This window comes from Pseudomonas retamae (genome assembly GCF_043496865.1).
GTDB classification, from domain to species: Bacteria; Pseudomonadota; Gammaproteobacteria; order Pseudomonadales; family Pseudomonadaceae; genus Aquipseudomonas; species Aquipseudomonas retamae.
In genome coordinates, this window is sequence record NZ_JBIEIL010000009.1 from 115,344 (window position 1) to 229,342 (window position 113,999).

101 protein-coding genes and 1 pseudogene (2 of these 102 cut by a window edge) are annotated in these 113,999 nt (G+C 60.4%); 48 read left to right on the top strand and 54 right to left on the bottom strand.

All coding sequences use genetic code 11. From position 1 onward, the window contains the following. On the top strand, positions 1–37 hold the end of the coding sequence (locus tag ACGSLL_RS18530) for a HopJ type III effector protein (protein ID WP_394507466.1). Its footprint begins 302 nt before the window's first position; the window shows 37 of its 339 coding nt (coding positions 303–339); its start codon lies beyond the left edge, outside the window; its stop codon occupies positions 35–37. A gap of 184 nt (positions 38–221) precedes the next feature. Here ACGSLL_RS18530 and trxB read toward each other — a convergent pair whose 3' ends face one another. Next, positions 222–1,184, bottom strand: coding sequence for a thioredoxin-disulfide reductase (trxB, locus tag ACGSLL_RS18535; RefSeq protein WP_042607647.1), 963 nt, complete (start codon positions 1,182–1,184; stop codon positions 222–224). Between the two features lie 310 nt (positions 1,185–1,494). Between trxB and cysZ the strand changes: the two genes are divergently transcribed. Both cysZ and ACGSLL_RS18545 read left to right on the top strand, forming a co-directional pair. Beyond that, positions 1,495–2,247 (top strand): sulfate transporter CysZ, encoded by a 753-nt coding sequence (gene cysZ, locus ACGSLL_RS18540; protein ID WP_007957203.1) that lies wholly within the window; start codon positions 1,495–1,497, stop codon positions 2,245–2,247. Positions 2,248–2,287: 40 nt separating this feature from the next. Continuing rightward, positions 2,288–3,487, top strand: a complete 1,200-nt coding sequence (locus tag ACGSLL_RS18545; RefSeq protein ID WP_394507467.1) for a glycosyltransferase family 4 protein — start codon at positions 2,288–2,290, stop codon at positions 3,485–3,487. A gap of 120 nt (positions 3,488–3,607) precedes the next feature. On the opposite strand, the gene ACGSLL_RS18550 is transcribed toward ACGSLL_RS18545, so the two are convergent. From ACGSLL_RS18550 to ACGSLL_RS18560, 3 genes are all read right to left on the bottom strand, one after another. Continuing rightward, positions 3,608–4,711, bottom strand: a complete 1,104-nt coding sequence (locus tag ACGSLL_RS18550; RefSeq protein WP_394507468.1) for an NADH:flavin oxidoreductase — start codon at positions 4,709–4,711, stop codon at positions 3,608–3,610. A 156-nt stretch (positions 4,712–4,867) separates the two neighbouring features. Continuing rightward, positions 4,868–5,350, bottom strand: a complete 483-nt coding sequence (locus ACGSLL_RS18555; protein WP_394507469.1) for a glutathione peroxidase — start codon at positions 5,348–5,350, stop codon at positions 4,868–4,870. Positions 5,351–5,473: 123 nt separating this feature from the next. Next, the gene (locus ACGSLL_RS18560) at positions 5,474–5,959 is read right to left on the bottom strand and encodes an FKBP-type peptidyl-prolyl cis-trans isomerase (RefSeq protein WP_090281801.1); all 486 of its coding nucleotides are present in this window, start codon (positions 5,957–5,959) and stop codon (positions 5,474–5,476) included. Between ACGSLL_RS18560 and ACGSLL_RS18565 the strand changes: the two genes are divergently transcribed. Genes ACGSLL_RS18565 through ACGSLL_RS18575 form a run of 3 tightly spaced genes read left to right on the top strand, consistent with a single transcriptional unit; the run spans position 5,928 to position 9,308 of the window. Beyond that, positions 5,928–6,254, top strand: a complete 327-nt coding sequence (locus ACGSLL_RS18565) for a DUF3565 domain-containing protein (RefSeq protein WP_203420771.1) — start codon at positions 5,928–5,930, stop codon at positions 6,252–6,254. The two genes, ACGSLL_RS18560 and ACGSLL_RS18565, sit on opposite strands and share 32 nt — an antisense overlap. Positions 6,255–6,305: 51 nt before the next feature. Continuing rightward, complete coding sequence (gene pta, locus ACGSLL_RS18570) at positions 6,306–8,405, top strand: phosphate acetyltransferase (RefSeq protein ID WP_394507470.1); 2,100 nt, start codon at positions 6,306–6,308, stop codon at positions 8,403–8,405. Next, positions 8,406–9,308 carry an acyltransferase gene (locus ACGSLL_RS18575; RefSeq protein WP_394507471.1) on the top strand — a complete coding sequence of 301 codons (903 nt, stop codon included), beginning with the start codon at positions 8,406–8,408 and terminating at the stop codon, positions 9,306–9,308. 172 nt (positions 9,309–9,480) lie between these two features. On the opposite strand, the gene cysN is transcribed toward ACGSLL_RS18575, so the two are convergent. The 3 genes from cysN to ACGSLL_RS18590 all read right to left on the bottom strand — a co-directional run bounded on the left by cysN (position 9,481) and on the right by ACGSLL_RS18590 (position 13,316). After that, the gene (cysN, locus tag ACGSLL_RS18580; protein WP_394507472.1) at positions 9,481–11,379 is read right to left on the bottom strand and encodes a sulfate adenylyltransferase subunit CysN; all 1,899 of its coding nucleotides are present in this window, start codon (positions 11,377–11,379) and stop codon (positions 9,481–9,483) included. A 9-nt stretch (positions 11,380–11,388) separates the two neighbouring features. Continuing rightward, positions 11,389–12,306, bottom strand: coding sequence for a sulfate adenylyltransferase subunit CysD (gene cysD / locus ACGSLL_RS18585; RefSeq protein ID WP_007912374.1), 918 nt, complete (start codon positions 12,304–12,306; stop codon positions 11,389–11,391). A 251-nt stretch (positions 12,307–12,557) separates the two neighbouring features. After that, positions 12,558–13,316 (bottom strand): Nif3-like dinuclear metal center hexameric protein, encoded by a 759-nt coding sequence (locus ACGSLL_RS18590; protein ID WP_394507473.1) that lies wholly within the window; start codon positions 13,314–13,316, stop codon positions 12,558–12,560. A gap of 103 nt (positions 13,317–13,419) precedes the next feature. Between ACGSLL_RS18590 and algW the strand changes: the two genes are divergently transcribed. From algW to ACGSLL_RS18610, 4 genes are all read left to right on the top strand, one after another. Further along, entirely contained in the window at positions 13,420–14,577 is a 1,158-nt protein-coding gene (gene algW / locus ACGSLL_RS18595) for a Do family serine endopeptidase AlgW (protein ID WP_203420766.1), read from the top strand. Positions 14,578–14,665: 88 nt separating this feature from the next. Further along, the gene (locus ACGSLL_RS18600; RefSeq protein ID WP_394507474.1) at positions 14,666–16,771 is read left to right on the top strand and encodes a TonB-dependent siderophore receptor; all 2,106 of its coding nucleotides are present in this window, start codon (positions 14,666–14,668) and stop codon (positions 16,769–16,771) included. A 12-nt stretch (positions 16,772–16,783) separates the two neighbouring features. Then, positions 16,784–17,503, top strand: a complete 720-nt coding sequence (locus tag ACGSLL_RS18605; RefSeq protein WP_394507475.1) for a DUF4198 domain-containing protein — start codon at positions 16,784–16,786, stop codon at positions 17,501–17,503. 290 nt (positions 17,504–17,793) lie between these two features. After that, positions 17,794–18,237 (top strand): hypothetical protein, encoded by a 444-nt coding sequence (locus tag ACGSLL_RS18610; protein ID WP_394507476.1) that lies wholly within the window; start codon positions 17,794–17,796, stop codon positions 18,235–18,237. Positions 18,238–18,320: 83 nt separating this feature from the next. Here the strand turns inward: ACGSLL_RS18610 and hisC are convergent, their stop codons facing one another. The 10 genes from hisC to ACGSLL_RS18660 all read right to left on the bottom strand — a co-directional run bounded on the left by hisC (position 18,321) and on the right by ACGSLL_RS18660 (position 26,287). Then, positions 18,321–19,373: a histidinol-phosphate transaminase gene (gene hisC, locus ACGSLL_RS18615; RefSeq protein ID WP_394507477.1), complete on the bottom strand. Its 1,053-nt coding sequence runs from the start codon at positions 19,371–19,373 to the stop codon at positions 18,321–18,323. Between the two features lie 2 nt (positions 19,374–19,375). Further along, positions 19,376–20,713 (bottom strand): histidinol dehydrogenase, encoded by a 1,338-nt coding sequence (hisD, locus tag ACGSLL_RS18620; RefSeq protein WP_394507478.1) that lies wholly within the window; start codon positions 20,711–20,713, stop codon positions 19,376–19,378. A gap of 125 nt (positions 20,714–20,838) precedes the next feature. After that, on the bottom strand, positions 20,839–21,474 hold the full coding sequence (gene hisG / locus ACGSLL_RS18625; RefSeq protein WP_007967226.1) for an ATP phosphoribosyltransferase: 636 nt from the start codon (positions 21,472–21,474) through the stop codon (positions 20,839–20,841). A gap of 128 nt (positions 21,475–21,602) precedes the next feature. Beyond that, the gene (murA, locus tag ACGSLL_RS18630; RefSeq protein ID WP_016771669.1) at positions 21,603–22,868 is read right to left on the bottom strand and encodes a UDP-N-acetylglucosamine 1-carboxyvinyltransferase; all 1,266 of its coding nucleotides are present in this window, start codon (positions 22,866–22,868) and stop codon (positions 21,603–21,605) included. A 22-nt stretch (positions 22,869–22,890) separates the two neighbouring features. Continuing rightward, positions 22,891–23,130, bottom strand: a complete 240-nt coding sequence (locus ACGSLL_RS18635) for a BolA family protein (RefSeq protein ID WP_003221710.1) — start codon at positions 23,128–23,130, stop codon at positions 22,891–22,893. Positions 23,131–23,246: 116 nt separating this feature from the next. Continuing rightward, positions 23,247–23,552, bottom strand: coding sequence for an STAS domain-containing protein (locus ACGSLL_RS18640; RefSeq protein WP_394507479.1), 306 nt, complete (start codon positions 23,550–23,552; stop codon positions 23,247–23,249). Continuing rightward, on the bottom strand, positions 23,549–24,202 hold the full coding sequence (locus tag ACGSLL_RS18645; RefSeq protein ID WP_129999927.1) for an MlaC/ttg2D family ABC transporter substrate-binding protein: 654 nt from the start codon (positions 24,200–24,202) through the stop codon (positions 23,549–23,551). Before ACGSLL_RS18645 ends, ACGSLL_RS18640 begins: the two co-directional genes overlap by 4 nt. An 11-nt stretch (positions 24,203–24,213) precedes the next feature. Then, positions 24,214–24,681 (bottom strand): outer membrane lipid asymmetry maintenance protein MlaD, encoded by a 468-nt coding sequence (gene mlaD / locus ACGSLL_RS18650; RefSeq protein WP_016771673.1) that lies wholly within the window; start codon positions 24,679–24,681, stop codon positions 24,214–24,216. Then, a complete protein-coding gene (gene mlaE / locus ACGSLL_RS18655; protein ID WP_394507480.1) occupies positions 24,681–25,478 on the bottom strand; it encodes a lipid asymmetry maintenance ABC transporter permease subunit MlaE in 798 nt (265 codons plus the stop codon). The genes mlaD and mlaE overlap by 1 nt, the downstream gene beginning before the upstream one ends. Continuing rightward, positions 25,478–26,287: an ATP-binding cassette domain-containing protein gene (locus tag ACGSLL_RS18660; protein ID WP_090281786.1), complete on the bottom strand. Its 810-nt coding sequence runs from the start codon at positions 26,285–26,287 to the stop codon at positions 25,478–25,480. The genes mlaE and ACGSLL_RS18660 overlap by 1 nt, the downstream gene beginning before the upstream one ends. 275 nt (positions 26,288–26,562) lie before the next feature. On the opposite strand from ACGSLL_RS18660, the gene ACGSLL_RS18665 reads away from it, so the two are divergent. The 10 genes from ACGSLL_RS18665 (at position 26,563) to ACGSLL_RS18710 (ending at position 33,588) form a co-directional block, all read left to right on the top strand. Further along, positions 26,563–27,537, top strand: coding sequence for a KpsF/GutQ family sugar-phosphate isomerase (locus tag ACGSLL_RS18665; protein WP_394507481.1), 975 nt, complete (start codon positions 26,563–26,565; stop codon positions 27,535–27,537). Continuing rightward, positions 27,537–28,061 (top strand): KdsC family phosphatase, encoded by a 525-nt coding sequence (locus tag ACGSLL_RS18670; RefSeq protein WP_090281784.1) that lies wholly within the window; start codon positions 27,537–27,539, stop codon positions 28,059–28,061. The genes ACGSLL_RS18665 and ACGSLL_RS18670 overlap by 1 nt, the downstream gene beginning before the upstream one ends. Before the next feature lie 8 nt (positions 28,062–28,069). Next, positions 28,070–28,642, top strand: a complete 573-nt coding sequence (lptC, locus tag ACGSLL_RS18675) for an LPS export ABC transporter periplasmic protein LptC (protein ID WP_258450493.1) — start codon at positions 28,070–28,072, stop codon at positions 28,640–28,642. Continuing rightward, on the top strand, positions 28,629–29,174 hold the full coding sequence (lptA, locus tag ACGSLL_RS18680; RefSeq protein ID WP_394507482.1) for a lipopolysaccharide transport periplasmic protein LptA: 546 nt from the start codon (positions 28,629–28,631) through the stop codon (positions 29,172–29,174). The genes lptC and lptA overlap by 14 nt, the downstream gene beginning before the upstream one ends. Beyond that, positions 29,174–29,899 carry an LPS export ABC transporter ATP-binding protein gene (gene lptB / locus ACGSLL_RS18685; RefSeq protein ID WP_008085069.1) on the top strand — a complete coding sequence of 242 codons (726 nt, stop codon included), beginning with the start codon at positions 29,174–29,176 and terminating at the stop codon, positions 29,897–29,899. The genes lptA and lptB overlap by 1 nt, the downstream gene beginning before the upstream one ends. A 186-nt stretch (positions 29,900–30,085) precedes the next feature. After that, positions 30,086–31,579, top strand: coding sequence for an RNA polymerase factor sigma-54 (locus ACGSLL_RS18690; RefSeq protein ID WP_394507483.1), 1,494 nt, complete (start codon positions 30,086–30,088; stop codon positions 31,577–31,579). 73 nt (positions 31,580–31,652) lie between these two features. Further along, positions 31,653–31,961, top strand: coding sequence for a ribosome hibernation-promoting factor, HPF/YfiA family (gene hpf, locus ACGSLL_RS18695; protein WP_007912419.1), 309 nt, complete (start codon positions 31,653–31,655; stop codon positions 31,959–31,961). A gap of 11 nt (positions 31,962–31,972) precedes the next feature. Then, entirely contained in the window at positions 31,973–32,437 is a 465-nt protein-coding gene (ptsN, locus tag ACGSLL_RS18700; protein ID WP_394507484.1) for a PTS IIA-like nitrogen regulatory protein PtsN, read from the top strand. A 2-nt stretch (positions 32,438–32,439) separates the two neighbouring features. Beyond that, entirely contained in the window at positions 32,440–33,297 is an 858-nt protein-coding gene (gene rapZ, locus ACGSLL_RS18705; protein ID WP_394507485.1) for an RNase adapter RapZ, read from the top strand. A gap of 15 nt (positions 33,298–33,312) precedes the next feature. After that, complete coding sequence (locus ACGSLL_RS18710; protein ID WP_394507486.1) at positions 33,313–33,588, top strand: HPr family phosphocarrier protein; 276 nt, start codon at positions 33,313–33,315, stop codon at positions 33,586–33,588. 35 nt (positions 33,589–33,623) lie between these two features. On the opposite strand, the gene ACGSLL_RS18715 is transcribed toward ACGSLL_RS18710, so the two are convergent. The 6 genes from ACGSLL_RS18715 to pmbA form a co-directional block, all read right to left on the bottom strand. Beyond that, on the bottom strand, positions 33,624–34,517 hold the full coding sequence (locus ACGSLL_RS18715) for a ZIP family metal transporter (RefSeq protein WP_394507487.1): 894 nt from the start codon (positions 34,515–34,517) through the stop codon (positions 33,624–33,626). Positions 34,518–34,547: 30 nt separating this feature from the next. Then, a complete protein-coding gene (locus ACGSLL_RS18720; RefSeq protein WP_394507488.1) occupies positions 34,548–35,159 on the bottom strand; it encodes a superoxide dismutase in 612 nt (203 codons plus the stop codon). Position 35,160: 1 nt separating this feature from the next. Then, positions 35,161–35,601, bottom strand: coding sequence for a hypothetical protein (locus ACGSLL_RS18725; protein ID WP_394507489.1), 441 nt, complete (start codon positions 35,599–35,601; stop codon positions 35,161–35,163). 27 nt (positions 35,602–35,628) lie between these two features. After that, positions 35,629–37,005, bottom strand: a complete 1,377-nt coding sequence (locus ACGSLL_RS18730) for a class II fumarate hydratase (protein WP_394507490.1) — start codon at positions 37,003–37,005, stop codon at positions 35,629–35,631. Further along, positions 36,986–37,393 carry a FagA protein gene (locus ACGSLL_RS18735; RefSeq protein ID WP_394507491.1) on the bottom strand — a complete coding sequence of 136 codons (408 nt, stop codon included), beginning with the start codon at positions 37,391–37,393 and terminating at the stop codon, positions 36,986–36,988. Before ACGSLL_RS18735 ends, ACGSLL_RS18730 begins: the two co-directional genes overlap by 20 nt. Positions 37,394–37,647: 254 nt before the next feature. Further along, on the bottom strand, positions 37,648–38,994 hold the full coding sequence (gene pmbA / locus ACGSLL_RS18740) for a metalloprotease PmbA (RefSeq protein WP_394507492.1): 1,347 nt from the start codon (positions 38,992–38,994) through the stop codon (positions 37,648–37,650). Positions 38,995–39,102: 108 nt separating this feature from the next. Between pmbA and yjgA the strand changes: the two genes are divergently transcribed. Continuing rightward, positions 39,103–39,627 carry a ribosome biogenesis factor YjgA gene (gene yjgA, locus ACGSLL_RS18745; protein ID WP_090281772.1) on the top strand — a complete coding sequence of 175 codons (525 nt, stop codon included), beginning with the start codon at positions 39,103–39,105 and terminating at the stop codon, positions 39,625–39,627. Positions 39,628–39,676: 49 nt separating this feature from the next. Here the strand turns inward: yjgA and tldD are convergent, their stop codons facing one another. From tldD to mreB, 8 genes are all read right to left on the bottom strand, one after another. Further along, positions 39,677–41,119, bottom strand: coding sequence for a metalloprotease TldD (gene tldD / locus ACGSLL_RS18750; RefSeq protein ID WP_093104683.1), 1,443 nt, complete (start codon positions 41,117–41,119; stop codon positions 39,677–39,679). 4 nt (positions 41,120–41,123) lie between these two features. Beyond that, on the bottom strand, positions 41,124–41,984 hold the full coding sequence (locus tag ACGSLL_RS18755) for a carbon-nitrogen hydrolase family protein (protein ID WP_394507493.1): 861 nt from the start codon (positions 41,982–41,984) through the stop codon (positions 41,124–41,126). Between the two features lie 59 nt (positions 41,985–42,043). Then, a complete protein-coding gene (locus ACGSLL_RS18760; protein ID WP_394507494.1) occupies positions 42,044–45,847 on the bottom strand; it encodes a YhdP family protein in 3,804 nt (1,267 codons plus the stop codon). Between the two features lie 75 nt (positions 45,848–45,922). Continuing rightward, positions 45,923–47,380, bottom strand: coding sequence for a ribonuclease G (gene rng, locus ACGSLL_RS18765; RefSeq protein WP_394507495.1), 1,458 nt, complete (start codon positions 47,378–47,380; stop codon positions 45,923–45,925). Positions 47,381–47,438: 58 nt separating this feature from the next. After that, positions 47,439–48,035: a Maf family protein gene (locus ACGSLL_RS18770; protein ID WP_394507496.1), complete on the bottom strand. Its 597-nt coding sequence runs from the start codon at positions 48,033–48,035 to the stop codon at positions 47,439–47,441. A gap of 37 nt (positions 48,036–48,072) precedes the next feature. Beyond that, the gene (gene mreD / locus ACGSLL_RS18775) at positions 48,073–48,564 is read right to left on the bottom strand and encodes a rod shape-determining protein MreD (protein WP_090281766.1); all 492 of its coding nucleotides are present in this window, start codon (positions 48,562–48,564) and stop codon (positions 48,073–48,075) included. Next, positions 48,564–49,670, bottom strand: coding sequence for a rod shape-determining protein MreC (gene mreC, locus ACGSLL_RS18780; RefSeq protein WP_394507573.1), 1,107 nt, complete (start codon positions 49,668–49,670; stop codon positions 48,564–48,566). The genes mreD and mreC overlap by 1 nt, the downstream gene beginning before the upstream one ends. A 141-nt stretch (positions 49,671–49,811) precedes the next feature. Then, positions 49,812–50,849, bottom strand: coding sequence for a rod shape-determining protein MreB (mreB, locus tag ACGSLL_RS18785; RefSeq protein WP_015093487.1), 1,038 nt, complete (start codon positions 50,847–50,849; stop codon positions 49,812–49,814). Positions 50,850–51,060: 211 nt separating this feature from the next. Between mreB and gatC the strand changes: the two genes are divergently transcribed. The 6 genes from gatC to ACGSLL_RS18815 all read left to right on the top strand — a co-directional run bounded on the left by gatC (position 51,061) and on the right by ACGSLL_RS18815 (position 56,281). Further along, the gene (gene gatC, locus ACGSLL_RS18790; RefSeq protein WP_007976465.1) at positions 51,061–51,348 is read left to right on the top strand and encodes an Asp-tRNA(Asn)/Glu-tRNA(Gln) amidotransferase subunit GatC; all 288 of its coding nucleotides are present in this window, start codon (positions 51,061–51,063) and stop codon (positions 51,346–51,348) included. A 16-nt stretch (positions 51,349–51,364) separates the two neighbouring features. Beyond that, complete coding sequence (gatA, locus tag ACGSLL_RS18795) at positions 51,365–52,816, top strand: Asp-tRNA(Asn)/Glu-tRNA(Gln) amidotransferase subunit GatA (protein WP_394507497.1); 1,452 nt, start codon at positions 51,365–51,367, stop codon at positions 52,814–52,816. A gap of 10 nt (positions 52,817–52,826) precedes the next feature. Then, the gene (gene gatB / locus ACGSLL_RS18800; RefSeq protein ID WP_090281763.1) at positions 52,827–54,272 is read left to right on the top strand and encodes an Asp-tRNA(Asn)/Glu-tRNA(Gln) amidotransferase subunit GatB; all 1,446 of its coding nucleotides are present in this window, start codon (positions 52,827–52,829) and stop codon (positions 54,270–54,272) included. Positions 54,273–54,424: 152 nt separating this feature from the next. Continuing rightward, positions 54,425–54,796 (top strand): septal ring lytic transglycosylase RlpA family protein, encoded by a 372-nt coding sequence (locus tag ACGSLL_RS18805; protein WP_394507498.1) that lies wholly within the window; start codon positions 54,425–54,427, stop codon positions 54,794–54,796. A 46-nt stretch (positions 54,797–54,842) separates the two neighbouring features. Next, a complete protein-coding gene (locus ACGSLL_RS18810; protein ID WP_394507574.1) occupies positions 54,843–55,904 on the top strand; it encodes a calcium/sodium antiporter in 1,062 nt (353 codons plus the stop codon). After that, a complete protein-coding gene (locus ACGSLL_RS18815; protein WP_394507499.1) occupies positions 55,901–56,281 on the top strand; it encodes a carboxymuconolactone decarboxylase family protein in 381 nt (126 codons plus the stop codon). The genes ACGSLL_RS18810 and ACGSLL_RS18815 overlap by 4 nt, the downstream gene beginning before the upstream one ends. Before the next feature lie 100 nt (positions 56,282–56,381). Here the strand turns inward: ACGSLL_RS18815 and ACGSLL_RS18820 are convergent, their stop codons facing one another. From ACGSLL_RS18820 to kdgD, 5 genes are all read right to left on the bottom strand, one after another. Beyond that, positions 56,382–57,323: an AEC family transporter gene (locus tag ACGSLL_RS18820; protein WP_394507500.1), complete on the bottom strand. Its 942-nt coding sequence runs from the start codon at positions 57,321–57,323 to the stop codon at positions 56,382–56,384. A 285-nt stretch (positions 57,324–57,608) separates the two neighbouring features. Further along, on the bottom strand, positions 57,609–59,162 hold the full coding sequence (garD, locus tag ACGSLL_RS18825; protein ID WP_206415495.1) for a galactarate dehydratase: 1,554 nt from the start codon (positions 59,160–59,162) through the stop codon (positions 57,609–57,611). Between the two features lie 11 nt (positions 59,163–59,173). After that, positions 59,174–60,538, bottom strand: a complete 1,365-nt coding sequence (locus ACGSLL_RS18830) for an MFS transporter (RefSeq protein WP_394507501.1) — start codon at positions 60,536–60,538, stop codon at positions 59,174–59,176. Positions 60,539–60,691: 153 nt separating this feature from the next. Next, on the bottom strand, positions 60,692–62,137 hold the full coding sequence (locus ACGSLL_RS18835) for an aldehyde dehydrogenase family protein (RefSeq protein WP_394507502.1): 1,446 nt from the start codon (positions 62,135–62,137) through the stop codon (positions 60,692–60,694). Positions 62,138–62,211: 74 nt separating this feature from the next. Beyond that, positions 62,212–63,123, bottom strand: coding sequence for a 5-dehydro-4-deoxyglucarate dehydratase (gene kdgD / locus ACGSLL_RS18840; RefSeq protein ID WP_394507503.1), 912 nt, complete (start codon positions 63,121–63,123; stop codon positions 62,212–62,214). Positions 63,124–63,427: 304 nt separating this feature from the next. Here kdgD and ACGSLL_RS18845 point away from each other — a divergent pair, with 304 nt between their 5' ends. After that, positions 63,428–63,802: a hypothetical protein gene (locus ACGSLL_RS18845; RefSeq protein WP_394507504.1), complete on the top strand. Its 375-nt coding sequence runs from the start codon at positions 63,428–63,430 to the stop codon at positions 63,800–63,802. A gap of 151 nt (positions 63,803–63,953) precedes the next feature. Beyond that, positions 63,954–64,307 carry a hypothetical protein gene (locus tag ACGSLL_RS18850; RefSeq protein WP_394507505.1) on the top strand — a complete coding sequence of 118 codons (354 nt, stop codon included), beginning with the start codon at positions 63,954–63,956 and terminating at the stop codon, positions 64,305–64,307. Between the two features lie 4 nt (positions 64,308–64,311). Here the strand turns inward: ACGSLL_RS18850 and ACGSLL_RS18855 are convergent, their stop codons facing one another. From ACGSLL_RS18855 to ACGSLL_RS18870, 4 genes are all read right to left on the bottom strand, one after another. Continuing rightward, entirely contained in the window at positions 64,312–65,058 is a 747-nt protein-coding gene (locus ACGSLL_RS18855; RefSeq protein WP_394507506.1) for a FadR/GntR family transcriptional regulator, read from the bottom strand. A 188-nt stretch (positions 65,059–65,246) separates the two neighbouring features. Next, positions 65,247–66,974, bottom strand: coding sequence for an ABC transporter ATP-binding protein/permease (locus ACGSLL_RS18860; RefSeq protein WP_394507507.1), 1,728 nt, complete (start codon positions 66,972–66,974; stop codon positions 65,247–65,249). A 96-nt stretch (positions 66,975–67,070) separates the two neighbouring features. Then, entirely contained in the window at positions 67,071–67,631 is a 561-nt protein-coding gene (locus ACGSLL_RS18865; protein ID WP_003221630.1) for a response regulator transcription factor, read from the bottom strand. Continuing rightward, positions 67,628–68,887, bottom strand: a complete 1,260-nt coding sequence (locus ACGSLL_RS18870) for an ATP-binding protein (RefSeq protein ID WP_208938753.1) — start codon at positions 68,885–68,887, stop codon at positions 67,628–67,630. Before ACGSLL_RS18870 ends, ACGSLL_RS18865 begins: the two co-directional genes overlap by 4 nt. Before the next feature lie 310 nt (positions 68,888–69,197). Between ACGSLL_RS18870 and ACGSLL_RS18875 the strand changes: the two genes are divergently transcribed. After that, positions 69,198–69,914, top strand: coding sequence for an SIMPL domain-containing protein (locus ACGSLL_RS18875; RefSeq protein ID WP_090281751.1), 717 nt, complete (start codon positions 69,198–69,200; stop codon positions 69,912–69,914). A gap of 171 nt (positions 69,915–70,085) precedes the next feature. On the opposite strand, the gene ACGSLL_RS18880 is transcribed toward ACGSLL_RS18875, so the two are convergent. Next, complete coding sequence (locus ACGSLL_RS18880; RefSeq protein WP_394507508.1) at positions 70,086–70,451, bottom strand: DUF6124 family protein; 366 nt, start codon at positions 70,449–70,451, stop codon at positions 70,086–70,088. A 958-nt stretch (positions 70,452–71,409) separates the two neighbouring features. Between ACGSLL_RS18880 and ACGSLL_RS18885 the strand changes: the two genes are divergently transcribed. From ACGSLL_RS18885 to ACGSLL_RS18925, 9 genes are all read left to right on the top strand, one after another. Beyond that, entirely contained in the window at positions 71,410–73,011 is a 1,602-nt protein-coding gene (locus ACGSLL_RS18885; RefSeq protein WP_394507509.1) for an ABC transporter substrate-binding protein, read from the top strand. A gap of 260 nt (positions 73,012–73,271) precedes the next feature. Continuing rightward, entirely contained in the window at positions 73,272–74,897 is a 1,626-nt protein-coding gene (locus ACGSLL_RS18890) for an ABC transporter substrate-binding protein (RefSeq protein WP_258450512.1), read from the top strand. A 298-nt stretch (positions 74,898–75,195) separates the two neighbouring features. Continuing rightward, on the top strand, positions 75,196–76,794 hold the full coding sequence (locus tag ACGSLL_RS18895) for an ABC transporter substrate-binding protein (RefSeq protein WP_394507510.1): 1,599 nt from the start codon (positions 75,196–75,198) through the stop codon (positions 76,792–76,794). A gap of 176 nt (positions 76,795–76,970) precedes the next feature. After that, positions 76,971–78,386, top strand: coding sequence for an OprD family porin (locus ACGSLL_RS18900; RefSeq protein WP_090281746.1), 1,416 nt, complete (start codon positions 76,971–76,973; stop codon positions 78,384–78,386). A 77-nt stretch (positions 78,387–78,463) separates the two neighbouring features. Continuing rightward, entirely contained in the window at positions 78,464–80,059 is a 1,596-nt protein-coding gene (locus ACGSLL_RS18905) for an ABC transporter substrate-binding protein (RefSeq protein ID WP_394507511.1), read from the top strand. A gap of 73 nt (positions 80,060–80,132) precedes the next feature. Next, positions 80,133–81,143, top strand: a complete 1,011-nt coding sequence (locus ACGSLL_RS18910; RefSeq protein WP_016771720.1) for an ABC transporter permease subunit — start codon at positions 80,133–80,135, stop codon at positions 81,141–81,143. 10 nt (positions 81,144–81,153) lie between these two features. Beyond that, positions 81,154–82,080, top strand: coding sequence for an ABC transporter permease subunit (locus ACGSLL_RS18915; RefSeq protein ID WP_208938760.1), 927 nt, complete (start codon positions 81,154–81,156; stop codon positions 82,078–82,080). Positions 82,081–82,090: 10 nt separating this feature from the next. Then, a complete protein-coding gene (locus tag ACGSLL_RS18920) occupies positions 82,091–83,059 on the top strand; it encodes an ABC transporter ATP-binding protein (RefSeq protein ID WP_090281743.1) in 969 nt (322 codons plus the stop codon). Continuing rightward, the gene (locus ACGSLL_RS18925) at positions 83,059–84,039 is read left to right on the top strand and encodes a peptide ABC transporter ATP-binding protein (RefSeq protein WP_394507512.1); all 981 of its coding nucleotides are present in this window, start codon (positions 83,059–83,061) and stop codon (positions 84,037–84,039) included. Before ACGSLL_RS18920 ends, ACGSLL_RS18925 begins: the two co-directional genes overlap by 1 nt. 164 nt (positions 84,040–84,203) lie before the next feature. Here ACGSLL_RS18925 and ACGSLL_RS18930 read toward each other — a convergent pair whose 3' ends face one another. The 4 genes from ACGSLL_RS18930 to ACGSLL_RS18945 form a co-directional block, all read right to left on the bottom strand. Further along, a complete protein-coding gene (locus ACGSLL_RS18930; RefSeq protein WP_394507513.1) occupies positions 84,204–84,656 on the bottom strand; it encodes a hypothetical protein in 453 nt (150 codons plus the stop codon). A gap of 258 nt (positions 84,657–84,914) precedes the next feature. Further along, complete coding sequence (locus ACGSLL_RS18935) at positions 84,915–85,175, bottom strand: hypothetical protein (protein WP_394507514.1); 261 nt, start codon at positions 85,173–85,175, stop codon at positions 84,915–84,917. A 159-nt stretch (positions 85,176–85,334) separates the two neighbouring features. Next, complete coding sequence (locus ACGSLL_RS18940; RefSeq protein ID WP_394507515.1) at positions 85,335–86,516, bottom strand: MFS transporter; 1,182 nt, start codon at positions 86,514–86,516, stop codon at positions 85,335–85,337. 785 nt (positions 86,517–87,301) lie between these two features. Beyond that, the gene (locus tag ACGSLL_RS18945) at positions 87,302–88,885 is read right to left on the bottom strand and encodes a peptide chain release factor 3 (RefSeq protein WP_093104726.1); all 1,584 of its coding nucleotides are present in this window, start codon (positions 88,883–88,885) and stop codon (positions 87,302–87,304) included. A 357-nt stretch (positions 88,886–89,242) separates the two neighbouring features. On the opposite strand from ACGSLL_RS18945, the gene ACGSLL_RS18950 reads away from it, so the two are divergent. The 5 genes from ACGSLL_RS18950 to ACGSLL_RS18970 all read left to right on the top strand — a co-directional run bounded on the left by ACGSLL_RS18950 (position 89,243) and on the right by ACGSLL_RS18970 (position 94,478). Beyond that, positions 89,243–89,932 carry an ABC transporter permease gene (locus ACGSLL_RS18950; RefSeq protein WP_394507575.1) on the top strand — a complete coding sequence of 230 codons (690 nt, stop codon included), beginning with the start codon at positions 89,243–89,245 and terminating at the stop codon, positions 89,930–89,932. Between the two features lie 19 nt (positions 89,933–89,951). After that, positions 89,952–90,845: a glycine betaine ABC transporter substrate-binding protein gene (locus ACGSLL_RS18955; RefSeq protein ID WP_394507516.1), complete on the top strand. Its 894-nt coding sequence runs from the start codon at positions 89,952–89,954 to the stop codon at positions 90,843–90,845. A 13-nt stretch (positions 90,846–90,858) separates the two neighbouring features. Continuing rightward, positions 90,859–91,512, top strand: coding sequence for an ABC transporter permease (locus tag ACGSLL_RS18960; protein ID WP_090281735.1), 654 nt, complete (start codon positions 90,859–90,861; stop codon positions 91,510–91,512). After that, positions 91,509–92,666: an osmoprotectant ABC transporter ATP-binding protein OsmV gene (locus ACGSLL_RS18965; RefSeq protein WP_047291222.1), complete on the top strand. Its 1,158-nt coding sequence runs from the start codon at positions 91,509–91,511 to the stop codon at positions 92,664–92,666. The genes ACGSLL_RS18960 and ACGSLL_RS18965 overlap by 4 nt, the downstream gene beginning before the upstream one ends. Before the next feature lie 648 nt (positions 92,667–93,314). Continuing rightward, complete coding sequence (locus ACGSLL_RS18970; RefSeq protein WP_394507517.1) at positions 93,315–94,478, top strand: type III PLP-dependent enzyme; 1,164 nt, start codon at positions 93,315–93,317, stop codon at positions 94,476–94,478. A gap of 295 nt (positions 94,479–94,773) precedes the next feature. Here ACGSLL_RS18970 and ACGSLL_RS18975 read toward each other — a convergent pair whose 3' ends face one another. Together ACGSLL_RS18975 and ACGSLL_RS18980 are read right to left on the bottom strand one after the other, a co-directional pair. Further along, a complete protein-coding gene (locus ACGSLL_RS18975; protein WP_394507518.1) occupies positions 94,774–95,529 on the bottom strand; it encodes a tetratricopeptide repeat protein in 756 nt (251 codons plus the stop codon). Beyond that, on the bottom strand, positions 95,526–96,206 hold the full coding sequence (locus tag ACGSLL_RS18980) for a Fe2+-dependent dioxygenase (RefSeq protein WP_258450523.1): 681 nt from the start codon (positions 96,204–96,206) through the stop codon (positions 95,526–95,528). The genes ACGSLL_RS18975 and ACGSLL_RS18980 overlap by 4 nt, the downstream gene beginning before the upstream one ends. A 207-nt stretch (positions 96,207–96,413) precedes the next feature. Between ACGSLL_RS18980 and ACGSLL_RS18985 the strand changes: the two genes are divergently transcribed. Next, entirely contained in the window at positions 96,414–98,729 is a 2,316-nt protein-coding gene (locus ACGSLL_RS18985) for a TonB-dependent receptor (RefSeq protein ID WP_394507519.1), read from the top strand. 243 nt (positions 98,730–98,972) lie between these two features. Beyond that, positions 98,973–101,501, top strand: coding sequence for a PepSY domain-containing protein (locus ACGSLL_RS18990; RefSeq protein WP_394507576.1), 2,529 nt, complete (start codon positions 98,973–98,975; stop codon positions 101,499–101,501). Positions 101,502–101,629: 128 nt separating this feature from the next. Here the strand turns inward: ACGSLL_RS18990 and ACGSLL_RS18995 are convergent, their stop codons facing one another. The 4 genes from ACGSLL_RS18995 to ptsP form a co-directional block, all read right to left on the bottom strand. Then, on the bottom strand, positions 101,630–103,171 hold the full coding sequence (locus ACGSLL_RS18995) for an alkaline phosphatase D family protein (RefSeq protein WP_394507520.1): 1,542 nt from the start codon (positions 103,169–103,171) through the stop codon (positions 101,630–101,632). Positions 103,172–103,343: 172 nt separating this feature from the next. Further along, positions 103,344–105,077 carry a PTS fructose-like transporter subunit IIB gene (locus ACGSLL_RS19000; protein WP_394507521.1) on the bottom strand — a complete coding sequence of 578 codons (1,734 nt, stop codon included), beginning with the start codon at positions 105,075–105,077 and terminating at the stop codon, positions 103,344–103,346. 11 nt (positions 105,078–105,088) lie between these two features. Then, a complete protein-coding gene (gene pfkB / locus ACGSLL_RS19005; protein WP_394507522.1) occupies positions 105,089–106,030 on the bottom strand; it encodes a 1-phosphofructokinase in 942 nt (313 codons plus the stop codon). After that, on the bottom strand, positions 106,030–108,891 hold the full coding sequence (gene ptsP, locus ACGSLL_RS19010; RefSeq protein ID WP_394507523.1) for a phosphoenolpyruvate--protein phosphotransferase: 2,862 nt from the start codon (positions 108,889–108,891) through the stop codon (positions 106,030–106,032). Before ptsP ends, pfkB begins: the two co-directional genes overlap by 1 nt. A gap of 303 nt (positions 108,892–109,194) precedes the next feature. Here ptsP and cra point away from each other — a divergent pair, with 303 nt between their 5' ends. Both cra and ACGSLL_RS19020 read left to right on the top strand, forming a co-directional pair. Beyond that, positions 109,195–110,190 carry a catabolite repressor/activator gene (cra, locus tag ACGSLL_RS19015; RefSeq protein ID WP_394507524.1) on the top strand — a complete coding sequence of 332 codons (996 nt, stop codon included), beginning with the start codon at positions 109,195–109,197 and terminating at the stop codon, positions 110,188–110,190. Between the two features lie 3 nt (positions 110,191–110,193). Continuing rightward, a complete protein-coding gene (locus ACGSLL_RS19020) occupies positions 110,194–110,970 on the top strand; it encodes a TatD family hydrolase (RefSeq protein WP_394507525.1) in 777 nt (258 codons plus the stop codon). A gap of 124 nt (positions 110,971–111,094) precedes the next feature. Here ACGSLL_RS19020 and ACGSLL_RS19025 read toward each other — a convergent pair whose 3' ends face one another. The 3 genes and pseudogenes from ACGSLL_RS19025 to ampE form a co-directional block, all read right to left on the bottom strand. Then, positions 111,095–112,024 (bottom strand): methyl-accepting chemotaxis protein, encoded by a 930-nt coding sequence (locus ACGSLL_RS19025; protein ID WP_394507577.1) that lies wholly within the window; start codon positions 112,022–112,024, stop codon positions 111,095–111,097. After that, a pseudogene (locus ACGSLL_RS19030) lies at positions 112,001–113,092 on the bottom strand (methyl-accepting chemotaxis protein); the annotation flags it as partial. The gene ACGSLL_RS19025 and the pseudogene ACGSLL_RS19030, both read right to left, overlap by 24 nt. Before the next feature lie 197 nt (positions 113,093–113,289). Continuing rightward, positions 113,290–113,999, bottom strand: partial view of a regulatory signaling modulator protein AmpE gene (gene ampE, locus ACGSLL_RS19035; RefSeq protein WP_394507526.1) — the 3' portion only. Its footprint extends 130 nt past the window's final position; 710 of the gene's 840 nt are visible here — the last part of the coding sequence; its start codon lies off the right edge, out of view; its stop codon occupies positions 113,290–113,292.

The following is a 113,999-nucleotide window of genomic DNA, read 5'->3' on the forward strand; positions in this document are numbered from 1 at the left end:
TGTGAAGTTTGCCGCGCAGCCGCTGACCCGCCGCTGATTCCACAGCCAACCACAATTCCCTGTGGGAGCGAGCCTGCTCGCGAATTCGGTCGGTCAATTGACTCATGTACTGAATGTAAAACTGCTTTCGCGAGCAGGCTCGCTCTTACATGGATGTGTCGCGGCTGTTAATAACGGACACAAAAAAACCGGCCGAAGCCGGTTTTTTTATGCCTGCGATCTTAGAACGTAGCGTTCTGCAGACCGTCCAGATAACGCTCGGTGTCCAGTGCCGCCATGCAGCCGGCGCCGGCCGAGGTGATGGCCTGACGGTAAACGTGGTCTGCCACATCGCCGGCGGCGAAGATACCTTCGACGCTGGTCGCGGTCGCATTGCCTTCTCGGCCACCGTGCACCACCAGATAACCGTCTTTCAGAGTCAATTGGCCTTCGAACAGCGAAGTGTTCGGGGTGTGGCCGATCGCGATGAACACGCCGTCGACCTTGATCTCGTCGAAGCTGCCGTCGTTGTTGCGCAGACGCGCACCGGTCACGCCCATGTTGTCGCCCAGCACTTCGTCGAGGTTGGCGTTGAGCTTGAGGATGATCTTGCCTTCGGCCACGCGGGCGTTGAGCTTGTCGATCAGGATTTTCTCGGCGCGGAAGGTCTCGCGACGGTGAATCAGGGTCACGGTGCTGGCGATGTTGGCCAGGTACAGCGCTTCCTCAACCGCAGTGTTGCCGCCGCCGACCACGGCGACCGGCTTGTTGCGGTAGAAGAAACCGTCGCAGGTCGCGCAGGCCGACACGCCTTTGCCCATGAACGCTTCTTCCGAAGGCAGGCCCAGGTAGCGGGCGCTGGCGCCGGTGGCGATGATCAGTGCGTCGCAGGTGTAGACGGCGCTATCGCCAGTCAGGGTGTACGGTTTGGCAGCGAAGTCGACGGCGTTGATGTGATCGAAGACGATCTCGGTTTCAAAGCGCTCGGCATGCTCGCGCATGCGCTCCATCAGCACCGGGCCAGTCAGACCATGGACGTCGCCAGGCCAGTTGTCGACTTCGGTGGTGGTGGTCAGCTGACCGCCGGCCTGCATGCCGGTGATCAGCAGTGGCTTGAGGTTGGCACGGGCCGCGTAGACCGCAGCGCTGTAACCGGCAGGGCCGGAACCGAGAATAATCACTCGCGAATGACGGACTTCAGACATGACCTGCTCCTGTTGACCGGGCCGAAACACTGGCGCGGATCGCCGGACTGCCGGCGGGAATAAAAAAGGACCGTGGAGACCTTGGGGAAGGCTTGAACTCGACAGTCCTGTAAAAAGTTGGGTGAAGCGTATCGAGGGGGGCAAGATTAAGGAAATACGGTTTAACAATCCAGCTCATAGGTGGTCTCTATGTCGAAGCGCTGAGGTGATGGACGTCTTTGTTACAGTAATTGTCGATCGCTTTACCGCGCTTTCGCTGCCATGGCAAAGCCGGTAAGGTCGGCGCGTTTTCCCTTGCTCGGAGCACCTTATGCCCGCCCCTGTTCTGTCCGGCCCGCAATACCTGCGCGAAGGCCTCAAACTGGTCCTCAGCCCCAGCCTGCGCCTGTTCGTGCTGCTGCCATTGGCGATCAATCTGGTGCTGTTCGTCGGATTGATTTATCTGGCGGGCCATCAGTTCAGCCTGTGGGTCGACACGCTGATGCCCTCGTTGCCCGAGTGGCTGAGTTTTCTCAGCTACATTCTCTGGCCGTTGTTTGTGGTACTCGTGGCACTGATGGTGTTTTTCACTTTCACGATGCTCGCCAACGTGATCGCCGCGCCTTTCAACGGGTTTCTCGCTGAAAAGGTCGAAGTGGTGGTACGCGGTACCGATGACTTCCCGGCGTTCAGCTGGGGCGAGCTGATCGCAATGATCCCGCGCACCTTAGCCCGGGAAATGCGCAAACTTGGCTACTTCCTGCCGCGGGCGATCGGCCTGTTCATCCTGTCGTTCATTCCGGTGGTCAATATCGTCGCCGCACCGCTTTGGCTGCTGTTCGGCGTGTGGATGATGGCGATCCAGTACATCGACTACCCTGCCGACAACCACAAGCTGGGCTGGAACGAGATGCTCGCCTGGCTGCGGCAGAAGCGCTGGCAGAGCATGAGCTTTGGCGGGATCGTTTATCTGGTGTTGCTGATTCCGGTGGTCAATATCCTGATGATGCCTGCGGCCGTAGCCGGGGCGACGCTGTTCTGGGTGCGTGAGCGTGGCGCGGAAAATCTGGTGACGCAACGCTGACCCCGTCACAAATCCATCACCTGAATGTCACAACGTCGACATGGCCTCAGCCGACACTGAGGTCATGACGACAGCTCTGCATATCACCCTCATTAGCGAAACCTTCCCACCGGAAATCAACGGCGTGGCCAATACCCTTGGTCGTTTGTGCGATGGCCTGCGTGCCCGTGGGCATCAGGTCGAGCTGGTGCGGCCACGCCAGGCCAGTGATCCGCAGCGCAGTGTCGATGAAGCGTTGCTGTTGTGCCGCGGCTGGCCATTGCCAGGTTATCCGGGGCTGCAGTGGGGTCAGTCGTCAATGCACAAGCTGTTGCGACGCTGGAAACGCCAACGGCCTGACGTGTTGTACATCGCCACCGAAGGCCCGCTGGGGTTGTCGGCGCTGCGCGCGGCACGGCGCCTGGGCATTGCCGTGGTCAGTGGCTTTCACACCAATTTTCAGCAATACACCAGTCAGTACGGCCTCGGTTTGCTGACGCGGTTGCTCACGCATTATCTGCGCTGGTTTCACAATCGTTCGGCCATGACGCTGGTGCCGAGCGTCAGCCAACGGCTGGAACTGGAGCGGCGGCATTTCGAGCGTTTGGCGCTGTTGTCGCGGGGCGTGGACAGTCAGTTGTTTCATCCGAGCAAACGGCTGAACGCACTACGGGAGCAATGGGGTCTGTCCGAGCGCGATATTGCCGTGATTCACGTAGGACGACTCGCGCCGGAGAAGAACCTTGGTCTGCTCAAACGTTGCTTCGAACAACTTCGGGCAAGTTATCCACAGCGCAATCTGAAACTGGTCATGGTCGGCGACGGGCCGCAACGTGCGGCGCTGGAGAAGGCGTTGCCCGAGGCGATTTTCTGCGGCGCGCAGCGCGGTGAAGCGTTGGCCGCGCACTATGCGTCAGGCGATGTATTTCTGTTTCCCAGCCTGACCGAGACATTCGGCAACGTGGTACTTGAAGCACTGGCTTCGGGCCTTGGCGTGGTGGCTTACGATCAGGCGGCAGCGGCGCAGCACATCCGCCACGGTTACAACGGCGTGTCGGCGATGCCCGGCGACGAGCAAGCGTTTTGCGAAGCGGCGATGTGGTTGCTGGAAGAAGATGAGCGGTTGCGCTGTGTGCGGCTCAATGCCCGGCAGCATGCGAGTCGCCAGGGTTGGGCGGCAATCATCGAGCAGTTCGAGGGGCATTTGCGCGAGGCTTGTGTGGGGGAGCAGGTGGTGCCTGGGGCTCAGACACTACCTTAGATGTGCATCGAAGCAGATACCGCTTTGGCGAGCAGGCTCGCTCCTACACGGGGGCTGTGTTGTGAACACGATTCCCTGTGGGAGCCAGCCTGCTGGCGATGAGGCCCTGTCAGGCGCCGCTTAAACCAGCGTCATCAACGCCTCACGGCTGAACGGCAAAATGTCCTGCTCACGCCCTTCGCGAACCTTCTGCGCCCAGTCCGGATCAACCAGCAGCGCACGCCCTACCGCGACCAGATCGAATTCCTCTTTGTTCAGACGCTCCAGCAGGTTTTCCAGACTGGCCGGTTGCGCGACCTTGTCGGTGTTGACCATGAACTGCAAAAACTCGCCATCCAGACCGACGCTGCCGACGGTAATGGTCGGTTTGCCGGTGAGCTTGCGCGTCCAGCCGGCCAGGTTCAGGTCGGAGCCGTCGAATTCCGGCTCCCAGAAACGCCGCGTCGAGCAGTGGAAAATATCCACGCCGGCGTCCGACAACGGCTTGAGGAACTCGCCCAGCGCCTCCGGCGTTTGCACCAGACGTGCGGTGTAATCCTGCTGCTTCCACTGCGAAAAACGGAAGATGATCGGGAAACCCTCGCCGACCGCGGCGCGCACCGCTTGAATCAGTTCGATGGCGAAACGCGAACGGTTGGCCAGGCTGCCGCCGTATTCGTCAGTGCGCTGGTTGCTGCCTTCCCAGAAAAACTGGTCGATCAGGTAACCGTGGGCGCCGTGGATCTCGACGCCGTCCATGCCAATGCTTTGTGCGTCTTTGGCAGCCTGGGCGAACGCAGCGATCACCTCCTGAATGTCTTGTTTAGTCATGCCGTGCACCACGACCTGACCGTCCTTGAGTTTTTCCGACGGCCCGTAACCCGGCACGCTGGCATCAGGCTCGGTGCCGATACGGCGCACGCTGCCCACATGCCACAGTTGCGGAACGATCTTGCCGCCTTCGGCGTGGACGGCATCGACGACTTTTTTCCAGCCGGCCAATGGCGCTGCACCGAAGAACTGCGGCACGTTGGGATAACCGTTGGAGGCGATGTGGTCGACCGTGGTGCCCTCGGTGATGATCAGGCCTACCCCGGCTGCCGCACGGCGACGGTAGTATTCGATGACTTTAGAGTTCGGCACGCCGCCTGGGGAAAATGAGCGAGTCATTGGCGCCATGACCACACGGGTCGGCAGTTCGAGGGCACCGAGATGAAACGGTTTGAACAAGGCTTGAACGGGCATCGAAAGGCTCCACGAAAGTGATCGACAGGTCATGAACTCATATGACGGCTATAATATGCAGGTGCAGCCTAACGCGATACCACTATTGATCTGAATGATTAAGGGTCAAAAGCCAGGCAAAAAAAATCGCAGCCGGTTGGCTGCGATATTCATGGTTCAGCCCAGCGCTTTTTCGATCGCGGCAATCACGGTTGGATCATCAGGGGCCGTACGCGGCGAGAACCGCGCCAGTACGCGGCCGTCCTTGCCGAGCAGAAATTTTTCGAAATTCCAGGTGATGTCGCCAGGAAATTCAGCGCCCTCGCCCGCCAGCAGACGGTACAGCTGATGACGCTCGTGGCCGTTGACTTCAAGCTTGCTCGACAACGGAAACGTCACGCCATAGTTGAGGCTGCAGAATTCCTGAATCTCTTGCTCCGAGCCCGGTTCCTGTCCGGCAAACTGATTGCACGGCAAGCCCAGCACGCTGAAGCCTTTGCCTTTGTATTGCTGATACAGGTTTTCCAGCGCCGCGTACTGAGGGGTCAAGCCGCATTTGGAGGCGACGTTGACCACCAGCACGACTTGGCCCTTGAACGGCGCCAGCGGTAGCTCCTGACCATCCAGGGCTGTCAACTTAAGGTCGTGAAAAGCACTCATGACGAACTCCAGGATTCTCTGTTCTTCTCGAAACAGCCACTTGGCGTGGCCTACCAAGGACAGCCGCGGACTAAAAAGGCGCCCGCAGGCGCCTCTCCAGTAATCGAAGCTTAGCGCAGAAAATCAGTGGTGATGGCCACCTTCGCCATGGACGTGACCATGAGCGATTTCTTCCTGGCTGGCATCACGGATGTCGACGATCTTCACCTGGAAGTTCAGACGCTGGCCGGCAAGCGGGTGGTTGCCATCAACCGTCACGTCGTCGCCGTCGAGGTCACGAATGGTCACGATCTGCATCTGGCCGTCCGGCGCCGAAGCGTGGAACTGCATGCCGACTTCCAGCTCGTCGACGCCTTCGAACATGCTGCGGCTCAGGGTGCTGACCAGCTCGGCGGCGTATTCGCCGTAAGCGTCTTCTGGCTCGACGGCCACTTTCAGCTCGTCGCCGACAGCCTTGCCTTCCAGGGCTTTTTCCAGGCCCGGGATGATGTTGCCTGCGCCTTGCAGGTAAACCAGCGGAGCGCCGCCGGCGGAGCTGTCGATGACCTCACCAGCGTCGTTGGTCAGGGTATAGTCGATGGAGACAGCCTTATTGGCGGCGATCAGCATGGGGCGAGACCTTTTGCATAAGAATATAGAAAGGCCAAGTTTAGCGAAGCAATCGCACGAAAGCGAACACAACCCGGACAAACGGGTTTCGACGATCACAGGCTTTCATCAGGACGAAGAGGGTCATTGGGTGGTCGAACTTTCCTGCGGCCACACTCAACACCTGCGTCACCAGCCGCCGTGGCAATCACGCGCGTGGGTGCTGGACCCGGCGCAACGTATTGAAAAAACAGGTCAACCTTTTGCCTGTGGCTGGTGCGCACAAGGCGCGGTTAGCGATAACCTTGGCGACTGAATTTCGGTAGTCGGCCAGTCATAGGCCGACACCCTTGCATAGAGAACTCCCATGCAAACTTTTTTTATTGCCCCCACCGATTTTGGCGTGGGTCTGACCTCCATCAGCCTCGGGCTGGTGCGTACGCTTGAGCGTGCCGGGCTGAAAGTCGGTTTCTTCAAACCGATCGCCCAGCCGCACCCCGGCGACACCGGCCCGGAGCGCTCCACCGAGCTAGTGGCGCGCACCCATGGCCTGAAACCGCCGCAACCCCTGGGCCTGGCGCACGTTGAGCGGATGCTCGGTGACGGTCAGCTCGACGAACTGCTTGAAGAAATCATCACCCTGTACCAGCAGGCGGCGGTCGGCAAAGACGTGCTGGTCGTTGAGGGCATGGTGCCGACCCGCAGCGCCAGTTATGCCGCACGGGTCAATCTGCACCTGGCCAAAAGCCTCGATGCCGAGGTGATTCTGGTCTCGGCGCCGGAAAACGAAGTGCTCGCCGAACTGTCTGGCCGCGTCGAGTTGCAGGCGCAATTGTTCGGCGGCCCGAAAGACCCGAAAGTGCTCGGCGTGATCCTCAACAAGGTCAAGACCGACGAGAGCATGGACGCCTTCGCCACACGTCTGAAAGAACACTCGCCGTTGCTGCGCAGCGGCGATTTCCGCTTGCTCGGCTGCATCCCGTTTCAACCGGAACTCAACGCACCGCGCACCCGCGACGTCGCCGATCTAATGGGCGCGCAAGTACTCAATGCCGGTGACTACGAAACCCGGCGCATGAGCAACATCATTATTTGCGCGCGGACCATGCGCAACACCGTCGAGCTGCTCAAGCCCGGCGTGCTGGTGGTGACGCCGGGCGATCGCGACGACATCATCCTTGCCGTCAGCCTCGCCGCGATCAACGGCGTGCCGCTGGCCGGGCTGCTGCTGACCAGCGACACCCTGCCCGATCCGCGGATCATGGATTTGTGCCGTGGCGCGTTGCAGGCCGGTCTGCCGGTGTTGTCGGTGAGCACCGGCTCCTACGACACCGCCAACCTGCTCAATGGCCTGAACAAGGAAATCCCGATCGACGACCGCGAGCGCGCCGAGATCATCACCGACTTCGTCGCCAGCCATCTCGACGCCAACTGGCTGCATCAGCGCTGCGGCACGCCGCGTGAGATGCGTCTGTCGCCGGCAGTGTTCCGCTATCAGCTGATTCAGCGCGCGCAAGCGGCCAACAAGCGCATCGTTCTGCCGGAAGGCAGCGAGCCGTTCACCGTTCAAGCGGCGGCGATCTGCCAGGAACGCGGGATCGCCCGTTGCGTGTTGCTGGCCAAGCCGGAAGACGTCGAAGCGGTAGCGCGCGCGCAAGGCATCGTCTTGCCTGCCGGGCTGGAAATACTGGATCCGGACCTGATTCGCGAGCGCTACGTCGAGCCAATGGTCGCCCTGCGCAAGACCAAGAGCCTCAACGCACCGATGGCCGAGCAGCAACTGGAAGACACCGTGGTGATCGGCACCATGATGCTTGCGCTGGACGAAGTCGACGGCTTGGTATCCGGGGTGATCAACACCACCGCCAACACCATCCGCCCGGCGCTGCAACTGATCAAGACCGCACCGGGCTGCACCTTGGTGTCCTCCGTGTTTTTCATGTTGTTCCCGGAAGAAGTGCTGGTGTACGGCGACTGCGTGATGAACCCGCATCCGAGCGCCAGCGAACTGGCTGAAATCGCCCTGCAAAGCGCTGACTCCGCTGCGGCGTTCGGCATCACGCCACGCGTGGCGATGATCAGCTATTCGAGCGGCGAATCGGCCAGCGGCGAAGAAGTCGAGAAAGTCCGCGAAGCCACCCTGCTCGCCCATGAGCAGCAGCACTCGCTGCTGATCGACGGCCCGCTGCAATACGACGCTGCAGCCAACGCCGAAGTCGCCCGGCAACTGGCGCCGAACAGTCAGGTCGCCGGGCGTGCCACGGTGTTCGTGTTCCCGGATCTGAACACCGGCAACACCACGCACAAAGCGGTGCAACGCAGCGCCGATTGCGTCAGCCTCGGGCCGATGCTGCAAGGCCTGCGTAAACCGGTGAACGATCTGCCGCGCGGCGCGCAAGTCGATGACATCGTCTACACCATCGCGCTCACCGCGATTCAAGCCGCCAACCGACCTATGGATGTGTAAATGCTGGATTTTCTCCCTGCACCCGTGCGTGGCGTAATCGCCTCGCTGCTGTTGGCGCTCAATACGATTCTGCTGTGTTCGTTCCTGTTCTGCGTGGCGCTGGTCAAGGCGTTGCCGTTTGCGTTGACGCAACGCATCGCCGGCTGGCTGATGAGCCACACTCACGAGGCATGGATCAGCAACAACAAGGGCTGGATGAACCTGGTGCGGCGCACCCGCTGGCACGTCAGCGGCCTCCAAGGCCTGGACTATCAGCACTCGTACCTGATCACCAGCAACCACCAGAGCTGGGTCGATATCCTGGTGCTGCAATACGTGCTCAACCGGCGCATTCAGCCGCTGAAGTTCTTCCTCAAGCAGGAGCTGATCTGGGTCCCGGTGATCGGTCTGGCGTGGTGGGCGCTGGGCTTTCCATTCATGAAGCGCTATTCCAAAGCCTATCTGGCCAAGCACCCGGAGAAGAAAGGCAAAGACCTGGAAACCACGCGCAAGACCTGTGCGAAATTTCGTAATAACCCGGTGGGCATTTTCAATTTTGTCGAAGGCACGCGCTTCACCGAAGGCAAGCATGCGCAGCAGCAGTCACCGTTCAAATATTTGCTCAAGCCGAAGGCCGGCGGGATCGCCTTTGTGCTGGACGCGATGGGTGAGCAACTGGAATCGATCGTCAACGTGACCATCCACTACCCGGCCGGACGCCCGGGGTTCTGGGACCTGCTCAGCGGCAATGTGCGCGATGTGGTGGTGCACTTTGAAGAGCTGAAGATTCCGCCGGCGTTCATCGGCAAGAACTACGACCAGGACGGCGAGTACCGTTTGCAGTTTCAAGGCTGGATCAATCAACTGTGGCTGGACAAGGATGCGTTGCTGGAGCAACTGCACCGCGAATATCCAAAGCGTTAAAGATGATCGTTCCCACGCTCCGCGTGGGAATGCAGCCCGGGACGCTCCGCGTCCCTGCCGAAGCGGACGCGGAGCGTCCAATGAGGCACCAAAGCGTCAACGATCACCAGGAACAAAAAAGCCCGCCGATGATTGCTCACCGGCGGGCTTTTTCTTGCAGCTGTTTTCTTGCTTAGATGGCGCCGCGTTTACGCAGCAAATCCAGCACCTGCTTGACGCTTTCTTCCAGACTCAGAGACTGCGTGTCGATCACCAGATCGGCGTTCAGCGGGACGTCGTACGGGAAGGATTCGCCCGGGATGTTGTCGCCGCCAGCAGCATACAGACCTTGCGGGTCACGCTCAGCGCACACGGTCGGCGACGCCTGCACATAGACCGTCAACAGACGCTCCTTGCCGATCAGCTCCTTGGCCTGCTCGCGACCTTCGGCGCTTGGCGCAACGAACGCAGCCAGGGTCAACAGGCCCGCTTCGTTGAACTGACGCGCCACATGCGCGGCACGCCGCCAGTTCTCGGTACGCCCGGCACGGTCCTGTGGCAGACCTTTATTAAGGTCGTGACGCAGGTTCTGCCCGTCCAATACGAACACCGCACGGCCCATATCGAACAGCTTGCGCTCGACCGCGTACGCCAGCGTGCTCTTGCCCGCGCCCGACAGGCCGCTGAACAACACCGTCGCCGGTTGCTGGCCAAAGCGCTGAGCACGTTCTTCAGTAGCCACGTGGGCCAGTTTGCCGTGGTGCGTGGCGGTGCCGTGCGCCACCGGTTGGGCGACGATCATGCCGGCGCCGACGGTGCCATTGGTCAACCGGTCAATGACGATGAACGCGCCGGTGGTGCGGTTGCTGTCGTAACCGTCGAGGGCGATCGGCGCGTCGAGCGCAATCTTCACCTTGCCGATTTCGTTGAGCTGCAACGCGCTCGCCGGGCCTTCTTCCAGAGTGTTCACGTCGACCTTGTTGACGATGCTGGCAATCGAGCCCGGCACGTAACTGGTGGCGCGTTTGATGTCGTATTTCTTGCCCGGCAGCATCGGCTCTTCCGCCATCCACACCAGCATCGCTTCGAAGCTGTCGGTGACCGGCGGCACGTTGTCGGCATGCACCAACAGGTCGCCACGGGAGATGTCGATTTCGTCTTCCATGGTCAGCGTCACCGCTTGACCAGGACCGGCATGCTCCAGCTCACCTTCGAAAGTGACGATGGACTTCACGCGGCTGCTCTTGCCCGACGGCAACACCACGACTTCGTCGCCCTTGTGCACAATGCCGCTGGCCAGGGTGCCGGCGAAACCACGGAAGTTCAGGTTCGGTCGGTTGACGTACTGCACCGGGAAACGCAGATCGCTGAAATTGCGATCGCCCGCCACTTCCACAGTCTCGAGAATTTCCATCAGCGACTGACCGGTGTACCAAGGCGAACGCTCGGACTTGTTCACCACGTTGTCGCCCTTGAGGGCCGACATCGGCACGAAGTGCATGCTGGTCGGCTTCATCTTCAAGCCTTCGGCAAACTTCAGGTAGTCAGCCTTGATCGACTCGAACACGCCTTCGTCAAAACCTTTGAGGTCCATCTTGTTGATGGCGACGACGATGTGTTTGATGCCCAGCAGGGATGCAATGAAGCTGTGGCGACGGGTCTGGGTCTGCACGCCGTAACGCGCGTCGACCAGAATGATCGCCAGGTCACAGGTGGACGCACCGGTGGCCATGTTGCGGGTGTACTGCTCATGGCCGGGGGTATCGGCGATGATGAATTTGCGTTTGGCAGTCGAGAAATAGCGATACGCAACATCAATGGTGATGCCTTGCTCACGCTCGGCCTGCAAACCGTCGACCAGCAGCGCAAGGTCAATGTCGTCACCGGTGGTGCCGACTTTCTTCGAGTCACGGGTGATCGCTTCGAGGTGATCTTCGTAGATCATTTTCGAGTCGTGCAGCAGGCGCCCGATCAGGGTGCTCTTGCCGTCATCGACGTTACCGCAGGTCAAAAAGCGCAGCAGCTCTTTACGTTCGTGCTGGCCCAGGTAGGCGAGGATGTCCTCGCTGATCAAATCAGATACGTGCGACATGACAGCCCCTTAGAAATAGCCTTGACGTTTTTTGTCTTCCATCGAGCCTGCGCCATCGTGGTCGATGACCCGGCCCTGGCGCTCGGAAGTTCGCGTCAGGAGCATTTCCTGAATGATGTCCGTGAGGCTTTCGGCCTCGGACTCCACCGCGCCCGTCAACGGGTAGCAGCCAAGGGTGCGGAACCGCACTTTCTTTTTGACGATGCGCGCCTTGTCTTCATCGGACAGGTGCTCGAGGATGCGCTCGTCGTCGATCATGATCAGCGTGCCGTTCTTCTCGATGACTTCGCGCTCAGCGGCGAAGTACAGCGGCACAATCGGGATGCCTTCGAGGTAGATGTACTGCCAGATGTCCAGTTCGGTCCAGTTCGACAATGGGAACACACGAATGGATTCGCCCTTGTTGACCTTGCCGTTGTAGACGTTCCAGAGTTCCGGGCGCTGGTTTTTCGGGTCCCAGCGGTGCTTGCTGTCGCGGAACGAGTAGACGCGCTCTTTGGCGCGGGACTTTTCTTCATCGCGACGGGCGCCGCCGAACGCTGCGTCGAAACCATGCTTGTCGAGAGCCTGTTTCAGGCCTTCGGTTTTCATGATGTCGGTGTGCTTGGCGCTGCCGTGGGTGAACGGGTTGATGTTCTGCGCCACGCCATCAGGGTTGATATGGGTGATGAGGTCCAGGCCCAGTTCTTCGACCATTTTGTCGCGGAACTTGTACATCTCCTGGAATTTCCAGCGAGTGTCGACGTGCATCACCGGAAACGGCAGTTTGCCCGGGAAGAACGCCTTGCGTGCCAGGTGCAGCATCACGGCGGAGTCTTTACCGATGGAGTACAGCATCACCGGGTTGTCGAACTCGGCGGCCACCTCGCGGATGATGTGGATGCTTTCCGCCTCCAGCTGTTTCAGATGCGTCAGTTTGTCGACCATGGCTACTCACGAAAGCTTTCTTATGAACGGCCAGCGGGCCGTGTTCGAGCGGGGAATCCTAGCACAGCGACCTCTTCTAATCAGGACGCCTGCTAGAACGAAAGGGCATATGAATATGCCTGCCAGTTCGGCCAATGAAGCCCTTTGTGGGAGCGAGCCTGCGCGCGAAAGCAGTGTGTCAGGCAACTCTTTTATTGAAGCTGCCGCAGCCTTCGCGAGCAGGCTCGCTCCCACAGGAATCCGCGATCGTGTCAGATCGGGTTGGGGCAATCGATAAAGATGTGCTCAAGGGCAAAACGTTTCGCCAGATAATCGCCCAACGCCTGCACGCCATAGCGTTCGGTGGCGTGGTGGCCGGCGGCGATGAAGCTGATATCGTTTTCCCGCGCGCTGTGAAACGTCTGCTCGGAGGCCTCACCACTGATGAACAGATCGACACCCGCGGCAACGCCCTGATCGATGTAACCCTGACCGCCACCGGTGCACCAGCCGACCCGCCGAATCATCGGGCTGCCTTCAATCAACAGCGGCTCACGCCCCATGACTTCCTGCACCTTGCGGGCAAAATCCCGCGCAGTCATCGGCTCGTTCAGCGAACCGACCAGACCGACGATTTTCGGATTGCCCGGATCCAGCGGGCCCTCGACGGTGATGTCGAGCTGTCGCGCCAATTGCACGTTATTGCCAACATCCGGGTGCAGATCCAGCGGCAAGTGATAGGCGAGCAGACTGATGTCGTGCTTGAGCAGGGTTTTCAAGCGGCGCTGTTTCATACCGGTGATGCACGGGTTTTCGCCTTTCCAGAAATACCCGTGATGCACCAGGATCAGATCGGCCTCGGCTTCGACGGCGGCATCGAGCAAGGCCTGGCTGGCGGTGACGCCGCTGACGATGCGCATCACTTGCGGGCGACCTTCGACCTGCAAACCGTTAGGGCAATAATCGGCAATTTTTGCACTGGCCAGGTAACGGTCGGCTTCTTCGACGAGGGTGCTGAGGGCAACGGCCATGAAAGACTCCTAAATATCCCGTTCAGAGGCACGCGCGGCCTCGTATAATGCGCGACATTATGGGCGGTCTGACCCCGCCTGCAACTTTTCCAGGACGTGCTTAATGCTCAAGGCGCTGCGTTTTTTTGGCTGGCCGCTGCTGGCCGGTGTGCTTATCGCTCTGCTGATTATTCAGCGTTACCCCGAGTGGGTCGGGCTGCCGAGCCTCGACGTCAACCTGCAACAGGCGCCGCAGACCACCAGCGTGCAACAGGGGCCGGTGTCCTACGCCGACGCGGTGTCCATCGCCGCACCGTCGGTGGTCAATCTGTACACCACCAAGGTCATCAACAAACCGGCGCATCCGCTGTTCGAGGATCCGCAGTTCCGACGCTTCTTCGGTGACAACTCGCCGAAACAGAAACGCATGGAGTCAAGCCTCGGTTCCGGGGTGATCATGAGCCCGGAAGGCTACATCCTGACCAACAACCATGTGACCAGCGGCGCCGATCAGATTGTCGTGGCGCTCAAGGACGGCCGCGAAACCCTCGCCCGCGTGATTGGCAGCGACCCGGAGACCGACCTCGCGGTATTGAAGATCGATCTGAAAAACCTGCCGGCGATCACCGTCGGCCGCTCCGACAACATTCGCATCGGCGACGTCGCGCTGGCCATCGGCAACCCGTTCGGCGTCGGCCAGACCGTGACCATGGGCATCATCAGCGCCACCGGGCGTAACCAGTTGGGCCTGAACAACTACGAAGACTTCATCCAGACCGACGCGGCGATCAACCCGGGCAACTCGGGCGGCGCACTGGTGGATGCGAACGGCAACCTCACCGGCATCAACACTGCGATTTTCTCCAAATCCGGCGGCTCGCAAGGCATCGGTTTTGCGATTCCGGTGAAGCTGGCGATGGAAGTGATGAAGTCGATCATCGAGCACGGCCAGGTGATTCGTGGCTGGCTGGGGATTGAAGTGCAGCCGCTGACTCAGGAACTGGCCGAATCGTTTGGCTTGTCCGGGCGCCCGGGCATTGTGGTTGCGGGAATTTTCCGTGACGGCCCGGCGCAGAAAGCAGGCCTGCAACTGGGCGACGTGATTTTGAGTATCGATGGCGAGCCGGCCGGTGATGGCCGCCGCTCGATGAATCAGGTCGCGCGGATCAAGCCGACTGACAAGGTCACGATTCAGGTGATGCGCAACGGCAAAGAGCTGAAGCTGACCGCTGAAATCGGCCTGCGTCCGCCTCCGGCACCGGTGAAAGAAAAAGAAGAATAAAACTTTATTCGCGCCAATGGCGCGAATAACAGACATTCTCAACAGGCATGTTATATTGTTTCAATTCTAGCAATTGGAACAACATAACATGTCGTCTCGCAAAAAGGCCTCGCTGCTCAGCCTGACCCTTGGATTGCTCTGCGATCCTGCGTTTGCCGATGAGCCGCAGCCGATGGAGCTCGAAGCGATCAGCGTCGTATCCGATTACGAATCGCCTACCGGTCCGGTCAAAGGTTACCGCGCCACCCGATCCTCCAGCGCAACCAAAACCGACACCGCGATCCGCGACATTCCTCAGGCCATCAGCGTTATACCGGCCAGTGTGCTCAAGGATCTGGGCAGCAACAGCGTCGAGCGAGCGCTGGATTTTGCCGGCGGCGTGTCTAAGCAGAACAACTTCGGTGGCCTGACGCTTTACGAATACAGCGTGCGCGGTTTCACCACCTCGGAGTTCTACAAGGACGGCTTCAGCGCCAATCGCGGCTACCCGAGCACGCCGGACGCCGCCAACATCGAGCGTATCGAAGTGCTCAAGGGCCCCGCCGCCAGCCTGTATGGCCGAGGTGATCCGGGCGGTACGGTGAACATCGTTACGAAAAAACCGCAGCCCGAAGCGTTTACGACCCTGCACACCAGCGCCGCCAGTTGGGATCGCTATCGCACCGCGCTGGACGTCAACACCCCGCTCGATGAGCAGGGCGATGTGCTGTCGCGAATCAACCTCGCGGTCGAAGACAACCATAGCTTCCGCGATCACGTCGACAGCCAGCGCGTGTTTGTTGCGCCGGCGATCAGTTGGCAGTTGAGCCCGGACACTTCGCTGCTGGTGGAAAGCGAAATCGTCCGGCACAGCTCAACTTTTGATCGCGGCATCGTGGCGCCGAACAACAAATGGGGCGGTGTTTCGCGCTCGACCTTCCTCGGCGAGCCCAACGACGGCAACATCGACAACCACAACAATCTGCTGCAGGCGACACTCGAACATCACCTCAACGACAACTGGAAGCTGCGCCTGGCCAGCCATTACAAAGAAGGCGAACTCTGGGGCGACGCCTCGGAACAACGGGCGCTGAACGCCGACGGCCACACCGTCAACCGTCGCTATCGCGAGCGCGACACCCAATGGCACGACAGCATCACCCAGCTGGAATTGCGCGGTCTGTTCGACCTCGGCCCCTGGCAACACGAATTGCTGATCGGTACCGAGTACGAAAACTTCCGCAAGAACGAACGCGTCACCACGGTCGCTGGCGGCTCGTACGCCATCGACATCTATAACCCGGTCTACGGCCAGGCAAAACCCAACGGCGCCCGCTCGGGCACTGACTTCTTCGAACACGTCGAAAGCCACGCACTGAACCTGCAGGACCAGATCATTTTCACGGACAAGCTGCGCGGCATGATCGGCGCACGTTTCGAGCACTTCGATCAGCACATCGACGATCACAGCCGCAACGCGACCAGCAACCAGCGTCACGACGCCCTCACCCAGCGCGTCGGCCTGCTTTATCAGCTAACGCCAGGCACCGGCCTGTTCGCCAACGCCTCGACCTCGTTCAAACCGAATAACGGCCTCGATGCGGCCGGCAAATCATTCGACCCGGAAGAAGGCGTCGGTTACGAAATCGGCATCAAGAACGAACTGTTCGACGAGCGCGTGAGCAGCACCCTCGCCTTCTTTCACATCGACAAGGAAAACGTCCTCGCCCTCGACCCGGCCACCGACACCAGTCGCGCCATGGGCAAGGCGCGCAGCCAGGGCTTCGACTGGCAAGTGAGCGGGCAAGTGACCGATGCCGTGCGGGTCATCGGCGCGTTCGCCTACATTGATGCCGAAGTGACCAAGGGCGACGCGACGATCCCCACCGGCAGCCGCATCCTCGGCGTGGCCAAACGCAGTGGCAGCCTGCTCGGCGTGTATGAATTTCAGGATGGCCACCTACGCGGCTCGGACCTTGGCGCAGCGTTCACCTATGTCGGCGACCGCTCGGGTGAATCCGGCAGCGATTTCGAGTTGCCGGCCTATCACACCGTTGACCTGCTGGCCCATTACAAGGCCAGCGACAACGTCACGGTCGGCCTGAACCTGAACAACCTCTTCGACGAAAAGTATTACGAGCGCTCCTACAGCAACTACTGGGTCAATCCCGGCGAGCCGCGCAACTTCACTGTCAGCCTGACACTCAACCTGTAAAAGGACGTCACCATGCAATACGGCAAAACCCTCATACTCATCGCCGCCCTGTTCGCCGGGCAGGTATCGGCCCATGGTCTGTGGACAGAAGAACGGCGCGGCAACATTGAAGTGGTCTACGGTCACGGCGCCGAAGACAACGCTTTCAAAGCGCAAAAGATCAGCGGCGCATGGGCTTATGACACCGCCGGCAAGATGATTCCGGTCAGCGTCGAGCGTCTGGCGGATCACGCCCGCTTGAAACCGTTGAAGTCACCGGCAGTGATGGCTGTGGCGTTGAACAACGGCATGTGGTCGCAGACTGCGGATAAAAAGTGGGTCAACGCAGGACGCAGCAAAGTACCGGGCGCTGTCGAGGCGACCGAGACGTTCAAGTACAGCCTGGCGATTTACCAGCCCGGCGCGAAGTTGCCGAAGCTAGAGCAGATCAAACTGGTAATCCTGCCGGAAGTTGATCCGCTGACCGTAGGGCCGGGTAATTCACTGCCGGTGCGGGTGTTGCTCGATGGCAAACCGGCGGCCGGGGTCAAGTTGGTTGGCGACTATCGCAGCGCGCCGAACACGCTGAGCACCGAGACCGACAAAGATGGCCGCGCGCAGGTATTGGTGAGGAATGAGGGGTTGAACGTCATTGCGGCGCAGGTTGAAGTGCCGGTGAAGGACAGCGCGGATGTGGACAGCCGCGGGTTGTTTACATCGCTGACATTCCTTGGCGAGCCGCATCACGAATAACACCCACAAATCCCGTGTAGGAGTGAGTCTGCTCTCGATGGCGTCGGGTCAGCCAACATCAATGTTGAATGTCCATCCGCTATCGCGAGCAGGCTCGCCTATGTAATCCGTCGTTCTGATAGAACGCATCGAACGTCGATTGTTCTTCAAATTGGCGCATACAGACCTATTTGAACTAACGTATAAAGCAAAATGTTATGAAAAACTGTCAGATCTGACAGTCCGCTGGTGGCGATTCCTCGAGTAGTTTAAGTGCAGCTTGTATAAGCCAGTCCAAGAGGAAGATGATTATGGAACAGAGAAATGTTTTGCAAAGTTCAAAACACAAAAAAAACGCAAGCGGCCAGTTCACTCTGAAAATAGATGGGCGTGAACAAACTTACGACCAGTATCAATACATCATTAAAGTGCCGACAGGCGGACTCATCTCCGCTGCGAAACACATAGGGCCCGGTGACTATGACATAGACACCATTTATCTTTCATACCCCAACGGCGCAATTGTTGATCAAAAACAAACCTGGAAATATCCAAATGACGTTGTAAAACTTCCTGAGAAGTGGGCACTTCATTATGGCGGCGCACGCTACGTTGCGGTTACAGGGACAATGACAGCCACATTCAAAACACTCCATGAACACATAAAAGGCGACTTTAACTTTGACGGTGTAGAGGAGAACGGCACCAGAACAATAAATGTTTCCGGAGACTTTGAACTAATTGTAAACCCTTGATGGTTAGACAAGAACAGCGCCTGCTCTTGGACTAATGAAAGCAAGGCAGGCGCTTCGTAATCGCTATTAAGGAATTATAAAAATCAAAGCTCACCCAGGCCGTCGATCAACGCCTGATTCTGCTCCGGCGTACCAATCGATATCCGCAAAAACTGCGCAATCCGCTCCTGCTTGAAGTGCCGCACGATCACGCCCTGCTCACGCAGTTTGGCCGCCAGCCACGCCGCGTCGTGCTGCGGGTGCCGGGCGAAGATGAAGTTCGCCGCCGACGGCAGTACTTCAAAGCCCTTGGCCTGCAACTGCGCAACTACCCATTCGCGGTGCTCGATGACCAGCCGGCAAGTCTTGTCGAAATACTCGCGATCTTCAAACGCCGCCGCCGCGCCGACGTTCGCCAGACGATCCAGCGGATAGGAGTTGAAGCTGTTCTTGATCCGCTCCAGCGCCTCGATCAGATCGGGATGCCCGACCGCCAGACCCACCCGCAGACCGGCCAGCGAACGCGACTTGGACAGCGTCTGCGTGACCAGCAGGTTCGGATAGCGATCCACCAGACTGATCGCTGTCTCGCCGCCGAAGTCGATATACGCCTCATCGACCACCACCACCGAATCCGGGCTGGCCTTGAGGATTTGCTCGACCGCGTCGAGTGCCAGCAGGCAACCGGTCGGTGCGTTCGGGTTGGGGAAAATGATCCCGCCGTTCGGCTTCGTGTAGTCGGCCGGGTCGATCTGAAACTGCGCGTTCAGCGGCACCGCGTCGAACTGAATGCCGTACAGCCCGCAATAGACCGGATAGAAGCTGTAGCTGATGTCTGGGAACAACAACGGCTGATCATGCTGAAACAGACCGTGGAAGATGTGCGCCAGCACCTCATCCGAACCATTGCCGAGGAACACCTGATTGCTTTGCACGCCGTAGTAACCGGCCACGGCATTCTTCAGCAGATCGCTGTTCGGGTCCGGGTACAGGCGCAGGTTGTCGTTGAGTTCGGCCTGCATTGCCGCCAAGGCTTTTGGCGACGGGCCGTAGGGGTTTTCGTTGGTGTTGAGCTTGACCAGCCTGGTCAGTTTCGGCTGTTCGCCCGGCACATACGGCACCAGATCCTTGACGAACGGGCTCCAGAATTTACTCATGCTCATTCCCCCTGCCCATTCAGAAATTCCTGGTCTTTGATGCGGTATTCGGCGCTGCGCGCGTGGGCGCTGAGCGATTCGCCACGGGCCAGCACCGAAGCGGTTTTACCCAGTTCGGAAGCGCCGGCCTCGGAGCAGAAGATGATCGACGAGCGCTTCTGGAAGTCATACACGCCCAGCGGCGACGAGAACCGCGCGGTGCCGGAGGTCGGCAGCACGTGGTTCGGGCCAGCGCAGTAGTCGCCCAGCGCTTCGGAGGTGTGGCGCCCCATGAAGATCGCCCCGGCGTGACGGATCTGCGGCAGCCAAGCTTGCGGATCAGCGACTGACAGTTCCAGGTGTTCCGGGGCGATGCGGTTGGCGACTTCGATGGCCTGGGCCATGTCATTGACTTGAATCAACGCGCCGCGGCCGTTGATCGAGGTCTCGATGATGGTGGCGCGGTCCATGGTCGGCAGCAGTTTGTCGATGCTGGCGGCGACCTTGTCGAGGAATTCGGCGTCCGGACTGACCAGGATCGCTTGCGCGTCTTCGTCGTGCTCGGCTTGCGAGAAAAGGTCCATGGCGATCCAGTCGGGATCAGTCTGACCGTCGCAGACCACGAGAATTTCCGAAGGACCGGCGATCATGTCGATGCCGACCTGACCGAACACATGGCGTTTGGCGGTGGCGACATAAATGTTGCCTGGGCCCACCACCTTGTCGACTTTCGGCACGCTTTCGGTGCCATACGCCAAAGCGGCAACCGCTTGCGCGCCGCCGATGGTGAATACCCGGTCAACGCCAGCGATGCACGCGGCTGCCAGCACCAACTCATTGATCTCACCGCGCGGCGTCGGCACGACCATCACCACTTCGGTGACGCCAGCCACTTTCGCCGGAATCGCGTTCATCAGCACCGAAGACGGGTACGATGCCTTGCCGCCCGGCACATAAAGGCCGGCGCGATCCAGCGGTGTGACCTTCTGGCCGAGCACGGTGCCGTCGGCTTCGGTGTAGCTCCAGGAATCCTGCTTCTGTTTTTCGTGGTAGCTGCGCACACGGGCGGCGGCTTTTTCCAGCGCTTCGCGCTGCGCCACGGTGATGCGGGTCAGGGCCAGTTCCAGGCGCTCGCGCGGCAGGATCAGGTCAGCCATCGAGGCGACTTCAAGGCCGTCGAACTTCTGGGTGAATTCGACCAGCGCCGCATCACCGCGCTCGCGCACGGCCTTGATGATGTCCAGCACGCGCTGATTGACCGAGTCGTCAGACACACTTTCCCAGCTCAGCAGATGATCCAGATGATGCGCGAAATCCGGGTCAGCAGCGTTGAGTCGGCGAATTGCAGTCGGTGCGGTCATAGCGAGAGCCTCATAGGAATTGGCAAAAACTCAGGCGCCCGAAACTAGCATTCGATCCGCTTGGGCACCTGAGAATTCTGGCTATGAGGCGGATAGACGGCGCGGCCTCGGGCCGCGCTGGTAGATCAGCCGCGGTGTCGCGATTCCACTGCGTTGCGCAGGGTGTCGATCAACGCCTGGATCCGGGCGTGTTGCATTTTCATCGAAGCCTTGTTGACCACCAGCCGCGAGCTGATCGTGGCGATCAGTTCCTGGGGTTCCAGACCGTTGGCGCGCAAGGTGTTGCCGGTGTCGACCACGTCGATGATCTTGTCGGCCAGACCGATCAGCGGCGCCAGCTCCATCGAGCCGTACAGCTTGATGATGTCGACCTGACGGCCCTGCTCGGCGTAATAACGCTTGGCGACGTTGACGAACTTGGTCGCCACACGCAGACGGCCCTTGGGCTCGGCGGCGCCGATCTTGCCGGCGGTCATCAGTTTGCACTGGGCAATCTGCAGGTCCAGCGGCTCGTAAAGGCCCTGACCGGTGTATTCCATCAACACGTCTTTGCCGGCCACGCCGAGGTCGGCCGCGCCATGCTCGACATAAGTCGGCACGTCGGTGGCCCGCACGATCAGCAGACGCACGTCGTCCTGGGTCGTGGGGATGATCAGCTTGCGGCTCTTGTCCGGATTCTCGGTCGGCACGATGCCCGCTTCAGCAAGAAGCGGCAGGGTGTCGTCAAGGATTCGGCCCTTGGACAGTGCGATGGTCAACATGGGAAACGTCAGTCCTTATCAAGGTACTCATGCCCGGTCACAATCGGCGCCGGACACACATCGAGGGTGCGCACACCCTCGACTCGAAACGAATTCAATGGACACGTCCGTGTGTCCCGATACAGCAATCAGCCTGGAACGCGACGGATCTTGGCGCCCAGCATCTGCAGTTTTTCTTCGATGCACTCGTAACCACGGTCGATGTGGTAGATGCGGTCGATCAGCGTGTCGCCTTCGGCAACCAGCGCCGAGATCACCAGACTGGCCGATGCGCGCAGGTCGGTGGCCATGACTGGCGCGCCCTTGAGCTTCTCGATACCGGTGACGATCGCGGTGTTGCCTTCAACCTGGATGTGCGCGCCCATGCGGTGCAGCTCGTACACGTGCATGAAACGGTTTTCGAAGATTGTCTCGATCACCGCACCAGTACCTTCGGCAATGGCGTTGAGCGAGATAAACTGCGCCTGCATGTCGGTCGGAAACGCCGGGTACGGCGCGGTGCGCACGTTGACCGCTTTCGGACGCTTGCCGTGCATGTTCAGCTCGATCCAGTCTTCACCGCAGGTGATTTCTGCGCCGGCTTCACGGAGTTTTTCCAGCACCGCTTCGAGAATGGTTGGATCGGTGTCCTTGACCTTGACGCGGCCACCGGTGACGGCAGCGGCGACCAGGTAGGTGCCGGTTTCGATACGGTCAGGCATGACCTTGTAGAAAGCCGAACCCAGACGCTCAACGCCGTCGATGGTGATGGTGTCGGTGCCGGCCCCGGAAACCTTGGCGCCCATGGCGTTGAGGAAGTTCGCCAGGTCGACGACTTCCGGTTCGCGGGCTGCGTTCTGCAACACGCTGCGGCCCTTGGCCAGAGCAGCCGCCATCATGATGTTCTCGGTACCGGTCACACTGACGGTATCGAAGAAGAAGTGCGCACCGCGCAGGCCGCCTTCAGGTGCCTTGGCCTTGATGTAACCACCTTCGACGTCGATGACTGCGCCCATGGCTTCGAGGCCACGGATGTGCAGGTCAACCGGACGCGAACCGATGGCGCAACCGCCAGGCAGAGCGACTTCGGCTTCGCCGAAACGGGCAACCATCGGGCCCAGTACCAGGATCGACGCACGCATGGTTTTCACCAGTTCGTACGGCGCGATCAGGGTCTTGATGGTGCGCGGGTCGATTTCAACGCTGAGTTTCTCGTCGATCACCGGCTCGATGCCCATGCGACCGAACAGCTCGATCATCGTGGTGATGTCGTGCAGATGCGGCAGGTTGCCAACAGTCACCGGGCCATCGCACAGCAGCGTGGCCGCCAGGATTGGCAGGGCGGAGTTCTTCGCGCCGGAAATGCGGATTTCGCCATCAAGACGCGCACCACCGGTAATAATCAATTTATCCATTAGTATCTCGACGCCCTAGGGCTCAGGTGCGCTCGGCCCAGGCCGCGCGGCTGAAAAATTTCATGGTGACCGCGTGGATGCTGCCATCAGCGATCCAAGGGTTCAAATGGGCATAGATGCTTTGCTGACGCTTGACCGGGCTCAACGCCGCCAGTTCATCGCTAATCACGTTCAGCTGGAAGTTGCAGCCTTCGCCTTCAACTTCAACCTGCGTACCTGGCAGCTTTCCTTCAAGGAAGCTCTTCACTTCTACGGCCTGCATGCTCAACCTCAATCGGCGCCCTGTGCGCACGGGTCGGACATCATACAAAAAAGCCCCGCGCCTGCGAACCCCGCAATGCAGGACTCTGACGGGGGGCTTTTGTTGCGGATGCGGGATCAGTGAGACGCGAACAGCTCGGTCAGCTCGCTGACCTCGGCAATTTCGCGCATGTCTTCCGGCATGGCGCGGATGCTGACAGCCTTGCCGGCCGCCTGAGCATCGCGCATGAAGCACAGCAGCAACGACAGGCCGACGCTGCTGGACTTCTTCACCGCCGAGCAATCGATGACCAGCGATTTCGCCTTGCTCGACTTGATCAGCGCCTGGCCTTCCTTTCTCAGGTCCGGCCCGGTGCGATAGTCCAGTACGCCACTGAGCAGCAGCTCATCGACATCACTCATACGCACTGCCGCCTCACTCATTGCGCTGGCTTCGCAGCAGCTTTGTCGGTTTCCTGCTTGGCCTTGGCCACTTCACCGGCCCAGCCATCGATGGTCTTGTCCAGATCGTTGCCATTGCGCTGCATCGCGTCAGCGAACTGGTCACGGAACAGCTTGCCAATGTTGATGCCGTTGATGATCACGTTGCGCAGCTTCCACTCGCCACCGATCTTCTCAAGCGTGTACTGCACCGGATAGATCGCGCCATTGCTGCCCTTGACGGTCATGTTGACGCTGGTGCGATCGCCCGATTCGTCCTTGGCAGGGTCAACGGTGATGCCCTGATTGTTGTACTCGAGCAGAGCGTTGCCGTAGAACTGGAACAGGCCGCGTTTGAAGTTTTCCTGAAAGCGTTGCATCTGCTCAGGCGTAGCCTTGCGCGAATACTTGACGGTCATGATGCTCTTGGAGATGCCCTCGGCATCCACCACCGGGCCGACGATACTGTTCAGCGCCGCGTAGAAATCCTGCGGATCCTGCTTGTACTTCTCTTTGTTGGCTTGCAGGTCGGCAAGCATCCGGTTGGTGGTGTCCTGAATCAGATCGTGTGCCGATTGCCCAGGTGCTGCGTTAGCCATCAACGGCAGTGCCGCGAGCAACACCAACAGGCCACGTCGCAAGATAGAGATCATTCAAAAGCTCCTCATTTGGCGTCTTTGCTAACGGTATTGAGCAGGAATTTACCGATCAGGTCTTCCAGTACCAGTGACGACTGCGTGTCGTGGATGGTTCCACCGTCTTTCAACTGGGTGTCTTCACCACCGACGCTGATACCAATGTACTTCTCGCCCAGCAGACCCGCGGTAAGGATAGATGCTGTGGAATCGACAGGCAGGTTGTCGACCTTCTTGTCCACTTGCAGCGTGACCCGACCGGTGAAGCTGTCGCGATCCAGATCGATGGCTGTGACCTTGCCGATGGTCACACCGGCCATGGTCACTTTGGCTCTGACCGTCAAACCGGCGATATTGTCGAAATATGCATAAAGTTTATAGGTGTCGGTGGACGAAGTCGGAGACAGGCCACTGACCCGCAAGGCGAGCAGCAGCAAAGCCAGGATCCCTGCCAGCAGGAACAGGCCGACACCGATTTCCAGGGTGCGGTTTTGCATCAGAAATCTCCAAACATCAAAGCGGTCAGAATAAAGTCCAGGCCGAGCACTGCCAGCGAGGCAAACACTACGGTCTTGGTGGTGGCACGACTGATTCCCTCGGAAGTGGGCTCACAGTCATAGCCTTGGAATACGGCGATCCAGGTGACGACGAAGGCGAAAACGATGCTTTTGATGATGCCGTTGAGCACATCACTGGTGAAGGTCACGCTGTTCTGCATGTTCGCCCAATAAGAGCCTTCATACACACCCAGCCAGTCGACGGCCACCCACGAACCACCCCAGATACCCACCACGCTGAAAATCATCGCCAGCACCGGCAGGGAAATGAAACCGGCCCACAGACGCGGGGCGATGATGTACTTGAGCGGATCGACGCCGATCATTTCCAGGCTGGACAGCTGTTCAGTGGACTTCATGTTGCCGATCTCGGCGGTCAATGCCGAACCCGCGCGCCCGGCGAACAACAGTGCAGTCACCACCGGCCCCAGTTCACGCAACAGGGTCAAGGCAACCATCTGCCCCACCGCCTGCTCCGAGCCGTAGCTCGACAGGATGCTGAAGCCCTGCAACGCCAGGACCATGCCGATGAAAATCCCCGAAACGACGATGATCACCAGCGACATGACGCCGACTGAATGAAGTTGTCTGACCAGCAGGCTGAAACCGCCGCTGATGCCGCCGCGCCCCAGCAGGGCATGAAACAGGAACAGCGTCGCGCGGCCGAATACCGCAACAGCGTCGATGGCCGTCTCGCCGAATCGGCGCACGCGCTCTAATAATGAAATTCTGCGCATCAGCGCTTCCCCAGAAGATCTGCGCGGTAGTCCGTCGCTGGAAAATGGTACGGCACCGGGCCATCGGGATCGCCGGTCATGAACTGGCGGATGCGCGGCTCGTCCGAGTTCATCAACTCGTCCGGAGTCCCCTGCCCCAGCACCTGGCCGTCACCGACTATATAAAGGTAGTCGGCGATGCTCGCGGTCTCGGCGAGATCGTGTGACACCACGATACTGGTGATGCCCAGCGCATCGTTGAGCAGACGGATCAGGCGGACCAGCACGCCCATGGCGATCGGGTCCTGACCGACGAACGGTTCGTCGTACATGAGAATCTGCGGATCGAGCGCAATTGCCCGCGCCAGCGCAACGCGGCGCTTCATGCCGCCCGACAGCTCGTCCGGCATCAGCTCGATGGCGCCACGCAGACCGACCGCCTGCAATTTCAGCAGGACGATGTCGCGGATCATTTCTTCCGGCAACTCGGTATGCACGCGCAGGGGGAAGGCCACGTTCTCGAACACATCGAGATCGGTGAACAGCGCGCCGCTCTGAAACAGCACCCCCATGTGCTTGCGCGCATCGAACAGATCGCTGCGCGACAGCGTCGGCAGGTTCTGGCCGTTGACCCAGACTTCGCCGCTGGCCGGACGCAGCTGCGCGCCCATCAACCGCAGCAGCGTGGTCTTGCCACACCCGGAAGGCCCCATGATGCCGGTGACCTTGCCGCGCGGGATGCGGATATCGACGTTATTGAAAATGCTGCGCGCACCGCGCTTGAAGGAGACTCCCTTCAGCTCGACCGCGTAGGCGTTATCGGCACTCATCTAAACTCCTTGCGATGCAGCCTCTCACTCGGACGCCTGTCTTTGGTTAAAAAGTACATACATCCCGGGCAGGCCGAACTGGCGGCGAACTATATCACTGCAAAGGCCACGCGCCCAAGGCTTGTGCCAGCCTGTATTCGGCGATATGACAGGTCTGCAGCGGCTTTTCCCGGCTTTTGGTAACGGGGAATGACAAAGCACGACGAACTTGCGTGAGGCTTTGCCACATAACCGCTATAATCGCCGCCTTTTCATCGGGCTATACGATTTCTGACATGAGCCAATCCAGCGACCTGATTCAATCGGCACAACGCACCATCCGCCTCGAAATGGAAGCCGTACAAGGCTTGCTGCCCCATATCGACGCCGATTTCGTACGCGCTTGCGAGATGATTCTGGCCAGTAAGGGCCGTGTGGTCGTGGTCGGCATGGGCAAATCCGGGCACGTCGGCAACAAGATCGCCGCGACCCTGGCCAGCACCGGCACCCCGGCTTTTTTTGTGCACCCGGCCGAAGCCAGTCACGGCGACATGGGCATGATCACCCGCGATGACGTGATCCTTGCCCTGTCCAATTCCGGCTCGACCAACGAAATCGTCACGCTGCTGCCGCTGATCAAACGCCTGGGCATCCAGCTGATCAGCGTCACCGGCAACCCGCAATCGCCACTGGCCAAAGCGGCCGAGGTCAATCTCAACGTGCACGTCGAGCATGAAGCCTGCCCGCTGAACCTGGCACCGACCTCTTCGACCACCGCTGCACTGGTCATGGGCGACGCACTGGCCGTGGCCTTGCTGGAAGCCCGCGGCTTCACCGCCGAAGACTTCGCCTTTTCCCATCCGGGCGGCGCCCTCGGCCGCCGCTTGCTGCTGAAAGTCGAAAACGTCATGCACGCCGGCCAGGAGCTGCCTCAGGTGCAACGTGGCACGTTGCTCAAGGACGCGCTGATGGAAATGACCCGCAAAGGTCTGGGCATGACCGTGATCCTGGAAACCGACGGCAAGCTCGCCGGAATCTTTACTGACGGCGACTTGCGCCGCACCCTGGATCGCGCCATCGACATTCGCAGCGCCACCATCGACCAGGTCATGACCGCACACGGCAAGACCGCGCGCCCGGAAATGCTCGCTGCCGAAGCCCTGAAAATCATGGAAGATCACCGAATCAACGCACTGGTCGTCGTCGACGAGGAGGACCGCCCGGTCGGCGCCTTCAACCTCTCCGATCTGCTGCGCGCAGGAGTCATGTAATGAGCAACGAACTGCTGCAACGCGGCAAGGCAATCAAACTGGCGGTTTTTGATGTCGACGGCGTCCTCACGGACGGGCGCCTGTACTTCCTTGAAGATGGCAGTGAATTCAAGACCTTCAACACCCTCGACGGTCAGGGCATCAAGATGCTGATGAACGCCGGCGTGGAAACTGCGATCATCAGCGGTCGCAAGACGCCGGTGGTTGAGCGCCGGGCGAAAAACCTCGGCATCCCGCACCTGTTCCAGGGCCGCGAAGACAAACTGGTGGTACTCGACGGTCTGCTCGAGCAACTGGGCCTAAGCTATGAACAGGTCGCCTACCTCGGTGACGACCTGCCCGATCTGCCGGTGATCCGCCGTGTCGGTCTGGGCATGGCGGTAGCCAACGCCGCCGATTTCGTCCGCGAGCACGCCCACGGCGTGACCCGCGCCCGTGGCGGCGAAGGTGCCGCCCGCGAATTCTGCGAATTGATCCTGCGCGCCCAGGGCCGCCTCGATGCGGCCAATGCCGCGTACCTGTGAGCCAAGCCATGTTCAGTAAAAAATTTCGCAACTTCCTGCTGTTCGGCTGCATCGCGGCGATTTTCGCCGCGGTCGGCTACTGGAACATCAGCCCGGAACGCTTTCTCGACAAACCGCCGGTGTCGGCCGCCGAGAATCCGATCGACTGGTACGCGACCAACACGCATACCATCCAGTACCTGCCCGACGGCAAAGTGCAGTATGAGATGACCTCGGACAAGGCTGAACACGTCAAGGCCACCGACATCACGCTGGTGACCAAACCGGATCTGAACATGTATCGCGGCACTGATTTTCCGTGGCACGTGACCAGTGAGCGCGGCGAAGTGAATTCCGGCGGCACCGAAGTTGAACTGATCGATTCGGTGCGCGTGAAGCGCACCGACGAAAAGAAACGCGACACCCTGATCACCAGTACCCGCATGACCGTATTCCCGCAGCAGGAATATGCGCAGACCGCGCAACCCGTTAGAATCGAGGGCGCTGGCGGTGTGTCGACTGGCGTCGGAATGAAAGCGTACCTGAAGGACAGCAGGATACACCTGCAATCGAACGTAAGAGGACAGTATGAGGCTCGTTAAAACCCTCCCTATTTTGCTCAGTCTGGGCGCAGCACTGGGAAGCGTGAGCGCCTGGGCTCTGCCGAACGATCAGCAGCAACCTATCCGCATTCAGGCCGACGACGCCCAACTGGACGACAAGAACGGCATCGCTACCTATAAGGGTGATGTGATCATCACTCAGGGCTCGATGATCGTCAAAGGCAACACGGTGACCATCACCCGCACTCAGGCCGGTGACATTGACGTGGTGACTTCGGTCGGCAACCTGGCTTACTTCGAACAACTGCAGACCGCCGGCGACAGCAAGCCTGTACAAGGCTGGGGCGTGACGATCCAGTACCACGCCGCGCAGAATCGCGTCGTGCTGATCGACAAGGCCAAAGTTGTCGACAAGGACAACAACACGACGCAAGGCGAGAAAATCGTCTATGACACCGTGAAGAAACTCGCCAGCGCCGGTCGCGCTACCGGCAGCAAGGTCACCGAGGCGCGTCCGCGCATCGACATGGTGATCCAGCCGAAGAAGAAAACCGACGAGAAAACCCAGTAATGGCAACTCTGAAAGCTCAGCACCTGGCCAAGGCCTATAAAAGCCGCCAGGTCGTGCGGGACGTCAGCCTGTCGATCGACAGCGGCCAGATCGTCGGCCTGCTCGGCCCGAACGGTGCCGGCAAGACCACCTGCTTCTATATGATCGTCGGCCTGGTGCAGGCCGATCAGGGCCGCGTACTGATCGACGATCTGGACGTCAGCCACCAGCCAATGCACGGCCGTGCGAAGGCCGGTATCGGCTATCTGCCGCAAGAAGCGTCGATCTTCCGCAAACTGTCGGTGGCCGACAACATCATGGCGATTCTCGAGACCCGTCAGGAACTCGACAAGGCCGGCCGCCGCAAGGAGCTGGAAAGCCTGCTGCAGGAATTCCACATCAGCCACATTCGCGACAACCTCGGCATGAGCCTGTCGGGTGGTGAGCGCCGCCGGGTGGAGATCGCCCGCGCACTGGCCACCGCACCTAAATTCATCCTGCTCGACGAGCCGTTCGCCGGTGTCGACCCGATCTCGGTCGGCGACATCAAGCAGATCATTCATCATCTCAAGGCCAAGGGCATCGGTGTGTTGATCACCGACCACAACGTGCGTGAGACGCTGGATATCTGCGAAACCGCTTACATCGTCAATGACGGCCAGTTGATCGCCGAAGGTGACGCCGAAACCATCCTGGCCAACGATCTGGTCAAGGAAGTGTATCTGGGTCACGAGTTCCGCCTGTAAGCGCGAGCCGTAAGGTGAGCTGCGCGGGTGCTGTATCGATCAAGCTGTTTTTTTATACCGTTTAATTGTTACAGCGCTCTAGGCAAACACTTCAGTTTCAGGCATATAATTTGCTTAAGTTTGGCGCTTCGGCGCCCTGTAGTGGATGGCGCATCGCGCCGGCGAATAAGGTGTTAAGCCCCTGCCATGAAACCATCGCTAGTCTTGAGAATGGGCCAGCAGCTGACGATGACACCGCAGCTGCAACAGGCCATCCGCCTGCTCCAATTGTCGACCCTGGATCTGCAACAGGAAATCCAGGAGGCCCTGGAATCCAACCCGATGCTCGAACGCCAGGAAGAAGGCGAGGACTTCGACAATTCCGATCCACTGGCCGACAACGTCGAGCAAAAGCCCAACACTGACATTCAGGAGCCCTCCTATCAGGAGGCCGCGCCGACGGTGGATAACCTCGACGACGGCGAATGGAGCGAACGCATTCCCAACGAGCTGCCCGTCGACACGGCCTGGGAAGACGTTTACCAGACCAGCGCCAGCAGCCTGCCCAGCAGCGACGATGACGAGTGGGATTTCACCACCCGCACCTCCGTCGGCGAAAGCCTGCAAAGCCATCTGCTTTGGCAACTGAACCTGGCACCGATGTCCGACACCGATCGACTGATCGCCGTGACCCTGATCGATTGCATCAACAATCAGGGCTACCTGGACGAAACCCTCGAAGAAATCCTTGACGCCTTCGACCCGGAACTGGACATCGAACTGGACGAGATCGAAGCCGTCCTGCACCGCATTCAGCAATTCGAGCCCGCGGGCATCGGCGCGCGCAATCTCAGCGAGTGTCTGCTGCTGCAACTGCGTCAGTTGTCGGCCAAGACGCCTTGGCTGGCAGAAGCCAAGCGCCTGGTCAGCGATTACATCGACCTGCTTGGCAGCCGTGACTACAGCCAGTTGATGCGGCGCATGAAACTCAAGGAGGACGAGCTGCGTCAGGTCATCGAGCTGGTGCAGAGCCTCAATCCACGTCCGGGCTCGCAGATCGAGTCCGCCGAAGCCGAATACGTCGTACCTGACGTCATCGTGCGCAAGGACAACGAACGCTGGCTGGTCGAGCTGAACCAGGAATCGGTACCGCGCCTGCGCGTCAATGCGCAGTACGCCGGTTTCGTAAAGCGAGCCGATACCAGTGCCGATAACACCTTCATGCGCAACCAGTTGCAGGAAGCCCGCTGGTTCATCAAGAGCTTGCAGAGCCGCAACGAGACCCTGATGAAAGTCGCCACGCAGATCGTCGAGCATCAGCGCGGTTTTCTGGAGTACGGCGACGAAGCCATGAAACCGCTGGTCCTGCATGACATCGCCGAGGCGGTGGGCATGCACGAATCAACGATTTCCCGGGTGACCACACAAAAATTCATGCATACCCCGCGCGGTATTTATGAGCTGAAATACTTTTTCTCCAGCCACGTCAGTACCTCCGAGGGCGGCGAATGCTCGTCCACCGCGATCCGCGCGATCATCAAGAAGCTGGTCGCTGCGGAAAATCAGAAAAAGCCGTTGAGTGACAGCAAGATCGCTGGTTTACTGGAGGCACAAGGCATTCAGGTGGCTCGCCGCACCGTCGCCAAGTACCGCGAATCCCTCGGAATCGCGCCTTCGAGCGAACGCAAGCGGTTGATGTAAGCCACGTTACAGCGTTCCAGTGGCAGGCTTTTCGGCCTGCCGCTTTATGCACTGGCAACGAAGGAGAAGCTGTATGCAAGTCAACATCAGTGGACACCAACTGGAAGTGACCCAACCTCTGCGTTCCTACATCGAGGAAAAACTCCAACGACTGGAGCGACATTTCGACAAGATCACCAACGTGCAAGTCACGATGTGTGTCGAAAAGCTGAAGCAGAAAATCGAAGCCACCTTGCATATTCCCGGCAGTGAAGTGGTCGCCAACGCAGAAGATACCGACATGTATGCTGCGATCGACTCCCTCACCGACAAGCTGGATCGCCAACTCAAAAAGCATAAGGAAAAGACCCAGAGCCTCCTCCAGGGCGCGACCGGTCGTTAACACCCTCATTCATGATCCGACTTGAAACCATCCTGACCCCCGGCCGTTCCCAAGTGAACGCGCCGGGCGGCAGCAAGAAAAAAGCCCTCGAACAGATTGCCAACCTGATCCACCGCGAAGTGCCGGATCTGGCGATGCAGGATGTATTCGAGGCGTTGGTCGCCCGTGAAAAACTCGGTTCCACCGGTTTTGGCAACGGCATCGCCATTCCCCACTGCCGCCTGAAGGGCTGCGCAGGGCCAGTCAGTGCCCTGTTGCACCTCGAAGCCCCGATTGATTTCGACGCCATTGATGGCGCCCCGGTGGACCTGCTGTTCGTGCTGCTGGTCCCGGAGGCCGCCACCGATGCACATCTGGAGTTGCTGCGCCAGATTGCCAGCATGCTCGATCGCAAGGAAGTCCGCGAAAGACTGCGCAGCGCGCCAAACAATGAAGCCTTGTACCAGGTCGTACTGGACGAGCAGAACGGGCATTAATCATGCGCTTGATCATCGTCAGCGGCCGCTCAGGCTCGGGCAAGAGTACGGCTCTGAATGTCCTTGAGGACAACGGCTACTACTGCATCGACAATCTGCCCGCCGGCTTGCTGCCGGAACTGGCCGAACGTGCGCTGATCCACACGGAGCTCGCGCAACCGCTGGTGGCCGTTTCGATCGATGCGCGCAACTTGCCCAGTCATCTGTCACGTTTTCCGGAACTGCTGGAAGACGCGCGCAGCAAGCACATCCAGTGTGACGTGCTGTACCTGGATGCAGATGAAGAAACCCTGCTCAAGCGTTTTTCCGAAACCCGCCGCCGCCACCCACTGAGCAACGCCAATCGCTCACTGGCTGAAGCAATCCACGATGAAAGCGCCCTGCTCGGCCCGATTGCCGACCTGGCTGATCTGAAGATCAATACCACCAACCTCAACCTGTACCAGCTGCGCGACACGCTTAAGTTGCGCCTGCTGAATCAGCCTGAGCCGGGCACGGCGTTTCTTGTCGAATCGTTCGGTTTCAAACGCGGCATGCCGGTGGATGCGGATCTGGTCTTCGACGTTCGCTGCCTGCCCAATCCGTATTGGAAGCCGGAATTACGTGAGCAGTCCGGTCTCGACGCGCCGGTGGCGGAGTATCTGGCCGAACAGCCGGATGTCGAGGAAATGTATCAGGACATCTATGCCTACCTGCACAAGTGGCTGCCGCGCTTTGCTGCGAGTAATCGTGCCTATGTGACCGTTGCCATTGGCTGTACCGGCGGGCACCACCGCTCCGTCTATCTGACCGAACGTCTGGGTCAGGCCCTACAGAGAACCTTGAAAAACGTCCAGGTTCGCCACCGCGACCTCACCTAAAGGATCCACACCGCGATGCCTGCTCGTGAAATCGAAATCATCAACAAGCTGGGCCTGCATGCCCGCGCATCGGCCAAGTTTGTCGGGGTGGCCGGGCAGTATCCGAATTGCTCGATCAGAGTGGGCCGCACACCGGAGACCACGGTTGATGGCAAAAGCATCATGGCAATGATGATGCTGGCGGCTGGCAAGGGCACCAAAATATTCTTGAGCACCGAAGGTGAAAAGGATCAGGAAGCGCTCGATGCGTTGGTGGCGTTGATCAACAACTATTTCGACGAGGGCGGTTGATCCGCCAGCGAGGGAATTCGCTCCCTCCGCCCCGCTCAACCCAACGCCGTATCCATCACCATCATCAGACAGAACCCGATCAGCAAACCAAGACTCGCGAGCTTGTCATGGCCATGGCGTCGCGACTCGGGAATCACTTCGTGAGTCACCACCAGCAACATCGCCCCAGCCGCCAGCGCCAGCCCCAATGGCAGCAACACTTGGGCGAGGCTGACCAGCCACGCGCAAAGTAGCGCAAACACCGGCTCGACGAGACCTGACGCCGCGCCGATCAGGAACGCCCTCACTCGCGACATTCCCGCCCCGGCCAATACCAGCGCAATCACCAGACCTTCCGGCACATCCTGCAAAGCGATGCCCATGGCCAGGCTGTCCGCATCCGGCATACCGCCACCGGCAGAAACGCCGACGGCCATGCCTTCCGGAATGTTGTGGGCAATGATGGCGAACACGAACAGCCAGATCCGAGGCGGGATCACCGGACGCTCGAGGGTACCAACGAGCATTTCCGGGGAAGCGCCAGAAACCTTGCGATCGACCAGATACAGGCCAGACGCGCCGAGCAGGATGCCGAAGCAGATCAGGCCACTGGCGCCCCAAGGTGTCAGACCGAGACTCTCGGCCACCGCGATGCCCGGCACGATCAGCGAAAACGCAGTCGCCGCCAGCATCACCCCGGCACCAAACCCCAGCAAGGTATCGCTGAGCGCTTGCGGCATACGCCGTATGACCAGCACCGGCACCGCGCCAAGCGCCGTGCCGAGCGCGCACAGAGCACCGCCCTGCAATGCGCGCAACAAGCGCGGTTCCGGATTCAGCCATTGCACCCCGTGAGCGACCAGCAAGGTCATCCCCGCCAACAGCAACAGTGATCCCACCGCGTAACGAAACATACGCCCACTGCCAGTCGCCAGTGTTTCAGTGCCCATAGTCAGCCCTGGTTTGTTCTTATAGATGGGTTAAACCAGTGCGGCCTGATAGCGCGCGGCGACTTCAGGCCAATTGATCACGTTGTAGAAGGCATTGATGTATTCCGGACGGCGGTTCTGGTAGCGCAGATAGTAGGCGTGCTCCCAGACATCGAGACCGAGGATCGGCGTGTTGCCGCTCATCAGCGGACTGTCCTGATTGCCGCTGCTCTCGACGAGCAGTTTTTTCTCCGGGGTGACGCTGAGCCACGCCCAGCCACTGCCAAAACGGGTCAGCGCAGCTTTGGTGAATGCTTCCTTGAAGCTGTCGAGCCCCCCCAGTTGCTCATCGATCGCCTTGGCCAGCGCGCCATCCGGTTTGCCGCCACCGCCTGGCACCATGACTTCCCAGAACAGCGAGTGGTTGGCGTGACCGCCGCCCTGATTAATCACCGCCGCACGCAATTTTTCCGGGAGCTGCTGGACGCTGGCGACCAGTTTTTCCACCGGCCACTCAGCGTATTCCGTGCCTTCCACGGCAGCGTTGAGATTGTTGATGTAAGTCTGGTGATGTTTGGTGTAGTGAATTTCCATGGTCTGCGCATCGATGTGTGGTTCCAGGGCATCGTAGGCGTAAGGCAAGACAGGCAGGGTAAAAGCCATTTCAATGGACTCCATAGTGGTGTGAAGCAGGCGCGCGGCGGGCATTGCCGGTATCCGGGTGCAGCAGGCGTTGGGTGCGCGGGTATTCGCCGTGCTCGCTGATGAAATTCAGCAGCTCGACGTAGGTCTTGCTGCTTTGGCGCAATGCCGCTTCACGCAGGGCCGGGCGCAGCCGTTCGTCCTGCATGGTCTGCAACAGCCGCTGATGGATGGCGCAAAGGTATTCGGCGCTCTCCTCGGGCTGATTCAGGCGCAGGTGCAGATCCGCGAGGTTGTGGTGGGAGATGACACAGGCCGCCACCGCTTCGTCGGCGTCCGCCCAGCGCTCGAACAACACTTGCGCCAGGGCCAGGGCTTGCAGATAGGCCTCACGGGCGTCGATCAATTCGCCGAGCATGAAGCAGCGATTGGCCCGTTCGATCGTGCGTTTCCAGTGCTCCATGGTGAGCCTCCAAAGCGGTTGCGGGGTTTACACGCCGCCGGCGGTGAGTTTCTCGGGGTTGAGTAACTCTTCCAGCTGGCTGCGCGACAGGTCGGTATGTTCGAGCGCGACGTCGATCACCGCGCGGCCTTCCTTGTAGGCCTGCTTGGCGATTTGCGCGGCTTTCTGGTAACCGATGATCGGATTGAGCGCGGTGACCAGAATCGGGTTGCGCGACAGGGCTTCCATCAAGCGCGCCTCGTTGACCTTGAAACTGGCAATGGCCTTGTCGCCGAGCAGGCGACTGCTGTTGGCGAGCAGCTCAATGCTGCTGAGCAGGTTCTGCGCGATGATCGGCAGCATCACGTTCAATTCGAAATTGCCCGACTGGCCGGCAATGGTGATCACCGAATCGTTGCCGATCACTTGCGCGGCGACCATGGCCGTGGCTTCGGGGATCACCGGATTGACCTTGCCCGGCATGATCGACGAACCCGGTTGCAAGGCTTCCAGTTCGATTTCACCGAGACCGGCCAAAGGACCCGAATTCATCCAGCGCAAGTCGTTGGCGATTTTCATCAACGACACGGCGGTGGCCTTGAGCTGGCCGGAAACCGCAACGGCGGTGTCCTGCGAGCCGATCAGCGCAAACAGATCCTTGCCCGGGGTGAACTGCACGTCGGTCAGTTGGCTCAGCTGACGACTGAAACGCGCGGCGAATTCCGGGTGCGCGTTGATGCCGGTACCGACCGCAGTGCCGCCCTGCGCCAGCGATTGCAGGCTCGGCAGCAGATCCTGCAGATGACCTATATTGGCCTTGAGCTGCTGCGCCCAGCCATTCAGCACCTGGCTCAGGCGCACCGGCATGGCGTCCATCAAATGCGTGCGGCCGGTCTTGACGTGGTGGTGGACCTGCGGGGATTTTTCTTCGATAACCTGCACCAGGTGCAGCAGCGCCGGCAGCAGTTGTTCATGCAGTGCCAGCGCGGCGCTGACATGGATGGTGGTCGGAATGATGTCGTTGCTGCTCTGGCCGCAATTGACGTGATCGTTGGCATTCACCGGCTCTTCGAGCAAGCGGCTGGCGAGCGTGGCGATAACTTCGTTGGCATTCATGTTCGAGCTGGTGCCCGAGCCGGTCTGAAAGATATCCACCGGAAAGTGCCGCATGAAATCGCCTTCGAGCAGGCCTTGAGCGGCATCGCTGATGGCTTTGCCCTGGGCGGCGCTGATCTGGTTCAGTTCGACGTTGGCGCGGGCGGCGGCGGCTTTGGCGAGGATCAGCGCGCGGATGAATTGCGTCGGCATCGGTTTGCCGCTGATCGGGAAATTGTCCACTGCGCGCTGGGTCTGCGCGCCGTAGAGAGCGTCCACCGGCACCTGCAACTCGCCCATGCTGTCGCGCTCAATACGTGTCTTGGTCATTTGGATGTCCTTGCAGCAGTTCAATAAGAGGAATCGAAGGGAGCAGTTCGCAAGTGGCGAGCTGCCAGGTGTAGCGTTGCCAGCGCTGCAATCGGCACTTGCACAGCGACAGGCGCTCCATGTCGCGCAACGGGCGCCAGGCTTGGTCGAGACAGAGGCTGCGCCAATGCCAGGGCAAGGCGATGTCCGCGACAGTGTCGAGCAACAGACGGAAGGATGTTTCGGCGACGGTCCACGGTGATGTTGCGGTGCAACACGACAGGTAGCGGCCTTCGGCCAGGTAATGTTCGATCAGGCGCGGTTCGTCAGGATCCGTCGCGCAACGGATCTGGCGACTCATCCAGCGCCAGCTTTCGAGGTAGGGCTGCTCGTGCAAGGCAGAACTCATGATCCGGGACTCATTCGGAGATGAGATTCATTATTAGATGATAATGAGAACCAAAACAAGAGCGCCAAACTATGGAGGTTTTAGGGTGGGAGCGAGCCTGCTCGCGAAAGCGTTGTGTCAGAAACAGATTTTTGGCTGACACACCGCGTTCGCGAGCAGGCTCGCTCCCACAAGGGATCTGTGGCGAGAGCAAAAAAAAAGGCGCGTCATCCAGAGCGGATGGCGCGCCTTTTGGCTTAGCGGATTGCGGATGGTTAGCTACCCGCGACGGTCATCCGTTCGATCAATACCGAGCCGGTGCGAATGTTGCTGCGCAGCTCCAGATCATTACCGACGGCAACGATCTGCTTGAACATGTCGCGCATGTTGCCAGCGATGGTCACTTCCTGCACGGCGAATTGAATCTCGCCGTTCTCGACCCAGAAACCCGCCGCGCCGCGCGAATAGTCGCCCGTGACCATGTTCAGGCCATGGCCCATCAATTCGGTGACCAGCAGTCCGCGACCCATACGTTTCAACAGCGCCGCCTGGTCTTCATCGCCATGGGTGACGAACAGGTTGTGCACGCCACCCGCGTTCGCCGTGCTCGGCATACCCAGTTTACGGCCAGAGTAGGTACCGAGAATGTACGACACCAACTCGCCGTTCTCGACGAATGGTTTGGCATACGTCGCCAGACCATCACCGTCATACGAAGCGCTGCCCATGGCGCGCATCAGATGCGGGCGCTCGTCGATGGTCATCCACTCCGGGAACAGCTTCTGGCCCAGCGTGCCTTCGAGGAACGACGATTTGCGATACAGACTGCCGCCGGACACCGCCGAGAGGAAGCTGCCGAACAGCCCACCCGCAAGCTCAGCGGAAAACAGCACCGGCACTTCACAGGTCGGCACCGGACGCGCGCCGAGACGGCTCGCCGCCCGTTGCGCGGCTTTTTGACCGATGCTCACCGGATCGGCCAGCAGCGTGCCCTGCCGATTGACGTCATACCAGTAATCACGCTGCATCTGCCCGTCAGCCTCAGCAATCATTACGCAACTGAGGCTGTGTCGGGTCGATGCGTAACCACCAATGAAACCGTGGCTGTTGCCGTACACGCGGCAGCCCTGATGAGTGCTGAGGGTGGTGCCGTCGGCGTTCTTGATGCGCGCGTCGGCATCGAATGCTGCCGCTTCACACAGCAAGGCCTTCTCGATGGCCTGCTCCGGGGTGATGTCCCATTCGTGGAACAGATCGAAATCGTGCTGCTCCTTGGCCATCAGCGCCGCATCGGCAAGGCCCGAGGCTTCGTCTTCGGAAGTATGTTTGGCAATCGCCAGCGCGGCGGCGACAGTCTCGCGAATGGCGTCCGGACCGGTTGCCGAGGTGCTGGCCGAGCCCTTGCGCTGGCCGACGTACAAAGTGATGCCAAAGCCCTGATCACGGTTGAACTCGACCGTTTCGACTTCGCGCTGGCGCACCGATGTCGACAAACCCTGCTCCAGCGACACCGCGACTTCGCAGGCACTGGCGCCCTGACGCCTGGCTTCGGCGATGATCTGCTCGACCTGTTCCTGCAGTGCCGGCAATGCCTGCGGGCCGACGCTTTGAACTGCACTCATGCTCATCTCCACTCAAATTCTGCTTTCGGCTGGGGCCATCGAGCGACCGGGCCGGACAAGCGGCCCCCGACTGGTTATCATGGCGGCGTTTCTTTGCGGACTGCCACCATGGTTGATTCTTACGACGACTCCCTCGATACGGGAGAAAAAAGCAAATCTCAGGTCAAACGCGAGCTGCATGCTCTGGTTGACCTCGGCGAGCGACTGACCACACTCAAGCCTGACTTGATCGCAAAACTGCCATTGACCGACGCCCTGCGCCGGGCGCTGGCCGATGCGCCCAAGCACACCGCGAACATCGCGCGTAAACGGCATTTGCAGTTCATCGGCAAACTGATGCGCGATCAGGACACTGACGCGATTCTGACCTTGCTCGATCAACTCGATGCCTCGACCCGTCAGTACAACGAGCGTTTCCACAATCTCGAACGCTGGCGCGACCGCCTGATCGGCGGCGATGACGCCGTGCTGGAGAAATTCGTCGTCGAGTACCCGGACGCCGATCGCCAGCAATTGCGTTCCCTGATCCGTCAGGCTCAGCACGAGGTTGCGCAAAACAAACCTCCTGCTTCCAGCCGCAAGATCTTCAAGTACATCCGTGAGCTGGACGAAACTCAACGCGGCCTGCGCTGATCTTCGCCACCGGGTGGCCGCCCTGCGCCACCCGAAGCTCCATCACTTCCTATGCGCCCGTGCCACCGACGGTGATCGCATCGATTTTCAGCGTCGGCTGGCCTACACCCACCGGCACCGACTGCCCATCCTTGCCGCACGTGCCAACACCGCTGTCCAGCGCCAGATCGTTACCGACCATCGACACCCGGCTCATCGCCTCGGGCCCATTGCCGATCAACGTCGCGCCTTTGACCGGCGCGGTGATCTTGCCGTCCTCGATCAAGTACGCCTCGCTGGTGGAAAACACGAACTTGCCGCTGGTGATGTCGACCTGACCGCCGCCGAGATTGGCGCAGTAGATGCCTTTTTTCACCGAGGCGATGATTTCCGCCGGATCGCTTTCGCCGCCCAGCATGTAAGTGTTGGTCATGCGTGGCATCGGTAGGTGCGCGTAGGACTCGCGACGGCCGTTACCGGTACGGGCCACGCCCATCAGGCGCGCGTTGAGCTTGTCCTGCATGTAGCCCTTGAGCACGCCGTTTTCGATCAGTGTGGTGCACTCGGTCGGCGTGCCTTCGTCGTCGACACTCAGCGATCCGCGGCGGCCGCTCAAGGTGCCGTCGTCGACGATGGTGCACAGCTTCGACGCAACCATTTCGCCCATGCGCCCGCTGTAGGCCGAGCTGCCCTTGCGGTTGAAATCGCCTTCGAGGCCATGGCCGACCGCCTCGTGCAACAGCACCCCGGACCAGCCCGAGCCGAGCACCACCGGCAGCGTGCCGGCCGGTGCCGGAATCGCTTCCAGATTCACCAGTGCCTGACGCAGCGCCTCACGGGCGTAGCCCATGGCGCGGTCTTCGGCGAGGAAATAACGGTAGTCGGTACGCCCGCCACCGCCATGCCCGCCGCGCTCGCGACGGCCGTTCTGCTCAACGATGACGCTGACGTTGAAGCGCACCAGCGGGCGCACATCGGCGGCCAGGCCACCGTCAGTGGACGCCACCAGAATCCGCTCCCAGACCCCGGCCATGCTGACGCTGACCTGCTGGATACGCGGATCGAGTGCGCGCGTGGCAACGTCGATACGCTTGAGCAACTCGACCTTCTCGGCGCGGCTGAGCACTTCCAGCGGGTTGTCCGGCGCGTACAGCTGCGCCACATCCTGGGTGCTGAACGCCTGCACCGTGCCGTTCTGCCCGGCGCGGGAGATCGAGCGCGCCGCACGGGCAGCAGCGCCAAGGGCTTCGAGGGTGATTGCATTGCTGTAGGCGAAACCGGTTTTTTCACCGGACTGCGCACGTACGCCGACACCTTGGTCGAGGTTGAAGCTGCCTTCCTTGACGATGCCGTCTTCCAGCGCCCAGGACTCGGAAATCTGGCCCTGGAAATACAGATCGGCGGCATCGATGCCGGGGCCGGCCAGATCGCCGAGCACGCCTTGCAGGCTCTCGATCGTCACGCCGCCGGGCGCCAACAGGTGATCACTGACTGAGGACAACAACTCGCTCATGGGTTTACGCCTTAAATTCGTGTTCTGAAGCAGGCCGCTGAGCGCCCTGCGAGAAAAACCGCCGATGATTCGTCACCGGCATTCGCGCCCGGATGGACGCTTGTTCATTAATGTCGCGTTCGGCCAACAACACCGCTTCGCCTTGATCCTGACTGGCCAGCACACGTCCCCATGGGTCAACGATCGCTGCATGGCCGAAGGTTTCTCGCGGCCCCGGGTGAGTCCCGCCCTGCGCAGCCGCCAGTACGTAACACTGGGTCTCGATGGCCCGCGCGCGAACCAGTACTTCCCAATGCGCCGCGCCAGTCACCGCGGTGAACGCCGACGGCGCGCTGATCAACTCGGCACCGGCCGCACGCAATTCGCTGTACAGCTCAGGGAAACGCAAGTCGTAACACACGGTCAACCCAAGCCGACCCACCGGTGTGTCGGCCACCACCACATGACTGCCATAAGCATAGTCATCGGATTCGCGGTAACGTCCGCGATTGTCGGCGACATCGACATCGAACAGGTGCAGCTTGTCGTAGCGGGCAACGATTTCGCCGTGATCATTGATCAGCAGCGAGCAGGCATGCGCCCTGGCCGACGGCTGATTTACCGGCGGCAACGGCAACGTGCCGGCCACTATCCATAAGGTGAGGTCGCGGGCGGTCTGTTTCAACCATGGCAGGATCGGCCCTTCGCCCGACGCTTCGGCGCGACCGATATCAGCGACATCGCGACGGCCCATCGCCGCGAAGTTCTCCGGCAGCACCGCCAGCTTCGCGCCGCCCGCCGCGGCCTGTTCGAGCAGGCGCCGGGCCTGAGCCAGATTGGCCAGCACGTCGCTCTGGCTGACCATTTGAATCACCGCTAATGACATGGCGAACTCCCAACGAGGTATTTGGCCATGCTACTCCATCGCTTCAAGGGCCGGGCCGTTCAAAAAGGCTTGTCGAAAGTGATTTTCGGCTCTTTCCACGGGCCCTTGACCGTGTATTTGACACTGGCGAAGCGCGCTACACGGTCGCCGATCAGTTTGTCGATCAAGAACAAGGCGCCACCGACTGCCGGTGCGCCGACGAGCAACGCGGCAATTGGCAGGTTGTTGGTCACCGGCAAGGTCACCAGCAGTTTCGCATCAACCTTGTCGTCAACCAGATCGAGGGTGCCGTCCAGTTCGAGGTTGCTCGACGGGCCGGTCAGGCGAATCGGCTCACGGGTCACATACACGCCATTGTTCGCCACCAGTAGGCCTTTGACCCGGTCATAGCTCAAGCCTTTGCCAAACAGGTCGGAGAAGTCCAGGCGCAGGCGGCGGCCGATCGAGTTGAAGTTGAGCAAACCGAACACGCGCAAGGCCTGCGCGCCGCCCTCCACTTCGACAAACTGGCCCTTGTTCAACGAAGCATCCAGCGTCCCGGAGAAACGCTTGGTCGCCAGCCAGGCCGGCGAGCCCGGCCAGCGGCCGTCGACGTCCATGTGGAATTCTTCGCTGGTCACGCTTGGCGCAAACCCCCAACCCTTGAGCACGTCGGCGAGATTCTTGCCGCCGATACGCCCCTTGTACCAACTGCTGGTCGAACCCGGCGTGCCTTCCCAGCCACCGTTGCCTTGCAGCAGGATGCCCTTGAGGCCCATGTCGAGATTGTTCAGGGCAATGCCCTTGGCGGTCGGGCGAATTTTCAGCGACCAGCCACCGACCAGATCGGGGCCGAGGAACAGCTGGTTGAGGGTGATATCCAGCGCCGGAATTTTCGTCGGATCGACTGAAGCCAGTGGATCGGGCGCATTTTCGTCAGCCTGCACCGCCGGGTCCGGCGCCGGCAGTTTCACGTATTGCAAGTTGACCGCGATCGGCACGCCTTTGGCGTCCGGCAGGCTCGCCGTGCCTTTGGCCTGCTGGCTGTCGAGGGCCAGATTCCACGCGGCGGGTTTGCGATTGAGCTGAACCGACGCCTGATCCAGAGTCGTGCCCATTGCGGTGAGCTTGCCGACCTTGAAGTCCGCGCTGTTGAGCAATTGCTTGGCGCTGCCGCCCGGGTCCTGTCCGGCGTACTGGTTGACCAGATTCTGCCAGGGCGCGACATCCAGCTCCGACAGCACACCGCGAATGCGCAAGCCTTTGGCGCCCGGTAGCACCGCTTCGCCGGCACCGAGGAACAATTCGCCACGGCCCTCGGCAAAATTGCTCGGCGGCGCAGCGAAGGTGAAGTTGGCCAGTTGATCATAATTGACCCAATACCGCCGCTCCTGCCCCTGCAAGGTCATGCGGAACACGGTGTCACGACCGACATCCGCCGCCATGCCGAACGGCGCCGGCAGATCCACCGCCACGCCTTTGAGATTCGAGCTGACCATCAACTGACTGTCGGCGCCGTCCAGATTCAACTGCAACTGATAGGGAATCGTCCCGGACACCGGCAACGGCTGGGTCACGCCCAGCCAGTCAGTGAGCTTTTTGACTTCGACCTGCCCCGTCGCAGCGACCCGGGTCTTGAGCTTGCCAGGGCTGCCGTCGGCGAAAATCTGCGCGGTGACGGGTTTGTCGAAGGCCCGCGCGGCGATGTTCTGCCCGCTCAGGCCTTTGGCGCTGTCGAAGCGGAAATCGCCCTTGAGCTGCGTCAGTTCCAGTTTCGGCTCGGCCAGTTTCAAGCGGGCGTTGGCGGTCTTGAAGTCGACGAGGATCTTCGGTTGCTCGCCCTTGGCCAGCGGTACGTCAAGTTTGAGCTTGCCGGTGAGATCGCCCGCGCCCTCCCAACCGGCAAAGGTGTCGGCGGTGCCGATCGGCGCTTCCTGAAGAATCTTCAGCCCATCGCCCAAACCACCGGCAAACGCGCCATCAAGCAACAGGTGAGTATTTTGCCCGGCGGGCACATGGGGAATATTGACGAAGACATCGCTGACCTGAGTGTCCAGCAATTGGCCTTTGTCGGCCCAGATCCGCACGCCACTGTCCTCGATGAACACATCGCCACTGACCTTGCTCACGTGCGGCCAGCCCGGCTGAAAGGCCAGTTCGGCATCATGCACCTTGAAGAACAGACTGATGCTGCGATCGGCCTCCCCGGCATTCTTGCTCAGCGAGCCCTGATACTGGAAAAAGCCCTGATCGACCGCGCCTTTGAGAATGGCCGTGCGCAGCCATTCGTCGAGCGCTGGGCTGAGCACTGCCGGCAGATATTTAGCGGTGTAACGGCCGTCGCCCTCGACCAGACCGACGCGCAGGTCCATGTAGTCTTCCTGGCTGTGGTCAAAGTGCAGGCGAATCAGGAAGTCCCCGGCAATCTTGCCTTCCTCGCCCAGCACCTTCAGGTACGGCGCGATCAGGGTGAAGCCATCCTTGTCGAGTTTCCAGGTCAGCCGCGCGTTGGCTTGCAGGTATTGCCAGGGCTTGGCGAAGATCGGGTCGAGATGCAGGACAAAATCCTTGCTGTCCAGGCGCAACTCGCCGCCGTCGAGATTGCCGCTCAGGCTACCGCTGACGTTTCGTGCCGCCGGTGCGCCGTGATAGGCATCGAAGCCGACGTTATCCAGATTGGCGGCAAAGCCGAATTTGGTGCCGTCGGTGGCATTTGGGCGGAAGTCCAGCAGGACATTGCGCAAGCCGCCGGTGACCTTGAGCCGTTCGACCACCGTGGCGAAACTTTGCGGCAGTGGCCCCAGCGCGTTCAGCAACGGGGTGATCGGCGTCAGGTCGAGGCGATCGGCTTGCAAGTGCCAGAGCTCTTCGACCTTGTCGTTCGCGCGGGTCTGCTGCACCTGCACGCGCGATTCCCAACGGGTTTCGCCGAAGCTCATCGCCAGCGAATCGAGAATGACGCTCGCGCCCTCGGCGCTGTTGCGGTAATAGGCATTGAGCGCCAGATTGTTGATCTGGATCGGCTTGCGCTCGGCGTAGGCGCCGGTGATTTGCGGAGCGTTCAGGCGCAACGCCGCGCTTTGCAGGGTGCCCTCGGCCCAGTTCACCCAGAGTTCGCCACCGGCCTTGATCTCGGAAAAATTCCACTGCTGGGTCAGACGCTCGGGCAACCACTTCGACCAGTCGCTTTGCGGCAGGCTGGCGTAACCGTCCACCGCGCTGTTCTGCCATTGCTCCGGACGCAGCCGCGTGCGCAGGTTCAGCGCCACGGGCTGGCCGTCCGGCAAGGTCAGGCGTGCGTCGAGACGCTGGCGGCTGGCGCCGGTTTGCAGATTGATCCCGACATAGGTCAGGGTCATTGGCGGGTGATCAAGCGGCTGCAGCGTGACCTGGCTGTCGAGAATCGACAATTGCTGAATCATCTGTGAACGCTGGAACAGTTGCGCGGCATCGAACGGCTGATCGTTCTGCACTGGCAAGCCTTCCAGCGCCCACTGGCCGTCCTCGCCTTCCTTGAGGCTGATCTTCAAGCCATTGAATTCAAGATGCGCAATGCGTACTTCGCGGGCGAGCAGACTGGCCCACAGATCCGGCACTGCGCGTACCCGGTCCAGACGCAGCGCATTGGCGCCGCTGCCGACCATCACGTCATGCGCCAGCAGGATCGGCGCAAAGCCGCTCCAGTTGCCTTCCAGCTCGCCGATCTGCAACGGCATACCGAGGGCAGCACTGGCCTTGTCTTCTATATCGGTACGGTATTCGGCCACGAGAGGTGTCAGTTCGCGGCCGAGACTGACATACAACGCCATCAACACCAGAACCAACGCGCACAGGCCCAGCCCCCAACGGGTGAGTGCGGCCAGAATGCGTGTCAGACGCTCCATGTCAGGTGGCTCCCATGGCGAAAATACTGCGAAAAGCTGAGGCCAGCCGCGTTGGATTAAGGGTGATGCAGGGGTTCAGAGCAGCACCACGTCATATTGTTCCTGGGAGTACATGGTTTCCACCTGGAAGCGTATGGTGCGGCCGATAAACCCTTCAAGCTCGGCGACGTTACCGGATTCTTCATCGAGCAACCGGTCCACCACCTTCTGATTGGCCAGCACCCGATAACCCTCGGCCTGATAGGCGCGGGCTTCACGCAGGATCTCGCGGAAGATCTCGTAACAGATGGTTTCCGCGGTTTTCAGTTTGCCCCGGCCCTGACAACTGCTGCACGGCTCGCAGAGCACTTGCTCGAGGCTTTCGCGGGTACGCTTGCGGGTCATTTGCACCAGGCCCAGTTCGGTGATCCCGATGATATTGGTCTTGGCGTGATCACGCTCAAGCTGTTTTTCCAGCGTGCGCAGCACCTGACGCTGATGTTCTTCATCTTCCATATCGATGAAGTCGATGATGATGATCCCGCCCAGATTGCGCAGGCGCAGTTGCCGGGCAATCGCGGTCGCCGCTTCGAGGTTGGTCTTGAAAATGGTTTCTTCGAGGTTGCGATGACCAACGAACGCCCCGGTGTTGACGTCGATGGTGGTCATGGCTTCCGCCGGATCGACCACCAGATAGCCACCGGATTTCAGCGGCACCTTGCGCTCGAGGGCTTTCTGGATTTCGTCTTCAACGCCATACAGGTCGAAAATCGGCCGCTCACCTGGATAGTGTTCCAGACGATCAGCGATTTCCGGCATCAGTTCAGCGACAAACTGTGTGGTCTTCTGGAAGGTTTCCCGGGAGTCGATGCGAATCTTCTCGATCTTCGGGTTGACCAGATCGCGCAAGGTCCGCAACGCGAGGCCGAGGTCTTCGTAAATTACCTTGGGCGCAGCGATGGTTTTGATCTGTTCATTGATCTGGTCCCACAAGCGCCGCAGGTAACGGATGTCCATGAGGATTTCGTCGGCGCCAGCGCCTTCGGCTGCGGTACGCAGAATAAAGCCACCCGCTTCCTTGATGCCTTCTCTGGCCACGCAGTCGCTGACCACCTGCTTGAGGCGTTCGCGCTCGGCTTCGTCTTCGATTTTCAGCGAAATACCAACATGCGCAGTGCGTGGCATGTACACCAGATAGCGCGAAGGGATCGACAGTTGCGTGGTCAGGCGCGCCCCCTTGGAGCCGATCGGGTCCTTGGTCACTTGCACCACCAGGCTCTGGCCTTCGTGCACCAGCGAACTGATGCTCTCGACGGCCGGGCCTTCGCGCAGGGAAATTTCCGCGGCATGAATGAACGCCGCGCGGTCCAGCCCGATGTCGACGAAGGCGGCCTGCATGCCCGGCAGTACGCGCACGATCTTGCCTTTATAGATGTTGCCGACGATCCCGCGTTTTTGCGTGCGCTCAACGTGGACTTCTTGCAGCACACCGTTTTCGACCACCGCCACGCGCGATTCCATCGGCGTGATGTTGATCAGAATCTCTTCACTCATGGCAGGATCTCGTTCAGGCATGTTCACGATAATGGCCGCATCTGGATGGGTACGACGCTTATGGCGCGTTCAGGTTTTGCCAACAGGGTATGCCGAAATGGCCCAACACCTCGCAGGTTTCGCAAACCGGCAAGCCGACCACCGCCGAGTAGCTGCCATTGAGGCCGGCAACGAACACCCCGCCGAGGCCTTGAATGCCATAACCGCCGGCCTTGTCTCGCGGTTCACCGCTGGCCCAGTAGGCGGCGGCCTCCTCGCGGCTGATCGGGCGAAAGCGCACCAGACTGCGCACCACCCGCGACTCGCAGCGCTCGCCTTCGAGTACGGCGATGGCGGTCAGCACCTCATGCTCCCTGCCCGACAACATCATCAGCATGGCGCATGCGTCGGCTTCGTCCACCGGTTTGCCAAGAATTTTGCCGTCGAGCACCACCGCGGTGTCGGCGCCCAACACACAGAAGCTCTGGGCGGACACGACGCTGCGGCGCCCGGCTTCAGCCTTGCCGCGCGCGAGGCGTTCGACATAGGCCGAGGGCGATTCTTCAAGTAAAGGAGTTTCGTCGATGTCCGCGCTGATGGCGGTGAACGCTACGCCGATCTGCGTGAGCAATTCACGCCGGCGCGGCGATCCGGAGGCGAGGTAAAGCGGCTTCATCAAAACATCTCCCTGTTCAGTGCCCTGCTTCACCGGCTCAATAGATTCTGTAACGTCGGCACAATCCGCGTAAGGCGAAACTGACCCACGGCCAGAGCAAGGCACTGACCAACGCCGGCAAGACCAGGGCGAGGGTTGGCTGGCGGTTGCCGGTCAGGGCGCTGAGCCACAGTTGAGCCAATTGCGCGAGACCGAAAATCACCAGGATCACCAGGCACTGCTGCCACATCGGAAACATGCGCAGACGCTGCTGCAACGACAGCACCAGGAAAGTAATGAGTGTGAGGATCAACGCGTTCTGCCCGAGCAGATCGCCCTGCAGCACGTCTTCGGCCAAGCCCAGACAGAACGCCGTGACCATGCCGACCGTGTGCGGCATGTACAACGCCCAGAACGTCACCAGCAGGGCCAGCCAGAGCGGGCGCAGGATTTCCATGAAAATCGGTAACGGCGACACACTGAGCAGGATGCCGATGACGAACGTCAGCCAGATCATCCAGCCATTCCCCGAAGCTTTGGCCCCGACCATTATTCTCGTCCCCCGGTAGTGGCTGGCGGTTTCGCTGGTGGCTTCGTCGCTGCCGGTGGTTTGGCCGCGGCTGGCGGTTTGCTCGCCGCAGGCTTGGCAGGTGTCGCGGCAGGCGCGGCTGCGGCTGCAGGTGCCGTCGTTTCGCTGGCAGGCGCAGCCGCCGGGGTTGCCGGCGTGGCCATGATCAGGGGCTTGGGTACGTTGGCCGGTAACATCGGACCGCCACCGTGGGCATCAAGCTGCTCTTGCGCCTGGGCGGCCTCGTTGGCGCGTTCCTCGGCAGTACGGCTGTCGCTGAACACCAGCAGCAGATAGCGGCTGCGATTCAACGCGGCGGTCGGCACGGCGCGGACAATGGCGAACGGCTGGCCGGAATCGTGGATGACTTCTTTCACCGTGGCCACCGGGTAACCGGCCGGGAAACGCTGGCCGAGACCGGAGCTGACCAGCAGGTCGCCTTCCTTGATATCCGCAGTGTCGGCGACATGGCGCAATTCCAGACGTTCCGGATTGCCGGTGCCGCTGGCGATCGCGCGCAGACCGTTACGGTTGACCTGGACGGGGATACTGTGGGTGGTGTCGGTCAGCAGCAATACACGCGAGGTGTAAGGCATCAACTCGACCACCTGGCCCATCAGACCGCGCGCATCGAGCACCGGCTGGCCGAGGACCACGCCATCTCGCTCACCTTTGTTGATGATGATGCGATGGGTGAAGGGGTTGGGGTCCATGCCGATCAGCTCGGCCACTTCGACCTTTTCATTGACCAGCGCGGAGGAATTGAGCAACTCGCGCAGCCGAACGTTCTGCTCGGTCAGGGCGGCAAGCTTTTGCATGCGGCCCTGCAGCAGCAGGTTTTCGGTCTTGAGTTTTTCGTTTTCAGCGACGAGCTCGGTGCGGCTGCCGAACTGACTGGCGACCCCTTCCCACAATCTGCCGGGCAGATCGGTGATCCAGTAGGCATCCATCAGCACCAGCGACGCTTGTTTGCGCGCGGGCTTGAGCAGGTCGAAACGCGCATCGACCACCATCAGCGCGACCGACAGCACGGCCAGCACCAACAGGCGCACGCCCAACGAAGGGCCTTTGGTGAAAAGCGGTTTAATAAGCCGCTCCTCCCAGGCAAATGTTCTGTTTATTCATACGGCATCAAACCGGCCTGGATGAAGACTGACAGAAGATAAACGCCAACAGGCAGCACTGCAAAGTGCTGCCTGTGCGTTCACCCACGTATTGCTGCCAACGAATTACTCGCTGGAGAGCAGATCCATGGTGTGCTTATCCATCATTTCCAATGCACGGCCACCGCCGCGAGCTACGCAAGTCAGCGGATCTTCGGCAACGATCACCGGCAGACCCGTCTCCTGCGCCAGCAGCTTGTCGAGGTCACGCAGCAGCGCGCCACCACCGGTCAGCACCAGGCCACGCTCGGCGATGTCGGACGCCAGTTCCGGCGGCGACTGCTCCAGCGCGCTTTTCACGGCCTGAACGATGGTTGCCAGCGACTCTTGCAGAGCTTCCAGCACTTCGTTGGAGTTCAGGGTGAATGCGCGAGGAACGCCTTCGGCCAGGTTACGACCGCGAACGTCGACTTCACGGATTTCGCCGCCTGGGTAGGCCGTGCCGATTTCCTGCTTGATGCGCTCAGCGGTGGATTCACCGATCAGGCTGCCGTAGTTGCGACGCACGTAGGTAATGATCGCTTCGTCGAAACGGTCGCCGCCCACACGGACGGATTCGGCATAGACCACGCCGTTCAGGGAGATCAGCGCGATTTCAGTGGTACCGCCACCGATATCGACCACCATCGAACCGCGCGCTTCTTCGACCGGCAGGCCGGCACCGATCGCAGCGGCCATTGGCTCTTCGATCAGGAATACTTCACGGGCACCGGCACCGAGGGCCGATTCACGGATGGCGCGACGCTCAACCTGAGTGGATTTGCATGGAACGCAGATCAGCACGCGAGGGCTGGGCTGCAGAAAACTGTTTTCGTGAACCTTGTTGATGAAGTATTGCAGCATCTTTTCGCAGACGCTGAAGTCGGCGATCACGCCGTCCTTCATCGGACGAATGGCAGCAATGTTGCCCGGCGTACGGCCGAGCATACGCTTGGCTTCGGTGCCGACAGCGACGACACTTTTCTGGTTACCGTGTGTCCGAATGGCCACAACCGATGGCTCATTCAGGACGATACCGCGCTCGCGCACGTAAATAAGGGTGTTGGCAGTGCCCAGGTCAATGGAAAGATCGCTGGAAAACATGCCACGCAGTTTCTTGAACATGGGAAAGGGACCCTAGGCAACGCGTGGGTAAAAAAGTGCGGCAAACTCTAACAACGACAGGGATTTTGGGCAAGGCGCCAATATGTTAAATTGGCCGCTTTTCTGTGCACCAAGCCCCACAATCGCGGCCTTATGACCGTAGAAGTGCGGTAGTGTTCCGACAATCTAACACACGGACGCCGTCCGTTCTGTTTTCCACAGGAGAATCCCGATGGCGCTAGAACGCTCCGACGTGGAAAAAATCGCTCATCTGGCCTGCCTTGGCCTCAATGATGCCGATCTTCCACACATTACTTCCGCCCTCAACAGCATTCTCGGTCTGGTCGACGAAATGCAGGCTGTTAATACCGACGGAATCGAGCCTCTGGCCCACCCGCTGGAAGCCAGTCAGCGCCTGCGCGCCGACGTTGTGACCGAGACCAATAACCGCGAGGCCTACCAGTCCATCGCACCAGCGGTCGAAAACGGCCTGTATCTGGTTCCGAAAGTCATCGACTAAAGGGAAAGAGCCTGCAATGCATCAAATGACTCTGGCCGAGATCGCCCGCGGTCTCGCCGATAAAAAGTTTTCCTCCGAAGAGCTGACCAAGGTCCTGCTGGCGCGTATCACCCAGCTCGATCCGCAGCTCAACAGTTTCATCAGCCTCACCGAAGAGCTGGCCCTGGAGCAGGCGAAAGCCGCCGATACGCGCCGCGCCAACGGTGAGAGTGGCGCCCTGCTCGGCGCGCCGATCGCCCACAAAGACCTGTTCTGCACCCAGGGCATTCGCACCAGCTGCGGCTCGAAGATGCTCGACAACTTCAAGGCCCCGTACGACGCCACCGTGGTGGCGAAGCTGGCCGCTGCCGGCGCCGTGACCCTCGGCAAGACCAACATGGACGAATTCGCCATGGGTTCGGCCAACGAGTCGAGCTGGTACGGCGCGGTGAAAAACCCGTGGAATCTGGAACACGTGCCGGGCGGTTCGTCCGGTGGTTCGGCCGCTGCTGTCGCGGCTCGGCTGTTGCCTGCCGCGACCGCTACCGACACCGGCGGCTCGATCCGTCAACCGGCCGCATTCACCAACCTGACCGGGCTGAAACCGACCTACGGTCGCGTATCGCGCTGGGGCATGATCGCCTACGCCTCCAGCCTCGATCAGGGTGGCCCACTCGCGCGCACCGCTGAAGACTGCGCGATCCTGCTGCAAGGCATGGCCGGTTTCGATCAGAACGACTCGACCAGCATCGATGAGCCAGTACCGGATTACTCCGCCAGCCTCGGCGATTCCCTGCAAGGCCTGCGCATCGGCGTGCCGAAGGAATACTTCAGCGCTGGCCTCGACCCGCGCATCGCCGAGCTGATCCAGAACAGCATCCAGCAGTTGCAGAAGCTCGGTGCGGTGATCAAGGAAATCAGCCTGCCGAACATGCAGCACGCAATTCCTGCGTACTACGTGATCGCGCCGGCAGAGGCCTCCTCGAACCTGTCGCGTTTCGACGGCGTGCGTTTCGGCCATCGCTGCGAGAACCCGGAAAACCTGATCGACCTGTACAAGCGCTCCCGTGGTGAAGGTTTCGGCCCTGAAGTGCAGCGCCGGATCATGGTCGGCGCCTACGCGCTGTCCGCCGGTTATTACGACGCCTACTATCTTAAAGCGCAGAAGATCCGCCGCCTGGTGAAGAACGACTTCATGGCAGCCTTCAATGAAGTCGACATCATCCTCGGCCCGACCACGCCGAACCCGGCCTGGAAACTCGGCGCGAAGAACAGCGACCCGGTCGCTGCCTATCTGGAAGACGTCTACACCATCACCGCCAACCTCGCCGGCCTTCCGGGCCTGTCGATGCCGGCCGGTTTTGTCGACGGTCTGCCGGTGGGCGTGCAATTGCTCGCGCCGTACTTCCAGGAAGGCCGTTTGCTCAATGTTGCGCACCAGTATCAGTTGAACACTGACTGGCACACCCGCACCCCAACCGGCTTCTGAGGAGACACACATGCAATGGGAAGTCGTGATCGGGCTGGAGATTCACACTCAGCTCACCACCCGGTCGAAAATCTTTTCCGGTAGTTCCACCACCTTTGGTTCCGAGCCGAACACCCAGGCCAGCCTCGTTGACCTGGGCATGCCCGGCGTGCTGCCGGTGCTCAACCAGGAAGCGGTGCGCATGGCGGTGATGTTCGGTCTGGCGATTGACGCCGAGATCGGTCAGCACAACGTGTTCGCGCGCAAGAACTACTTCTACCCGGACCTGCCGAAGGGTTACCAGATCAGCCAGATGGAATTGCCGATCGTCGGTAAAGGCCACCTGGACATCGCTCTGGAAGACGGCACGGTCAAGCGTGTCGGCATCACCCGCGCGCACCTGGAAGAAGACGCCGGCAAAAGCCTGCACGAAGAATTCAACGGTGCCACCGGCATCGACCTGAACCGTGCCGGTACGCCGCTGCTGGAAATCGTTTCCGAACCGGACATGCGCAGCGCCAAGGAAGCCGTGGCTTACGTCAAGGCGATCCACGCCCTGGTGCGGTACCTGGGCATCTGCGACGGCAACATGGCCGAAGGTTCGCTGCGTTGCGACTGCAACGTCTCGGTGCGTCCGAAAGGCCAGGTCGAGTTCGGCACGCGCTGCGAGATCAAGAACGTCAACTCGTTCCGCTTCATCGAGAAGGCGATCAACTCCGAGATCCAGCGCCAGATCGAGCTGATCGAAGACGGCGGCAAAGTGATCCAGCAGACCCGCCTGTACGATCCGAACAAGGATGAGACCCGTCCCATGCGTTCGAAAGAGGAAGCCAACGACTACCGTTACTTCCCCGATCCGGACCTGCTGCCGGTGGTCATCGAAGAGTCGTTCCTCGGCGAGGTGCGCGCCACCCTGCCGGAACTGCCACCGCAGAAACGCGAGCGCTTCCAGAGCCAGTTCGGTCTGTCGGCTTACGACGCCAACGTGCTGGCCACCAGCCGTGAGCAAGCGGATTACTTCGAGAAAGTCGCGGCCATCGGCGGCGACGCGAAACTGGCGGCGAACTGGGTGATGGTCGAGTTGGGCAGCCTGCTCAACAAGCAAGGCGTGGATATCGACGAATCGCCGGTTTCCGCTGAACAGCTGGGCGGCATGCTGCAGCGCATCAAGGACAACACCATCTCGGGCAAGATCGCCAAAGTGGTGTTCGAAGCGATGGCCAACGGCGAAGGCAGCGCGGACGAGATCATCGAAAAGCGTGGCCTGAAGCAGGTCACCGACACCGGCGCGATTTCGGCCGTGCTCGATGAAATGCTCGCGGCCAACGCCGAGCAGGTTGAACAGTACCGTGCGGCGGATGAAGCCAAACGCGGCAAGATGTTCGGCTTCTTCGTCGGCCAGGCGATGAAAGCCTCCAAAGGCAAGGCCAATCCGCAGCAAGTGAACGAACTGCTGAAAAGCAAGCTCGAAGGCTGACCACAATGGAGCCAGCCGCGGTCATGACTGGCTCCGTTCCCTGTGGGAGCGAGCCTGCTCGCGAAGGCGCCCTGACATCCGACATCGATGTTGAATGTGATGGCCCTTTCGCGAGCAGGCTCGCTCCCACATTTGTATTCGGGAAACCTTGAATGAAGCGTTTGTTCGCCAGTTATGCCCTGCTCTCTCTGCTGGCCGGTTGCGCCAGCACCGACACCATCGACCCGCACGGTTACGACCAGAGCGGCGTCGCCTCCTATTACGGAGCCAGACACCACGGTAAACGCACCGCCAGCGGCGAAGCGTTCAACCAGCATTCCCTGACTGCCGCCCACCGCCAGTTGCCCTTCGGCACACGAGTGAAAGTCACCAACCTGAAAAACGATGAATCGGTCGTGGTCCGCATCAACGACCGCGGCCCGCACACCCGCGGCCGGATCATCGACTTGTCGCGCGAGGCCGCCGAGCAGATCGGCATGCTGCGCAGCGGCACCGCGCGGGTTCGCGTACAGGCCCTCGATTAATGGAGCGCTGACCATTTTCGGATTAGCCGACCTGCCCCTGATCAGCCTGATCGAACTCGTCGCCGGCCTGTGCCTGCTGATCTTCGGTGCCGAACTGATGGTGCGCGCGGCGGTGCGCCTGGCGGCACGTCTGCATGTACGCCCGCTGATCATCGGGCTGACCATCGTCGCCCTCGGCAGCAGCGCACCGCAAATGGCCGTCAGCCTGCAGGCAGCGGTGGCGCACAACCCGGACATCGCCGTCGGCAGCGTGGTCGGCAGCAGCATCTTCAACATCCTCGTCACGCTCGGACTGTCGGCACTGATCATTCCGCTGCGCGTTTCGCGCCAACTGGTGCGACTTGATATTCCGCTGATGATCGGCGCCAGCCTGCTGGTGTTTCTGTTGGCCTGGAACAAAGAGATCGGGCGCTTCGACGGCATCTTGTTGCTGGCTGCTTTAGCGCTGTACCTCGGCCTGCTGTTGCGCCAGTCACGTCACTCGACACGGCCGCATTCCGAGCAACCTGACGTCGCCCAGGCGTCGTGGTTCGGCAGTTTGCTGATGATCAGCGTCGGGCTGGCGATGCTGGTGTTTGCCGGGCATCTGTTGCTGGGCGCCGCCGTCGTGGTTGCCACCGACCTGGGTTTCTCCGAGCGGGTGATCGGCCTGACTGTGGTCGCGGTCGGTACTTCGTTGCCGGAACTGGCCACCTCATTGATCGCCGCACTGCGCGGGCAACGCGACATCGCCGTCGGCAACGTGATCGGCGCCAACCTGTTCAACCTGCTTGGCGTGCTGGGCCTCACCGCGCTGATCGCACCGACACCACTGTCGGTCTCGCCGAACGCGCTGGATTTCGACCTGCCGGTGATGCTCGGAGTTGCGGCGCTGTGCCTGCCGGTGTTCTATTCCGGCTACCGCGTTACCCGCGCCGAAGGTTTGCTGTTGCTCGGTTTGTATCTGGTCTACGGGCTGCACGTGGTGTCGTTCACCACCGGCATGCCGCTGGCCGGCCGACTTGAGCGACTGATGCTGTTTTACGTCTTGCCGCCGCTGTTGATATTCCTGTTGTTCACGTCGATACGCGCCTGGCGCCGCCAACATTACAAGAAGGATATGCCATGACCGAATCGAAGCAGTCCGGAGTTGAAATCCGCCGTCAGGTAATGGGCGACGCGTTCGTCGATCGCGCGCTGGGCAACGCCACCGAGTTCACCCAGCCGTTGCAGGATTTCGTCAATGAGCATGCCTGGGGCGGGGTGTGGAATCGTGAAGGCCTGCCGCTGAAAACCCGCAGCCTGATCACCCTCGCTGCGCTGACCGCACTGAAGTGCCCGCAGGAATTGAAGGGCCATGTGCGCGGCGCGCTGAACAATGGCTGTACGGTGGACGAGATTCGCGAGGCGCTACTGCATTGCGCGGTGTATGCCGGCGTACCGGCGGCGATCGACGCGTTTCGCGCGGCGCAGGAAGTGATTGATAGCTACCAGAAGCCTGAGTGACCGCCTTCGCGAGCAGGCTCGCTCCCACATTTGAAATGCATTCCAATGTGGGAGCGAGCCTGCTCGCGAAGAGGTCCTGCCAGACACTGCATATCTTTGGTCAGATCCATCCGCCCCACTGCAACACAAAAATCCCGACATTGGTGGTAATCGCCGCCATCAACGTGGTCATCACGATGATCGCCGCCGCCAATTCATGATTGCCCTGCGCCGCTCGCGCCATGACGAAACTCGCCGCTGCCGTCGGACTACCGAAGTAGAGAAACAGAATCCCCAACTCCGCCCCACGAAAGCCCCATAGCCACGCGCCCAGCGTCGCCAGCACAGGCAAGCCGACCATTTTCACCAGACTGGAACTGAGCGCCAGCTTGCCGCTCTTGCGCAGCGCTGCCAGCGACAGCGTGCCACCGATGCAGATCAACGCCAGTGGAAGCGTGGTCTGCGCCAGATACTGGCCCGAGGTCTCCAGCCAGCCCGGCAGACCGATCTTGAAATAAGCAAACGGCGCCGCGGCGATCACGCTGATGATCAGCGGGTTGCTGAACACGCTTTTGCAGATGCTCCACGGGTCAGACTTGATCACCGGGCTGTAGACCGCCAGGACGATGGTCGACAGGGTGTTGTAGAACAGAATCACCAGCGCCGCGAGAATCGCCCCGAGGGAGATTCCGTAGTCGCCGTACATGCTCGCCGCGAGGGCCAGACCGATCACGCCGTTGTTGCCGCGAAACGCGCCTTGGGTGTAGATGCCGCGATCTTCGCGAGGGCAACGGAAAATCGCCCAGCCCCAGGCCACGGCGAAGCTCACCAGAGTGGCGAGGGAAAAGTAGATCAGCAGCGACGGTTGCAAGGCGGCGTGCAGGTCCGCATGCAGAATGCCGAGAAACAGCAGCGCCGGCATGGTCACGTTGAACACCAGCGACGAGGCGGTGTGGATGAAGTTGTCGTTGATCCAGTCGATGCGCTTGAGCAGCACACCGAGAAACAGCATGGCAAATACCGGCGCGGTGATGTTCAGGGTTTCGAGGAAGATTGCCAGCATGCCGGGGGTGCCTTGGGTGAGCGTCGATAGGAGGCTAATGATAAGCCACTTTCACCCTGATCGTTCCCACGCTCTGCGTGGGAATGCAGCCCGGGACGCTCTGCGTCCCCAAAGCGTGACGCGGAGCGTCACATGAGGCATTCCCACGCAGAGCGTGGGAACGATCACAGGCCCCACAAAACATTCGGCGTCTGGCGGATCGCTTTCGCGAGCAGGCTCGCTCCCACATTTGTAACGCATTTCCCTGTGGGAGCGAGCCTGCTCGCGAAGAACGATGACGCGGTTTCAGGTAATCGGCGCCGGGTTGAACAAGGTAATGTCGTTATGCAGCTTGTGCTTCTCCGCCCAGGTCTGTTGCTTGCCGCTCGCCACATCCAGATAGTAGTGAAACAGCTCCCAACCCAATTCCTCGATGGTCGCGCGCCCGGTAGCAATGCGCCCGGCATCGATGTCGATCAGATCCGGCCAGCGCTGCGCCAGTTCGGTTCGTGTCGAGACCTTGACCACTGGCGCCATCGCCAGCCCGTAAGGTGTGCCACGCCCGGTGGTGAACACATGCAGGTTCATCCCGGCTGCCAGTTGCAAGGTACCGCAGACAAAATCGCTGGCCGGCGTCGCACAGAAAATCAAACCCTTCTGCTTGAAGCGCTCGCCCGGGCCGAGCACGCCGTTGATCGCGCTGCTGCCCGACTTGACGATCGAACCCAGCGACTTCTCGACAATGTTCGACAACCCGCCCTTCTTGTTGCCGGGCGTGGTGTTGGCACTGCGATCGGCCTCGCCTTTGGCCAGGTAACGGTCGTACCAGTCCATTTCGCGCACCAGCTCTTCAGCCACGGTTTGCGTTTGTGCGCGAGAGGTCAGCAGATAGATCGCATCGCGGACTTCGGTGACTTCGGAAAACATCACCGTCGCCCCGGCACGCAACAGCAGATCCGAGGCAAAACCCAGCGCCGGGTTGGCAGTGATGCCGGAGAAGGCATCGCTGCCGCCACACTGCATGCCCAGAATCAGCTCGGATGCCGGCACGGTTTCGCGGCGGCGCTGGTCGAGTTTCTTCAAACGGACTTCGGCCAGTTCCATGATCTGCTCGATCATTTCGGTGAAGCCGTGACTGGAGTCCTGCAAGCGATACAACCACGGATCGCTGAGATCCACCGAGGCATCATCCTCGTGCATCACCTGCCCGGCCTGCAATTTCTCGCAGCCCAGGCTGATCACCAGCGCCTCGCCGCCCAGGTTCGGGTTGCGCGCCAGATTGCGCACGGTGCGGATCGGGATGTAGGCGTCGGTGGCGGTGATCGCCACGCCGCAGCCGTAGCTGTGGGTCAGTGCCACCACGTCATCGACGTGGGGGTACTTGGGCAGCAGCTCTTCCTTGATCCTTTTCACCGCGTGATCGAGCACGCCGGTGACGCACTGCACGGTGGTGGTGATGCCGAGAATGTTGCGCGTGCCGACGGTACCGTCGGCGTTGCGATAACCCTCGAAGGTGAAGCCTTCCAGCGGAGCCTGCGCGTCCGGCACGTCGGTGGACAGCGGCAAGCTGTCCAGCGGCGGCGCGGTCGGCATGCGCAGTTGATCTTCCTTGACCCAACTGCCACGACGGATCGGCTGCAAGGCATAACCGATGATCTGCCCGTAGCGAATCACCGCGCCGCCCTCGGGAATGTCTTCCAGGGTGACCTTGTGGCTCTGCGGAACGAAATCCACTGTCACCAGGCCATCGGCAAACTCGGTGCCGGCCGGTACGCCCTGGTCGTTGACCACCACTACAACGTTATCCCGCTCGTGCAGGCGGATGTAGCGCGGCGAGTCGGAATGTTCAATCAACTGCATGACGCCGCTCCTCAGGAATGCGCTTGAGACAAATTGCCGGTGGCTTCATTACCGCCCTTGGTTGGCGGCTCTTTCAAGACCACACGCTTGATCGGGCCGACGATCACCAGATAACTGAACACCGCGACCAGTGCGTTGGCACCGACAAACACCAGCGCCCATTTGAACGAACCGGTGGAGCTGATGATGTAGCCAATCACGATCGGCGTGGTGATCGAAGCGATGTTGCCAAAGGTGTTGAACAGGCCGCCACTCAAACCGGCGATCTGCTTCGGCGAGGTGTCGGAAACAACCGCCCAGCCTAGTGCGCCAACGCCTTTACCGAAGAATGCCAGGGCCATGAAGCCGACCACCATCCATTCGACATCAACATAATTGCACGCCACGATGCTGCTCGACACCAGCAGACCGGCAATGATCGGTGCCTTGCGGGCGAAGGTCAGCGAATGGCCCTTGCGCAGCAGGTAATCGGAAATCACCCCGCCGAGTACACCACCGATGAAGCCGCAGATTGCCGGCAACGAGGCGATGAAACCGGCCTTGAGAATGGTCATGCCACGCTCTTGCACCAGGTACACCGGGAACCAGGTCAGGAAGAAATAAGTGATGCCGTTGATGCAGTACTGGCCCAGATACACGCCGAGCATCATGCGGTTGGTCAGCAACTGACGGATGTAATCCCACTTCGGCCCATCGGCTTTTTTGCCTTTGTTCTGGTCCATGTCGACCATGCCGCCGTTTTCCGCGATGAAATTGACTTCGGCGTCATTGGCCATCGGGTGTTGACGCGGGCTGTGGATAACCTTCAACCAGACCAGCGAGAAGATGATGCCCAGAATACCCATGACGATGAACACGTGCTCCCAGCCGAAGCGGTAGACGATCCAGCCCATCAGCGGCGCGAACAACACGGTGGCAAAGTACTGCGCCGAGTTGAAGATCGCCGAGGCGGTGCCGCGTTCAGCGGTCGGGAACCACGCCGCCACAATGCGCGCATTGCCGGGGAACGATGGCGCTTCGGCCAGGCCTACGAGAAAGCGCAGCATGAACAGCGCAACCACCGCGGTGGACATGCCGAACTCACCGACAAAGCCTTGCAGCACGGTGAACAGCGACCAGGTGAAAATGCTCAGGGCATAGACTTTTTTCGAGCCGAAGCGATCGAGCAGCCAGCCACCGGGAATTTGCCCGGCCACGTAGGCCCAACCGAATGCGGAGAAGATGTAGCCGAGGGTGACGGCGTCGATGCCCAGATCCTTTTGCAGGCTGGAGCCGGCAATGGCGATCGTGGCACGGTCGGCGTAGTTGATCGTGGTCACCAGAAACAGCATGAGCAGGATCAAATAGCGGACGTGAGTCGGCTTGGACGATTGCATGTAGATGTACTCCCACTGATTATTTTTATGCGGGTAAAACATTCTTTGGTCTTTGTGGGAGCTGGCTTGCCAGCGATGGCATCAGCGCGGCGAGCCTGAAGCACCGCGTTGCCCGAATCGCTGGCAAGCCAGCTCCCACAGGTATTGCATGTATCAGGAACCGATGTAGGCAGTCTTCACGACCGTGTAGAACTCTTGCGCGTAGCGGCCCTGCTCACGGGAGCCGTAGGACGAACCTTTACGGCCACCGAACGGTACGTGGTAATCCACACCGGCGGTTGGCAGGTTGACCATCACCATCCCGGCCTGGGAGTGGCGCTTGAAGTGGTTGGCGTACTTCAGCGAAGTGGTGGCGATACCGGCCGACAGACCGAATTCGGTATCGTTGGCCATCGCCAATGCTGCTTCGTAGTCCGCCACGCGCACGATGTTGGCCACCGGGCCGAAGATCTCTTCGCGGCTGATGCGCATCGACGCTTCGCTGTCGGCAAACAGGGTTGGCGCGAGGAAGTAGCCTTCGGTGTCGCAAGTCACCACACCACCGCCACTGACCAGACGAGCACCTTCGGACTGGCCGATGTCGATGTACTTCATGTCCTGTTCAAGCTGCGCCTGGGACACTACCGGACCGATATCGGTGCCGGCTTTCAACGCATGGCCGACCTTGATCGACTTCATCCGCTCGGCCATGGCCTCGACGAATTTGTCGTGGATGCCGGCAGTCACGATCAGACGGCTCGACGCTGTGCAACGCTGACCGGTGGAGTAGAACGCGCTCTGCACCGACAGCTCGACCGCTTGCTTGAGGTCGGCGTCGTCGAGAATGATCTGCGGGTTCTTGCCGCCCATTTCCAGCTGCACCTTGGCCTGGCGCGCAACGCAGTTGACGGCGATCTGGCGACCAACGCCCACCGAACCGGTGAAGCTGATGCCATCGACTTTCGGGCTGTTGACCAACGCCTCGCCAACCACACGGCCGCTGCCCATCACCAGGTTGAACACACCAGCCGGGAAGCCGGCGCGGGAGATGATTTCCGCCAGCGCCCATGCGCAGCCCGGCACCAGATCGGCAGGCTTGAGCACCACGCAGTTGCCGTAGGCCAGGGCCGGGGCGATTTTCCACGCTGGAATGGCGATCGGGAAGTTCCACGGGGTGATCAGACCGACCACGCCCAGCGCTTCGCGAGTCACTTCAACGTTGACGCCCGGACGCACCGACGGCACGTAGTCGCCGGACAGACGCAGGCATTCACCGGCAAAGAATTTGAAAATGTTACCGGCGCGGGTCACTTCGCCGATGGCTTCAGGCAGGGTCTTGCCTTCTTCGCGGGCCAGCAGCGTGCCGAGTTCTTCGCGACGGGCGAGGATTTCAGTGCCGACTTTGTCCAGCGAATCGTGACGGGCCTGAATGCCCGAGGTGGAATACGCCGGGAATGCTGCGCGGGCGGCGTCGATGGCAGCGTTGACCTGATTCAGGTCTGCCTTGGCGTAGTCGCCGATGTTGTCGCTCAATTCGGACGGGTTGATGTTGGCCGAGTAATCGGCACCGGCGACCCACTCGCCGTTGATGTAGTTGTCGTAGCGTTTTGCTGTTGTCACAGGGCAGCCCTCAACTCTAAAAGCCTTTACGCAAAAAGCCGCTGATTGCTCAGCGGCCTCGCTTTACTCGGGTATTACTGCGCGCCTTGCTTGTCGATCAGCGCGGCGAGCATTTCGTACTCTTCGCCGGTCAGGTCGGTCAGCGGCGCACGCACCGGACCTGCGTCATAGCCGGCGATTTTTGCACCTGCCTTGACAATGCTCACGGCGTAACCGGCCTTGCGGTTGCGGATGTCGAGGTACGGCAGGAAGAAGTCGTCGATGATCTTGCCAACGGTGGCGTGATCTTCACGGGCGATCGCGTGGTAGAAATCCATCGCGGTTTTCGGAATGAAGTTGAACACCGCCGAGGAGTAGACCGGCACGCCCAGCGCCTTGTAGGCAGCGGCGTAGACTTCGGCGGTCGGCAGACCACCCAGGTAGCTGAAGCGATCACCGAGGCGGCGACGGATCGACACCATCAATTCGATATCGCCCAGGCCATCCTTGTAGCCGATCAGGTTCGGGCAGCGCTCGGCCAGACGTTCCAGCAGCGGCGCGGTGAGGCGGCAAACGTTGCGGTTGTAGACGACCACGCCGATTTTCACCGATTTACACACGGCTTCAACGTGGTCGGCGACACCGTCCTGGCTCGCTTCGGTCAGGTAGTGCGGCAGCAGCAACAGACCTTTGGCGCCCAGACGCTCGGCTTCCTGAGCGTATTCGATGGCCTGACGTGTCGAACCGCCCACACCGGCGAGGATTGGCACGCTGGTCGCGCAGGTGTCGACGGCAGTCTTGATGATTTCCGAATATTCGCTGGCCGCCAGGGAGAAGAACTCACCGGTGCCGCCCGCTGCGAACAGGGCCGAAGCGCCATACGGAGCCAGCCATTCCAGGCGTTTGATATAGCCCGCGCGGTTGAAATCGCCTTGCGCGTTGAAATCGGTCACCGGGAACGACAGCAGGCCGGCAGAGAGGATGGACTTCAGTTCTTGTGGATTCATTATTCGAACACCCTGGTAGCAACGTTTTATTGTGAGTGGACCGTTCAGCCTCGGCTGAAGTTGTAGGTCATCGTACAACTTAAAAGACAACCGTCAACTGCATTTCATCGTTGTCGGCGCTTTTTTGTCGGACAAGATTGGCTCGAGCTCTGGCAAAAATCGCTGCAAAGCCCGTCTTTGCGGCTTCCGTACACGGAAATATCTGGTCTGGATTCGTTTAAGTCATTGAGGGCGAGCGGCTCGTAAAGTGGGTCGACTGCCACGAAGGATCGTGGCGGACCACTTAAAGGAAGCCGTTATGTCGATGCATTTTGCCGCCCCCACCCTTTCTTATGCTGCCCCTGCTCAGGATGACTGCGTCACGCTTCAGCTCTCGCGACTGCCGGAGATCCTCACTGTGCAGGTTCCGGATTCCAGCGATTTCGCAGCGAACTGGAGCGTTTACGCGATCCTTGGCAGCGATGGTGAAGAGCCTGAATGGGAAGGTGATGAAGTGGATACGGGCGCCTGGGACGACGCCGAGGATGAAATGGAAAAGCTCTTCGACATCGAAGTGCAACTGCCGAAAGAAGCGCTGCAACCGTACCTGGGCCGCGAGGTGGAGCTGCGCTACAAGTTTCGCGATGAGTCGAGTATGGAGCCGTATTCGCAGGCGTTGAGGTTGCGGATCGAGGCGTGACGGGGCGTGCGTTTGAGGACTGACCATTGGTCGGGACTGGTATTTCTTACAGGTGCCGCTGTGTATTCATCAGTCCTTTAATGGCTGCGCACGGATGCCATTGGGCACCGTGCGCCCACTGCTCATTGGTTCAACAAAAGGACTTTGAAAAATGACCAACAAAACAAGCCCATTGGCCGACCCTGTATTCCTGGAGGCGAAAAACAACGTGCTCAGGCTTAGCGAAATCAACGATCCGACCGTAGCTGAGGTGCCTCCATACCTGCACTCGGAGATTCGAGATGTCATCACGCTTGATCTCCGAACCACTAACGGCAAGCCAGTCACCTACAAGCGCGAGGTCTCGGAGAGTGAAGTCGGGCAGCCCATTCCCTTCAACATCCCACAGCGGGATTTAGCCCAAGGTGTCAGAGTGGGTGATCGCGCGTACCTGAAGTACACCGTCACCAGGCAGAGTGGCAATACAGCAACTTCCGATGAAATAGAAGTGGGCCTGGAACCTTAAAACATCACCCCTGCGCCTGTGCCTCTTCATGGGCCTGGCGCAGCCTCTCACGGCTGTTGGTCAGATGCAGGCGCATTGCGGCACGGGCTGCATCAGAATCCTGACGTGCAATCGCGTCGTAGATTTCTTCGTGCTCGCGGCTCAGTCGGCCCATGTAGTGCTGGTGATCATCATGAGCCAGGCGCGCCGAATTCAACCGGGTACGCGGAATGATGCTGGTGCCCAGGTGGGTCATGATGTCGGTGAAATAGCGGTTACCGGTGGACAACGCAATTTCCAGGTGAAAAGCGAAGTCTGACGACACCGCGTCGCTGGCATGCGAGGCGCTTTCGTTCAACGCATCAAGGGCGGCGCGCATGGTCGCCAATTGTTCGGGCGTGCGGCGCTGCGCGGCGAGGCCGGCGGATTCGACCTCAAGGCTGATGCGTAATTCGAGGATTGCCAGGACGTCACGCAGGGTGACGACCGTCGCCGGGTCGATACGGAAACCACTCGGGCTAGGCGTGTCGAGCACGAAGGTGCCGATGCCATGGCGGGTTTCCACCTGACCTGCGGCCTGCAGACGGGAAATCGCTTCGCGCACCACGGTGCGGCTGACGCCATGGGCTTCCATGATCGCCGACTCGGTGGGCAATTTGTCACCACGTTTGAGCAGACCATCGCGGATCTGCTCGCTCAGCACCGTCACCAGTTCCTGAGCCAGACTGCGGCGCTTGCGCGGGAGACGCGGGGTGTCCATCAGCTTTTCCATGGTTTGCATCTTGTCTCGAAAGTTCGGCTTGGCGCCATCATAGCTCAAGCGGGTTGTACGATCACTTTCCGTTTCCACACAAATCCTGTGGGAGCTGGCTTGCCAGCGATGAGGCTATATCAGGCAACATAGATGTCGTCTGTTGCGGCGCCATCGCTGGCAAGCCAGCTCCCACAGAGTTACTCGGTTCAGGCGGTTATTGCCTGTTCCACCAGATGTCCGCTATCAATTCGCACATGCCGTGGATGGAAGCGTTTGAGACTGCTGCGATGGCCGACGCTGACGATACTCAGGCCCGGGATCTGATCGATCAGCGCCTGGTACAACGTCGCTTCGTCTTCCTCATCCATCGCCGAGGTCGCTTCGTCCATGTACAGCCATTGCGGTGCATACAGCAGCGCGCGGGCGAAAGCCAGCCGTTGCTGCTCGCCTGGCGACAGCATGCGTTGCCAGTGATTGGCTTCGTCCAGCCGTGCAACCAGATGCGGCAGGCGACAGGTTTCCAGCACTTGTGCAAAACGTTCCGGCGCGTAGGTGTCGCCCGGTTGTGGATAACTCAACGCCTCGCGCAGCGTGCCGATCGGCAGATAAGGCTTTTGCGGCAGGAACAGATAACGCGCCGCTGGCAGGCGAATGTTGCCATGCCCCGCCGGCCACAAATGCCCCATCGCCCGCAGCAATGTCGACTTGCCGCTGCCGGAACGCCCGCTGAGCATCACTCGCTCACCCGGTTCCACGGTCATGTCGGCGCTGGTCAACAGATGACGGCCGTCGGCGAGATCCAGCCCGAGGTTATGCACCTGCAATTCGCTGCCCTGATTCTGCACATCAATCGCCGGTGCCCGCTCTTCGTTGTCGCTCATGGCCTGACGGAAGCTCAGCAAACGATCACATGTAGCGCGCCAAGCAGCGAGATCTGCGTAGGCAGTGATGAACCAGCTGAAATTCTCCTGCACGTTGCCGAACGCCGAGTTGATTTGCATCAGCCCGCCCAGTTCGATCTTGCCGGACAGGTAACGCGGCGCCGCGACGATAAACGGGAAAATAATCGCGATCTGGCCGTAGCCGGAGGTGAAGAATGTCAGGCGCTTGGACACGCGCATGATGTCCCAGAAGTTATGCCAGACCAGTCCGAAACGGCTGCTCAAGCGGCGATTTTCATTCGGTTCGCCGTTGTACAGCGCAATGCTCTCAGCGTTCTCACGCACCCGCACCATGGAGAAACGCAGGTCGGCTTCGAAGCGTTGTTGCTGGTTGTTCAAGCCGATCAAGCGACGACCGATCAGGTGCGTCAGCCAGCTGCCGACGGCCGCATAGAGCAGCGCACACCAGAACATATAACCGGGAATCTCGATGCCGAACACTTCAATGCTGCCCGACACGCCCCACAAAATGATCGAGAACGAGACCAGGCTGACGATCGTGCGCAGCAGCCCGAGACCCAGGTTCAGGGTGTTGGCCGTGTAGGTGTTGAGGTCTTCGGAAATTCGCTGGTCGGGGTTATCGGTGTAACCGCCCTGCTCCAGTTGGTAATAGTTCTTGTGGTCCAGCCAGCGCTTGAAGTGCTTTTCGGTCAGCCACGCCCGCCAGCGGATGGTCAGCATCTGCGTCAGATAAAGGCGATACACCGCGCCAAGAATCGCCACCGCCGCGATGCCGCAGAAATACAGGATCAACTGCCAGAACGCCGCCTCGTCCTTCTTTTGCAGGGCGTTGTAGAAGTCCTTGTACCAACTGTTGATCCACACCGAGATGGCCACGCTGAACAACGTCAGCGCAATCACCGCAATCAGCAACGTCCAGGCCTTGCCCTTCTCTTCGCTGCGCCAGTAAGGCGTAGTCATCGCCCAGACTTTGCGAAAAAACTGCCCGCGCACAGCATCGTTGACCGCGGAATATTCAGCGTTCTGATTCATGGATAAGGCTCGATAAAGATAAGAACAGACACGCACCGATCATAGATGATCGGTGCGTTTGATCGCGAGGGCTGGCGATAGTCGTTCAGCGCAGGTTCAGCGACGAACCGGGCGCTTCTGCAGTTTGCGCTGCAGGGTGCGGCGATGCATGCCCAAGGCGCGGGCAGTGGCGGAGATGTTGCCTTCGTGCTCGGTGAGTACGCGCTGGATGTGTTCCCACTGCAGGCGGTCGACCGACATCGGGTTTTCCGGCACCAGACTGTCGAGGTCGGCGTGCTCGGAGAGCAGCGCGGCCAGCACGTCGTCAGCGTCGGCCGGTTTGCACAGGTAGTTGCAGGCGCCGCGTTTGATCGCTTCCACCGCCGTGGCAATGCTCGAATAACCGGTGAGGATCACCACGCGCATTTCCGGATCAAGCTCCAGCAGCTTGGGCAGCAGGACCAGACCGGAGTCACCGTCCATTTTCAGGTCGAGCGCGGCGTAATCCGGCAGATCGGCCTGGGCGATGGTCAGGCCTTCTTCGGCGGAACCGGCGGTGCTGACGCGAAAGCCACGGCGGGCCATGGCACGCGCCATCACGCGGGTGAAGGTCGCGTCGTCATCGACCAGCAGCAAATGCGGCAGTTCTTCGCCTTCGACTTGGATTTCGTCACTCATGTTAGGTCTCCTCGGGCGCCGTGGGGCAGGCGCAGCTCGGTGAGCGTGCCGCCTTCCTCATGACTATAGAGTTTCACTGAGCCGCCGGCGCGTGTCACGCTGGCCTTGCTCAAAAACAGGCCCAGGCCGAAACCTTTGCCCTTGGTGGTAAAAAACGGTTTGCCGATCTGCTCGGCGATGGCCAGCGGCACTCCGGCGCCGTGGTCACGGATGCTGATGGTCAGCGTCTCGGCATCCCAATCGAGGGTGACCTGAAGGTTTTCCGGGCAAGCGTCGGCGGCATTGTTCAGCAGATTGAGCAGCGCCTGGGTCAGATCCGGCGGCGGTGCCATGCGCGGCACGCTGCCCTGGCCGAGACGCTGGAAGCGATAACTGGCCTCCGGGCGCATCAAGTGCCAGCGGTTCAACGCTTCGTCGAGCCAGTCGGTGACGTCCTGCATCTCCACCGCCAGACGCCGGTTGGCCTCGGCGGCACGCACCAGTTGCTGCAAGGTTTCCTTGCACAGCTTGACCTGATCCTGCAGCACCTTGAGATCGTCCTGCAACAGCGGGTCGGGATGGTCCTGCTGCATTTCCTTGAGCAAAACACTCATGGTCGCCAGCGGCGTGCCGAGTTCATGGGCGGCGCCTGCGGCCTGAGTGGCGACGGCGAGCAACTGCTGATCACGCAGGCCTTCTTCACGGCGAATCGCCCGCAACTCCTCCTGACGGCGCAACTCTTCGGCCATGCGCGCAGCGAAAAAGGTAATCACCGCCGCTGCCAGCGCAAAGCTCAGCCACATGCCATAGATCTGCAGATTCTCACGAGCGACCGGCAGCGTTTCCAACGGATAGAACCGCGTCAGCATCACCGTGTACAGCGCCAGCGCGATGCCGGACAGAATCACCGAATAACGCCACGGCAGCGTCACCGCGGCGATGGTCAGCGGCACCAGATAATAGGAAACGAACGGATTGGTCGAACCACCGGAGAAATACAGCAGCGCACTGTGGATCACCAGATCGCAGGCCAGTTGCAGCGCGTATTCAAGCTCGGTCACCGGCCACGATGTGCGCAGGCGCACGGCAGTGAACACGCAGAGCAGAATCGAACAGCCCAGGGTCATCGCCAGTTGCACCCACGGCAACGGCAATAGCTCCAGCCAGTAGGCCAGGCCCACGGAACCGGCCTGCGCGGCGAGCACCAGGGTGCGAATGAACGTCAGTCGCCAGAGGTTCTGGCGCGTGGCGGAAGTCAGTTGTACGGGGGCGAGCATGAGCTCTCCTGATGAGCGCTCCAGGCGGATCGCACGGAGTATAACCAAGGCACGGGCGTGAGAGGCGAAAGTGCGGCAAACGACCACATGGCGAAAACATTTTCGGCGGCTATAAGGACGCCTTCGCGAGCAGGCTCGCTCCCACAGGGGAATGCATTTCAAAGGTGGGAGCGAGCCTGCTCGCGAATGGCTGCGCAGCAGCCCCGACATCTGTATTGAAGTTGTAACTGGGCGAACCGGAGCATAGAAGTTAGAGTCTGATGGTTCACGCAGGCTCGAACCAACACCTGCGCCCCCTCAAGGAGCTTTCATGCACACAGTTCGCCGCAGCGCCGCCCTTCTCGCCCTGACCGTCGGCAGCATCGCCAGCCTTCCGGCCCTGGCCGCCGATGAGCTGCACTACAACCAGATTTCCCTGCGCGCCGAAGTCAGCCAGGAAGTGGCCCGCGATCAGATGATCGTGACGCTCTACACCGAAGACCAGAACACCGACCCGGCCAAACTCGCCGCCGCCATCAGCACCACTATGAACAAGGCCACCGCCCAGGCCAAACAAGTCAAAGACATCACCCTGCGCACGGGCAGCCGCAACAGCTATCCGATCTACGACACCAAGGGCCAGAAAATCACCGGCTGGCGCGAACGAGCCGAACTGCGCCTGGAAAGCACCGACTTCGCCGCCCTGTCGAAACTCACCGGCGAGCTGCTGACCGACCTGAAAATGGGCGGCATGGACTTCGCCATCGCCGACCCGACCCGCAAGGCCAGCGAAGACCAGTTGCTCAAAGAAGCCGTCAGCGCCTTCAAGGCCCGCGCTCAACTGGCCACCGACGCCCTGGGCGGCAAAGGCTACAAAATCGTCAACCTGAACCTCAACAGCAATGGTTACCCACAACCGTACCTGCGCGCCCCGATGATGATGAAAGCGGCAGCCATGGATTCAGCACCGGTAACACCAGAAGTTGAAGCCGGCACCAGTCAGGTCAGCATGACGGCTGATGGCTCGATTGAAGTGTTGATGCAGTGAATTGAACTTGGCTGAATGAAGGACCGCCGATCGGTGAATGATCGGCGGTTTTTTTATGCCGGGGATTTGTGGTGAATGTTCCACCGCTTTCGCGAGCAGGCTCGCTCCCATACTTTGAAATGCATTGCACCTGTGGGAGCGAGCCTGCTCGCGAAGAACGATGACGCGGGCTCAAGCCTGCGGATCAACCCGATCGAGCGCCCGATTCACCGCCAGTTCGGCCAGCATGATGATCTGCTGAATCGCCAGCGCCGTATTGCGCTGCGGACGACTGAGCTGATCGGCGAAATCGCTGGCCAGCGTGTTCGCTGAAGCAAGGGATTCGCAGGCGTGAGCCAGCAGGCTCTCAGTGTCGATGTCGGGCTGGATCAGAAACATCGTGCTTGGTGGATGCGGTTTGCTGGGTGGAGGGCAGAGATAGAAATCGAGAGCACGCTTTATGGCTTCGCGATTCTTGATTTGATCGTCGGCGCGGACGGCGTCTTCGAGAGGGGTTGTGGGTTCAAGGGGTGGGTCGGGGACAATTTTATCTTTCATACAAATCTGCTCGTAATTCGAGCCGCCCTTAGCCATTTCTCACGTGACGAAGGGTGGCAGCTATGTGCGGAGTGAGAAACCGGTGAGCAGAAAACCGGCCAGACCGAAGTCTGCCCGCACACAGCCGCCATAAGGCATCGCGACAGCTGATAAGCCGGCCGCAATTATGGTCTTACTGGTGCCAGTTTCAAGCTCAGCGGGTTCTCACACCCGATCACTGAACATTCAGCGACACCCAGAGCCTAGAGAGCGAGCGTCCGACGGACAACCTGAAAACCCTGTGGGAAGGTTCTGGTTATCTGACACAGTTTTAAACAGCCAAAAGCCAACCCTCACCCTAGCCCTAGCCCTAGCCCTCTCCCGAAGGGAGAGGGGACTGACCGCGGTGAATGCGAAAGCCACGCCGACGTGCAATACCGAGTCGAACTCAGGTTTTGAACGGCCCACGAATCGGCTCCCTCTCCGAGGGGAGAGGGCTAGTGAGGGGCGAATCCACCGAAAATCCCAAGCCATGCGTCGCTTCTCACCACTCAATAGGCCGATTGTCAGCTCGCCTGCTTTTGATCTTGATCCACCGGCGACGTCGGAAGGCTGAGCGCAGGGATTGATCCGGGCGTGGGAGCGCAGCGACCGTCTGGCGCAGCCAGACACAGCGGAAGGAGGTGCAGCGAAGCAAACCGTAGCCGCTGCGCCCGGATCGATCCCGGAGCGAAGGAACCCGAGCTTGCGAGGGCCGTACGTAGGAGCAAGCGTTTTTTGCTTACTTTTTTTGGCGCTTGTAAAAAAGTAAGTCGCCGTCAGGCGAAACCGCCAGCCGCAGCACCCGAAGCAACGGATATACACACAAAAAGCCGCTATATACCGAGACAGACACCCCAACACAAAAAACGATATTTCCGAAGCCCCGCAAATCCCCGCTACCCTGAAAAGCATAACCAGCAAATCCCCCGGGGACTCCATGCCAAGATTCACCCTCAAACCACTATTGATCACCCTCGCACTAACAGCCATAGCCCCGATCACACACGCCGCCACAACCCTGGTCTACTGCTCGGAAGCCAGCCCCGCCGGCTTCGACCCCAGCCAATACACCAGCGGCACCGACTTCGACGCCTCCGCCGAAACCGTTTTCAACCGCCTCACCCAATTCCAGCGCGGCGGCACCGACATCGAACCCGGTCTGGCGACAAAATGGGACGTCTCCAGCGATGGCCTGCAATACACCTTCCACCTGCGCGAAGGGGTGAAATTCCACAGCACCGACTATTTCACCCCGACCCGCGACTTCAACGCCGACGACGTCCTGTTCACCTTCCAGCGCCTGCTCGATCCGGACAACGCCTTTCGCAAGGCCTACCCCGCCGAGTCCCCGTACTTCACCGACATGGGCCTGAACACCACGATCAAATCGGTGGAAAAACTCGACGAGCACAGCGTGCGCTTCAACCTCAACAACGTCGACGCCGCCTTCGTGCAGAACCTCGCCATGAGCTTTGCCTCGGTGCAGTCGGCCGAATACGCCGCGCAACTGTTGAAGCAAGGCAAAGCCGCCGACCTCAACCAGAAGCCCATCGGCACCGGCCCATTCGTATTCAAGCGCTATCAAAAGGATTCGCAGATCCGTTACGTCGCGAACACGGCCTACTGGAAACCCGAAGACGTCAAAATCGATAACCTGATCTTCTCGATCACCCCGGACGCGGCCGTACGTCTGCAAAAGCTCAAGGCCGGTGAATGCCAGGTCAGCGGCTACCCGCGCCCAGCCGATATCGAAGTGATGGAAAAAGACCCGAACCTGCGCGTGCTCAAGCAGCCCGGTTTCAACCTCGGCTTCCTCGCCTACAACACCACGCATCCACCACTGGACCAGCTCAAGGTGCGTCAGGCGCTGGACATGGCCATCGATAAACCCGCGATCATCAAGGCCGTTTACCAAAGCGCCGGTCAGTTGGCACACAACGCCTTGCCGCCCGCGCAATGGTCCTACGATCCGAACATCAAGGACGCCCCGTACGACCCGGAAAAAGCCCGAGTGCTACTGAAAGAAGCAGGGGTTGCGCCGGGTACAACCATCAACCTCTGGGCGATGACAGTGCAGCGCGCATCGAACCCGAACGCACGCATGTCGGCGCAAATGATCCAGCAGGACTGGGCGAAAATCGGCATCAAGGCCAACATCGTCAGCTATGAATGGGGCGAGTACATCAAGCGCGCGAAAAATGGCGAGCACGACGCGATGATCTACGGCTGGACCGGCGACAACGGCGACCCGGACAACTGGCTCGGCGTGCTCTACAGCTGCGCCGCTGTGAAGGGTAGCAACTACGCTAAATGGTGTGATCCGGCCTATGACAAACTCGTTCAACAGGCAAAAGTGGCTACCGATAAGGCGCAACGCATAAAGCTGTATCAACAGGCGCAACTGATCCTTAAACAACAAGTGCCGATCACGCCGATTGCCAACTCCACAGTGTTCCAGCCGCTGCGCAAGGAAGTCACTGACTTTCGCATCAGCCCGTTCGGTCTCACCCCCTTCTATGGCGTGGGTATAAATAGGTAACACCGAGCCCCAACGCAGCGCGCACAACGTGACCAGCGCACTGTTTTGGGGCTCGATTTGCACCGTAAAAACCACCCGCAAACGGTCAAATGCGTCAGAAGTTATACGGATGCGACATTAAGGTACGTTCGTGCCACGCTTTGACGCCGCCGACCGCTCTGGATCTTGCATTGGGTATGGCCCCTGCATAAGTATCCGCAGGCACGACTCACGAGGTCGTACCTCACTACTAAAAAATGACAACAAATCATGAGGCCAACATGCTTAAACACGCGGTCATTCCGTTTTTAGTCGGCGCAGGCTTGTTAGCCTCCGCACCGTTCGCATCCGCTGCGACTAACCTGGTGTTCTGCTCCGAAGGCAGCCCGGCCGGTTTTGATCCAGGCCAGTACACCACCGGAACCGACTTCGACGCCTCAGCCGAAACCATGTTCAACCGTCTGACCCAGTTCGAGCGCGGCGGCACCGCTGTGATTCCTGGGCTGGCGACCAAGTGGGACATTTCCGATGATGGCCTGACGTACACCTTCCACCTGCGTGAAGGCGTCAAGTTCCACACCACCCCGTATTTCAAGCCGACTCGTGAATTCAACGCCGACGACGTGCTGTTTACTTTTAACCGCATGATCAACAAGGACGACCCTTTCCGTAAGGCGTACCCGACCGAATTCCCGTACTTCACCGACATGGGGATGGACACCAACATCACCAAAATCGATAAAGTCGACGACCACACCGTCAAGTTCACTTTGAAAGAAGTCGATGCCGCGTTCATCCAGAACATGGCCATGAGCTTCGCTTCCGTGCAGTCCGCCGAATACGCGGCTCAGCTGCTCAAGGAAGGCAAGGCTGCCGACATCAACCAGAAGCCAATCGGCACTGGTCCGTTTGTGTTCAAGAGCTACCAGAAAGATTCCAACATCCGCTACACCGGCAACAAGGATTACTGGAAGCCTGAAGACGTGAAGATCGACAACCTGATCTTCGCCATCACCACCGACCCGTCGGTACGGATCCAGAAACTGAAAAAGAACGAGTGCCAGGTCACCCTGTTCCCGCGTCCGGCCGACCTCAAGGCGCTGAAAGAAGACAAAGCGCTGAAGATGCCGGATCAGGCCGGTTTCAACCTCGGCTACATCGCCTACAACGTGATGGACAAGGTCAAGGGCAGCAACGAAGCCAACCCACTGGCTGACCTGCGCGTGCGTCAGGCGCTGGACATGGCGGTGAACAAGCCGCAGATCATCGATTCGGTTTACCAGGGCGCAGGCCAACTGGCCGTCAATGCCATGCCGCCGACCCAGTGGTCTTACGACACCACGATCAAAGATGCCAAGTACGATCCTGAGAAAGCCAAACAGCTGCTCAAGGAAGCCGGCGTCAAGGAAGGTACCGAGATCGTGCTGTGGGCGATGCCGGTTCAGCGTCCATACAACCCGAACGCCAAGCTGATGGCTGAAATGCTCCAGTCCGACTGGGCCAAGATCGGCTTGAAAGTGAAGATCACCAGCTACGAGTGGGGCGAGTACATCAAGCGTTCCAAAGGTGGCGAGAACCAGGCCATGATCATTGGCTGGAGTGGTGACAATGGTGATCCGGACAACTGGCTGAACGTGCTGTTCGGCTGCGACTCGCTCAGCGGCAACAACTTCTCCAAGTGGTGCGACAAGAAGTTCGACGGTCTGGTGAAAGAAGCCAAACGCACGACCGATCAGGGCAAGCGCACCGAACTGTACAAACAGGCGCAACACGTCCTCAAAGATGCAGTCCCGATGACACCTATCGCTCACTCGACGGTGTACCAACCCATGCGCGCCAACGTGCAGGATTTCAAGATCAGCCCATTCGGCTTGAATTCTTTCTACGGCGTCAGCGTCAGCAAGTAAGGCATTGCAACGGCGGCGTTTCTGACGTCGCCGTTGCTTTTTCTACCGGGAAAAAAGGAAAAGGCCTACACCAAAATCCGTAGTAGATGATTGCTTCGGTATAGGCGCGTCGACTTTTCCTACGAGCATTAAGGCATTTACGTATTTACTGCCAGAAGCACGGTGCCTACCGTCGCGTACTGACCAGTTTCTGCGTGGGCCACCGGTTTGCCGTACGTCATGGTTTGAGCTCAATGTCGCCAAAACGTCTGTGGATGAGACGACGGCACATTGAACAACACTAAAAAGAGGGAGCGTCATGCGCCATACCTTGAAGTTTTCCGCATTGCTGGGTGCCGGCCTGCTGGCCGCGTCGTCCGCCAGTTTCGCCGCACCGAAAAGCCTGGTGTTCTGCTCCGAAGGCAGCCCGGCGGGTTTCGATACCGCGCAATACACGACGGCCACCGATAACGACGCCGCCGAACCGCTGTACAACCGCCTGGTCGAGTTTGAAAAGGGCGCGACCAATGTCGTCCCTGGCCTGGCAACCACGTGGGACATTTCCGAGGATGGTCTGAAGTACACCTTTCACCTGCGTGAAGGCGTGAAATTTCATACAACCCCTTACTTCAAGCCAACCCGCGACTTCAACGCCGACGATGTGCTGTTCACGTTTAATCGCATGCTTGATGCGCAGCAGCCGTTCCGTAAGGCTTACCCGACCGAATTCCCGTATTTCAACGGGATGAGCCTGAACAAGAACATCGCCAAGGTCGAGAAGACCGGGCCGCTGACCGTGGAGTTCACGCTCAACAGCGTCGACGCCGCGTTCATCCAGAACATCGCCATGAGCTTCGCCGCGATCCTGTCCGCCGAATACGCCGACAAGCTGCTCGCCGAAGGCAAGCCAAGCGACATCAACCAGAAACCGATCGGCACCGGGCCGTTCGTGTTCAAGAGTTATCAGAAAGACTCGAACATCCGTTACACGGCTAATAAACAGTACTGGGACCCGAGCCGGGTCAAACTCGACAACCTGATCTTCGCCATCAACACCGACGCCTCGGTGCGAGTACAGAAGCTCAAGGCCGGCGAATGCCAGATCACTTTGCATCCGCGCCCGGCCGATGTCGAAGCGCTGAAAGCCGACCCGAAACTGCAACTGATCTCCAAGCCCGGCTTCAACCTCGGCTACATCGCCTACAACGTCCGCCACAAGCCTTTCGACCAGCTCGAAGTGCGTCAGGCGCTGGACATGGCGGTGAACAAACAAGGGATTCTCAACGCTGTTTATCAAGGCGCCGGTCAACTGGCCGTCAACGCCATGCCACCGACCCAGTGGTCCTACGACGACACCGTCAAGGACGCCGCCTACAACCCGGAAAAAGCCAAGGAACTGCTCAAGGCTGCCGGCGTGAAAGAAGGCACCGAGATCACCCTGTGGGCGATGCCGGTGCAGCGTCCGTACAACCCGAACGCCAAACTGATGGCCGAAATGCTTCAGGCCGACTGGGCCAAGATCGGTCTGAAAGTGAAGATCGTCAGCTATGAATGGGGCGAGTACATCAAGCGCACCAAGAATGGCGAACACGACGTCAGCCTGATCGGCTGGACCGGCGACAATGGTGACCCGGACAACTGGCTCGGCACCCTGTACAGCTGCGATGCGATTGGCGGCAACAACTACTCCATGTGGTGCGATCCGGCATACGACAAGCTGATTAAACAAGCCAAAGTCGTGACTGACCGCGAACAGCGCACCGTGCTTTATAAACAGGCCCAGCAATTGCTTAAACAGCAAGTGCCGATCACCCCAGTCGCCCACTCGACGGTCAACCAGCCGTTAAGCGCCAAGGTCGAGGGCTTCAAAGTCAGCCCGTTCGGCCGCAACGTATTCTCGGGCGTCAGTATCGATTAAACCCACCGATTAGCCGCAACGCTGAGGGGAGCCGTCTACTCCCCTCACGCAAGCGCTTTGCCGAAATTTGCCCATCAGGCCGTCTGCAAACGTTTGCGATGTGTGAACGAGTTCTAAACCAATAACCGGCATACCAAAAAAAGCCGGGATAAAAAGAAAGTAAAGGAGCTTCACCCATGAAACTGAGCAGCACCGCGATACTGGCCCTGGCCATCAGCAGCATCACCGCCACGGCTTATGCGGAAACCCAAAGCCAGGCGTTCACGCCAGTGACCGTCAACGAAAAGAGCGCCCAGGCCGAAGCCACCGGTTTCCTGGAAGGGCAATCGATCAGCGGTTCGACCCGTAACTGGTACGCCAACGAACAACTCAAGCGCGGCGGCAAGTTCGCTTACCGCAAGAACGGTCAATCCAACGAAACCGACCGTCGCATCAACTGGGTGCAAGGCACGATCATCAAGTACAACTCGGGCTTCACCGAAGGTACTGTCGGTTTCAGCACAGAAGTTGCGGCGTACAACGCCATCGCTCTGGAGCGTGACCGCGAAAACCTCGCTGCCAACAATGGTGGCGCACCGGGCACCCGTCCAGGCGCTGGCAACAACCGTACCCTGACCCGCGAAGGCGGCGACGCTGTCGGTCAGTGGAGCAAGCTGGGCCTGGCCAACGTCAAGGCACGCATTTCCAACACCACCCTGACCGCCGGCCGCATGAACTTCAGCAGCCCGCAGGTCGATGTGATCGGTAACCGTCCGCTGCCATCGAGCTTCGAAGGTATCGCGATCCACAGCGAAGAGCTGAACAACCTGGCGTTCGACGTCGCGACCTTCGACCGCGTCTCGCCGCGTACCGAAGAAAGCCTGAGCAAGTTCCGCTCCGAGTACGGCGACATCAACGCCGAAGCCGACCACGTCAACACCGCCGGTATCTCGTACCAGCCGTTCGCCAGCCTGACCACCAGCCTGTGGGGCACCCAGGCCGAAGACCTGTGGAACCAGTACTACTTCGGCGCCACCCACGTATTGGGTGACAGCTCGATCCTCAGCCTGACCACCGGCCTGAACTACTACAAGACCGTCGACGAAGGCAAAAAGCTGCTGGGCGACATCGACAACGACACCTACTCGCTGTCGTTCGGCCTGACCCACCTGGCGCATACCCTGACCTTCTCGTACCAGGAAGTGAACGGTAACGAGTACTTCGACTACCTGCACGAAACCAACGGGATCTACCTGGCCAACTCCCTGCTCTCGGACTTCAACGGCCCGAACGAGAAATCCTTCCAGGTTTCCTACGGCATCAACATGGCCGAATACGGCGTGCCGGGCCTGAAATTCAACATCTACCAGGCGCGCGGCTGGGGCATCGACGGCACCCACTACAAGGGTGGCGGCTATGACGGCGTGCAGGCGATGGACGGCGAGCACCACTATGAATACGGCGTCGGTGCAACCTACGCGGTACAGAGTGGCCCGCTTAAAGCAACGACGATTCGCGGCACTTACACCGCGCACCGCGCCAGCGAAAACCAGGCTGACGGCAGCATCAACGAGTTCCGTCTCGTGACCACGATTCCATTCAACATTCTGTAAAAACGCCAACCGACGGCTGACTCATGATGAGTCGGCCGTTCGGTTTTTTGTCTTCAACCGATTGCAGAGGGTTATCGATGAAAATGCTTCCCCTACGTGCGGCCATCGCGGCTGCGTTGCTGAGTGTCGCTGTCGGCGTCTCGGCCAAACCCTTGGTGGTCTGCACCGAAGCCAGCCCGGAAGGCTTCGATATGGTCCAGTACACGACTGCAGTCACGGCGGATGCTGTGGCCGAAACCATCTTCAACCGCCTGGCCGACTTCAAGCCCGGCACCACCGAAGTGATCCCGGCACTCGCCGAGTCCTGGGACATCAGCGAAGACGGCCTGACCTACACGTTCCATCTGCGCAAAGGCGTCAAGTTTCACACCACCGAATACTTCAAGCCGACCCGCGACATGAACGCCGACGACGTGGTCTGGAGCTTCCAGCGTCAGCTGGACCCGAATCACCCGTGGCACAAACTGTCGAGCGTGGGCTTCCCGTACTTTGAAAGCATGGGCTTCAAGGAACTGCTGAAAAGCGTCGAGAAAGTCGACGACAACACAGTCAAGTTCACCCTGACCCGCCGCGAAGCGCCGTTCCTGGCCGACATCGCCATGGCGTTCTCGTCGATCTACCCGGCCGAATACGCCGACCAGTTGCTCAAGGCCAACAAGACCGGCGATCTGAACAACAAGCCGATCGGCACCGGCCCGTTCATCTTCCAGCGCTACGCCAAGGACGCGCAGGTGCGCTTCAAGGCCAACCCGGACTACTTCCGTGGCAAGCCACCGGCCGACGCGTTGATCCTGGCCATCGCCACCGACAACAACGTACGCCTGCAGAAGCTCAAGGCCAACGAGTGCCAGATTGCCCTGTATCCGAAGCCGGACGACATTCCAAGCATCAAGAAAGACAGCAACCTGAAAGTCGACGAACTGGACGCGATGACCGTTTCCTACATCGCCATGAACACCCAGCACAAATACATGAGCGACGTGCGTGTGCGTAAAGCCATCGATATTGCTTTCGACAAGGAAGCCTATGTCAACGCGCTGTTCGGCAAAGGCAACGCGTCGGTCGCGGTCAACCCGTACCCGCCGACCTTGCTGGGTTATAACCACGACCTGAAAAACCCGCCACGCGACCTCGACGCCGCGCGCAAGCTGCTCAAGGAAGCCGGCGTACCGGAAGGCACCGTGTTCACCCTGTTCACTCGCAACGGCGGCGGCCCTACCAACCCCAACCCGATGCTCGGCGCGCAGATGATGCAGGCTGACCTGGCGAAAGTCGGGATCAAGATCGACATCCGCGTGATGGAATGGGGCGAAATGCTCAAGCGCGCCAAGGCCGGCGAGCACGACATGGTGTCGGCCGGATGGGCGGGCGACAACGGCGACCCGGATAACTTCCTGACGCCTATGCTCAGTTGCGAGGCCGCCAAGAACGGCGAAAACTACGCGCGCTGGTGCAACGAGAAATTCCAGGCACTGCTGGATGAAGCACGGGCTAAAGTAGATCCGGCCGAACGCGCCGCGCTCTACGAACAGGCGCAAGTGCTGTTTAATCAGGACCAGCCATGGATCAGCATGGCCCATACTCGGATGTTCACTGCAATGCGCAAGAATGTAGAGGGCTACCACATCAGCCCTCTCACAACCAATAACTTCGCCACCACCCAGGTGAAGTAGATAAGAAACGCCCGGCGTCCCTGACCTGAGGGACGCCGGACACGCCTAACCGGCTGATGAGGTACCACACAAGATGTTTAGTTTTATTGCCCGCCGACTGGGGTTGTTGATCCCCACGTTTTTCGGCATCACCTTGCTGACTTTCGCGTTGATTCGCATGATTCCGGGCGACCCCGTGGAAGTGATGATGGGCGAACGTCGGGTCGACCCCGAAATGCACGCTCAGGCAATGGAACGCCTGGGGCTGAACAAGCCGCTGTATGCCCAATACCTGGACTACATCGGCAAACTGGCCCAAGGCGATCTCGGTGAGTCGTTGCGTACCCGTGAAAGCGTGTGGACCGAGTTCACCTCCCTTTTCCCGGCGACCCTGGAACTGTCCATGGCCGCCCTGCTGTTCGCCGGCATCCTCGGCCTGCTGGCCGGGGTGATTGCGGCACTCAAACGAGGATCGCTGTTCGACCACGGGGTGATGGGCATCTCCCTCGCGGGCTATTCGATGCCGATCTTCTGGTGGGGCCTGATCCTGATCATGTTCTTCTCGGTAAGCCTGGGCTGGACGCCGGTTTCCGGGCGGATCGACCTGCTGTATGACATCGAGCCGAAAACCGGCTTCATGCTGATCGACACGCTGCTGGCCGATGACGTCGGCGCGTTCTTCGATGCGCTGCATCACCTGATCCTGCCGGCCATTGTGCTTGGCACCATTCCGCTGGCGGTGATCGCGCGGATGACCCGTTCGTCGATGCTCGAAGTGCTGCGTGAAGACTACATCCGTACCGCCAAGGCCAAAGGCCTGTCGCCGTCGCGCGTGGTGTTCGTGCATGGTCTGCGTAACGCGCTGATTCCGGTACTCACCGTGGTCGGTCTACAAGTCGGCACCCTGCTGGCCGGTGCGGTTCTGACCGAAACCATCTTCTCCTGGCCCGGCATCGGCAAATGGCTGATCGAAGCCATTGGCGCCCGGGACTATCCGGTGGTGCAAAACGGCATCCTGTTAATCGCCTGCCTGGTGATTCTGGTCAACTTCGTAGTGGACATCCTCTACGGCTTTGCCAACCCACGCATCCGTCATCAGCGCTGAGGTCAATACCATGAGCACTCCAACATCCTCAGTAGCCACCGCCACGTCCGCCGTGGATCAAAGCCTGCTGTATCCGTCGCCGTACAAAGAATTCTGGCAAGCCTTCGCGAAGAACAAGGGCGCGGTTGCCGGCCTGCTGTTCATGCTGCTGATCATCTTCTGCGCGATCTTCGCGCCATGGGTCGCACCGCATGACCCGAGCGAGCAATACCGCGACTTCCTGCTGACGCCACCGGCGTGGCTCGAAGGCGGCCAGTTGCAGTTCCTGCTCGGCACCGATGAACTGGGTCGTGATCTGCTGTCGCGCCTGATCCAGGGCTCGCGCCTGTCGCTGCTGATCGGCTTGTCTTCGGTGGTGATGTCGCTGATTCCAGGGATTCTGCTGGGTCTGTTCGCCGGTTTCTTCCCGAAGATGATCGGCCCGACCATCATGCGTCTGATGGACATCATGCTGGCCCTGCCGTCGCTGCTGCTGGCCGTGGCGATCGTCGCCATCCTCGGCCCTGGCCTGATCAACACTGTTATCGCGATTGCTGTGGTGTCGCTGCCGTCGTACGTGCGTCTGACCCGTGCCGCGGTGATGGGCGAACTGAACCGCGACTACGTCACCGCTGCGCGTCTGGCCGGTGCCGGTCTGCCGCGTCTGATGTTCATCACCGTGCTGCCTAACTGCATGGCACCGCTGATCGTGCAGGCGACCCTGAGCTTCTCGTCGGCGATTCTCGATGCCGCCGCACTGGGCTTCCTCGGCCTCGGCGTGCAACCGCCAACCCCTGAGTGGGGCACCATGCTGGCTTCGGCTCGCGACTACATCGAACGCGCCTGGTGGGTAGTCAGTCTGCCTGGTTTGACCATTTTGCTCAGCGTGCTGGCAATCAACTTGATGGGCGACGGCTTGCGCGATGCGCTGGACCCGAAACTCAAGAACGCCGCCTGAGGAGATTCCCATGTCACTGCTAGAAATCAAGAATCTCAACGTTCGCTTCGGCGACAAGAACGCCACACCCGTGGTCGACGGCCTCGACCTGAAAGTCGACAAAGGCGAAGTGTTGGCCATCGTTGGCGAGTCGGGCTCGGGTAAATCCGTGACCATGATGGCGCTGATGGGCCTGATCGAACATCCCGGCATCGTCACCGCTGACTCGCTCAGCTTCGACGGCAAGGACATGCTCAAGCTGAGCAACCGTCAGCGTCGGCAGATCGTCGGCAAAGACCTGTCGATGGTTTTCCAGGATCCGATGACCGCGCTGAACCCCAGCTACACCGTCGGTTTCCAGATCGAAGAAGTGCTGCGCCTGCACCTGAAAATGTCCGGCAAGCAAGCGCGCAAGCGTGCCATCGAACTGCTGGAAAAAGTTGAAATCCCGGGCGCCGCCAGCCGTATGGATGCCTACCCGCACCAACTGTCCGGCGGCATGAGCCAGCGCGTCGCGATCGCCATGGCAATTGCCGGCGAGCCGAAACTGCTGATCGCCGACGAACCGACCACCGCGCTCGACGTGACGATTCAGGCGCAGATCATGGATCTGCTGCTGGCGTTGCAGAAAGAACAGAACATGGGCCTGGTACTGATCACTCACGACCTCGCGGTCGTCGCCGAAACCGCCCAGCGCGTCTGCGTGATGTATGCCGGCCAGGCCGTGGAAGTCGGTCAGGTGCCGCAACTGTTCGACATCCCCGCGCACCCGTATAGCGAAGCGCTGCTCAAGGCGATTCCCGAGCACAGCCTCGGCGCCTCACGCCTGTCGACCCTGCCGGGCATCGTTCCGGGCCGTTACGACCGTCCGCAAGGTTGCCTGCTGTCGCCGCGCTGCCCGTACGTGCAGGACAACTGCCGCGCCCAGCGTCCCGGCCTAGACCCGAAAAGCAACAGCCTCGCCCGCTGCTTCTACCCGCTGAACCAGGAGGTGGCGTAATGGCCGTCGTACTTACCGCCCGCGACCTGACCCGTCACTACGAAGTCTCCCGTGGCCTGTTCAAGGGCCATGCGACCGTGCGCGCACTCAACGGCGTGTCGTTCGAACTGGAAGCCGGCAAGACCCTCGCCGTGGTCGGCGAATCGGGCTGCGGCAAGTCCACACTCGCCCGCGCCCTGACGCTGATTGAAGAGCCATCGTCCGGCTCGCTGAAAATCGCCGGCCAGGAAGTTGCCGGTGCCGACAAGGCTCAGCGCAAGCAACTGCGCAAAGACGTGCAGATGGTTTTCCAGAGCCCGTACGCGTCGCTGAACCCACGGCAGAAAGTCGGCGACCAGCTCGGCGAACCGCTGCTGATCAACACCAACCTCTCCGCCGCCGAGCGTCGCGAGAAAGTCCAGGCGATGATGAAGCAGGTCGGCTTGCGTCCCGAGCACTACCAGCGCTATCCGCACATGTTCTCCGGCGGTCAGCGCCAGCGCATCGCCCTGGCCCGGGCGATGATGCTGCAACCGAAAGTGCTGGTCGCGGATGAACCGACTTCGGCGCTGGACGTGTCGATTCAGGCCCAGGTGCTGAACCTGTTCATGGACCTGCAGCAAGAGTTCAACACCGCGTACGTGTTCATCTCGCACAACCTCGCGGTGGTGCAGCACGTAGCCGATGACGTGATGGTGATGTACCTCGGTCGCCCGGTGGAACTGGGCCCGAAAAACGACATCTACGAGCGCCCGCTGCACCCTTACACCCAGGCGCTGCTGTCAGCAACCCCGACCATCCACCCGGACCCGAACAAGCCGAAAATCAAGATCGTCGGCGAACTGCCCAACCCGCTGAACCCGCCACCGGGCTGTGCTTTCCACAAGCGCTGCCCATACGCGACCGAGCGTTGCAGCACGGAAGAGCCGCTGTTGCGTGAACTGGATAACCGGCAGGTGGCTTGCCACTACGCCGAGCAATTCCTCAACGGCGCAGCGTAAAAAAAGCCCACGAAAACGTGGGCTTTTCCTGTTAGTCAATGGTCACTTTGTTCCAGACGAAGTCCGGGGCCAAGTGACTACTGCGGTCAGCTATAAGCGCGAGCGAGTCGCGACGATTAACAAAATCGAGACGCGCAACTTATCAATTGAGCGCCGATATCACCTCAATTCAAATTTAAATTTCCTTCCTTATCCAGCACGCTCTTATTATTTTGCACAATTCCCGAAAAGTCTCCTTCAGCAATTACATGTTTCTGGGCAGAATTATTGAACATGACAAAATCGGCAGAGATCTTCACCTTTTCTGATTCGATATCGAAATGCTCAAAATTTACTTCCCCCGTCCTCCCGTTATATGTAAGATTTTTATCATCTTTGAAAAGGGCCGCGGCAGTCCCTGTATCGCCATATTGTTCAATTGGGAAGCTTTTACCTGTTGTTATTTCCAAAGTGCGAATGAAAAACACCAGTCGCTCACCTGTAGTGCTAACGCCTTCGAACGTATAACCGTTATCGGACAAGTGACGCTGGGCGGAGACATCGTCAGTAGAAAACCCTGACACCGAAGTTCCCGCTGCCGTTAAGCGCCCTTCGGTCTTGCTTGGTTTATTGCTCATCATGCGATTCCCTTCTGTCATTTAACAAACATGGTTAATGAAGGGTATTTATAAAAGGCGCATGAGTATTCGTCTACTGTCAACTCTGACAGGTCCGAGAGACTTAATCGCGATAAAAAAGCAGCTGAGCTTAGGGAAAAATGTATAACAGGATATAAAGAAGGCCAACAAACAGCCGGGTGAAAAAGTACCTGCGCAAGGTAATCCTCCCCACTTCAAATACACAACCAGTAAGGAGGAATATGACCTTGGGTAAATTCAGGTCTGGCTATCGCCATCCTCCATATCATCAGTATCCGGCTCGTCGGTCGTCGAGTCGTCATCATCGTCGGTACCGCCCTGGCCCTGATCGCCGGGCTCCGACTCCGATTTGGCAATCATCAGCCCGCTGTGCCCGACCTGCCCATTGAACGCCTGCGAATCGTGATCCTCACACTCGGCCCACGCCGTCGCGGTGCCAAGAGACAGCATCACCATTACTTTCAACAACATCAAAACCCGTAGCAATCTGCTTTTCATGGCCGACTCCATCCTGTTGCGCTAAGACATGCTTGCCGGACTGGCTACGAATGAAATCTAGTTGCGATCCGTCCGACTCACCACTTAGGACGCGAGGGCATGGGTAGAAATGCCCTTGATAAACAGATTGCTTTCGAATAAACCCGATAACCGAAACAGCTAAGCAGCGCGCGTCGCCTGCCAGGTCAGCGGAATCGAGAGCAGCACCAGCAGCGCACTCATCAGCCAGACACTGTGCCCGCCATACTCGCCATAGAGCTGACCGCTAAACACCGGCGACACTAATGCGCTAGCGCTCCAGCTCATGAAGAACAGCCCAAAGTACTGACCGCTCCTGCCGCTCTGGGCAAAGTGCATCGCCAGTACATTCAGCGGCGGCATGAACAACGCCTCGCCCAGCGTCCAGATCAGCGTCGAAAAACAGACAAAAGCAAACCCGGAACCGAACGGCAAAATCCCCAGCCCACAGGCCAACAGCACACTGCCGACGAGCATCTGCCAACGCGCACCCCAGCGTTCGACCGAGTGCGACAGCGGAATCTGCAGCGCAATCACCAGCAATGCATTAAGGCCGAACTGCCAGCCGATCGCTTCGGTGCTCAGGTGGTAGTAATCCCGCAGATAATTGCCCAGCGTGCTGTAGACCGTATCGAAGGCAATACCGAGCACGGCGGTCGCGGCCAGCAGCCAGAGGAATGGTCTATCGCGATACGGCGAGCATGACGCCGTCTCCAGCGCTCTGTCCTGCGTGACGATCGGCCGCCGCCACGTCGTGCGCACAAACCACAACAAGGCCAGCATCGTCATCGCCGCACTGACAAAAAACACCCAGCGAAAATCCGCCTGCGCCAACACCCCACCCGCCACCCCGGCAGCCGCCATGCCCAGATTGCGCGCCACCCGGCTCAACGCCTGCGCCCGCGAACGCTGCGCAACTTCGCAATATTCCATGATCAGCCGCTGATGCAGCGTACGAATCGCTCCGTCAATCACACCGCTGAGCAACAACAAGCCGGCCAGCCACATTACCTGCGTCACCAGCCCCAACAGCACCAGCACCCACACTGAAACGAAAAACAGCACCGCCGTCAGCCGCGCCGTGCGCACATGATCACTGAGCCAACCGCCGAGCATCGAACCCACCAGCAAACCCGCGCCATAAGCCGAGAGCAGCCAGCCAACGGTTTCAATCGCAAAACCCAACTCCTGACGCAGGTACAACGCCATGAACAGCTTGACCATGGCGCTGAGGCGATTGATGAATAAAAGCGCGGCGAGGACCCAGGCCATTGAGGTGAAATAGCCGTTGGGGTGCAGGAGATGGGTCAGTCCTTTGAGCATGTAACGTCCGCTGAAGGCGAAAGATCTATGAACACTAAACCGGATCAACCGGAATGTCGCGAGGCGAAGGCCTGACGATGTAAAAGCAGAGTCGGGCTACGCTGCTGAAGAAAATTGCTTACAGAAAGTTCGGCATGCCTGACAGATCCTCATTTTCAAGCAGCAGCAAAAAAGCACCCTCACCCTAGCCCTCTCCCGGAGGGAGAGGGGACTGACCGTAGTGATTGGGAGAGCTAAGCCGACCTGAAATGCCGAGCCGAACTCAAATGCCAAATCCAACCGAAATCGGCTCCCTCTCCAGGGGGAGAGGGCTGGGGTGAGGGGTAAAGCCACCACAAATCCCCAGCCGAACGCCATGCTTTTCACCACTCAACAATGAGCGTTAGCTCGAGTGCTTTTGATCTTGATCTTGCCTAACCAGCGACATCGGAAGGCTGAGTGGAGGGATTGATCCGGGCGTGGGAGCGCAGCGACCGTCTGGCGCAGCCAGACACAGCGCAAGGAGGTGCAGCGAAGCAAACCGTAGCCGCTGCGCCCGGATCGATCCCGGAGCGAAGGGACCCGAGCCTGCGAGGGCCGAACGCAGGAGCAAAGCCTTTTGGTTCCTTTTTGGCGTCTGAAAAAGGGACTCGCCGTAAGGGCGAAACCGCCAGCCGCACCCCCCCAAAAAACGGATATGACCCTAAAACAACCAGAGCATGGTCGGCCCGGAGGCCGCCAATACCAAGCCGAAAAAAAGCCCCCAAGGCCTACACCTCAGGGGCTTCCGAACAACAACTCAAACCTTAATGATGCTCTCGCGTCGCGCGGAATTTCACATCCGGCCAACGCTCTTCCATCAACGCCAGATTCACCCGCGTCGGCGCCAGATAGGTCAAATGCCCACCGCCATCCAATGCCAAGTTCTCCACAGCCTTGTTGGAAAACTCCTCAAGCTTCTTCTTGTCGCTGCACTCGATCCAGCGCGCCGAATACACCGTGATCGGCTCATACGAGCACTCGACTTTGTATTCCTCTTTCAAACGACTCGCGACCACATCGAACTGCAGAACACCGACGGCGCCAAGAATGATGTCGTTGCTGCGCTCGGGGAAGAACACCTGCGTTGCGCCCTCTTCAGCCAACTGCTGCAAGCCCTGACGCAGTTGCTTGGATTTCAGCGGATCACGCAGACGCACGCGACGGAACAGTTCCGGGGCGAAGTGTGGAATACCGGTGAAGCCGAGGACTTCACCTTCGCTGAAGGTGTCGCCGATCTGGATCGTGCCGTGGTTGTGCAGACCAATGATGTCGCCGGCGTAGGCCTCCTCCAGCTGTTCACGCTCGGAGGAGAAGAACGTCAGGGCGTCGCCGATGCGCACGTCCTTGCCGGTGCGCACGTGGCGCATCTTCATGCCTTTTTCGTATTTGCCGGAGCAGATACGCATGAAAGCAATGCGGTCGCGGTGTTTCGGGTCCATGTTCGCCTGGATCTTGAAGATGAAGCCCGAAAACTTCTCTTCGACCGGCTCGACAGTGCGCTCGTTGGCCACCCGGGCCAGCGGACGCGGCGCCCAATCCACCACTGCGTCGAGCACGTGGTCGACACCGAAGTTGCCTAGCGCGGTACCGAAGAACACCGGCGTCAGTTGACCGTCGAGGAATTCCTGCTGGTTGAATTCGTGGCAGGCGCCCTGTACCAGTTCCAGTTGCTCGATGAAGCGCTCGTACTCGTCGCCCAGGTGCGCGCGGGCTTCGTCGGAGTCGAGTTTCTGGATGATCTTGGTTTCGGTGCGTTCGTGACCGTGGCCCGGGGTGTAAACGATGATGTAGTCATCGGCCAGGTGGTACACGCCCTTGAAGTCGCGGTAGCAGCCGATCGGCCAGGTGATCGGCGCGGCCTTGATCTTCAGAACGGCTTCGATCTCGTCGAGCAGTTCGATCGGGTCGCGGATGTCACGGTCGAGTTTGTTGATGAAGCTGACGATCGGCGTATCGCGCAGGCGGCAGACGTCCATCAGCGCAATGGTCCGTGGCTCGACACCTTTACCGCCGTCGAGAACCATCAGCGCCGAGTCCACCGCGGTCAGGGTGCGGTAGGTGTCTTCGGAGAAGTCTTCGTGGCCCGGGGTGTCGAGCAGGTTGATCATGTGTTCGCGATAGGGGAACTGCATGACCGACGTGGTAATGGAAATACCCCGCTGCTTCTCCATCTCCATCCAGTCGGAGGTCGCATGGCGATCGGATTTACGGGATTTCACCGTACCGGCCACCGCGATCGCCTTGCCCATCAACAGGAGCTTTTCGGTGATCGTGGTTTTACCGGCATCGGGGTGGGAAATAATGGCGAAAGTGCGGCGTTTCGCGACTTCGGCGGCCTGTTGGGTCATGGGAAATCGCCTGGCGGTGATTCAAAAAAGGGCCGCGATTATAGCCCAACTCAGGACAATAACCGAACCGTTGAGCACATTAAGGGTGGCCAAATGCTGCCTCAGATGGGAACCTTTTAAAGCAAGGAGACGTCCATCCCCTGTTACGAATCTTCGTCAGGGGCTGAAAAATCAGCAAGTTAGCCTGACGAGGCTGCGCTCATGGCTCGCTTTCACGCCGCTTTGCCGGTGCTGGAAAACGGCTACTTTTCGCGAACGCTGACTTCGGCAGCCAGGAATGGCTTGCCACGCGGGGCAGCGCTCGCCGACTACAAAAAAAGGAGTCCGCCTGTGGCTATCCGCTATGGCAAAGGGCTGATGGGAGGTGCGGTGGTGATCGCGCTCCTGGCCCTGCTGGTCCACTGGATCGGCATCAACACGATCGAACACTACCGCGACGATTTGTTGTTTTACCTGCAAGCTCATCTGGTTCTCGTCCTCGCTTCCATGCTGGCCGCCCTCGTCGTGGGCATCCCCGCCGGTATCTTCCTCTGCCGCCCGAACATGGTCGGCCGCGCCGAACGCTTCATGCAGATCTTCAATATCGGCAACACCGTGCCACCGCTGGCCGTGCTCGCGATCGCGCTGGGCATCCTCGGCATCGGCAGCGGCCCGGCGATCTTTGCACTCTTCCTCGCCTCGCTGTTACCGATCGTGCGCAACACCTACGAAGGCCTGAAAAATGTCCAGGGCTCGCTGAAAGAAGCGGCCGTCGGCATCGGCATGACGCCGCGACAGGTGCTGTGGAAAGTCGAGTTGCCCAACGCCGTGCCGATCATCGTCGGTGGCGTGCGCGTGGCGCTGGCGATCAACGTCGGTACCGCGCCGCTGGCCTTCCTGATCGGCGCCAACAGCCTTGGCAGCCTGATCTTCCCCGGCATCGCCCTGAACAATCAGCCGCAACTGCTGCTCGGCGCCGCGTGTACCGCGCTGCTGGCGTTGTTGCTCGATGGCGTGGTCACCCTTGCCAGCCGTCTCTGGCTGGAACGCGGTCTGCGCCCGTCTTAAGGCTTTGCAAGGAATATTTATGAAACGACTCAGCTTGATCCTAGGCTGCTTCCTGCTGTTCGCAGGAATCGCACAAGCCGCTGAAAAACCGGTGATCCGCCTCGGCGCCCGGGTCTTCACCGAGCAGACCCTGCTCGCCGAAATCACCGCGCAATACCTGCGCAGCAAAGGTTATGACGCGCAGATCACCGGTGGTCTGGGCAGCAACCTCGCCCGCAGCGCCCACGAAAGCGGACAACTGGACCTGCTCTGGGAATACACCGGCGTGTCGCTGGTGGCCTACAACCATGTCACCGAAAAACTCGACAGCGCGCAGTCCTACGCCCGGGTTAAAGAACTCGATGCGAAGAAAGGCCTGATCTGGCTGACGCCGTCGAAATTCAGCAACACCTACGCCCTCGCCCTGCCGAAAAAAATCGCCGAGCAATATCCGCAGATCGGCAACATCAGCCAGCTCAACGACGTGCTGCGCGCCGAAGCCAAGAGCAATCACCTGGTGGCGCTGGACACCGAGTTCGCCAACCGTTCCGACGGGCTCGACGGCATGGTCAAGCTCTACGACATGAACCTGACCCGCAAGAACATTCGCCAGATGGACGCCGGTCTGGTCTACACCGCGCTGCGCAACGGCCAGGTATTTGCCGGTCTGGTCTACACCACCGACGGCCGCCTCAACGCTTTCGGCCTGAAGTTGCTGGCCGACGACAAGCATTACTTCCCCGACTACACCGCCGCTCCCGTGGTGCGTCAGGCCACGCTGGACGCCAATCCGAAACTGGCCGAACAACTCAAGCCGCTGGCCGAGCTGTTCGACGACGAAACCATGCGCCAGCTCAACGCGCGGGTCGACGTCAATCATGAAAGTCCATCGTCCGTTGCCGCCGATTTCCTGCGCCAGCACCCACTGAATTAAGAGAGGAGAAGTCATGGAATTTCTGAACGCCTTTTCCCATCTCGACTGGCAGCAGGTGATGCACCTGACCTGGCAGCACATCACCCTGGTCGGCATCGCCGTGACCCTGGCGATCGTCATCGGTGTGCCGCTGGGCATTCTGATGACGCGCTTTCCGGCCCTCGCCGGCCCGTTGCAGGCCAGCGCCACGGTGCTGCTGACCGTGCCGTCGATCGCGCTGTTCGGCCTGTTGCTGCCGTTCTATTCGAAGTTCGGCCAGGGCCTCGGTCCGCTGCCGGCAATCACCGCAGTGTTCCTGTATTCACTGCTGCCGATCATGCGCAACACCTACCTCGCCCTCACCGGCGTCGAGCCGGGTATTCGTGAAGCCGCGCGCGGCATCGGCATGACCTTCGGCCAGCGCTTGCGCATGGTTGAACTGCCAATCGCCGTGCCGGTGATCCTTGCCGGCGTGCGCACCGCCGTGGTGATGAACATCGGCGTGATGACCATCGCCGCGACCATCGGCGCTGGCGGCCTCGGTGTGTTGATCCTCGCCTCCATCAGCCGCAGCGACATGTCGATGCTCATCGTCGGCGCGCTGCTGGTCAGTCTTCTGGCCATTTTCGCTGACCTGTTTCTCCAATGGCTGCAACGCTCGTTGACTCCAAAAGGACTCCTCAAATGATCGAACTTCAAAACCTCAGCAAGACCTTCCAAAGCAACGGCAAAGACGTCAAAGCCGTGGACTCGGTGAGCCTGACCGTCAATGAAGGCGAGATCTGCGTGTTCCTCGGGCCATCGGGTTGCGGCAAAAGCACCACGCTGAAAATGATCAACCGCCTGATCAAACCGACCTCGGGCAAGATCCTGATCAACGGCGAAGACACCACCGACCTCGACGAAGTGACCCTGCGCCGCAACATCGGCTACGTGATCCAGCAGATCGGTCTGTTCCCCAACATGACCATCGAAGAGAACATTGTCGTGGTGCCGAAACTGCTCGGCTGGGACAAGCAGAAATGCCACGACCGCGCCCGCGAACTGATGAGCATGATCAAGCTCGAGCCCAAGCAGTACCTGCATCGCTATCCGCGTGAATTGTCCGGCGGCCAGCAACAGCGTATCGGTGTGATCCGCGCGTTGGCCGCTGACGCGCCGCTGTTGCTGATGGACGAGCCGTTCGGTGCGGTCGACCCGATCAACCGCGAGATGATCCAGAACGAATTCTTCGAGATGCAGCGCGCGCTGAACAAGACCGTGATCATGGTCAGCCACGACATCGACGAAGCGATCAAACTGGGCGACAAGATCGCCATTTTCCGCGCTGGCAAACTGCTGCAGATCGACCACCCGGACACCCTGCTTGCGCACCCGGCGGACGATTTCGTCAGTAACTTCGTCGGTCAGGACAGCACGCTCAAGCGTCTGCTGTTGGTGAAAGCCGAAGACGCGGCAGACAACGCGCCGTCGGTGAGTCCGGAAACGCCGGTGGCCGATGCACTGGAATTGATGGACGAACACGACCGTCGCTACGTCGTGGTGACCTGCGCCGAGAACAAGGCGCTGGGCTATGTCCGCCGTCGCGACCTGCATCGCCAGACCGGCACCTGCGCGCAGTTCCTGCGTGAGTTCAACGCCACCGCGGCGTACGACGAGCACTTGCGCATCCTGCTGTCGCGCATGTACGAATTCAATCGCTCGTGGCTGCCGGTGATGGATGCCGAGCGGGTGTTCCTCGGTGAAGTGACGCAGGAGTCGATTGCGGCGTACCTGAGTTCGGGCCGTTCGCGGGGGATGAAGACCAACATCGTCTCGCCAGCTGAGGCCGTGGTCGCCTGATTAATCGGTAAAACACAAATCCCTGTGGGAGCGAGCCTGCTCGCGAAAGCGCAATGTCAGTCGCTGCTATGTCGATTGTGAAATTGCCTTCGCGAGCAGGCTCGCTCCCACAGGATTTGCGTAATTTTTTCTTCATTCACGAGCCGGAAAAGAATCTCAACACCCGCTCCTCTGAACGGCCCTCGAACCTACTGTCTGAAACACCTAAAATCCCCCTCCCGCCCCTCCCTCGCCGCTAACATCGCCGATGTTGCCGCCATCACACTTACCACTGACTTCGCCGCCAAAAGCCGCGAACGTGCAGGTATGTTTAACACTCGAAAAAACGCCGGGAACATCTTTCCGTCATCTCGGTCGGCTACAAGGAGTGATGAACGCGTCGCACGTCAGAAGCGTGCAAAAACGCGACATTTTTAGTTGATCTCAACCCCCTCACGCCCTAAAGTTCGCGCCGAACGTCCATGCTGGAAACGATCCATCCGGCTCAAGTACTGACGACGAGACAGCAAGGCCAAGGGATAGCTGCACATCCCTGGGCCTTTTTGCTTTCGGCGACATGCCTTGGGAAGTAGGCGAACCAAAGTGGGGATACGGAGGACGTTCATGCACCCATTGTTTAATGAAGTTTGCCGATAGGAGCTCTCCAGCATGTCGATCAAGGTCGAAGATTATTTCGCGCGCGCCACTTTTGACAAAATGAAGGCGTTCGCCGACAAACAGGAAACCCCGTTCGTGGTGATCGACACCGCGATGATCGCCCAGGCCTACGATGACCTGCGCGCCGGTTTCGAATTCGCCAAGGTCTACTACGCGGTCAAGGCCAACCCGGCGGTCGAGATCATCGACCTGCTCAAGGAAAAAGGTTCGAGTTTCGACATCGCCTCGATCTACGAGCTGGACAAGGTCATGGACCGCGGCGTCAGCGCCGACCGCATCAGCTACGGCAACACCATCAAGAAATCCAAGGACATCCGCTACTTCTACGAGAAGGGCGTGCGTCTGTTCTCCACCGACTCCGAAGCCGACCTGCGCAACATCGCCAAGGCTGCACCGGGCTCGAAAGTTTACGTGCGCATCCTGACCGAAGGCTCGACCACCGCTGACTGGCCGTTGTCGCGCAAGTTCGGCTGCCAGACCGACATGGCCATGGACCTGCTGATCCTCGCCCGTGACCTCGGACTGGTGCCTTACGGCATCTCGTTCCACGTCGGTTCGCAGCAGCGCGACATCAGCGTCTGGGACGCAGCGATCGCCAAGGTCAAAGTGATCTTCGAGCGCCTGAAAGAAGAAGACGGCATCCACCTCAAGCTGATCAACATGGGCGGCGGCTTCCCGGCCAACTACATCACCCGCACTAACAGCCTGGAAACCTACGCCGAAGAAATCATCCGTTTCCTCAAGGAAGACTTCGGTGATGACCTGCCGGAAATCATTCTGGAGCCGGGCCGTTCGTTGATCGCCAACGCCGGCATTCTGGTCAGCGAAGTGGTGCTGGTGGCGCGTAAATCCCGCACTGCGGTCGAGCGCTGGGTGTACACCGATGTGGGCAAGTTCTCCGGCCTGATCGAAACCATGGACGAAGCGATCAAATTCCCGATCTGGACCGAGAAGAAAGGCGAGATGGAAGAAGTGGTCATCGCCGGGCCGACGTGCGACAGCGCCGACATCATGTACGAGAACTATAAGTACGGCCTGCCGCTGAACCTGGCGATTGGTGATCGTTTGTACTGGTTGTCGACTGGGGCTTATACCACCAGTTACAGCGCGGTTGAGTTCAACGGGTTTCCGCCGTTGAAGTCGTATTACGTTTAAGAAGCAGCTGCAGGTTTTGAGCTGGTAGCTGCAAGTGAAAAAGCCCACGATGATGTGGGCTTTTTTTTGCGTGTTCGGCAGGGAATCTTCGTTGTACTTGAAACCGAGGCCCCTCACCCCAGCCCTCTCCCGAGGGAGAGGGAGCCGACCGCGGTGTAGGGCGTCATTCACCGACCGGAAATACCGCGTCGATTATGGATTCGCCATAGCATTCTCAGGTCGGCGTACCTCCCAAGCATCCCCCAATCGGTCCCCTCTCCCCTTGGGAGAGGGCTAGGGTGAGGGCTTGACGGTTTCAGCCGCGCTGCAATTCTGCGTTCCGAGCCGAGTACCGAGCCGCCATCGCCTGAACCCTCGGATCTGCCGCATCGGCCAGCGTCTGACTCGCCACCCGCAAGAAATTAAGATTGCCGCCAACCAAGGCTTTCTCCAGCCAAACGAGCGCCTCATCAATCCTGCCCTCCCCCGCCAACACCGCCGCAAAACTGAACTGCCCACGAAAATCACCAGCCATGGCCGAACGCCGATACCAGTCGCGAGCCGCCAGCGGATCCGCCGGGCAAACCTGCCCTTCTTCCAGATACCGCCCCAGCAGATTCATCGATTTCGCATGCCCCAGTTCAGCCGCGCGCCAATAAAGCGCCAGCGCCTGCAGATGATCAACCGTGGCACCGCGTCCGGTGGCGAGCAAATTGGCGAGGTTGTACATCGCCCAATCCAGCCCGGCCTCTGCGGCGATCCGATAATGCTGCGCCGCCACCGACGCATCCACCGCACAACCCCAGCCATGCTCATGACAGCGCCCGAGCATGTTGCGCGCCATCAGATGCCCGCGCCCGGCGGCAATGCCGAACCAGCGTAGCGCCAGCGGTTGATCCTGGGCGATGCCTCGACCATCGAGCAAAATCTGCCCGAGCAACGCCTGCGCTTCGACTTCGCCCTTACCTGCTGCCAGCAGAATCGCCTGTGCGGCACGGGCCGGGCTTTCTTTGAGCATCGCTGCCAGGCCTGCAGCGTCGAGCACTTCTTCGCGACGCAGCCGGAAGCTCATACCTCGACCCAACGCCGCAGCAGGTTGTGATAAGTGCCGGTGAGGCGGATCAGCGAAGGGTGGTCGGGAACATCATGCGTGAGTTGCTGAATCGCCCCGTCCATCTCGAACAGCAACGCACGCTGGCTGTCTTCGCGCACCAGACTTTGCGTCCAGAAAAACGAGGCATAACGCGCGCCGCGAGTGACGGCATTGACCTTGTGCAGACTGGTGCCGGGGTACAACACCATGTCGCCGGCCGGCAGTTTCACTTGTTGCGTGCCGTAGGTGTCCTGAATTTCCAGCTCGCCGCCGTCGTAATCCGCAGGCTCGCTGAAAAACAGCGTGGCCGACAAGTCGGTGCGTACGCGTTCGATGCTGCCCTTGGGCTGGCGCACGGCGTTGTCGATGTGGAAATCGAAACTGCCGCCGGCCGTGTAGCAATTGATCAACGGCGGAAAGACCTTGTGCGGCAGCGCGGCGGACATGAACAGTGGGTTTTTCCAAAGCCGTTCAAGCATCGCCGCACCGATTTCCTTGGCCAGCGGATGGCCTTCGGGCAGTTGCAGATTGTGCTTGGCCTTGGCCGATTGAAAGCCCGCAGTGATCTTGCCATCGGCCCAATCGGCCTGCTCCAGCGCCTGACGGATACGTTGCACCTCTTCTTTGGCGAACAGTCCGGGAATGTGCAGCAGCATGGCTATGTCACCTGATGGCAAAGAGGCGGCAATGGTATTGATTCTTATTGCCCGTGTAAAACGCCGGGGACGAACGAACTGGCAAAAACCGTAAGGTTAAATTGTAAAGAATGTAAATTTGTCGCGAATAGTAATTTTTCGCAATTGATACAAATACCTGTTTACCCTATATTCCGCCGCCTCAAATCCTTGGGGAGGGGAATAAAAATGGCACGTCAACACGCACAATTACCGGTCAGTTCACCACGTCTGCTCGCCTCGGCAATCGGCGTGGCAATCACCGCCGGCTCCGCAGGGCAGATGGTGTTCGCTGCGGAAAAGACCGAAAGCAAAGCCTCCGGTAATGCCATCGCCCTGGACGCCACCGCCATCACTGGCGAAGCTCAGGACTCGACGTCCTACCAAGTCGAGAAGGCTTCCTCACCCAAGTACACCGCGCCGCTGGTCGATACGCCGCGCTCGGTCACTGTCATTCCGCAACAGGTGCTCAAAGACACCGGCGCGCTGAACATGCAGGATGCATTGCGCACCGTGCCGGGCATCACTTTTGGCGCCGGAGAAGGCGGCAACCCGCAGGGCGACCGTCCGTTCATCCGTGGCTTCGACGCGCAGGGCGACACTTATCTGGACGGCGTGCGCGACACCGGTTCGCAGAGCCGCGAAATCTTTGCTGTCGAGAACATCGAAGTCAGCAAGGGCCCGAACTCCGCCATCGGCGGTCGTGGCGCGGCCGGCGGCAGCATCAACCTGGTGAGCAAGAAAGCCCATCTGGGCAATTCGTTCGATGGCGGTTTTACCTACGGTTCCGACCAGACCCAGCGCTACACCCTCGACGGCAACTATCAGTTTAGCGACAGCGCCGCTGGCCGTCTGAACCTGATGAGCCACGAGAGCAACGTCGCTGGTCGCGACAAGGTCGATTACGACCGCTGGGGTATCGCACCGTCGCTGGCGTTTGGCCTGGGCACCGACACCCGCGTCAACCTCGATTACTATCATCTGGAAAGCAACGACACGCCGGATTCGGGCATTCCGTACACCATCCCAACCGGTGGTTCGGCGGCGCGCACCAAGTCCAATCCGGACAAGCCGTACGCCGGTGGCGATCACGACAATTTCTATGGTCTGGACCGCGACTTCCGCAAGGGCCGCACCGACACCGCGACCTTCGCCATCGAGCATGACCTCAACGATTCGCTGACGCTCAAGAACACCCTGCGCCACGGCACCAGCATGCAGGATTACATCCTCACTCAGCCGGACGACAGCAAGGGCAACGTCAACAATGGCAGCGTCTGGCGCCGCGCCAATACACGGGTGAGCAACACCGAAACCACCACCAACCAGACCGACCTGTTCGGGACGTTCTACGTGGCCGGTTTCAAGAACAGCTTCTCTACCGGGGTCGAATACACCCGTGAGCAGAGCGAGAAATCCTCGTACAACGTCAACACCGACACCACGCCGCGCACCAGCGCCGTAACCACCAACTGCAACCCGGGGCTGATCGGCGCCGCCAGCGGTTACAACTGCACCTCGCTGTCGAACCCGAATCCGAACGATCCGTGGAACGGTGCGATCTCGCGCAACTACGCCGGTACCGACACCCAGGCCGATACTTACGCGCTGTACGTGTTCGACACCCTGGAGCTGTCCGAGCAATGGCTGGTGAATATGGGCCTGCGTTACGATCACTTCGACACTGATTACAAGACCTACAACGCGGCCGGTCGCACCACGTCCAAGGGCGATGACACCAGCGAGTTCGTTACCGGCCAGTTCGGTGTGGTTTACAAACCGGCGGAAAACGGCAGCATCTACGCGTCCTACGCCACCTCCGCCACGCCCCCGGGCAACACCCTGGGCGAAGGTCAGGAAGGCAACCCGCTCGGCGGCACGCCGGATCGCAACGGCAACCTGCTGAGCAGCGACATGGAGCCGGAAACCACCAAGAACTACGAGATCGGCACCAAGTGGGATCTGCTCAACGATCGCCTGTCGCTAACCGCTGACATCTTCCGCACCGAGAAAGAAAACGCCCGCGTGCAGGTCGATACCAGCTCGTACGAAAACGCCGGCAAGACCCGCGTACAAGGTTTCGAACTGTCGGCCAGCGGCAAGCTCACCGACAAGTGGCAGGTGTTCGCCGGTTACGCGTTCATGGACAGCGAACAGGTTGACGGCGGCCCGCTGGGTCGCGCCAACGACGGCAACGACTTGCCGAACACGCCGAAAAACAGCGCGAGCCTGTGGACCACTTATCAGGTCACGCCGAAGCTGACGATCGGCGGTGGCGCGTTCTATGTCGACGACGTCTACGGCAGTGTCGCCAACACCACGATGGTCGATTCCTATGTACGTTACGACGCGATGGCGGCCTACAAGCTGACCAAGAACGTCGACCTGCAACTCAACGTGCAGAACCTGACCGACGAAACCTATTACGACAAAGCCTTCTCGACCCACTTCGCCAACCAGGCGGCGGGCCGTACGGCGCTGTTGAGCACCAATTTCCACTTCTGACCGATGTGAAAACAGAGGCAAATGTGGGAGCGAGCCTGCTCGCGAAAGCGGTAACTCAGTCGGCATCATCGTCACTGACCCACCGCATTCGCGAGCGGGCTCGCTCCCACATGAGATATGCCGCAAGGCCTGGCCCCGTTCATTCAATTGAACGGGGCTTTTGCGTGTTACGAAAAACGCTTCACGACAACCCACGGCATAATGCGCGCCGTGATGACAACTTTCGAACGGACGGCGAGTGACGTGTTGAAGAAAACCCTGTTCCAGTTGCACTGGTTTTTTGGCATCACCGCGGGGCTGGTGCTGGCCCTGATGGGCATCACCGGGGCGGCCTATTCGTTTCAGGACGAGATCCTGCGGGCGCTGAATCCGTCCGTCCTGCAAGTGGAAAAACAGGTCGCCGGGGTGCTGCCGCCGGTCGAACTGGTGGAGCGCATCGAAGGCGCGTCCGGCAAGAAAGTCGCCATGCTCTGGGTCGAAACCGACAGTGGCAACGCGGCGCGGGTGTACTTCACGCCGCCCAAAGGCGAACGTCGCGGCGAGATGCGCTACTTCGACCCCTACACCGCCGAGTTCAAGGGTGATGCCGTCGGCCAGGATTTCTTCGGCCTGATGCTGCAACTGCACCGTTTCCTCGCGATGGGCGATACCGGGCGCAACATCACCGGCGCCTGCACCTTGATGCTGCTGTTTTTCTGCCTGTCCGGTTTGTACCTGCGCTGGCCACGGCAGTGGAACAGCTGGCGCGTGTGGCTGACCCTGGACTGGAAGAAAAAGGGTCGAGCGTTCAACTGGGATCTGCACTCGGTGGCGGGCACCTGGTGTTTGTTGGTGTACCTGCTGCTGGCGCTGACCGGGTTGTCGTGGTCCTACGAGTGGTACAACAAAGGCCTGACCCGCCTGCTGTCCGATGCGCCGCAAAACGAGCGTGTGCGCGGTGGCCGTGGCCCGGCACCCGAAGGCCCGGCACCGACCGCCGACTACGCAGCGATGTGGAGCAGCATTTACAGCGCCGCCGGCCCGGGCTTGTCCGCCTACAACATACGCATGCCGCCCGTGGCCGGCCAACCGGCGACGGTGTTCTACCTGCTCGACAGCTCGCCGCATGACCGTGCGCTGAACCAGATCACCCTCGACCCGGCCACCGGCCTGGTCAAACGCGTCGACCGCTACGCCGATAAAAGCTTCAAGGCGCAACTGCTGACCAGCATTTATGCGCTGCATGTCGGCAGCTATTTCGGCCTCGTCGGGCGCATCATCGTGACCGTTGCGGCGGTGTGCATGCCGCTGTTCTTTATCACGGGATGGCTGCTGTACCTCGACCGCCGACGCAAGAAAAAGCAGATCAAGGACGCGCGCAAAGGGCTAGAACAACCGGCCGGCGATGCCTCGGCGTGGCTGGTCGGCTTCGCCAGCCAGAGCGGTTTCGCCGAGCAACTGGCCTGGCAGACCGCCGGCCAATTGCAAGCTGCCGGACTGCCGGTCAACGTGCAGCCGCTGGCCAACGTCAGCGAGCAGGATCTCCGCGCGTCGAGCAATGCGCTGTTCGTCGTCAGTACCTTCGGCGACGGCGAAGCCCCGGACAACGCACGCGGTTTCGAGCGCAAAGTGCTGAGCCAGGCGGCGACCCTCGACAGCCTGAACTACGCGGTGCTGGGCCTCGGCGACCGCCAGTACGCACACTTCTGCGGCTTCGCCAAACGCCTGCACCAATGGCTGAGCGAGCACGGCGGCAAGACCTTGTTCGCGCCGGTAGAAGTCGACAGCGGCGACCCCTACGCCCTGCGTCACTGGCAAACCCAACTCGGCCAGCTCACCGGGCAGGCGCCCACCGAAACCTGGCAGGCGCCGAGCTACGCCAACTGGACGCTGCTGCGGCGTGAACTGATGAACCCCGACAGCAGCGGCGCGCCGGTCTATCTGCTCGGTCTCAAAGCCCCCGATACCAGCAGTTGGCTGGCCGGCGATCTGGTCGAAGTGCTGCCGCGCAACTGCCCGTGGGCGATTGAACATTTCCTCGACGGCCTCGGCATTCGTGGCGAAACCACGGTGAAAATCAACGGCCTCAGCGAGCCGCTGGAAGTGGCACTGGCCTCGCGCCAATTGCCGGAACACCGCGCGCATCTGGTCGGCCTGCATGCGCAATCGCTGGTCGACGCCATGGTGCCGCTGGCCATGCGCGAATACTCGATCGCCTCGATTGCCGCCGACGGCGTGCTGGAACTCATCGTGCGTCAGGAACAGCACGCCGACGGCACGCTCGGCATCGGTTCCGGCTGGCTGACCGAACACGCGCCAGTGGGCGGCAGCATCAGCCTGCGCGTGCGCCGCAACAGCGGTTTCCATTTGCCCAACGAGCCCGTGCCGATGATCCTGCTGGGCAACGGCACCGGTCTGGCCGGCTTGCGCAGTTTGCTCAAGGCACGGATTGCCGACGGCCAACAACGCCAGTGGCTGCTGTTTGGTGAGCGCAATCGTGAGCACGATTTCCTCTGCCGCGCCGAGCTGGAAGAGTGGCTGATCAACGGTGATCTGGCGCGCCTGGACCTGGCGTTTTCCCGCGATCAGGCCGAGAAGGTTTATGTGCAGGATCGCTTGCGTGAGTCGGCTGAAGAATTGAAGAAATGGTTGGCGGAGGGTGCGGTGATTTATGTCTGCGGCAGCCTTCAGGGGATGGCCTCAGGCGTGGATCAGGTGCTCACCGATATCCTCGGCAGCGCCGAAGTCGAACGCCTGATCGAACAGGGCCGCTACCGCCGGGATGTTTACTGATCCAACTCATATCCCTGTGGGAGCGAGCCTGCTCGCGAAGGCGTCGTGTCAGTCAGTACATTTATCAACTGACCCACCGCTTTCGCGAGCAGGCTCGCTCCCACAGGGGAATTGCAGTGTCGGTGAATTCACACCGGCTGCAACTTCTGCTCAAACACCGCCACCCCATCCAGATCCCGCAACACCACACTCATCTCGCCGCTCTGCCCTTCAATATTCACCTCGCCAAAAAACTGAAACCCGGCAAACGGCGAGGTGTTCTGCGCGGCAGGGGCTTTCTCGAAGACCACTTGCGGTCCAAATGTTTTATCCAGCGGATTGGGCCCAAAACTCCCGGCATTCAACGGCCCCGCGACAAATTCCCAGAACGGTTCGAAATCCTGAAACGCCGCCCGGTCCGGGTGATAGTGATGCGCGGCGCAGTAATGCACATCCGCCGTTAAAAACAGGAAATTGCGCACCTGCTGTGCGCGCAGGAAGCCGAGTAGCTCGGCGATCTCCAGCTCTCGCCCTTGCGCCGGGCCAGGGTCGCCGTTGGCCACGGCTTCCCAGCGCGCAACACCCGGGCTGACCTCGCCGTCCGGCACACCGAGCCCGATGGGCATGTCGGCAGCGATGACTTTCCACTGCGCCTTCGAATTCTTCAGTTCGCGCTTGAGCCAGTCGAGTTGCTCACGTCCGAGGAACGGTTTCGCCGCGCCGAGGTTGTCGTCGTTGGCCTCGCGGTAACTGCGCATATCCAGCACAAACACGTCGAGCATCGGCCCATAGCTCAGCTTGCGATAAATCCGCCCGCCGCCATCGGCGGCCTGCAAGCGCATCGGCGCATATTCCAGCCACGCCTGCCGCGCGCGCCCGACCAGGGTGTGGATATTTTTTTCCTGATAGCGCTCATCGAGTTGTTTGCCTGGCGACCAGTTGTTGACCACTTCGTGGTCGTCCCACTGCCAGATCTGCGGCACTTCGGCATTGAAGCGGCGGATGTTTTCGTCCATCAGGTTGTAGCGGTAGTTGCCGCGATAGTCGTCGAGGGTCTGCGCGACTTTGCTCTTGGCTTCAGTGGTGAGGTTGCGCCAGATGCGGCCGTTTTCGGTGGTCAGTTGCGCCGGCACCGGGCCGTCGGCGTAGATGGTGTCGCCGCTGTGGATAAAGAAGTCCGGCAGGCGCAGGCGCATGGCTTCGTAGATGCGCATGCCGCCAATGTCCGGGTTGATGCCGAAACCCTGGCCGACGGTGTCGCCGCTCCAGACAAAACGGATATCGCGTTTGGCCGTGGGGACGCTGCGCAGGTGGCCGAACCATGGTTCGCTGGCAACGCCAGTCTGGGCATCCTCGAAGTACACGCGATAGAAAATCGCCTGATCGGCGGGCAGCCCGGTCAGCTCGACACGGGCGGTGAAATCGCTGCGGGCATCGGCCAGTGGCGAGACGAATTTGCGCGGATTGCCGAACAGGCTGCGGGTGTCCCACTCGACCACCATGCGTGCCGGACGGTCGCTGCGGCTCCAGATCATCGCGCGGTCACCGAGCAGGTCGCCCGATTGCACGCCATCGGTGAGTTGCGGACGATCCTTGACCGAAGCAATCACCGCCGGCGCGAGCCCCGGCAGCAACAGCCCGGCGCCGACCGCTTGCATGACACGACGCCGGCCGAGATTGAAATCGCTCACGGTGTTCTCCCTGCAAAAGGGAAAACTTAAGCATGGGTTCATGAACCCGCCATGACAACACAGGTCCCGGTGGGAGCGAGCCTGCTCGCGAAGGCGTCCTGTCAGCTACAACCTCGTCATCTGACACTCCGCTTTCGCGAGCAGGCTCGCTCCCACAGGTTTTTCGTGTCAGCTAAGCCTTGGCCGGCTCCAGCGCCAGCTCAACCACCTCAGGCCGCTTGAGTAACGCATACACCACCGCCGTCACCAGACTCCCGGCGACAATCGCCAGCAGATACAGCAGCGCATGATTGATCGCATTCGGGATCGCCAGCACGAACAAGCCACCGTGCGGCGCCATCAACTTGCAGCCGAAATACATCGACAGCGCGCCGGTCAGAGCACCGCCGGCGATGGCCGCCGGAATCACCCGCAACGGGTCTTTCGCGGCAAACGGAATCGCCCCTTCGGAGATAAAGCACAGGCCCAGCACGAAGGCCGCTTTGCCCGCCTCGCGTTCGCTCTGCGCGAACTTGCGCCGGGCAATGAAGGTGGCGATGCCCAGACCGATCGGCGGCACCATGCCGGCGGCCATGGTCGCGGCCATCGGGGCGTAACTCTGCGAGGCCAGCAGCCCCACCGAAAACGCATACGCGGCTTTGTTGATCGGCCCGCCGAGGTCGACGCACATCATTGCGCCGAGCAGCACACCGAGCAGAATCGCGTTGGTGGTGCCCATGCTGTCGAGGAACTGCGTCAGTGCCGCGAGCATGCCGGCGACCGGTTTGCCGACCACGTAAATCATTACCAGGCCGGTGATCAGGCTGGCGAACAACGGAATGATCAGGATCGGTTTCAGCGCCTCCAGACTCTGCGGCAGCGCGACATAACGGCTGATCGCTTTCGCCGCATAACCGGCAATGAAACCGGCAATGATCCCGCCGATAAACCCGGCGCCCAACGTGCCCGCCAGCAAACCACCGATCATCCCCGGCGCCAAGCCCGGGCGGTCGGCGATCGAGTAGGCGATGTAGCCGGCCAGCAGCGGCACCATCAATTTGAACGCGGTCTCGCCGCCGATTTGCATCAGCGCCGCCGCCAGCGTGCCTTCTTCCTTGAACGCGGTAATGCCGAAGACAAACGACAACGCGATCAGCAAACCGCCGGCCACGACCATCGGCAGCATGTACGAGACACCGGTCAGCAAGTGTTTATAGACGCCGGTTTTCTCCGACTTGGCCGGGACGTTGCCCTCGCCCGCCGCGCTTTCGACGACCCCTTCGGTCAAGGCTTTTTTCAGAGTGGCTTCGGACTGCTTCAAGGCGATGCCGGTGCCGCAGCGATAGATCTTCTTGCCAGCGAAACGCTCGGTGGCGACTTCGATGTCCGCCGCCAGCAGCACCACATCGGCATCGGCAATCGCCGCTGGGCTCAGCGGGGTTTTCGCGCCCACCGAGCCCTGGGTTTCGACCTGCAATTCGTAGCCCAGGCGCTTGGCGGTCTGCTGCAACGCTTCGGCCGCCATGAAGGTGTGGGCGACGCCGGTCGGGCACGCGGTGATCGCCACAATGCGCGGTGCACGCGACGTTTCTGCCGCCGGCTCTGCTTCGCTGGCAACGTAGACCTCAGCCTCTTCGGCACCACGGCGCAGCACCGCTTCGACATCCTGCAACGCCTGCGCCGGGGCGATCTGGAACACCCGCTTACCGACGAAACGGTTCATGTCGACCGGGCCGGTAGTGACCAGCAAGACCCACTCCGCCGCTGCGATGGTCGCCGCCGACAACTCGCGCTCCGGGTGCGCCGGATCGACCACTTCGACGCTGGTGCTCCAGCCCTGACGTTGCGCTGCGGCATCGAGCAATCGTGCGCACAGCACACTGGTGACCATGCCGTTCGGGCAAGCCGTAACAATGGCTAACTTCATCACAAACCCTCTTATTGTTCTGTCAGGGGGCGCACGCGCACGCCCTGTTCGAGCTGCGCCAGCTGCGCGGCGTCGTTGATGCCGAAACCGATCTGGGTCACCGCCATCGCGGCAATCGCCGTGGCCGTGCGCAGGGTTTGTTCGGGCGTATCGGCGCTGAGCAAACCGTGCAGCATGCCGGCCAGCAACGAATCACCGGCACCGACCGTGCTGGCAACGCTGACCCTCGGCGGCGTCGCGTGCAGCGCCGAGCCAACGCTGAACCAGTTCACGCCGTCCGCGCCGTGGGAGATCACCACATGCTCGATACCTTGCGCATGCAACTGTGCCGCGGCTTGCGCTTCGGCGAGCGGGGAAACCACTTCACAGCCGAGCGCATGGGCCAGTTCTTCGGTGTTCGGCTTGATCAGCCAAGGCCCGGCTTGCAGCGCCGCGCGCAAGGCTTCGCCGCTGGAGTCGAGGGCGACTTTCAGGCCGAGCGCATTGAGCTTTTCGATCAGCTCACGCAGCCACTGCGCCGTGACTCCGCGCGGCAAACTGCCGGCGACCACCACCGCGTCATGCCCCGGTGCGATTTGCAGCAGACGGTCGAGCAACGCTTGCTGCGCCGCTGCATCGACCACCGGCCCGGGACCGTTGATGTCAGTGATGCGGCCATCCTGTTCGGCGACCTTGATGTTGCTGCGCGTCTCGCCCGGCACGCGGATGAACGCGTCGACAAAGCCGCGTTTGGCGAACAGGGTTTCGAACGCTTGCAGGTTGTCCTCGCCGAGAAAACCGCTGACCGTCAATTGATGGCCCAGATCAGCGAGCACCTGTGCGACGTTCACGCCTTTGCCGGCGGCGTGGGTGTGCATTTCGTCGCTGCGATTGACCTGACCGGCCTCCAGCTGCGGCAACTCGACGGTGAGGTCGAGCGCCGGGTTGAGGGTCAGGGTAAGAATCCTGGCCATTACAGGGCCTCCACTAATGTACGCACTTCGTTGGCGCTGCCCACGGCCAAGGCCTGTTGAGCAAGGGTTTGCGCCTGGGTCAGGCTGAGTTCGCGGATGCGCGCCTTGACTTCGGCAATGCTGCGGCCGGACACGCTCAGTTCGTCGACACCGAGGCCGACCAGCACCGGCACCGCCAGCGGATCGGCCGCCAGTTCGCCGCAGACGCCGACCCATTTGCCATGGGCATGGGCTGCGCGCACGGTAATGTCGATCAGTTGCAGCACCGCCGGGTGCAAGCCGTCCGCCTGCGCCGACAGGGTCGGGTGACCACGGTCGATGGCCAAGGTGTATTGCGTGAGGTCGTTGGTGCCGACGCTGAAGAAGTCGACTTCCTTGGCCAGCACCGGCGCGAGCAACGCGGCGGACGGCACTTCGATCATGATCCCCAGTTGCAGATCTGCAACCGGGATTTCCTTACGCAGGCGTTCGGTCATGTCGCGGGCCTGGCGCCATTCTTCGACGCTGCCGACCATCGGGAACATGATCCGCAGCGGCCGGTTGTCGGCCGAGCGCAGCAAAGCGCGCAGTTGCGCTTCCATGATCTGCGGACGCTGCAAGGTCAGGCGAATGCCGCGCACGCCGAGGAACGGATTCTCCTCTTTGGCGATCGGCCAATATGGCAGCGGTTTGTCGCCGCCGACATCCAGCGTGCGCACCACCAGCGGGCGCCCGGCGAGGCCGTCGAGGACGCGGCGGTATTCGGCTTCTTGCGTGGCCTCGTCCGGCGCTTGCGGGTGGGCCATGAAAATCAGTTCGGTGCGCAACAGGCCAATGCCTTCGGCGCCCTGCTCCACCGCGCTGGTCACACCGGCGCTTTCGCCAATGTTGGCGAACACTTCAACGGCGTGACCGTCGGTGGTGTGTGCCGGTTGATGGCGTTGTTCGGCAGCGATCTTCAGGCGTTGCTCGCGGGTGTCGCGTTCTTCAGCGGCACGTTTGAGGGTCGCAGCATCGGCGTCGACATGCAGGCGCCCGCGCTGACCGTCGAGCAGTAACGGCGTGCCCGGCTCCAGCAGCAACACCGCGGCACCTGCGCCAACCAATGCCGGAATGCCGAGGGCGCGGGCAACGATTGCGCTGTGTGCGGTGGCGCCGCCGCGAGCGGTGAGAATCCCGGCGACGCGCACCGGGTCCAGACGTGCGACGTCGGACGGGCCGACTTCGTCCATCACCAGAATGTACGGCTGCTCAGGCTCGCTCGCGGTCTGCACGCCACACAACTGCGCCAGCACACGGCGACCGATGTCACGCAGATCCGCCGCACGCTCGGCGAGCAAGGCGTCCTGCAACGCTTCCTGCTGTTTCGCCGCGGCTTCGATCACCGCCATCCACGCCGCTTCGGCGCTCTCGCCTTGCTTGAGGCGGGTGTCGACTTCGTCGGTGAGATCCGGGTCGTCGAGCATTTCCTGGTGGGTGATGAAAATCTCGCGAATGGCTTTGGCCTTGCTGCGTTCGATCAGACCCTGAATGTCTGTGCGCACGTCGCTCAGCGCTTGCGTCAGGCGCTCACGCTCGATCGCGGCGGACTCGCCGCGCAACGGGTAATCAATGTGCTGCTGAACCTGAACATGCGCCGGGCCGATGGCAATGCCCGGTGCTGCCGGGATCGCTTGCAGCAGGCTGCCTGAGGCCGGGGCGACCAGCACCTCGGCGATGTCGGCCATCACTTCACGCGGCTGACTGACGGCGGGCAGCGGCTCTACTTCTTCGCCGAGGCCTTCTTCGATAGCAGCGAGCAGCGCCGGCAGGGCATCGGCAGCGATGCTCGGCTCGGCGATCAGCTCCAGCACCTGACCACGCCGGGCGCCGAGGCTGAGCAGTTTGCTCAAGCTCTTCACCGACACGGCGCTGTCCTGGCTGTCGACGATGCGCACGCGAATCTCGCCGTCAAAACTCTTCGCCAGTTGCGCGAGGATTTTTGCCGGCCGCGCATGCAGACCGTGGGCGTTGGCCAGCGCAATGCGCGCGCTCGGCCAGTCGGCAGGCAACTCACCGCCGAGCACTTCGAGGACTTTGCGGCTGCTGGTGGCACGGCCCAATTCATGACCGCGACCTTCGATCAGCAACGCACACAAGCGCTCAAGCAACGCCTGATGCGCTTCGCCGAGGCTGGCCAGACAGAACAGGCCGCTGAGCGGCTGGCCGAGGTAGCGCATCGGTTTGTCCGGGGTGACGAACGCCAGGCCCGGGCGCTTCACGGTCTGTTCGCTGTGCAGCCACCACAGGCCATCGCCGAGCGGCAGCGCTTCGACCTGCTGCAACACGCCGGCAAAACCATTGCTGACGCAATCTGCCTGACGCAGCAGACGCGCGCCACGCCAGACCAGTTCTTCGAAATCGTCGGCAGAAACGCCGAGGCCGATCATCTGCGCATCCAGCGCCAGTTCCTGCGGCGCGCCTTGCAGCAACTTCAGCAGCGCTTGCGGCGAACTGGCGCGGCGCAGGGCCTGGCCCAGATCGGTTTCGCCGAGAGCGCGGGTGAGCAGTTGCAACAGGCGCAGGTGTTCGTCGGATTTGGCCGCGATGCCGATCGCCAGATAGACGATCTGCCCATCGCCCCAATCGACGCCCTCGGGAAACTGCATCAGGCGCACGCCAGTGGCGAACACCTGATCGCGGGTTTCCGGGGTGCCGTGGGGGATGGCAATACCTTGACCGAGAAAGGTCGAGCCCTGGGCTTCCCGGGCCTGCAAGCCGGCGAGATAGCCATCGGCGACCAGGCCATCGGCAACCAGATGATCGGCCAAAAGTTGCAGGGCGGCGGGTTTATCCACGGCCACTTGGCCCATGGATATCTGCTCTATAGTGAGCTCGAGCATGCAATCTCCTTTTTGGCCCGATACAGGCCAGGTATTGTTTTGATGGTCACAGCTTAGGCGCTCGACCGCGCTTTTTGAGCGGCCGTTTTGGCGGTTTTACGGCAGAACCGCGCAAAGGCGTCTAAAACGTAGAAAATACGCTTGCTGAAACGTTTAATCTAGATTGATCGGCACGTTACTCGATAATGTCTCATCGTTGAAGTCCAACTTGTCGGAAGTGGGTAGGCCATAAGTCGTCTGCCCGAATCGGGTAGGATTGGCGAAAATGTCGAGGCAAGCTCGAAAAAACAAGGAAATCCCGGGTTGAAACTCAGTGATATCGCGCGGTTGGCCGGCGTGTCCGTGACCACCGCCAGCTACGTCATCAACGGCAAGGCCGAACAGCAACGCATCAGCACAGCGACCGTCGAGCGCGTGCGCGCGGTGGTGGACTTGCACGGCTTTACCCCAAACCCGCAAGCGGCCGGCCTGCGCAGCCGGCATACGCGCACGCTGGGTTTTATTCTGCCGGATCTGGAAAACCCCAGTTACGCGCGAATCGCCAAGCTGCTGGAGCAAGGCGCGCGGGCTCGCGGTTATCAATTGCTGATCGCCAGCTCCGACGATGCACCTGAGAGCGAACGGCAGTTGCTGCAACTGTTCCGCGCGCGGCGCTGCGACGCGCTGATCGTCGCCAGTTGCCTGCCGGCCAGCGATGACAGCTATCGGCAGTTGCAGGCCAAAGGGCTGCCGATCATCGCCATCGACCGGGTCATGGAGCCGGAGCATTTCTGCTCGGTGATCAGTGACGACCGCGAAGCCAGCCTGCACCTGACCCAGAGCCTGCTCGACCCGCAGCCGAAGCAGATCGTGCTGCTCGGCGCGCGCCCGGAACTGAGCATCAGCCAGGAGCGTGCCGCCGGTTTCCGGCAGGCACTGAGCGACTTCCAAGGCGAAGTGCTGGTCGAGCACGCCGAGGCCTTCAGCCGTGAATGCGGCCAGCAACTGATGGAAGAACTCCTGCAGCGTCTGGGGCATTTGCCCGACGCGCTGATCACCACGTCCTACGTTTTGCTGCAGGGTGTATTCGATGCGCTGCACGACTTCCCGCTGAAATCGCGGCCGCTGCGTCTCGGCACCTTCGGCGACACGCAGCTGCTGGACTTCCTGCCGCTGCCGGTCAATGCCATGGCCCAGCAGCACCAGTTGATTGCCGACAAGGCGCTGGAACTGGCGCTCGCCGCCGTCGAACAATCGGAGTACGCCCCCGGCGTGCAAGCCATCGCGCGTACGTTCAAGCAGCGTATTCACCGGGACTGAACCGTGGAGCTGATCGACAGCCACACCCACCTGGATTTCCCCGACTTCGACGCCGATCGCTCGGCGTTGCTGGCCGAAAGCCGCGCCCTCGGTGTGCGGCGAATGGTGGTGCTCGGCGTGCATAGCGGTAACTGGCAACGGGTGTGGGATCTGGTGCAGAGCGATGCGGATCTATACGCGGCGTTTGGTCTGCACCCGGTGTTTCTCGATCAGCACCAGCCCGCAGACCTGCAGACACTGGGCGACTGGCTGACGCGCCTGCACGGTCATCGGCAGCTGTGCGCGGTGGGCGAAATCGGTCTGGACTACTTCATCGAAACCCTCGACCGCGAGCGGCAGCAGACGCTGTTCGAGGCGCAACTGCAATTGGCCGCAGACTTCCAACTGCCAGCGCTGATCCATGTGCGCCGCAGCCACGCGGCGGTGATCGCAACACTCAAACGTTTCAAGCTCAAACGCGCCGGGATCATCCACGCCTTCGCCGGCAGCCGCGAAGAAGCGCGCGAGTACCTCAAGCTCGGTTTCAAACTCGGCCTTGGCGGCGCGCCGACCTGGCCGCAGGCATTGCGCATGCACCGCGTGCTGCCGCAGTTGCCGCTGGAGTCGGTGGTGCTGGAAACCGACTCACCGGACATGGCACCCGCGATGTATCCCGGCCAGCGCAACAGCCCGGCGCACTTGCCGGCGATTTGTGCGGCGCTGGCTGAATTGATGCACGTCGCACCTGAACAACTGGCTGCCGCCAGCACCGCCAACTGCTGCGAAGTGTTCGACTGGTAACACCGCAGTCCCCTGTGGGAGCGAGCCTGCTCGCGAAAGCAATCTGTCAGTGACATCGACAGTGCCCGACCCGCCGCCTTCGCGAGCAGGCTCGCTCCCACATTTTTGATCCGATGCCGGCCTTTCAGACACGAAACGCGCTGATCAGCTGTTTAAGCTCCACCACCTGCGCCGACAGCGCGCGGCTGGCATCTTCGGTCTGGTGCGCGCCCTGCGCCGTGCGCTCGCCGGCGCGGTTGATTTCGACGATGTTCTGGTCGATGTCGTGGGCCACGGCGGTCTGCTGTTCAACCGCAGCGGCGATCTGCTGGTTCTGATCGACGATCATGCCCACCGCGCCGAGAATATTTTCCAGCGCCTGCTGCACCTTGGCCGACTGGTCGACGGTGCCGTTGGCCATCTGATGGCTGATGCCCATGGCTTTCACCGCCGCGCCGACGCCGCCGTGCAGCTTGGCGATCATCTGTTCGATTTCTTCGGTCGATTGCTGGGTGCGCTTGGCCAGCGTGCGCACTTCGTCGGCGACCACGGCAAAACCGCGTCCCTGCTCGCCGGCACGCGCGGCTTCGATCGCCGCGTTGAGCGCCAGCAGGTTGGTTTGTTCGGCGATGCTCTTGATCACTTCGAGTACGCGGCTGATCGACTGGCTGTCGCTGGCCAACTGATTGATGACCATTACCGACTGGTCGATTTCGCTGGCCAGCGCGGCAATGCTGCCCTGCTGCGACTCGACCAGACCGCGGCCGCTGACGGTCTCTTCATTGACGCTGTGGGCGCTGCTTACAGCGGCGGCGGCACTGCGCGCGACCTCCAGCGAGGTGGCCGACATCTGGTTCATCGCCGTCGCCACTTGCTCGATCTGCGTGCGTTGCCCGGCAACCGCCTGATTGCTTTGCGCCGAGACGTTTTCCACTTGCCCGGCCTGACGTTCGACTTCAGCGACGGTCTGACCGACCCGCTCGATCAAGTCGTGAATCTTCTTCACGGTGCCGTTGAACACCTCGCCCAATTCGCCAAGTTCGTCGCGGCTGCTGGCCTTGAAGTTGACGGTCATGTCGCCGGCCGCGACGTTGTCCATCATCGCGCCGAGGCGTTTGAGCGTGGTGCGAGTCGAGGCGTAGAAGCCGCCGTAGAGATAGAAAATCAGCACAAACACCAGCGACAGCGCCACGGCTTGCAGGACCATGTGCGTGCGGTTTTCGCTCAGGCGTTGCTGTAATTGCCGGTCGAGAAATTTCAGCGTGGCGTCATTGAGCTGGTAGGTCTTGTCGATCAGCCCGGTGACCTGGTCGTAAAACGCCTGCCACGGTGCATCGAGAGTATCGGCCATCACCACCTGCTCTTCGAACAGTTCGCTGGCCTGTTTCAACGACGCCTTGCTGCTTTCGGCCGGGGCGTTGAGGGACTCATGCGCAGCGCTGCTGGACGCGAGGGCGTCCTGTAGTTTCAAGGCATATTCGGCCTGGAGCTTTTCGATCTGCACCAGCAGTTCATCGAAGCGGGTGCTCGACGCGCTGTTGAGAAACCCTTGGCCCAGCGAGTAGGCACCCATCGCCCGGCCTTCGCCGAGGGTTTGCGTGACGCTGGGCGTGACGAGCGTCACCAGTTCGCTGAGTTGACGAATGTCGCTCTGGTTGTCGCGGCTCAACCCGGCCTGGCTGCTGATGATCTGGCTGAAGATTTGCGCGCTAGTGAGCAGTTTGCCGATCAGCGCGCTTTTGCTTTGCAGCGAGTTTTCCGCCTGCTGGGCCTTGAACGCGGCAATCATTTCATCGCGTTTGCCATCGAAGAGCTTGATCTGCTCGGGGTCGTCGGTCATCGCCGCCAGCCCTTGCAGACGCGTCAGCACGGTTTGTTCGAGCGTGGTGATCTGCGCTTCGACATTCCCGGCTTTGCCGGACTGGCCGAGGGTGACATTGATCTGCACCAGGTTGTTCAGGGTTTCCAGATCGCGGCGCAGGGCCAGGCTATTGCCCAGCAGGTCGAGGCTTTGCAGCTCGACCCGGGTGCCCTGGAATTCGCGATAGGAATCGCGTACCAGATAGAAATTGGTCACCAGCATCGGCACCAGGAACAGCACGCTGATCAGGCTGAACTTCATGCCGAAGCTCAAGCGGTTCATCAGCGAGACGGCGGGATAGAGCAAGCTCTTCACTGGAAGTCTCCCTTGGTTTTTCTTGTTTTTATTGGCAGGCGCGCAGCGACAGCAGATAGCCACTATCGGGCGCTATCTCTGTATAGCTCAAATCGAAGGGAGTTTTTGTAACTTAAGGTTAACGGCAGCGCTGCCGAGGGCGTTGCGCCCTCGGCACGTCGGGATCAGTGCACCAGCACGGTCCACAAAGCGAATCCGGCATACCACAGCACGGCTGCGCGCAGCAGCAGTTCCCACAGGCAGTCGAGGGTGTTGATGCCTTCTGGTCCGACCGCCGGTGGCGGGATCTCTCCGGCCGCCAGGCCGACCCGGTTGATCAACTGCGCCGCGCTGATGTTCCAGTTGAGCAATTCGTGCAGCATCACCCGACTGACCGCGACGAAGTTGCCGACCAGCGCCAGACTCGCCGCCAGCAGACGTACCGGCAACCAATCAAACGCATGGCGCAGTTGCGCGGCGCGCTCGACCAGCGCAGGGTTCTGCCCATTTTCCTGAGCCAGCGCCAGCAAGCGATACGCGAGTGCCGCCACCGGCCCGAGAACGAAGTACCAGAAAATCACCGCGAAGAAACTCTGGTAGGCCTGCCACAACAAATGCGCCTGCACGCGCTCGAGCAACTGTTCGCCGCTGTCGGCGCAGATATTCAGATCGCGTTTGGCGACGTGGGCCGCCGCTTGCAGATCCTCGCGGCGCCAGGCATCGCGAAACGGTCCGAGACCGCCGAGCAGATCACCACGCCCCAGGCTGTAAATCACCACCAGCAAATGCACCGGCAAGGCCAGCAAGCCATACGCCACCGGCTCCAGCACCAGCAGTAACAGCGCCAGCAGCGCCACCGGCAGCAGCACCAGAATCGTCAGCACCAGCCACGGCT

What these genes read in the sequence shown, in the direction of transcription:
- ACGSLL_RS18605 (WP_394507475.1), top strand. Translation starts at nt 16,784, where the DNA reads ATGCAATACGGCAAAACCCTCATACTCATCGCCGCCCTGTTCGCCGGG.
- hisC (WP_394507477.1), bottom strand. Translation starts at nt 19,373, where the DNA reads ATGAGTAAATTCTGGAGCCCGTTCGTCAAGGATCTGGTGCCGTATGTG.
- ACGSLL_RS18820 (WP_394507500.1), bottom strand. Translation starts at nt 57,323, where the DNA reads ATGCTGGCAATCTTCCTCGAAACCCTGAACATCACCGCGCCGGTATTT.
- ACGSLL_RS18545 (WP_394507467.1), top strand. Translation starts at nt 2,288, where the DNA reads ATGGCCTCAGCCGACACTGAGGTCATGACGACAGCTCTGCATATCACC.
- ACGSLL_RS18610 (WP_394507476.1), top strand. Translation starts at nt 17,794, where the DNA reads ATGGAACAGAGAAATGTTTTGCAAAGTTCAAAACACAAAAAAAACGCA.
- hpf (WP_007912419.1), top strand. Translation starts at nt 31,653, where the DNA reads ATGCAAGTCAACATCAGTGGACACCAACTGGAAGTGACCCAACCTCTG.
- ACGSLL_RS18890 (WP_258450512.1), top strand. Translation starts at nt 73,272, where the DNA reads ATGCTTAAACACGCGGTCATTCCGTTTTTAGTCGGCGCAGGCTTGTTA.
- lptA (WP_394507482.1), top strand. Translation starts at nt 28,629, where the DNA reads ATGAGGCTCGTTAAAACCCTCCCTATTTTGCTCAGTCTGGGCGCAGCA.
- ACGSLL_RS18970 (WP_394507517.1), top strand. Translation starts at nt 93,315, where the DNA reads ATGTCGATCAAGGTCGAAGATTATTTCGCGCGCGCCACTTTTGACAAA.
- gatB (WP_090281763.1), top strand. Translation starts at nt 52,827, where the DNA reads ATGCAATGGGAAGTCGTGATCGGGCTGGAGATTCACACTCAGCTCACC.
- ACGSLL_RS18730 (WP_394507490.1), bottom strand. Translation starts at nt 37,005, where the DNA reads ATGACCAAGACACGTATTGAGCGCGACAGCATGGGCGAGTTGCAGGTG.
- ACGSLL_RS18550 (WP_394507468.1), bottom strand. Translation starts at nt 4,711, where the DNA reads ATGCCCGTTCAAGCCTTGTTCAAACCGTTTCATCTCGGTGCCCTCGAA.
- lptC (WP_258450493.1), top strand. Translation starts at nt 28,070, where the DNA reads ATGTTCAGTAAAAAATTTCGCAACTTCCTGCTGTTCGGCTGCATCGCG.
- cysD (WP_007912374.1), bottom strand. Translation starts at nt 12,306, where the DNA reads ATGGTCGACAAACTGACGCATCTGAAACAGCTGGAGGCGGAAAGCATC.
- gatC (WP_007976465.1), top strand. Translation starts at nt 51,061, where the DNA reads ATGGCGCTAGAACGCTCCGACGTGGAAAAAATCGCTCATCTGGCCTGC.
- ACGSLL_RS18660 (WP_090281786.1), bottom strand. Translation starts at nt 26,287, where the DNA reads ATGAGTGCCGATAACGCCTACGCGGTCGAGCTGAAGGGAGTCTCCTTC.
- ACGSLL_RS18720 (WP_394507488.1), bottom strand. Translation starts at nt 35,159, where the DNA reads ATGGCTTTTACCCTGCCTGTCTTGCCTTACGCCTACGATGCCCTGGAA.
- kdgD (WP_394507503.1), bottom strand. Translation starts at nt 63,123, where the DNA reads ATGAATCCACAAGAACTGAAGTCCATCCTCTCTGCCGGCCTGCTGTCG.
- ACGSLL_RS18940 (WP_394507515.1), bottom strand. Translation starts at nt 86,516, where the DNA reads ATGCTCAAAGGACTGACCCATCTCCTGCACCCCAACGGCTATTTCACC.
- ACGSLL_RS18760 (WP_394507494.1), bottom strand. Translation starts at nt 45,847, where the DNA reads ATGGAGCGTCTGACACGCATTCTGGCCGCACTCACCCGTTGGGGGCTG.
- rapZ (WP_394507485.1), top strand. Translation starts at nt 32,440, where the DNA reads ATGCGCTTGATCATCGTCAGCGGCCGCTCAGGCTCGGGCAAGAGTACG.
- pta (WP_394507470.1), top strand. Translation starts at nt 6,306, where the DNA reads ATGCAAACTTTTTTTATTGCCCCCACCGATTTTGGCGTGGGTCTGACC.
- ACGSLL_RS18805 (WP_394507498.1), top strand. Translation starts at nt 54,425, where the DNA reads ATGAAGCGTTTGTTCGCCAGTTATGCCCTGCTCTCTCTGCTGGCCGGT.
- mreB (WP_015093487.1), bottom strand. Translation starts at nt 50,849, where the DNA reads ATGTTCAAGAAACTGCGTGGCATGTTTTCCAGCGATCTTTCCATTGAC.
- ACGSLL_RS18590 (WP_394507473.1), bottom strand. Translation starts at nt 13,316, where the DNA reads ATGGCCGTTGCCCTCAGCACCCTCGTCGAAGAAGCCGACCGTTACCTG.
- lptB (WP_008085069.1), top strand. Translation starts at nt 29,174, where the DNA reads ATGGCAACTCTGAAAGCTCAGCACCTGGCCAAGGCCTATAAAAGCCGC.
- ACGSLL_RS18855 (WP_394507506.1), bottom strand. Translation starts at nt 65,058, where the DNA reads ATGGAAAAGCTGATGGACACCCCGCGTCTCCCGCGCAAGCGCCGCAGT.
- ACGSLL_RS18850 (WP_394507505.1), top strand. Translation starts at nt 63,954, where the DNA reads ATGACCAACAAAACAAGCCCATTGGCCGACCCTGTATTCCTGGAGGCG.
- ACGSLL_RS18845 (WP_394507504.1), top strand. Translation starts at nt 63,428, where the DNA reads ATGCATTTTGCCGCCCCCACCCTTTCTTATGCTGCCCCTGCTCAGGAT.
- ACGSLL_RS18980 (WP_258450523.1), bottom strand. Translation starts at nt 96,206, where the DNA reads ATGCTGCTGCACATTCCCGGACTGTTCGCCAAAGAAGAGGTGCAACGT.
- ACGSLL_RS18900 (WP_090281746.1), top strand. Translation starts at nt 76,971, where the DNA reads ATGAAACTGAGCAGCACCGCGATACTGGCCCTGGCCATCAGCAGCATC.
- garD (WP_206415495.1), bottom strand. Translation starts at nt 59,162, where the DNA reads ATGCAGTTGATTGAACATTCCGACTCGCCGCGCTACATCCGCCTGCAC.
- pmbA (WP_394507492.1), bottom strand. Translation starts at nt 38,994, where the DNA reads ATGAGTGCAGTTCAAAGCGTCGGCCCGCAGGCATTGCCGGCACTGCAG.
- ACGSLL_RS18575 (WP_394507471.1), top strand. Translation starts at nt 8,406, where the DNA reads ATGCTGGATTTTCTCCCTGCACCCGTGCGTGGCGTAATCGCCTCGCTG.
- ACGSLL_RS18870 (WP_208938753.1), bottom strand. Translation starts at nt 68,887, where the DNA reads ATGCTCGCCCCCGTACAACTGACTTCCGCCACGCGCCAGAACCTCTGG.
- ACGSLL_RS18725 (WP_394507489.1), bottom strand. Translation starts at nt 35,601, where the DNA reads ATGGAGCACTGGAAACGCACGATCGAACGGGCCAATCGCTGCTTCATG.
- yjgA (WP_090281772.1), top strand. Translation starts at nt 39,103, where the DNA reads ATGGTTGATTCTTACGACGACTCCCTCGATACGGGAGAAAAAAGCAAA.
- ACGSLL_RS18930 (WP_394507513.1), bottom strand. Translation starts at nt 84,656, where the DNA reads ATGAGCAATAAACCAAGCAAGACCGAAGGGCGCTTAACGGCAGCGGGA.
- ACGSLL_RS18885 (WP_394507509.1), top strand. Translation starts at nt 71,410, where the DNA reads ATGCCAAGATTCACCCTCAAACCACTATTGATCACCCTCGCACTAACA.
- mlaD (WP_016771673.1), bottom strand. Translation starts at nt 24,681, where the DNA reads ATGCAAAACCGCACCCTGGAAATCGGTGTCGGCCTGTTCCTGCTGGCA.
- pfkB (WP_394507522.1), bottom strand. Translation starts at nt 106,030, where the DNA reads ATGGCCAGGATTCTTACCCTGACCCTCAACCCGGCGCTCGACCTCACC.
- ptsP (WP_394507523.1), bottom strand. Translation starts at nt 108,891, where the DNA reads ATGCTCGAGCTCACTATAGAGCAGATATCCATGGGCCAAGTGGCCGTG.
- ACGSLL_RS18710 (WP_394507486.1), top strand. Translation starts at nt 33,313, where the DNA reads ATGCCTGCTCGTGAAATCGAAATCATCAACAAGCTGGGCCTGCATGCC.
- ACGSLL_RS18755 (WP_394507493.1), bottom strand. Translation starts at nt 41,984, where the DNA reads ATGTCATTAGCGGTGATTCAAATGGTCAGCCAGAGCGACGTGCTGGCC.
- ACGSLL_RS18735 (WP_394507491.1), bottom strand. Translation starts at nt 37,393, where the DNA reads ATGAGTTCTGCCTTGCACGAGCAGCCCTACCTCGAAAGCTGGCGCTGG.
- gatA (WP_394507497.1), top strand. Translation starts at nt 51,365, where the DNA reads ATGCATCAAATGACTCTGGCCGAGATCGCCCGCGGTCTCGCCGATAAA.
- ACGSLL_RS18965 (WP_047291222.1), top strand. Translation starts at nt 91,509, where the DNA reads ATGATCGAACTTCAAAACCTCAGCAAGACCTTCCAAAGCAACGGCAAA.
- ACGSLL_RS18935 (WP_394507514.1), bottom strand. Translation starts at nt 85,175, where the DNA reads ATGAAAAGCAGATTGCTACGGGTTTTGATGTTGTTGAAAGTAATGGTG.
- ACGSLL_RS18600 (WP_394507474.1), top strand. Translation starts at nt 14,666, where the DNA reads ATGTCGTCTCGCAAAAAGGCCTCGCTGCTCAGCCTGACCCTTGGATTG.
- ACGSLL_RS18560 (WP_090281801.1), bottom strand. Translation starts at nt 5,959, where the DNA reads ATGCTGATCGCCGCCAATAAGGCTGTCTCCATCGACTATACCCTGACC.
- mreD (WP_090281766.1), bottom strand. Translation starts at nt 48,564, where the DNA reads ATGGTCGGGGCCAAAGCTTCGGGGAATGGCTGGATGATCTGGCTGACG.
- ACGSLL_RS18690 (WP_394507483.1), top strand. Translation starts at nt 30,086, where the DNA reads ATGAAACCATCGCTAGTCTTGAGAATGGGCCAGCAGCTGACGATGACA.
- ACGSLL_RS18830 (WP_394507501.1), bottom strand. Translation starts at nt 60,538, where the DNA reads ATGCAATCGTCCAAGCCGACTCACGTCCGCTATTTGATCCTGCTCATG.
- ACGSLL_RS18905 (WP_394507511.1), top strand. Translation starts at nt 78,464, where the DNA reads ATGAAAATGCTTCCCCTACGTGCGGCCATCGCGGCTGCGTTGCTGAGT.
- ACGSLL_RS19000 (WP_394507521.1), bottom strand. Translation starts at nt 105,077, where the DNA reads ATGAAGTTAGCCATTGTTACGGCTTGCCCGAACGGCATGGTCACCAGT.
- tldD (WP_093104683.1), bottom strand. Translation starts at nt 41,119, where the DNA reads ATGAGCGAGTTGTTGTCCTCAGTCAGTGATCACCTGTTGGCGCCCGGC.
- ACGSLL_RS18925 (WP_394507512.1), top strand. Translation starts at nt 83,059, where the DNA reads ATGGCCGTCGTACTTACCGCCCGCGACCTGACCCGTCACTACGAAGTC.
- ptsN (WP_394507484.1), top strand. Translation starts at nt 31,973, where the DNA reads ATGATCCGACTTGAAACCATCCTGACCCCCGGCCGTTCCCAAGTGAAC.
- ACGSLL_RS18875 (WP_090281751.1), top strand. Translation starts at nt 69,198, where the DNA reads ATGCACACAGTTCGCCGCAGCGCCGCCCTTCTCGCCCTGACCGTCGGC.
- mlaE (WP_394507480.1), bottom strand. Translation starts at nt 25,478, where the DNA reads ATGCGCAGAATTTCATTATTAGAGCGCGTGCGCCGATTCGGCGAGACG.
- hisG (WP_007967226.1), bottom strand. Translation starts at nt 21,474, where the DNA reads ATGTTGACCATCGCACTGTCCAAGGGCCGAATCCTTGACGACACCCTG.
- ACGSLL_RS18895 (WP_394507510.1), top strand. Translation starts at nt 75,196, where the DNA reads ATGCGCCATACCTTGAAGTTTTCCGCATTGCTGGGTGCCGGCCTGCTG.
- ACGSLL_RS18565 (WP_203420771.1), top strand. Translation starts at nt 5,928, where the DNA reads ATGGAGACAGCCTTATTGGCGGCGATCAGCATGGGGCGAGACCTTTTG.
- ACGSLL_RS18555 (WP_394507469.1), bottom strand. Translation starts at nt 5,350, where the DNA reads ATGAGTGCTTTTCACGACCTTAAGTTGACAGCCCTGGATGGTCAGGAG.
- trxB (WP_042607647.1), bottom strand. Translation starts at nt 1,184, where the DNA reads ATGTCTGAAGTCCGTCATTCGCGAGTGATTATTCTCGGTTCCGGCCCT.
- hisD (WP_394507478.1), bottom strand. Translation starts at nt 20,713, where the DNA reads ATGACCGCACCGACTGCAATTCGCCGACTCAACGCTGCTGACCCGGAT.
- ACGSLL_RS18960 (WP_090281735.1), top strand. Translation starts at nt 90,859, where the DNA reads ATGGAATTTCTGAACGCCTTTTCCCATCTCGACTGGCAGCAGGTGATG.
- algW (WP_203420766.1), top strand. Translation starts at nt 13,420, where the DNA reads ATGCTCAAGGCGCTGCGTTTTTTTGGCTGGCCGCTGCTGGCCGGTGTG.
- ACGSLL_RS18910 (WP_016771720.1), top strand. Translation starts at nt 80,133, where the DNA reads ATGTTTAGTTTTATTGCCCGCCGACTGGGGTTGTTGATCCCCACGTTT.
- ACGSLL_RS18975 (WP_394507518.1), bottom strand. Translation starts at nt 95,529, where the DNA reads ATGAGCTTCCGGCTGCGTCGCGAAGAAGTGCTCGACGCTGCAGGCCTG.
- murA (WP_016771669.1), bottom strand. Translation starts at nt 22,868, where the DNA reads ATGGATAAATTGATTATTACCGGTGGTGCGCGTCTTGATGGCGAAATC.
- ACGSLL_RS18635 (WP_003221710.1), bottom strand. Translation starts at nt 23,130, where the DNA reads ATGCAGGCCGTAGAAGTGAAGAGCTTCCTTGAAGGAAAGCTGCCAGGT.
- ACGSLL_RS18815 (WP_394507499.1), top strand. Translation starts at nt 55,901, where the DNA reads ATGACCGAATCGAAGCAGTCCGGAGTTGAAATCCGCCGTCAGGTAATG.
- ACGSLL_RS18865 (WP_003221630.1), bottom strand. Translation starts at nt 67,631, where the DNA reads ATGAGTGACGAAATCCAAGTCGAAGGCGAAGAACTGCCGCATTTGCTG.
- ACGSLL_RS18880 (WP_394507508.1), bottom strand. Translation starts at nt 70,451, where the DNA reads ATGAAAGATAAAATTGTCCCCGACCCACCCCTTGAACCCACAACCCCT.
- ACGSLL_RS18860 (WP_394507507.1), bottom strand. Translation starts at nt 66,974, where the DNA reads ATGAATCAGAACGCTGAATATTCCGCGGTCAACGATGCTGTGCGCGGG.
- ACGSLL_RS18955 (WP_394507516.1), top strand. Translation starts at nt 89,952, where the DNA reads ATGAAACGACTCAGCTTGATCCTAGGCTGCTTCCTGCTGTTCGCAGGA.
- ACGSLL_RS18945 (WP_093104726.1), bottom strand. Translation starts at nt 88,885, where the DNA reads ATGACCCAACAGGCCGCCGAAGTCGCGAAACGCCGCACTTTCGCCATT.
- ACGSLL_RS18985 (WP_394507519.1), top strand. Translation starts at nt 96,414, where the DNA reads ATGGCACGTCAACACGCACAATTACCGGTCAGTTCACCACGTCTGCTC.
- ACGSLL_RS18915 (WP_208938760.1), top strand. Translation starts at nt 81,154, where the DNA reads ATGAGCACTCCAACATCCTCAGTAGCCACCGCCACGTCCGCCGTGGAT.
- ACGSLL_RS18640 (WP_394507479.1), bottom strand. Translation starts at nt 23,552, where the DNA reads ATGAGTGAGGCGGCAGTGCGTATGAGTGATGTCGATGAGCTGCTGCTC.
- ACGSLL_RS18665 (WP_394507481.1), top strand. Translation starts at nt 26,563, where the DNA reads ATGAGCCAATCCAGCGACCTGATTCAATCGGCACAACGCACCATCCGC.
- ACGSLL_RS18715 (WP_394507487.1), bottom strand. Translation starts at nt 34,517, where the DNA reads ATGGGCACTGAAACACTGGCGACTGGCAGTGGGCGTATGTTTCGTTAC.
- ACGSLL_RS18950 (WP_394507575.1), top strand. Translation starts at nt 89,243, where the DNA reads ATGGGAGGTGCGGTGGTGATCGCGCTCCTGGCCCTGCTGGTCCACTGG.
- cysZ (WP_007957203.1), top strand. Translation starts at nt 1,495, where the DNA reads ATGCCCGCCCCTGTTCTGTCCGGCCCGCAATACCTGCGCGAAGGCCTC.
- ACGSLL_RS18770 (WP_394507496.1), bottom strand. Translation starts at nt 48,035, where the DNA reads ATGAAGCCGCTTTACCTCGCCTCCGGATCGCCGCGCCGGCGTGAATTG.
- ACGSLL_RS18670 (WP_090281784.1), top strand. Translation starts at nt 27,537, where the DNA reads ATGAGCAACGAACTGCTGCAACGCGGCAAGGCAATCAAACTGGCGGTT.
- cysN (WP_394507472.1), bottom strand. Translation starts at nt 11,379, where the DNA reads ATGTCGCACGTATCTGATTTGATCAGCGAGGACATCCTCGCCTACCTG.
- ACGSLL_RS18920 (WP_090281743.1), top strand. Translation starts at nt 82,091, where the DNA reads ATGTCACTGCTAGAAATCAAGAATCTCAACGTTCGCTTCGGCGACAAG.
- rng (WP_394507495.1), bottom strand. Translation starts at nt 47,380, where the DNA reads ATGAGTGAAGAGATTCTGATCAACATCACGCCGATGGAATCGCGCGTG.
- ACGSLL_RS19025 (WP_394507577.1), bottom strand. Translation starts at nt 112,024, where the DNA reads ATGACCGTCAACTTCAAGGCCAGCAGCCGCGACGAACTTGGCGAATTG.
- ACGSLL_RS18645 (WP_129999927.1), bottom strand. Translation starts at nt 24,202, where the DNA reads ATGATCTCTATCTTGCGACGTGGCCTGTTGGTGTTGCTCGCGGCACTG.